General features: G+C 59.8%; 106 protein-coding genes, 1 tRNA gene, 1 other RNA gene and 3 pseudogenes (1 of these 111 cut by a window edge). 42 read left to right on the top strand and 69 right to left on the bottom strand.

Going from position 1 to position 115343, the window contains the following annotated elements:
• Both phnN and BN1800_RS01200 read left to right on the top strand, forming a co-directional pair.
• A protein-coding gene (gene phnN, locus BN1800_RS01195; protein WP_086993656.1) for a phosphonate metabolism protein/1,5-bisphosphokinase (PRPP-forming) PhnN crosses the window boundary here: on the top strand, window positions 1–515 show its 3' portion. Its footprint begins 85 nt before the window's first position; the window shows 515 of its 600 coding nt (coding positions 86–600); its start codon lies beyond the left edge, outside the window; its stop codon occupies window positions 513–515.
• Window positions 516–577: 62 nt separating this feature from the next.
• Window positions 578–775, top strand: a pseudogene (locus BN1800_RS01200) (GrpB family protein); the annotation flags it as partial.
• 39 nt (window positions 776–814) lie between these two features.
• Here BN1800_RS01200 and BN1800_RS01205 read toward each other — a convergent pair.
• Window positions 815–3082: a DNA translocase FtsK gene (locus BN1800_RS01205; protein ID WP_086993662.1), complete on the bottom strand. Its 2268-nt coding sequence runs from the start codon at window positions 3080–3082 to the stop codon at window positions 815–817.
• Window positions 3083–3239: 157 nt separating this feature from the next.
• A complete protein-coding gene (polA, locus tag BN1800_RS01210) occupies window positions 3240–6230 on the bottom strand; it encodes a DNA polymerase I (RefSeq protein WP_086993665.1) in 2991 nt (996 codons plus the stop codon).
• Window positions 6231–6328: 98 nt separating this feature from the next.
• Between polA and BN1800_RS01215 the strand changes: the two genes are divergently transcribed.
• The 10 genes from BN1800_RS01215 (at window position 6329) to BN1800_RS01260 (ending at window position 17184) form a co-directional block, all read left to right on the top strand.
• Window positions 6329–6706: a hypothetical protein gene (locus BN1800_RS01215; protein ID WP_086993668.1), complete on the top strand. Its 378-nt coding sequence runs from the start codon at window positions 6329–6331 to the stop codon at window positions 6704–6706.
• A 358-nt stretch (window positions 6707–7064) separates the two neighbouring features.
• Window positions 7065–7481, top strand: a complete 417-nt coding sequence (locus BN1800_RS01220) for a MarR family winged helix-turn-helix transcriptional regulator (protein WP_086993671.1) — start codon at window positions 7065–7067, stop codon at window positions 7479–7481.
• 244 nt (window positions 7482–7725) lie between these two features.
• Entirely contained in the window at window positions 7726–9114 is a 1389-nt protein-coding gene (locus tag BN1800_RS01225) for a M20/M25/M40 family metallo-hydrolase (RefSeq protein ID WP_086993673.1), read from the top strand.
• 54 nt (window positions 9115–9168) lie between these two features.
• Window positions 9169–9354 (top strand): hypothetical protein, encoded by a 186-nt coding sequence (locus BN1800_RS01230; RefSeq protein WP_027510478.1) that lies wholly within the window; start codon window positions 9169–9171, stop codon window positions 9352–9354.
• Window positions 9355–9492: 138 nt separating this feature from the next.
• Window positions 9493–10332, top strand: a complete 840-nt coding sequence (locus BN1800_RS01235) for an SH3 domain-containing protein (protein ID WP_086993676.1) — start codon at window positions 9493–9495, stop codon at window positions 10330–10332.
• Window positions 10333–10498: 166 nt separating this feature from the next.
• On the top strand, window positions 10499–10855 hold the full coding sequence (locus tag BN1800_RS43805) for a hypothetical protein (protein WP_156915283.1): 357 nt from the start codon (window positions 10499–10501) through the stop codon (window positions 10853–10855).
• An 85-nt stretch (window positions 10856–10940) separates the two neighbouring features.
• The gene (locus tag BN1800_RS01245) at window positions 10941–13226 is read left to right on the top strand and encodes a transglycosylase domain-containing protein (protein WP_086993896.1); all 2286 of its coding nucleotides are present in this window, start codon (window positions 10941–10943) and stop codon (window positions 13224–13226) included.
• A gap of 277 nt (window positions 13227–13503) precedes the next feature.
• Window positions 13504–15414, top strand: a complete 1911-nt coding sequence (gene dnaK, locus BN1800_RS01250) for a molecular chaperone DnaK (protein WP_027510474.1) — start codon at window positions 13504–13506, stop codon at window positions 15412–15414.
• Window positions 15415–15492: 78 nt separating this feature from the next.
• Window positions 15493–16632 (top strand): molecular chaperone DnaJ, encoded by a 1140-nt coding sequence (dnaJ, locus tag BN1800_RS01255; protein ID WP_086993679.1) that lies wholly within the window; start codon window positions 15493–15495, stop codon window positions 16630–16632.
• A 345-nt stretch (window positions 16633–16977) separates the two neighbouring features.
• Window positions 16978–17184 carry a hypothetical protein gene (locus tag BN1800_RS01260; RefSeq protein ID WP_027510472.1) on the top strand — a complete coding sequence of 69 codons (207 nt, stop codon included), beginning with the start codon at window positions 16978–16980 and terminating at the stop codon, window positions 17182–17184.
• 83 nt (window positions 17185–17267) lie between these two features.
• On the opposite strand, the gene BN1800_RS01265 is transcribed toward BN1800_RS01260, so the two are convergent.
• Together BN1800_RS01265 and BN1800_RS01270 are read right to left on the bottom strand one after the other, a co-directional pair.
• A complete protein-coding gene (locus tag BN1800_RS01265) occupies window positions 17268–17624 on the bottom strand; it encodes a helix-turn-helix domain-containing protein (protein WP_027510471.1) in 357 nt (118 codons plus the stop codon).
• A gap of 104 nt (window positions 17625–17728) precedes the next feature.
• Window positions 17729–18772 (bottom strand): SagB/ThcOx family dehydrogenase, encoded by a 1044-nt coding sequence (locus BN1800_RS01270; RefSeq protein WP_086993682.1) that lies wholly within the window; start codon window positions 18770–18772, stop codon window positions 17729–17731.
• Between the two features lie 402 nt (window positions 18773–19174).
• Between BN1800_RS01270 and BN1800_RS01275 the strand changes: the two genes are divergently transcribed.
• Entirely contained in the window at window positions 19175–19393 is a 219-nt protein-coding gene (locus tag BN1800_RS01275) for a hypothetical protein (RefSeq protein ID WP_027510469.1), read from the top strand.
• On the opposite strand, the gene BN1800_RS01280 is transcribed toward BN1800_RS01275, so the two are convergent.
• Window positions 19390–20193 (bottom strand): helix-turn-helix domain-containing protein, encoded by an 804-nt coding sequence (locus tag BN1800_RS01280; RefSeq protein ID WP_027510468.1) that lies wholly within the window; start codon window positions 20191–20193, stop codon window positions 19390–19392. The two genes, BN1800_RS01275 and BN1800_RS01280, sit on opposite strands and share 4 nt — an antisense overlap.
• Before the next feature lie 173 nt (window positions 20194–20366).
• Window positions 20367–20669, bottom strand: coding sequence for a DUF2798 domain-containing protein (locus BN1800_RS42165; RefSeq protein ID WP_244564414.1), 303 nt, complete (start codon window positions 20667–20669; stop codon window positions 20367–20369).
• Between the two features lie 102 nt (window positions 20670–20771).
• Here BN1800_RS42165 and BN1800_RS01290 point away from each other — a divergent pair, with 102 nt between their 5' ends.
• Window positions 20772–21560, top strand: a complete 789-nt coding sequence (locus BN1800_RS01290) for a YdcF family protein (protein ID WP_086993685.1) — start codon at window positions 20772–20774, stop codon at window positions 21558–21560.
• Between the two features lie 4 nt (window positions 21561–21564).
• On the opposite strand, the gene BN1800_RS01295 is transcribed toward BN1800_RS01290, so the two are convergent.
• The gene (locus tag BN1800_RS01295; RefSeq protein WP_086993687.1) at window positions 21565–22032 is read right to left on the bottom strand and encodes a hypothetical protein; all 468 of its coding nucleotides are present in this window, start codon (window positions 22030–22032) and stop codon (window positions 21565–21567) included.
• 118 nt (window positions 22033–22150) lie between these two features.
• On the opposite strand from BN1800_RS01295, the gene BN1800_RS01300 reads away from it, so the two are divergent.
• Complete coding sequence (locus BN1800_RS01300) at window positions 22151–22786, top strand: trimeric intracellular cation channel family protein (RefSeq protein ID WP_027510465.1); 636 nt, start codon at window positions 22151–22153, stop codon at window positions 22784–22786.
• 4 nt (window positions 22787–22790) lie between these two features.
• On the opposite strand, the gene irrA is transcribed toward BN1800_RS01300, so the two are convergent.
• Entirely contained in the window at window positions 22791–23207 is a 417-nt protein-coding gene (gene irrA, locus BN1800_RS01305; RefSeq protein ID WP_027510464.1) for an iron response transcriptional regulator IrrA, read from the bottom strand.
• 298 nt (window positions 23208–23505) lie between these two features.
• Between irrA and fabA the strand changes: the two genes are divergently transcribed.
• Genes fabA through fabI form a run of 3 tightly spaced genes read left to right on the top strand, consistent with a single transcriptional unit; the run spans window position 23506 to window position 26115 of the window.
• Window positions 23506–24021, top strand: coding sequence for a 3-hydroxyacyl-[acyl-carrier-protein] dehydratase FabA (gene fabA, locus BN1800_RS01310; protein ID WP_027510463.1), 516 nt, complete (start codon window positions 23506–23508; stop codon window positions 24019–24021).
• A 59-nt stretch (window positions 24022–24080) separates the two neighbouring features.
• Window positions 24081–25304 carry a beta-ketoacyl-ACP synthase I gene (gene fabB, locus BN1800_RS01315; protein WP_027510462.1) on the top strand — a complete coding sequence of 408 codons (1224 nt, stop codon included), beginning with the start codon at window positions 24081–24083 and terminating at the stop codon, window positions 25302–25304.
• A gap of 4 nt (window positions 25305–25308) precedes the next feature.
• The gene (gene fabI, locus BN1800_RS01320) at window positions 25309–26115 is read left to right on the top strand and encodes an enoyl-ACP reductase FabI (RefSeq protein WP_027510461.1); all 807 of its coding nucleotides are present in this window, start codon (window positions 25309–25311) and stop codon (window positions 26113–26115) included.
• A 121-nt stretch (window positions 26116–26236) separates the two neighbouring features.
• On the opposite strand, the gene BN1800_RS01325 is transcribed toward fabI, so the two are convergent.
• The 11 genes from BN1800_RS01325 to rimP all read right to left on the bottom strand — a co-directional run bounded on the left by BN1800_RS01325 (window position 26237) and on the right by rimP (window position 39429).
• Window positions 26237–27148: a nucleotidyltransferase and HEPN domain-containing protein gene (locus tag BN1800_RS01325; RefSeq protein WP_086993691.1), complete on the bottom strand. Its 912-nt coding sequence runs from the start codon at window positions 27146–27148 to the stop codon at window positions 26237–26239.
• Between the two features lie 175 nt (window positions 27149–27323).
• The gene (locus BN1800_RS01330) at window positions 27324–28340 is read right to left on the bottom strand and encodes a class I SAM-dependent methyltransferase (RefSeq protein ID WP_086993694.1); all 1017 of its coding nucleotides are present in this window, start codon (window positions 28338–28340) and stop codon (window positions 27324–27326) included.
• 75 nt (window positions 28341–28415) lie between these two features.
• Window positions 28416–30557, bottom strand: a complete 2142-nt coding sequence (gene pnp, locus BN1800_RS01335) for a polyribonucleotide nucleotidyltransferase (protein ID WP_086993697.1) — start codon at window positions 30555–30557, stop codon at window positions 28416–28418.
• A 325-nt stretch (window positions 30558–30882) separates the two neighbouring features.
• Entirely contained in the window at window positions 30883–31152 is a 270-nt protein-coding gene (gene rpsO / locus BN1800_RS01340) for a 30S ribosomal protein S15 (protein ID WP_027513569.1), read from the bottom strand.
• Window positions 31153–31308: 156 nt separating this feature from the next.
• A complete protein-coding gene (locus BN1800_RS01345) occupies window positions 31309–32160 on the bottom strand; it encodes an alpha/beta fold hydrolase (protein WP_086993700.1) in 852 nt (283 codons plus the stop codon).
• A 103-nt stretch (window positions 32161–32263) separates the two neighbouring features.
• Window positions 32264–33196, bottom strand: a complete 933-nt coding sequence (truB, locus tag BN1800_RS01350) for a tRNA pseudouridine(55) synthase TruB (RefSeq protein ID WP_086993703.1) — start codon at window positions 33194–33196, stop codon at window positions 32264–32266.
• A gap of 12 nt (window positions 33197–33208) precedes the next feature.
• Complete coding sequence (gene rbfA, locus BN1800_RS01355) at window positions 33209–33616, bottom strand: 30S ribosome-binding factor RbfA (RefSeq protein ID WP_086993706.1); 408 nt, start codon at window positions 33614–33616, stop codon at window positions 33209–33211.
• 76 nt (window positions 33617–33692) lie between these two features.
• The gene (gene infB / locus BN1800_RS01360) at window positions 33693–36368 is read right to left on the bottom strand and encodes a translation initiation factor IF-2 (RefSeq protein ID WP_086993709.1); all 2676 of its coding nucleotides are present in this window, start codon (window positions 36366–36368) and stop codon (window positions 33693–33695) included.
• A gap of 99 nt (window positions 36369–36467) precedes the next feature.
• Window positions 36468–37154 (bottom strand): RNA-binding protein, encoded by a 687-nt coding sequence (locus BN1800_RS01365; RefSeq protein ID WP_037144073.1) that lies wholly within the window; start codon window positions 37152–37154, stop codon window positions 36468–36470.
• Window positions 37154–38764: a transcription termination factor NusA gene (gene nusA, locus BN1800_RS01370; protein ID WP_086993712.1), complete on the bottom strand. Its 1611-nt coding sequence runs from the start codon at window positions 38762–38764 to the stop codon at window positions 37154–37156. The genes BN1800_RS01365 and nusA overlap by 1 nt, the downstream gene beginning before the upstream one ends.
• 59 nt (window positions 38765–38823) lie before the next feature.
• Window positions 38824–39429, bottom strand: a complete 606-nt coding sequence (rimP, locus tag BN1800_RS01375; protein ID WP_027513576.1) for a ribosome maturation factor RimP — start codon at window positions 39427–39429, stop codon at window positions 38824–38826.
• Window positions 39430–39664: 235 nt separating this feature from the next.
• Here rimP and BN1800_RS01380 point away from each other — a divergent pair, with 235 nt between their 5' ends.
• Window positions 39665–41296 carry an MFS transporter gene (locus tag BN1800_RS01380; RefSeq protein WP_086993715.1) on the top strand — a complete coding sequence of 544 codons (1632 nt, stop codon included), beginning with the start codon at window positions 39665–39667 and terminating at the stop codon, window positions 41294–41296.
• Between the two features lie 9 nt (window positions 41297–41305).
• Window positions 41306–41764: a GNAT family N-acetyltransferase gene (locus BN1800_RS01385; RefSeq protein WP_027513578.1), complete on the top strand. Its 459-nt coding sequence runs from the start codon at window positions 41306–41308 to the stop codon at window positions 41762–41764.
• Window positions 41765–41768: 4 nt separating this feature from the next.
• On the opposite strand, the gene BN1800_RS01390 is transcribed toward BN1800_RS01385, so the two are convergent.
• The 6 genes from BN1800_RS01390 to ffs all read right to left on the bottom strand — a co-directional run bounded on the left by BN1800_RS01390 (window position 41769) and on the right by ffs (window position 46756).
• Window positions 41769–43016 (bottom strand): lytic murein transglycosylase, encoded by a 1248-nt coding sequence (locus BN1800_RS01390; RefSeq protein WP_086993718.1) that lies wholly within the window; start codon window positions 43014–43016, stop codon window positions 41769–41771.
• An 11-nt stretch (window positions 43017–43027) separates the two neighbouring features.
• Window positions 43028–43633, bottom strand: coding sequence for a recombination mediator RecR (recR, locus tag BN1800_RS01395; RefSeq protein WP_027513580.1), 606 nt, complete (start codon window positions 43631–43633; stop codon window positions 43028–43030).
• Window positions 43634–43747: 114 nt separating this feature from the next.
• Window positions 43748–44359: a LysE family translocator gene (locus tag BN1800_RS01400; RefSeq protein WP_086993720.1), complete on the bottom strand. Its 612-nt coding sequence runs from the start codon at window positions 44357–44359 to the stop codon at window positions 43748–43750.
• A gap of 34 nt (window positions 44360–44393) precedes the next feature.
• A complete protein-coding gene (locus BN1800_RS01405; protein ID WP_027513582.1) occupies window positions 44394–44717 on the bottom strand; it encodes a YbaB/EbfC family nucleoid-associated protein in 324 nt (107 codons plus the stop codon).
• Window positions 44718–44739: 22 nt separating this feature from the next.
• A complete protein-coding gene (locus BN1800_RS01410) occupies window positions 44740–46611 on the bottom strand; it encodes a DNA polymerase III subunit gamma/tau (RefSeq protein WP_086993723.1) in 1872 nt (623 codons plus the stop codon).
• A gap of 48 nt (window positions 46612–46659) precedes the next feature.
• Window positions 46660–46756: signal recognition particle sRNA small type (ffs, locus tag BN1800_RS01415), an RNA gene on the bottom strand.
• A gap of 89 nt (window positions 46757–46845) precedes the next feature.
• Here ffs and BN1800_RS01420 point away from each other — a divergent pair.
• From BN1800_RS01420 to BN1800_RS01440, 5 genes are all read left to right on the top strand, one after another.
• Entirely contained in the window at window positions 46846–47256 is a 411-nt protein-coding gene (locus BN1800_RS01420) for an HIT domain-containing protein (RefSeq protein ID WP_179213732.1), read from the top strand.
• Window positions 47253–48215, top strand: a complete 963-nt coding sequence (gene nudC / locus BN1800_RS01425) for an NAD(+) diphosphatase (RefSeq protein ID WP_086993729.1) — start codon at window positions 47253–47255, stop codon at window positions 48213–48215. Before BN1800_RS01420 ends, nudC begins: the two co-directional genes overlap by 4 nt.
• Before the next feature lie 9 nt (window positions 48216–48224).
• The gene (locus tag BN1800_RS01430) at window positions 48225–48914 is read left to right on the top strand and encodes a helix-turn-helix transcriptional regulator (RefSeq protein WP_086993732.1); all 690 of its coding nucleotides are present in this window, start codon (window positions 48225–48227) and stop codon (window positions 48912–48914) included.
• A gap of 64 nt (window positions 48915–48978) precedes the next feature.
• Window positions 48979–49209, top strand: coding sequence for a hypothetical protein (locus BN1800_RS01435; protein ID WP_027513587.1), 231 nt, complete (start codon window positions 48979–48981; stop codon window positions 49207–49209).
• Between the two features lie 123 nt (window positions 49210–49332).
• On the top strand, window positions 49333–49701 hold the full coding sequence (locus BN1800_RS01440; RefSeq protein ID WP_027513588.1) for a VOC family protein: 369 nt from the start codon (window positions 49333–49335) through the stop codon (window positions 49699–49701).
• A gap of 36 nt (window positions 49702–49737) precedes the next feature.
• Here BN1800_RS01440 and BN1800_RS01445 read toward each other — a convergent pair whose 3' ends face one another.
• Together BN1800_RS01445 and BN1800_RS01450 are read right to left on the bottom strand one after the other, a co-directional pair.
• The gene (locus tag BN1800_RS01445) at window positions 49738–50598 is read right to left on the bottom strand and encodes a prephenate dehydratase (RefSeq protein ID WP_086993902.1); all 861 of its coding nucleotides are present in this window, start codon (window positions 50596–50598) and stop codon (window positions 49738–49740) included.
• Window positions 50599–50609: 11 nt separating this feature from the next.
• Window positions 50610–51365 (bottom strand): 3-deoxy-manno-octulosonate cytidylyltransferase, encoded by a 756-nt coding sequence (locus BN1800_RS01450; protein ID WP_027513590.1) that lies wholly within the window; start codon window positions 51363–51365, stop codon window positions 50610–50612.
• A gap of 154 nt (window positions 51366–51519) precedes the next feature.
• Between BN1800_RS01450 and BN1800_RS01455 the strand changes: the two genes are divergently transcribed.
• Complete coding sequence (locus BN1800_RS01455) at window positions 51520–52098, top strand: c-type cytochrome (RefSeq protein WP_086993735.1); 579 nt, start codon at window positions 51520–51522, stop codon at window positions 52096–52098.
• A gap of 59 nt (window positions 52099–52157) precedes the next feature.
• On the opposite strand, the gene BN1800_RS01460 is transcribed toward BN1800_RS01455, so the two are convergent.
• Window positions 52158–53105: an AEC family transporter gene (locus BN1800_RS01460; protein WP_027513592.1), complete on the bottom strand. Its 948-nt coding sequence runs from the start codon at window positions 53103–53105 to the stop codon at window positions 52158–52160.
• Between the two features lie 420 nt (window positions 53106–53525).
• Between BN1800_RS01460 and BN1800_RS01465 the strand changes: the two genes are divergently transcribed.
• Entirely contained in the window at window positions 53526–54518 is a 993-nt protein-coding gene (locus BN1800_RS01465) for an adenosine kinase (protein ID WP_027511934.1), read from the top strand.
• Here BN1800_RS01465 and BN1800_RS01470 read toward each other — a convergent pair.
• Window positions 54511–55050, bottom strand: coding sequence for an SH3 domain-containing protein (locus tag BN1800_RS01470; protein WP_027511935.1), 540 nt, complete (start codon window positions 55048–55050; stop codon window positions 54511–54513). The two genes, BN1800_RS01465 and BN1800_RS01470, sit on opposite strands and share 8 nt — an antisense overlap.
• A gap of 186 nt (window positions 55051–55236) precedes the next feature.
• Between BN1800_RS01470 and BN1800_RS01475 the strand changes: the two genes are divergently transcribed.
• Window positions 55237–56238 (top strand): 2-hydroxyacid dehydrogenase, encoded by a 1002-nt coding sequence (locus BN1800_RS01475; protein ID WP_027511936.1) that lies wholly within the window; start codon window positions 55237–55239, stop codon window positions 56236–56238.
• On the opposite strand, the gene BN1800_RS01480 is transcribed toward BN1800_RS01475, so the two are convergent.
• The 6 genes from BN1800_RS01480 to BN1800_RS01510 form a co-directional block, all read right to left on the bottom strand.
• On the bottom strand, window positions 56235–56708 hold the full coding sequence (locus BN1800_RS01480; RefSeq protein ID WP_027511937.1) for a GNAT family N-acetyltransferase: 474 nt from the start codon (window positions 56706–56708) through the stop codon (window positions 56235–56237). The two genes, BN1800_RS01475 and BN1800_RS01480, sit on opposite strands and share 4 nt — an antisense overlap.
• Window positions 56705–57529, bottom strand: coding sequence for a molybdopterin-synthase adenylyltransferase MoeB (locus BN1800_RS01485; RefSeq protein WP_086993738.1), 825 nt, complete (start codon window positions 57527–57529; stop codon window positions 56705–56707). Before BN1800_RS01485 ends, BN1800_RS01480 begins: the two co-directional genes overlap by 4 nt.
• Window positions 57526–58650, bottom strand: a complete 1125-nt coding sequence (gene recF / locus BN1800_RS01490; RefSeq protein WP_086993741.1) for a DNA replication/repair protein RecF — start codon at window positions 58648–58650, stop codon at window positions 57526–57528. The genes BN1800_RS01485 and recF overlap by 4 nt, the downstream gene beginning before the upstream one ends.
• Before the next feature lie 701 nt (window positions 58651–59351).
• Window positions 59352–60059, bottom strand: a complete 708-nt coding sequence (locus BN1800_RS01500) for a phosphatase PAP2 family protein (protein WP_244564415.1) — start codon at window positions 60057–60059, stop codon at window positions 59352–59354.
• Between the two features lie 725 nt (window positions 60060–60784).
• Window positions 60785–60860 (bottom strand) — tRNA-Ala (locus tag BN1800_RS01505).
• A 148-nt stretch (window positions 60861–61008) separates the two neighbouring features.
• Window positions 61009–61392, bottom strand: coding sequence for a TIGR02300 family protein (locus BN1800_RS01510; RefSeq protein ID WP_027511942.1), 384 nt, complete (start codon window positions 61390–61392; stop codon window positions 61009–61011).
• Window positions 61393–61685: 293 nt separating this feature from the next.
• On the opposite strand from BN1800_RS01510, the gene cmk reads away from it, so the two are divergent.
• Both cmk and rpsA read left to right on the top strand, forming a co-directional pair.
• Entirely contained in the window at window positions 61686–62330 is a 645-nt protein-coding gene (cmk, locus tag BN1800_RS01515; RefSeq protein ID WP_027511943.1) for a (d)CMP kinase, read from the top strand.
• Window positions 62331–62505: 175 nt separating this feature from the next.
• Window positions 62506–64206 carry a 30S ribosomal protein S1 gene (rpsA, locus tag BN1800_RS01520; protein WP_022713201.1) on the top strand — a complete coding sequence of 567 codons (1701 nt, stop codon included), beginning with the start codon at window positions 62506–62508 and terminating at the stop codon, window positions 64204–64206.
• Window positions 64207–64280: 74 nt separating this feature from the next.
• On the opposite strand, the gene BN1800_RS01525 is transcribed toward rpsA, so the two are convergent.
• The 3 genes from BN1800_RS01525 to BN1800_RS01535 form a co-directional block, all read right to left on the bottom strand.
• Window positions 64281–65780: a hypothetical protein gene (locus BN1800_RS01525; protein WP_086993747.1), complete on the bottom strand. Its 1500-nt coding sequence runs from the start codon at window positions 65778–65780 to the stop codon at window positions 64281–64283.
• A 235-nt stretch (window positions 65781–66015) separates the two neighbouring features.
• Complete coding sequence (locus BN1800_RS01530; protein WP_027511945.1) at window positions 66016–66642, bottom strand: ribonuclease D; 627 nt, start codon at window positions 66640–66642, stop codon at window positions 66016–66018.
• An 84-nt stretch (window positions 66643–66726) separates the two neighbouring features.
• A complete protein-coding gene (locus BN1800_RS01535) occupies window positions 66727–67536 on the bottom strand; it encodes a MerR family transcriptional regulator (protein WP_027511946.1) in 810 nt (269 codons plus the stop codon).
• 204 nt (window positions 67537–67740) lie between these two features.
• Here BN1800_RS01535 and BN1800_RS01540 point away from each other — a divergent pair, with 204 nt between their 5' ends.
• Window positions 67741–69021, top strand: a complete 1281-nt coding sequence (locus tag BN1800_RS01540; RefSeq protein WP_086993905.1) for a 4-aminobutyrate--2-oxoglutarate transaminase — start codon at window positions 67741–67743, stop codon at window positions 69019–69021.
• Between the two features lie 20 nt (window positions 69022–69041).
• Window positions 69042–70523: an NAD-dependent succinate-semialdehyde dehydrogenase gene (locus BN1800_RS01545; protein WP_086993750.1), complete on the top strand. Its 1482-nt coding sequence runs from the start codon at window positions 69042–69044 to the stop codon at window positions 70521–70523.
• A gap of 45 nt (window positions 70524–70568) precedes the next feature.
• Here the strand turns inward: BN1800_RS01545 and BN1800_RS01550 are convergent, their stop codons facing one another.
• Window positions 70569–70778 carry a SlyX family protein gene (locus BN1800_RS01550; RefSeq protein WP_086993753.1) on the bottom strand — a complete coding sequence of 70 codons (210 nt, stop codon included), beginning with the start codon at window positions 70776–70778 and terminating at the stop codon, window positions 70569–70571.
• A gap of 168 nt (window positions 70779–70946) precedes the next feature.
• Between BN1800_RS01550 and uxaC the strand changes: the two genes are divergently transcribed.
• Together uxaC and BN1800_RS01560 are read left to right on the top strand one after the other, a co-directional pair.
• A complete protein-coding gene (uxaC, locus tag BN1800_RS01555) occupies window positions 70947–72362 on the top strand; it encodes a glucuronate isomerase (protein ID WP_086993756.1) in 1416 nt (471 codons plus the stop codon).
• Entirely contained in the window at window positions 72359–73813 is a 1455-nt protein-coding gene (locus BN1800_RS01560) for a mannitol dehydrogenase family protein (protein ID WP_086993758.1), read from the top strand. The genes uxaC and BN1800_RS01560 overlap by 4 nt, the downstream gene beginning before the upstream one ends.
• 107 nt (window positions 73814–73920) lie before the next feature.
• Here BN1800_RS01560 and BN1800_RS01565 read toward each other — a convergent pair whose 3' ends face one another.
• The 7 genes from BN1800_RS01565 to BN1800_RS01595 form a co-directional block, all read right to left on the bottom strand.
• Entirely contained in the window at window positions 73921–76371 is a 2451-nt protein-coding gene (locus tag BN1800_RS01565) for a GcvT family protein (RefSeq protein WP_086993761.1), read from the bottom strand.
• 1 nt (window position 76372) lies between these two features.
• Window positions 76373–77248: a phosphotransferase gene (locus BN1800_RS01570; RefSeq protein WP_086993764.1), complete on the bottom strand. Its 876-nt coding sequence runs from the start codon at window positions 77246–77248 to the stop codon at window positions 76373–76375.
• Window positions 77249–77317: 69 nt separating this feature from the next.
• Window positions 77318–78394 (bottom strand): ABC transporter ATP-binding protein, encoded by a 1077-nt coding sequence (locus tag BN1800_RS01575; protein ID WP_027511954.1) that lies wholly within the window; start codon window positions 78392–78394, stop codon window positions 77318–77320.
• 21 nt (window positions 78395–78415) lie between these two features.
• Window positions 78416–79489 carry a Gfo/Idh/MocA family protein gene (locus BN1800_RS01580; RefSeq protein WP_086993767.1) on the bottom strand — a complete coding sequence of 358 codons (1074 nt, stop codon included), beginning with the start codon at window positions 79487–79489 and terminating at the stop codon, window positions 78416–78418.
• Between the two features lie 17 nt (window positions 79490–79506).
• Window positions 79507–80385, bottom strand: a complete 879-nt coding sequence (locus tag BN1800_RS01585; RefSeq protein WP_425298947.1) for a carbohydrate ABC transporter permease — start codon at window positions 80383–80385, stop codon at window positions 79507–79509.
• Between the two features lies 1 nt (window position 80386).
• Window positions 80387–81349, bottom strand: a complete 963-nt coding sequence (locus BN1800_RS01590) for a carbohydrate ABC transporter permease (protein WP_086993772.1) — start codon at window positions 81347–81349, stop codon at window positions 80387–80389.
• Window positions 81350–81354: 5 nt separating this feature from the next.
• A complete protein-coding gene (locus tag BN1800_RS01595; RefSeq protein WP_027511958.1) occupies window positions 81355–82641 on the bottom strand; it encodes an ABC transporter substrate-binding protein in 1287 nt (428 codons plus the stop codon).
• Window positions 82642–82849: 208 nt separating this feature from the next.
• Between BN1800_RS01595 and BN1800_RS01600 the strand changes: the two genes are divergently transcribed.
• The 5 genes from BN1800_RS01600 (at window position 82850) to BN1800_RS01620 (ending at window position 88212) form a co-directional block, all read left to right on the top strand.
• The gene (locus BN1800_RS01600) at window positions 82850–83527 is read left to right on the top strand and encodes a TetR/AcrR family transcriptional regulator (RefSeq protein ID WP_086993775.1); all 678 of its coding nucleotides are present in this window, start codon (window positions 82850–82852) and stop codon (window positions 83525–83527) included.
• 125 nt (window positions 83528–83652) lie between these two features.
• A complete protein-coding gene (locus BN1800_RS01605) occupies window positions 83653–84801 on the top strand; it encodes a Gfo/Idh/MocA family protein (RefSeq protein ID WP_027511960.1) in 1149 nt (382 codons plus the stop codon).
• 3 nt (window positions 84802–84804) lie between these two features.
• On the top strand, window positions 84805–86043 hold the full coding sequence (locus tag BN1800_RS01610) for a dihydrodipicolinate synthase family protein (protein WP_086993778.1): 1239 nt from the start codon (window positions 84805–84807) through the stop codon (window positions 86041–86043).
• Window positions 86044–86070: 27 nt separating this feature from the next.
• Complete coding sequence (locus BN1800_RS01615; protein WP_086993781.1) at window positions 86071–86901, top strand: sugar phosphate isomerase/epimerase family protein; 831 nt, start codon at window positions 86071–86073, stop codon at window positions 86899–86901.
• A gap of 36 nt (window positions 86902–86937) precedes the next feature.
• Window positions 86938–88212, top strand: coding sequence for a Gfo/Idh/MocA family protein (locus BN1800_RS01620; RefSeq protein WP_086993784.1), 1275 nt, complete (start codon window positions 86938–86940; stop codon window positions 88210–88212).
• Window positions 88213–88214: 2 nt separating this feature from the next.
• Here the strand turns inward: BN1800_RS01620 and BN1800_RS01625 are convergent, their stop codons facing one another.
• Genes BN1800_RS01625 through BN1800_RS01635 form a run of 3 tightly spaced genes read right to left on the bottom strand, consistent with a single transcriptional unit; the run spans window position 88215 to window position 92113 of the window.
• Window positions 88215–89225, bottom strand: a complete 1011-nt coding sequence (locus BN1800_RS01625; protein WP_086993787.1) for a hydroxyacid dehydrogenase — start codon at window positions 89223–89225, stop codon at window positions 88215–88217.
• Complete coding sequence (locus tag BN1800_RS01630) at window positions 89222–91075, bottom strand: DUF2264 domain-containing protein (protein WP_086993908.1); 1854 nt, start codon at window positions 91073–91075, stop codon at window positions 89222–89224. The genes BN1800_RS01625 and BN1800_RS01630 overlap by 4 nt, the downstream gene beginning before the upstream one ends.
• Window positions 91076–91084: 9 nt before the next feature.
• The gene (locus tag BN1800_RS01635) at window positions 91085–92113 is read right to left on the bottom strand and encodes a LacI family DNA-binding transcriptional regulator (protein WP_086993790.1); all 1029 of its coding nucleotides are present in this window, start codon (window positions 92111–92113) and stop codon (window positions 91085–91087) included.
• Window positions 92114–92252: 139 nt separating this feature from the next.
• On the opposite strand from BN1800_RS01635, the gene BN1800_RS01640 reads away from it, so the two are divergent.
• Window positions 92253–93542: an ABC transporter substrate-binding protein gene (locus BN1800_RS01640; RefSeq protein WP_086993792.1), complete on the top strand. Its 1290-nt coding sequence runs from the start codon at window positions 92253–92255 to the stop codon at window positions 93540–93542.
• A gap of 231 nt (window positions 93543–93773) precedes the next feature.
• Here BN1800_RS01640 and BN1800_RS42170 read toward each other — a convergent pair.
• The 12 genes and pseudogenes from BN1800_RS42170 to BN1800_RS01700 all read right to left on the bottom strand — a co-directional run.
• Window positions 93774–94007: pseudogene (locus BN1800_RS42170) on the bottom strand (type II toxin-antitoxin system RelE/ParE family toxin); the annotation flags it as partial.
• A complete protein-coding gene (locus tag BN1800_RS01650; RefSeq protein WP_086993911.1) occupies window positions 94004–94252 on the bottom strand; it encodes a CopG family ribbon-helix-helix protein in 249 nt (82 codons plus the stop codon). The pseudogene BN1800_RS42170 and the gene BN1800_RS01650, both read right to left, overlap by 4 nt.
• A 189-nt stretch (window positions 94253–94441) precedes the next feature.
• Window positions 94442–94630 (bottom strand): annotated as a pseudogene (locus BN1800_RS01655) (IS110 family transposase); the annotation flags it as partial.
• A gap of 115 nt (window positions 94631–94745) precedes the next feature.
• Window positions 94746–95162 (bottom strand): type II toxin-antitoxin system VapC family toxin, encoded by a 417-nt coding sequence (locus BN1800_RS01660; RefSeq protein WP_086993795.1) that lies wholly within the window; start codon window positions 95160–95162, stop codon window positions 94746–94748.
• Entirely contained in the window at window positions 95159–95431 is a 273-nt protein-coding gene (locus tag BN1800_RS01665) for a type II toxin-antitoxin system VapB family antitoxin (RefSeq protein WP_086993797.1), read from the bottom strand. The genes BN1800_RS01660 and BN1800_RS01665 overlap by 4 nt, the downstream gene beginning before the upstream one ends.
• 164 nt (window positions 95432–95595) lie before the next feature.
• Complete coding sequence (locus BN1800_RS01670) at window positions 95596–97092, bottom strand: amidase (protein ID WP_086993801.1); 1497 nt, start codon at window positions 97090–97092, stop codon at window positions 95596–95598.
• Window positions 97093–97103: 11 nt separating this feature from the next.
• Window positions 97104–97925: a sulfite exporter TauE/SafE family protein gene (locus BN1800_RS01675; protein ID WP_086993804.1), complete on the bottom strand. Its 822-nt coding sequence runs from the start codon at window positions 97923–97925 to the stop codon at window positions 97104–97106.
• A gap of 3 nt (window positions 97926–97928) precedes the next feature.
• Entirely contained in the window at window positions 97929–99311 is a 1383-nt protein-coding gene (locus tag BN1800_RS01680) for a M20 family metallopeptidase (protein WP_086993914.1), read from the bottom strand.
• Window positions 99312–99320: 9 nt separating this feature from the next.
• Window positions 99321–100976 carry a dipeptide ABC transporter ATP-binding protein gene (locus BN1800_RS01685; RefSeq protein WP_086993807.1) on the bottom strand — a complete coding sequence of 552 codons (1656 nt, stop codon included), beginning with the start codon at window positions 100974–100976 and terminating at the stop codon, window positions 99321–99323.
• Window positions 100976–101878, bottom strand: a complete 903-nt coding sequence (locus BN1800_RS01690; RefSeq protein WP_086993811.1) for an ABC transporter permease — start codon at window positions 101876–101878, stop codon at window positions 100976–100978. Before BN1800_RS01690 ends, BN1800_RS01685 begins: the two co-directional genes overlap by 1 nt.
• Before the next feature lies 1 nt (window position 101879).
• The gene (locus BN1800_RS01695; RefSeq protein WP_086993814.1) at window positions 101880–102797 is read right to left on the bottom strand and encodes an ABC transporter permease; all 918 of its coding nucleotides are present in this window, start codon (window positions 102795–102797) and stop codon (window positions 101880–101882) included.
• 163 nt (window positions 102798–102960) lie between these two features.
• The gene (locus tag BN1800_RS01700) at window positions 102961–104478 is read right to left on the bottom strand and encodes an ABC transporter substrate-binding protein (protein ID WP_086993817.1); all 1518 of its coding nucleotides are present in this window, start codon (window positions 104476–104478) and stop codon (window positions 102961–102963) included.
• Between the two features lie 177 nt (window positions 104479–104655).
• On the opposite strand from BN1800_RS01700, the gene BN1800_RS01705 reads away from it, so the two are divergent.
• Window positions 104656–105333 (top strand): GntR family transcriptional regulator, encoded by a 678-nt coding sequence (locus BN1800_RS01705; protein ID WP_179213733.1) that lies wholly within the window; start codon window positions 104656–104658, stop codon window positions 105331–105333.
• 53 nt (window positions 105334–105386) lie between these two features.
• On the opposite strand, the gene BN1800_RS01710 is transcribed toward BN1800_RS01705, so the two are convergent.
• Together BN1800_RS01710 and BN1800_RS01715 are read right to left on the bottom strand one after the other, a co-directional pair.
• Window positions 105387–107705: a transketolase-like TK C-terminal-containing protein gene (locus BN1800_RS01710; protein ID WP_086993920.1), complete on the bottom strand. Its 2319-nt coding sequence runs from the start codon at window positions 107703–107705 to the stop codon at window positions 105387–105389.
• Window positions 107706–107906: 201 nt separating this feature from the next.
• On the bottom strand, window positions 107907–108920 hold the full coding sequence (locus BN1800_RS01715; RefSeq protein ID WP_027511977.1) for a 1-aminocyclopropane-1-carboxylate deaminase: 1014 nt from the start codon (window positions 108918–108920) through the stop codon (window positions 107907–107909).
• Between the two features lie 158 nt (window positions 108921–109078).
• Here BN1800_RS01715 and BN1800_RS01720 point away from each other — a divergent pair, with 158 nt between their 5' ends.
• Complete coding sequence (locus BN1800_RS01720) at window positions 109079–109543, top strand: Lrp/AsnC family transcriptional regulator (RefSeq protein WP_086993819.1); 465 nt, start codon at window positions 109079–109081, stop codon at window positions 109541–109543.
• 124 nt (window positions 109544–109667) lie between these two features.
• Here the strand turns inward: BN1800_RS01720 and BN1800_RS01725 are convergent, their stop codons facing one another.
• From BN1800_RS01725 to BN1800_RS01750, 6 genes are all read right to left on the bottom strand, one after another.
• Complete coding sequence (locus BN1800_RS01725) at window positions 109668–110897, bottom strand: ABC transporter permease (protein WP_086993822.1); 1230 nt, start codon at window positions 110895–110897, stop codon at window positions 109668–109670.
• Window positions 110894–111607, bottom strand: coding sequence for an ABC transporter ATP-binding protein (locus BN1800_RS01730; protein WP_086993825.1), 714 nt, complete (start codon window positions 111605–111607; stop codon window positions 110894–110896). Before BN1800_RS01730 ends, BN1800_RS01725 begins: the two co-directional genes overlap by 4 nt.
• Window positions 111604–112935, bottom strand: coding sequence for an efflux RND transporter periplasmic adaptor subunit (locus BN1800_RS01735; RefSeq protein WP_086993828.1), 1332 nt, complete (start codon window positions 112933–112935; stop codon window positions 111604–111606). The genes BN1800_RS01730 and BN1800_RS01735 overlap by 4 nt, the downstream gene beginning before the upstream one ends.
• Before the next feature lie 86 nt (window positions 112936–113021).
• Window positions 113022–113306: a hypothetical protein gene (locus BN1800_RS01740; RefSeq protein ID WP_143533865.1), complete on the bottom strand. Its 285-nt coding sequence runs from the start codon at window positions 113304–113306 to the stop codon at window positions 113022–113024.
• Between the two features lie 530 nt (window positions 113307–113836).
• Window positions 113837–114499, bottom strand: a complete 663-nt coding sequence (locus BN1800_RS01745) for a response regulator transcription factor (RefSeq protein WP_179213734.1) — start codon at window positions 114497–114499, stop codon at window positions 113837–113839.
• 183 nt (window positions 114500–114682) lie between these two features.
• Window positions 114683–114901: a hypothetical protein gene (locus BN1800_RS01750; RefSeq protein WP_086993837.1), complete on the bottom strand. Its 219-nt coding sequence runs from the start codon at window positions 114899–114901 to the stop codon at window positions 114683–114685.
• Window positions 114902–115343 lie beyond the last annotated feature (442 nt).

Raw genomic sequence — 115343 nt, forward strand, 5'->3', positions numbered from 1 at the left:
AGGACACTCTGATGACTCTGGCGGCCAAGCATTTTGCCGGCCGTCCCGACGTGCACTTCGTTCGCCGCGTCATCACGCGGGACAGCGATGCCGGCGGCGAAGACCATCTCGCCGTTTCCGAGGGAGGCTTCGTCTCGATGGAGCAATCCGGCAACTTCGCGGTATGGTGGGAAGCACATGGGCTGAAGTATGGCATTCCGGCAGAGGTTTCCGTCGCACTGGCGAAGGGGCACCTAGTGATCGCCAACGGCTCCCGTTCGGCTCTCCACCGTTTTCAGGCCGTTTTTCCCCGTCTCAAGGTCATCAACGTGACAGCGCGCCCGGAAGTGCTGGCCGGACGTCTCGAGGCTCGCGGCCGCGAGACCCACGAGGACATCATGGCCCGCCTCGCTCGCGGCTCACTCACCGTGCGCGGCGACTACGACGTCACCGAGTTCGACAACAGCGGTTCGCTGGAAGAGGCCGAGCGCAAGATCGTCGACACGCTCAACGGCTTCCTCGCTGAAATCGCTTAGCCGGCTAGAGGAGCTCATGACCATCGTAATCGTTCCCTACTTACGGTGCTGCACAGCTCTACAGTCTCACTTCTGAAAATGCTGTGCTCAGGGATCGCATTGCCTTGCGCGACTATCTGCGGACGTATTCCCAAAGGGCCGAAGCCTATGCGGCTCTCAAGCTTCGGCTCATGGATGAAGCCAATGGCGACTGGAGCTACTGCACCGGCGGCAAGTCGGCGTTCGTGCGTGAGACCGAACGGCTTGCTGGATTGGGTTAGTTGCAGCCGGCGGGCGGATTATAGTACCTGCGCTGGCAACTATTCGCCGTCCCCTCGTCCCGACACGATCTCACGCTTGCCGACATGGTTGGCCGGTCCGACGAGGCCTTCCTTTTCCATGCGTTCGACCAGCGATGCGGCGCGGTTGTAGCCGATGCCGAGGCGGCGCTGGATGTAGGAAGTCGAGCATTTCTTGTCGCGAAGCACGACCTTGACGGCCTGATCGTAGAGCTCATTGCCGTCCTCGGATGCCGTGGCGCTCTTGTCGAAGACGGCGCTGTCTTCCGGCTCGGCATCTTCCTCTTCATCCGCGGTGACCGTCTCCAGATATTCCGGACGGCCCTGCGTCTTCAGATGTGCGACGACCTTTTCGACTTCGAGATCGGAGACGAACGGGCCGTGGACGCGGGAAATCCTGCCGCCGCCCTGCATGTGCAGCATATCGCCCTGGCCGAGGAGTTGCTCGGCACCCTGTTCGCCAAGGATCGTGCGGCTGTCGATCTTCGACGTCACCTGGAAGGAGATGCGGGTCGGGAAGTTCGCCTTGATCGTGCCGGTGATGACATCGACCGAGGGACGTTGCGTCGCCATGATCAGGTGAATGCCGGCGGCGCGCGCCATCTGGGCGAGACGCTGGATCGCGCCTTCAATCTCCTTGCCGGCGACCATCATAAGGTCGGCCATTTCGTCGACGATGACGACGATATAGGGCATCGGCGCCAAGTCCATTTCCTGCTGCTCTTCGATCGGTGCGCCTGTGCCCCTGTCGAAGCCGGTCTGGACCATGACGTGGATGGTTTCGCCCTTGTCGCGCGCCTGCGCCACGCGGCCGTTATAGCCGTCGATGTTGCGCACGCCGAGGCGCGACATCTTGCGGTAACGCTCCTCCATTTCGCGCACCGCCCATTTCAGGGCCATCACGGCCTTCTTCGGATCGGTGACGACGGGCGTCAGCAGGTGCGGGATGCCGTCATAGACCGACAGTTCCAGCATCTTCGGATCGACCATGATCAGGCGGCACTGCTCCGGCGTCATGCGATAGAGAAGCGACAGGATCATCGTGTTGATCGCGACGGACTTACCGGAGCCAGTGGTGCCGGCCACCAGTAGATGCGGCATCTTCGCAAGCTCGGCAATCACCGGCTCGCCGCCGATCGTTTTGCCAAGGCCGAGCGCCAGTTTGTAGCCGCTCTTCTCGAAATCCTGGCTTTCGATCATTTCGCGGAAATAGACGGTCTCGCGGATGGCATTCGGCAATTCGATGCCGATGACATTGCGGCCCGGCACGACGGCAACGCGGGCGGACAGCGCTGACATGGAGCGGGCGATGTCGTCAGCAAGGCCTATGACACGCGACGACTTCACACCGGGTGCGGGCTCGAATTCATAGAGCGTGACGACCGGACCGGGACGCACATGGATGATCTCGCCTTTGACGCCGAAGTCTTCCAGCACGCTTTCCAGCAGTCCGGCATTCTGCTCCAGTGATTCCTGCGACATGATCTCGCCCAGACGCTCCGGAGGCTCCTGTAGCAGTGCGCGTGGCGGAAATTCGTAGCCGGATGGATCGATATTCGCCGGGATAGTCTTCTGGGTCACGGCGCGCGGTGCGGGCGCCAGATGTGCAGTGGCCTGCACGCGAACCGGCATCGGCGCGATCGGCAGCGTTTTCGCGATCACCGACGCGGCCGGTTGGGTTGGTGGGGCCGCGTTCGATATAGGCTTTGCAGGTGCTGGAGCGGCCATTGCTGTGGCCGGCACATCAGTGCGCGTCTGCGGCCTCCCTCCCGGGCGCCACTCCATCACGCGGAAGCGCGAGATGATCGATTCCGGCGTGGCCACAATCTTCGGCAGTGAAGCAGTTGGAGCGATAATCGGGGCCGCAGCCGCTTCCTCGAAGGCCATGACTTCCCAGAAAGCGAAATCGGAAATGTCCGCAAGCTCGGACGACGCGCGGAATTCCGGTTGAACCGCAGCGACATGCTCCAGATGGTCGCTCTCGGGCACATCCCGAACATAGATATCGAATGGCACATCGATCATGATCGGAGCGCTCGGCTCGGCATCACCAGCCGACTCTTCGCTGACGGCTTCCTCACGAATCGGCTGGTCCGATTCGGTCGGCGGGCGGCGTTTGCTGATCAGGTTTTCCGGTGTGCGGGTAAAACGCACGTTCGGTGCAAGCGAGAAATTGCTCTGCCAACCCGGCGCTGCGGGAGCGACATTCATGTCACCGCCTGCATCCTGTACGTCTATTTCCGAGGAAAATTCCTCGGCATCCGTCAAATTCGTTCTGGGAAAACGCATGCGACACGCTACTCGCTCAATTTCTGACCCAACCGGATTAGAAAATGAAGGTTAACAAGTTCCTTCCAGTCGCACCTAAACGGCACACCTCCCGAAGCCTAAATTGAGCATTATCAATTGGTTATGCTACTGAGAAAAATCTTCGAGGTCGAAGCGCTCAGTGCGCTTCTTCCCAATTGGTGGCGGCGCGCGCATCGACCTTCAACGGCACGCGCATTTCGAGCGCCGGCATGGCGGCGTTTTCCATGACGGAAACGATGATCGGCATCGCCTTTTCGACGTCGGCATCCTCAACCTCGAAGACGAGCTCGTCGTGCACCTGGAGCAGCATGCGGACCCGATCCGCAAGACCGGCTTCGGCAAGCGCGGGCTCGATCTTGATCATTGCCCGGCGAATAATATCGGCGGCCGAGCCCTGGATCGGCGCGTTGATCGCAGCACGCTCGTTGAAGGCACGCACTGAAGGATTGGACGAGCGGATTTCCGGGTAGTTGATTCGCCGCCCGAAGATCGTCTCGACATAGCCCTTGTCGCGCGCCATCTGCTTGCGGCTGTCCATGTAGTCGCGGATGCCGGGGAAGCGCTCGAAATATTTCTTGATGTAGTCACCCGCTTCGGAGCGTTCGATCGAGAGCTGGTTGGCAAGGCCAAATGCGGAAATGCCATAGATGATGCCGAAGTTGATCGCCTTGGCGCGGCGGCGCACCTCGGCCGGCATGCCGTCGACCGGAACGCCAAACATTTCGGAGGCCGTCATCGCGTGAATATCTATACCTTCGGCAAAAGCCTGGGTCAGTTGCGGGATTTCCGCAACATGCGCGAGCACGCGCAGTTCGATCTGGCTGTAATCGGCCGAGATCAGCTTATGCCCGGGCACGGAGATGAAGGCGGTGCGGATTTTCCGGCCTTCCAACGTGCGCACCGGAATGTTCTGCAGATTCGGCTCGGACGACGAAAGGCGCCCCGTCGTCGTCGAGGCCAGCGAATAAGAGGTGTGGACGCGCCTCGTCTGTGGATGCACGTAGCCCGGCAGCGCATCGGTGTAGGTGGATTTCAGCTTGGTCAGCTGACGCCAATCGACGATCTTGCGCGGCAGCTCGTAACCCACGGTTGCAAGCTCTTCCAGCACGCTTGCCGACGTCGACCATTGCCCGGTCTTCGTCTTGTTGCCACCGGCAAGCCCCATCTTGCCGAAGAGGATGTCACCAAGCTGCTTCGGCGAGCCGATCGTGAACTTCTCGCCCGCCAGCGTGTAGATTTCGTCCTCCAGACGCGCAGCTCCTTGTGCCAGTTCGCCGGAAAGGCGGGACAGAATCTGGCGGTCGACGGTGATTCCTCGCTCCTCCATGCGCGCGAGCACCGGCAGCAGCGGCCGTTCCAGCCGCTCGTAGACGGCTGTTAGCTTTGCTGCGGCAAGCCGCGGCTTCAGCACCATCGAGAGCCGCAGCGTCACATCGGCGCCTTCGGCGGCATAGTGTGTGGCTCGGTCGATATCGACAAGGTCGAACGTGACATTCGCCCTGCCGCTTCCTGCGATATCCTTGTAAGCGATCGGCTTGTGGCCGAGAAATTTCTCGGAGAGCGAATCCATGCCATGCGCGCCAATGCCGGCGTCGAGGACGTAGGACATCAGCATCGTGTCATCGAAGCTCTTTGTCTCGACGCCGTAGCGCTTCATCAGCAGATAATCATATTTCAGGTCCTGCGCGACCTTGAGGACGGACTCGTCTTCGAGCAATGCCTTGAGCCGCGGCAACGCGTCCCGCATCGGTATCTGGTTGTCCGCAATCCCGCCGCCAAGGAGATCGCTGACGCCGTTCCTATGGCCGATTGGGACATAGGCGGCGCGGGTCTTGAGGCCCGTCGGGTTCTTGTCGTTGTCGGCAATCGCCATCGAGAATCCGACCAGCTCCGCCTGCATCGCATCAAGCGAAGTGGTTTCGGTATCGAAGGCGACGAGGCCTGTTGCCCGCGCATCGCCAATCCATTTGTCGAGCGTCGCGAGATCGCGGATCGTCACGTAGGTAGAATGATCAAACGGCAGCGCTGCAAAGGCTTCGGCGCGCGCCTTGGCAAGTTCGGCGGGGGTAAAGCCTTTGCCGGCGGGCTTGGCCGTCGCCGGAATCGGAACGGCAGCGCCCTCAACATCCGGAATGCCGCCTGCAACCGGCTCCGGTTCAACGGCATCGAGATCGGGGCCGTGCGCAGCAGTACCCCACTCGACCTTCACGTCGGCCGCCTCGATGGCGCTCGCATCGCAATTGCACGCCTCCGCCACACGGCGCGTCAGCGTCGTGAATTGCAGCGCCTTCAGGAAGCCGATCAACTTCGGACCGTTCTGCACTTCGAGAACGAGGTCGTCCAGACCAAGCACCAGCGGCACATCAGATCGCAGCCGCACCAATTCGCGCGAGAGCCTTGCCTTGTCGGCATTTTCGAGAATCGCCTGGCGGCGCTTTTCCTGCTTGATCTCATGCGCACGGTCCAGCAGCGTGTCGAGGTCGCCGTATTCTGCAAGAAGCTGTGCGGCGGTCTTCGGGCCGACGCCAGGAATACCCGGAACATTATCGACCGAATCGCCGGTCATTGCCTGCAGGTCGATCATCTTTTCGGGGGAGACGCCCCATTTCTCGATGACGTCCGGGATGCCGATCTGCTTGTCCTTCATGCTGTCGTACATGTGGATGTTCGGCGTTACGAGTTGCATCAGATCCTTGTCGGACGAGACGATCGTCACATCGGCGCCGGTCGCTTCCGCCTGGAGGGCATATGTGGCGATGATATCGTCCGCCTCGAAACCCTCGGTCTCTATGCAGGGCAGGTTGAAGGCGCGCGTTGCCTCCCGGATCAGCCCGAATTGCGGTATCAGTTCATCCGGCGGCGCAGAGCGGTTCGCCTTGTAGGCATCGTACAAGTCCTTGCGGAAGGTCTTTGCCGAATAGTCGAAGATTACCGCAAGGTGCGTGGGCGTCACGCCGACGGACGTGTCGCGCGCATCGGTCAACAGCTTCCAGAGCATGTTGCAGAAACCGGAGACGGCGCCGACCGGCAGGCCGTCGGATTTGCGCGTCAGCGGCGGCAGAGCGTGAAACGCCCGGAAGATGAAACCCGAACCGTCAATAAGGAAAAGATGATCGCCTTTTTTCATGGTTGCATGGATAGCGTGGCGGGATGGAAACGTCCATTGCACATGCTGTTTGTGGTACTATTTATTGCTGACCGTCGGCCTTCGAAATGGAATTGCCTATGGAAAAGCGCAGCATCGCGGTCGCCTATGCCGTACCGCTTATTCTCATGGCGATCGTTCTTGCCAGCTCCTATGCATTGGGTGACGGCCCTTCGGTTATCTTTCGCAAAGTGCTTTTCGCGCCTGTGTTCCTGCTGGCGATCAAGGGTTTGCGAACCTTCTTTCCGCAGCATCTGGATCGCACGCGAAGCTTCAGCACCCAAGCAGAATTTCAGCTGTTGAACGCCTTGCTCCTTTCGGCCTTTCTGATCTCGGTCGGCCCTTACGAATCGCTTCGCATCATTCCGCTGATCTGCGCCTTTGCCGGCATGGCCATCCTGATCGCCGGATGGAATCTTGCATTCTTCTGGCGTGATCGTGGAAGGGCTCAGGACTAGGACTTTGCGGCCCTCACCGAACTGTTACCAATTTGTAATTGTCGGTTCGGCCGGCCTCCCTTGAAAAACCACATTCCCGATCACAAATCATAGTCACCGGCGTTTGATCGCGCCGAGGGTCTGATTACCGGCTTGTCCCCCGCCGCATCAGACTTGGACAAAGGCCTTATCCCCCTCTCCGGGCCTTTGTCCCCATTTTCAAGCCGCCATGGCCAACCTCCAGGCCATGGCGGCTTTGTTTTTCCGCAGAGATGCACATTTATGAAGCTCAAGGGCAAATTTTGATCCATCGCATGCGACTTGTTGCATTGTTTCGCATCCGTTTTTGAGCCTAACTGCAATCATGGGATTTAACAGGATGGATTCGGGAGCATACCTTGCAAGCCAGCTGGCCAAGGGTTTTGCCCGCTCGCTGCAGCAGCGCGCGGCGGGGCTCGGTTTTTCTCCCGGGCAATTCCCGATCCTTCTCGAACTTTGGGCGGAAGACGGCCTGACGCAGAAGCAATTGCTCGAACGCGTCGATATCGAACAGGCGACAATGGCCAATACGCTTGCACGCATGGCGCGCGACGGTCTCATCGAGCGCCGCCCCCATCCTTCCGACAAGCGAGCACAGCTGATCTTCCTGACGCCCATCGCACGGGCGATCGAAGATGAGGCGGTCAGGACAGCGCGCGAGGCTGACCTTGCGCTTTTCCAAGGTTTCAAGACCTTCGAACGCGAGCTGATGCTGGAATATATCCGGCGCCTTCTCGAAAACGCGAAGAAAATCTGATCCCTATTCGGCAGCTGGAACATCCCGTGAGCGTTTTCGCAACGGTCCATCGGCACGTGCCAAAAGCACGCCTACGCGCGCCGTCAGCTTTGCGCTCGGCTCGATATCAGGCTTGCCGAGCATATCGCGGCCTTTGTGCCTTAGTAGGACGCCTTGTTAACGGCTTCCAAATTCCGATTTTTCTTCCTCGAAACGTCCCCACCTTTGGTCTATCGTCCGGCCAAATTTCAAAAGGGAGTCGGAAATGATAGACGTAACCCCGGTGCTTTCGCGCGCGGATCAGAATCTCGGCTCAAGCCTCGACAGACTATTCGAGTTGCTGCGCATCAAATCGATCTCGACCGACCCGGCTTACAAAGCGGATTGCCGCATGGCGGCTGAATGGCTGGTCGCCTATTTGAAGACGCTGGGCTTCGAAGCTTCCGTTCGCGATACTCCCGGCCACCCGATGGTCGTTGCGCACCATGCAGACGCCGGTGCGGATGCGCCGCATGTACTATTCTATGGTCATTACGACGTTCAGCCGGTCGATCCAGTTGAGCTCTGGGAAAACGATCCCTTCGAACCGGCCATCACGGACATGGGCAACGGCCGAAAGATCCTGACCGGCCGCGGCACCGCGGACGACAAGGGCCAGCTCATGACCTTCGTCGAAGCTTGCCGGGCCTATAAAGAGGTCAACGGCGCGCTTCCCTGCCGGATCACCATCCTCTTCGAGGGCGAAGAGGAATCCGGCTCGCCCTCGCTCAAGCCCTTCCTGGAGGCAAATGCGGCCGAACTGAAGGCCGACTACGCGCTTGTCTGCGATACCGGCATGTGGGATCGTGAGACCCCGGCAATTGCTGCTACCCTTCGGGGCCTTGTTGGCGAAGAAGTCGTCGTTACGGCAGCAGACCGCGATCTGCATTCCGGGCTTTTCGGCGGCGCGGCTGCAAATCCAATCCATGTCCTGACAGCGGCGCTTTCCGGCCTCCACGACGAAACCGGCCGCGTTGCGCTCGAGAACTTTTATGAAGGCGTCGAGGAAACGCCTGCAAACATCAGGGCCTCATGGGAAAAGCTCGGCCAGACCGCTGAAAGCTTCCTGGGCCAAGTCGGCCTTTCGGTGCCGTCGGGTGAAAAAGGCCGCTCCGTTCTGGAACTCACCTGGGCGCGCCCGACGGCTGAAGTCAACGGTATATGGGGCGGCTATACCGGCGAGGGTTTCAAGACCGTGATCGCCGCCAAGGCTTCGGCCAAGGTTTCCTTCCGCCTCGTCGGCAAGCAGGATCCGGCAAAGATCCGAGAAACGTTCCGCAGCTATATCCGTTCGAAAATTCCTGCCGACTGCTCGGTCGAGTTCCATCCTCATGGCGGTTCGCCGGCAATTCACCTTGCATACGATTCTCCGGTGATCACCAGGGCGAAGAGCGCCCTTTCCGACGAATGGCCGAAGCCCGCCGTCGTCATCGGTATGGGCGGCTCAATTCCGATCGTCGGCGATTTCCAGACAATGCTCGGCATGGAATCGCTGCTTGTCGGCTTCGGCCTTTCGGATGATCGGATCCATTCGCCCAACGAGAAATATGAGCTCGCCTCCTACCACAAGGGCATCCGCTCCTGGGTGCGCATCCTCGACGCGCTGGCAGCCTGAAAACAAAAGGCGTGCCTCGCAGTTTACGCGGGCACGCATTCAGACGAAGGCCGGATGAACCCGGCCTTTCGTCATCCGCTTCGCTTCAATGCCAGTACATCCGTGGTCAAGGAAAAAGCGGACATTGCAGCCAATTGGCTGCGATCTGTTGAGCCTCAAATCGGAAGCCGCTCCGGCAATTTCAAGGCCCAGAGCCCGGATTCTTCCGTTCAAGCTGCGTTCATGCAAGATGTGCTATAAACCATTGAAAGACAAGACGAATGATTGCCGTCTCACAAAGGCCGGCAAGCGTTCTGATTATGCCCCGGAACCGGCAAAAGCCGAAGTAAAAACAAATACCGGATGTGGCATGACGTCTGCTTCCCAGGGAGTTGAACCGTGAAACGCACCCTTTTGAAAATTGCCGCGACCGGCATGCTCTTGCTTGTTCCGCTGATCGCTCAGGCCGCAGAAGGCTTCGCGACGACGAACGTCAATATGCGAGCCGGCCCAAGTACCGCGTATCCGGCCGTCACCGTAGTTCCGGCCGGCGAATCCATCGAAATTTACGGCTGCCTTGCCGATGTTCCATGGTGCGATGTGGAGTTCTACGGCGGCCGCGGCTGGGTGCACGGCCGATACATCCAGGCTCTTTATCAACAGCGCCGCGTTTATGTCGGGCCTCAATATTATCGCCCGCTCGGTATTCCCGTCGTTGTCTTCAGCTTCGGCAGCTATTGGGATCGCTATTACCGCGACCGTGACTTCTATCGTGACCGCGATCGCTGGCGCCGCGGACCAGACTTCTATCGCGGCCCGGACCGCCGTCCGGAACCTTACCGGGCGCCCAGTCGCAGACCTGAATTCGAGCCAAGGCCAGCTCCGCAATTCGAGCCAAGGCCAGCTCCGCGCCCGGAATTCGACCGGCGACTGGAACGGAGGCCCGATTTTAGCCGTACGCCTGAAAGGCGCCGTGAGTTTGATGACCGTCCGGATCGCCAGCCGAATTTCGATCGTGCGCCCAGCCGCAGGCCTGATGTCGACAGGCAGCGGGAATTCAACCGTGATCTGCGCAATGAGGGCGATCGCGGCCGCCGGAGTTTCGAACGTCGGGGCAATGATGACAATCGCGTCATCCGCCGGGGCGATGATAGCCGTGGCCGCAACGGCGGTGATAATGACCGCCGCAGGCCACCGCGGGGTGCCTGCAAGCCAGGCGAACCGGGCTGCCGGAACTAACCAATGAAGGTCCAGGGCGGCGGAAATGCCGCCCTTTCCATTGCAGAGTTGAAAAAGCCCGACGCTCCAAGAAGGAGGCGCCGGGCCTGATTTCGATCGGCCGTGTTGAGGGGAGACGACCGATCCATCACGGGACTTGAGGGCTGTCCCGCTATGATAAAAACGAGTGGGACAGCTAAAGGTTCCCAATTTACCAAACAGAAGCTTTTCGTTCAGGGCCTGCCGTAAGTTCGTGCATCTCTGCAAACGGGCCGTGCAGCATTTTCAGGCGGCTTTCTTCCATCTTGCCCTGCCGACATTGCCGCGCAAATTCATGGACGCTCCAGATTTCGCGGAGCCTGGTCTCGTCTATTCTCTTAAGATCAATGCTCATAATAATTGCCTATCTATTGCGCTTATTGCTTTTTTCTTCGGCGCAAGGTGGCGCGATATATGTCAGTTCTGTGACAATCGCAACGAATGGCAGCCATGCGCAAGCGGCACGGCTGAAGCCGCTGCCGAGACCGCTCGCCGGCAGTCTTAACCACCCCTTAAATCGCCGTATTTACAGTCCACCCGGATGATTGCGCAAAGAGCGCTTGCGACACATGGGGTGCGGCCGGTCCACGATGGCAGGTAGGGGCAGATCACGTGATAGAATCGAACCGTCCTTCAGCGGCCGTAGCCGCTATGAAGACGACGACGATTTCTCGCTCGATGACGACGACCGTGTCGCGGGCGGACGCGGAACCAGACGTTCTTCCTCGGAACCTACACGAAGCCGCGCACCAGACAGGAAAAAACGCGGCAGACGCGAGCGGCCGGAACGCCAGGATGGCGGTTTCTTCCGTTTTATCCGCCGCGCGGTCTATTGGTGCGTCGTTCTTGGTATCTGGGCCGGCATCGGTGTGGCTGGGCTGGTTTTCTACTACGGCTCGCGCATGCCGAGTGCCAGCACGTGGGCGATCCCTGACCGGCCGCCGAACGTCAAGATCACATCCGTCGATGGCAGCGTTATCGCCAATCGCGGCGCCACGGGCGGCGAGGCACTGTCGCTCGATCAGATGTCGCCTTATATTCCCGAGGCGATCGTTGCCATTGAAGATAAGCGCTTCTATTCGCATTTCGGCGTCGACCCGATGGGGCTTGCCCGCGCCCTCATCAATAATTTGACCGGCCAGCCCATCCAAGGCGGCTCGACGCTGACGCAGCAGCTCGCAAAGAACCTCTTCCTCTCACCGGATCGCACGCTGGAGCGCAAGGTCCAGGAAGTGCTGCTATCCTTCTGGCTCGAGCAGAAATATACCAAGGACCAGATCCTTGCGATGTATCTGAACCGCGTCTTCTACGGCTCGAATGCCTATGGCGTCGAGGCCGCCGCCCGCCGCTATTTCAACAAGTCTGCGCGCGACGTGAATCTCGGCGAAGCGGCTTTGCTCGCCGGTCTCGTCAAGGCGCCGTCACGCCTCTCTCCGGCCCGCGATCCCGAAGCCGCAAACGCCCGTGCCCAGGTCGTGCTGCAGGCCATGCGCGATCAGGGCTATATCACCGACAACGAGGTGAAGACGGCGATGACGCAGACGCCGTCTAAGGCGAAGAGCTACTGGTCGGGTGCCGGTCAATATGTGGCCGACATGGTAATGGACGAGCTTGCCGGACTGGTCGGCGAGGTGAAAGAAGACCTCATCGTCGACACGACAATCGACAAGGGGCTGGAAAAGAGGGCCGAGCAGTCGCTGAACGACATTCTCGCAAAGGACGGCGCAAAACTCGACGCGTCTCAGGCCGCTCTCGTCTCGATCGACGGGACCGGGGCGATCCGGGCACTTGTCGGCGGCAGGGACTATGCCGAAAGCCAGTTCAATCGGGCCGTCAAGGCGAAACGCCAGCCTGGTTCCTCGTTCAAGCCTTTTGTCTATGCAGCCGCGCTCGAAAAGGGGCTGACGCCTTATTCCGTCTTCAACGACGCGCCGATCCGCATCGGCAACTGGACGCCTGAAAACTACGAAAAGAAATACAACGGCGAAGTGACGCTCGCGACCGCTCTTGCGAAGTCGTTGAATACCGTCGCAGCCCAACTCGTCATGTATGACGGACCGGAGCAGGTGATCAAACTCGCCCACCGTCTCGGCATAGAGACCGAGCTGCAACCGAATGCCTCGATCGCGCTCGGCACGTCGGAAGTATCGCTGATGGAACTCACTGCGTCCTACGCCTCCTTCATGAACGGCGGCTTTAAGGCAACCCCGCATGTGATCCGCCGGGTGACGACCGCCGAAGGCAAGGTTCTTTATGAGAACACCTACGACAACCCGCCTCGCGTTCTTTCCGAAACGGTCGCCGCCAACATGAATGCCATGATGATGGGCACGATCGAGACCGGCACGGGCAAAAGCGCCAAGATTCCTGGCTGGCAGGCCGCCGGCAAAACCGGCACAACGCAGAATTCCCGCGATGCGCTCTTCGTCGGGTTCACCAGCAATCTGACAACCGGCGTCTGGTTCGGCAATGACGACGGCACGCCGATGAAGAAGGTCACCGGCGGCGGCCTGCCGGCAAAGGCGTGGCAGGAATTCATGATTGCTGCGCATAAGGGCCTTTCTCCTGCTCCGCTATTCGGCAATGGTCAATTCATCTCGGACCCGAATGGATTCGGCAACCAGCCGATGGCGCAGGGTGAACCGCAGCCGATGCAGGAGCAGCCGACAACGATTAGCGGCATCATTTCCGGCGTTTTCGGAGGTCGGACCAGCACGGAAGCGCAAGCATCGTTTCCTCCGGCACCCGGTCGGCAGCAACAGGCCGTAGCCGCCCCGGAAGGACCGATTCCGCCGGGAGACGTCGGCGGCCCGGCAGCAACGTCTTCCCTCCAACCGCGCCGGACCACGTTGCTTGATCTGATCATGGGACAATAGCGAAAGCGCCTCATGCCAAGCGCAAGCCGGCTTTGTTAAGTCCGCGGAGGCGCGAAGGGTAGCGGACTTCTTTCACGCGCTGTAGAAAGTGAATGCAACACGTTCGTTTTGCTGGATCTCGGGTTCATTCTCGCCTTGCAGTCAAGAAAACCGCTCCTTATATACGCCGCATCACCGCAATCACGATTGCGTTAATTAAGAAGACCCACATCCCGTAAGGGGCTGTCAGGAAATGCCTTCGCGGGGTTCCGACAGCTTGCTTCAAGGAGTAAATGACATGGCAAAAGTAATTGGTATCGACCTCGGAACGACAAATTCCTGCGTCGCTGTCATGGACGGCAAAGACGCGAAGGTCATCGAGAACGCGGAAGGCGCGCGTACGACCCCTTCCATGGTGGCATTTACCGACGATGGCGAACGCCTTGTCGGCCAGCCGGCGAAACGCCAGGCCGTCACCAATCCAACGAACACGCTCTTCGCCGTCAAGCGCCTGATCGGCCGCCGCTACGAAGATCCGACCGTTGAGAAGGATAAGGGTCTTGTCCCCTTCAAGATCTCGAAAGGCGATAATGGCGACGCCTGGGTCGAAGCCAATGGCAAGGGCTATTCGCCCGCGCAGGTCTCCGCAATGATCCTTCAGAAGATGAAGGAAACGGCTGAATCCTACCTCGGTGAAAAAGTCGAGAAGGCCGTCATCACGGTTCCGGCATACTTCAACGACGCACAGCGTCAGGCAACCAAGGACGCCGGCAGGATCGCGGGTCTTGAGGTTCTGCGCATCATCAACGAGCCGACCGCAGCGGCGCTGGCTTACGGCCTCGACAAGAAGGAAGGCAAGACGATTGCCGTCTATGACCTTGGCGGCGGTACTTTCGATATTTCGATCCTCGAAATCGGCGACGGCGTCTTCGAGGTGAAGTCGACCAACGGCGACACCTTCCTCGGCGGTGAAGACTTCGACATGCGTCTCGTCGAATACCTCGCTGCCGAGTTCAAGAAGGACAATGGCATCGATCTCAAGAACGACAAGCTCGCTCTTCAGCGCCTGAAGGAAGCTGCCGAAAAGGCCAAGATCGAGCTCTCGTCCTCGCAGCAGACCGAAATCAACCTGCCGTTCATCACGGCTGATGCTTCCGGTCCGAAGCACCTGACGCTGAAGCTGACACGCGCCAAGCTCGAGAGTCTGGTCGACGACCTCGTTCAGCGCACGATCGCGCCGTGCAAGGCAGCCCTCAAGGACGCCGGCGTCACGCCCGCCGAGATTGATGAAGTCGTTCTCGTCGGTGGTATGAGCCGCATGCCGAAGGTTCAGGAAGTCGTCAAGCAGCTGTTCGGCAAGGAGCCGCACAAGGGCGTCAACCCGGACGAAGTCGTTGCTCTCGGCGCTGCCATCCAGGCCGGCGTTCTGCAGGGCGATGTCAAGGATGTTCTGCTCCTCGACGTAACTCCGTTGTCTCTGGGCATCGAAACCCTCGGTGGCGTCTTCACCCGTCTGATCGAGCGCAACACGACGATCCCGACCAAGAAGTCGCAGACCTTCTCGACTGCCGATGACAATCAGCAGGCTGTCACCATCCGCGTTTCGCAGGGCGAACGCGAAATGGCTGCCGACAACAAGCTGCTCGGCCAGTTCGACCTCGTCGGCTTGCCGCCGGCACCGCGTGGAATGCCGCAGATCGAAGTCACCTTCGATATCGACGCCAACGGCATCGTCAACGTTTCGGCCAAGGACAAGGGAACCGGCAAGGAACAGCAGATCCGCATCCAAGCCTCCGGCGGCCTTTCGGACGCCGACATCGAGAAGATGGTCAAGGATGCAGAATCGCATGCCGCAGAAGACAAGAAGCGCCGCGAGACCGTAGAAGCCAAGAACCAGGCCGAGAGCCTGGTCCACTCGACGGAAAAATCGCTGAAGGATTACGGTGACAAGGTCTCCGAGGCCGACCGCACCGCGATCTCCGATGCTATTGCGGCTCTGAAGTCTGCAGCCGAGGCGACCGATCCGGATGCAGAGGACATCAAGGCCAAGACGCAGACTCTCATGGAGGTATCCATGAAGCTCGGCCAGGCGATCTACGAGGCCCAGCAGTCGGAAGCCGGTGCGGCAGATGCTTCGGCAGGTGATGACAATGTCGTCGATGCCGACTACGAAGAAGTCAAGGACGACGACCGCAAGAAGTCCGCATAATCCGCAACGAGGCGGTTATGCTAAACACTGCAATCCGGCTGCCGAAGGGCAGCCGGAAATCCATTTCCGGGGTTTAAATTGGCAAAAGCGGACTTTTACGAAACTTTGGGCGTCGCCAAAACGGCGGATGAAAAAGAGCTGAAAAGCGCCTTCCGCAAACTGGCAATGAAATATCATCCGGACAAGAACCCGGACGATAAGAACGCCGAAATCAAATTCAAGGAAATCAACGAAGCCTATGAGACGCTGAAGGACCCGCAGAAGCGGGCTGCCTACGACCGTTACGGTCACGCAGCCTTCGAGCATGGCGGCATGGGTTCCGGCGGCTTCGGTGGCGGTGGTTTTGCCGGCGGCGGCGGTTTCTCGGATATCTTCGAAGATATCTTCGGCGAAATGATGGGCGGCGGGCGCCAGCGCCAACGCTCTGCCGGTGGCCGGGAACGCGGTGCCGATCTTCGCTACAATATGGAAATTTCGCTGGAAGAAGCCTTTTCCGGCAAGACGGCGCAGATTCGTGTTCCAACCTCGATCACCTGCGATATGTGCTCAGGTTCCGGCGCCAAGCCCGGCACACAGCCGAAAATCTGCGGCACCTGTCAGGGATCCGGCCGCGTTCGCGCGGCGCAGGGTTTTTTCTCGATCGAACGAACCTGCCCGACCTGCCACGGTCGCGGCCAGATCATTCCCGATCCATGCCCGAAGTGCCATGGACAGGGCCGCGTGACGGAAGAGCGTTCGCTCTCGGTCAATATACCGGCCGGCATCGAAGATGGCACGCGCATCCGCCTGCAGGGCGAAGGCGAGGCCGGCATGCGCGGCGGACCGGCGGGCGACCTCTACATCTTCCTGTCGGTGAAGCCGCATGAATTCTATCAGCGCGATGGAGCGGACCTTTATTGCGCCGTTCCGATCTCGATGACAACGGCAGCACTCGGCGGCACTTTCGACGTGGCGACGCTCGATGGCACGAAATCGCGCGTGACCGTTCCGGAAGGGACACAGGCCGGTAAGCAGTTCCGCCTCAAGGGCAAGGGCATGCCGGTGCTGCGCTCCAGCCAGACGGGCGACCTCTACATCCAGATCCAGATCGAGACGCCACAAAAGCTCTCAAAGCGCCAGCGCGAGCTGCTGCAGGAATTCGAACAGCTTTCGTCCAAGGAGAACAACCCGGAATCAACGGGCTTCTTTGCCCGCATGAAGGAATTCTTCGAAGGATAAGGGCCGACGCGCAAACATAATTCAGATTGAAGCCGGGCTTTCCTTCCCGGCTTTTTTCATGTCGTAGAGATCTACAGGCACGACCCCGGCGGGCCATCTTGAAGGCCACTCTTCGATCGTGCGATGGGCGGTAAGCCACCACTGGCACATGGCGGGTATGTTTCAAAACCGCACGAATTCGGAATCGCTCGCGGACCTGACCATTTCTGTTTCAATTTGAAACACAGCAAGCCGGCAATATGTCCTGCGTTAACGCAGGCTGCGGATGCCGCTTGCAACCTGCTGAAATGGCATCACTATTACCCTTGGAATTCTGGGGAACAAACCAAACTGAGGGTCACTTCCATGACGGCAGCAGCCTCCTTGCCCTTCCAGCCGGATGACGTCGACGTCCTTGCCGGCGCACTTTATACCTGGTGTGCCGAGCACAACATCAAGCTTCGCAGCCAGCAAGGACTGTCGATCGCCAGCATCGCGATCGACCTTTATCACGCCGGACATCATACGCAGGACGAATTGCTCGTCGCGCTGCACGAACGAGAACTTCACTAGAAAATCCGGACCAAAAGAAACTCGCCTTGCGGCGGACATGAGGTACCGGGATTGTCTTTTGTTATGGCGCCGCGATGGGAGCGTCAGGCGGCCTTTTCCGTGCTCATCAGCGTCAAAATCGTCTTGACCGCCTCCTTGCCCGCTGGCGAGCGAAGCCTGTCGTAATTGATGGCCAGTTCATAAGCCTCAGGGCTCAGTTCAACCTTTGACGGGAACTGCGCCATTTCGGTGCCCTCAAAGAGCGCTGAGATTTCAACGCCAAGAAAGACCGCGATCTGATGCAACTTGCTGGCGGAGACGCGGTTGGTGCCTTTTTCGTATTTCTGGATTTGCTGAAACGTTAGGCCGAGAGCTTCCCCCAGCTCCAGTTGCGAGACACGGCGGCGGGCACGAAGCTGTCTGACATTGCGACCGACGAGAATATCTACCGGATCTGGCACCTAAGCATTCCCTCACATATTAACAAATTGCTTATAGCAATATGCCGGTTATTGAAAATAACTCAACCCATCAGTTGCAAAATTCAACCGACTTTTTTTGGGGCTTACGTAGCGTCAGGGAAGCCGAGCGTCAGTGCGTAGATCGGCGCATGGGCGGGGTTGCGGAGGCCTATTAGTTCACCAATCATCGTATGGCTGAGCGCCGCCGTCGGGCAGGCTGTCATGCCGCGGGCGGTGGCCGAAAGCATGATGTTCTGGCCGATGTGCCCCGCCTCGATCATGACCACACGATAGGCATTGGCATCGCTGTATTTCCACATGGTGCGGTCCATGTGGGCGACGAGAACGATCATACAGGGCATGGTATCGGCCCATTCCTGTCCGCCCACGAGATCGGCAAGCAAAGGCGAAGCATCCGATATCTTCGCCAATGAATGCTCAAAGGCCGAATAGTGGTAGATGCCCGGCGCCAGCCCGTCGACTGCCTTGACGAAGACATAGGCCTCGTAGGGGTTGCGTGCGCCGCCGGAGGGCGTCATCGACAACGGCAGCGTCACCACGGCATTTCGCGCAGTGCCGGTAATTCCAAGGCCTGCGAAAAGCGCTTCGGAAAGTGCTGGCACTGACACGGCTTTCGCGAGACCTTTGCGTTGAGTGCGCCGCTTGGCCATCAGTTGCAGTAACGAATTGCCGGAAAGCACCTCTGGGAGCGCAGTGACGTCCACTCGCCCCGAATTGAGGCTGTAGAGCTCGATCTCACCGTCGCTGGCGAATGCGGCGCGCTGTAGATCCTCGGCCTCATTAAGCGACATGTATTCAGGATCCTGAACACAGAAATGCATCAGTGCTGCGGGCACGCCCCATTTCCAATGCCGGCGGAAGGCGTCCTCGCGCATTTCAAGGTTAGACCCTTCAACGACCAGTGCGGACATCTCGACAAGCGCCGCAAGCGTTTCATCGAGTTCGTCCTCGCTATAGCCCGGCGCTTGCTCGCCGATCGCTGCGCGGTCACTCCAGTCGGCAACAGCGCCCAAAAAATCCAAGAGATCCGGGCTGCACTCGAAGACAGCCTTGGTAAGGAAATTACAGGCTACGAACTCGTCACCGTCATTGTGAAAGACGAGCGTGCGGGAGGAGCGATATCGCATGGCAGGAAAATGCCCGCCGTGGCTTATTCGCACGGCAGGCACCTCATCATTTAGTCGATGCGGAACATCATGCCGCGGCTCACAAAAGTCGGCTTGGCCTTGATTGCAGTAACCTTAAGGTTCGGCTTGCTCTTCTTCTGCATGTCCGTTCTCCTCGGTTCGACGACGATCGATCCTGATCGCAGGCCGAACAATGAGGTGCCACCCGCAAACATTCAATTAATGCGCAAATATTAGTTTGATACATCCGAGTGATACATTGCTTCAGTTTAAGTCAAAAATCGACTTTTTCTGAATTAAAATCGTTATCATTGGGTTTATGCAGAAATATCTAGCTCAAAAATGCGAACTATGCCAATCATAATGCGCAATTGAACTCTACGTGACCGACGGAGAAGCACGATGGACCAGAAAAAGACTGTGCAAGCCAAACAAGCGCTGAATTTTGATGATGGCGTCGGTGACTACGCGATCGATATGCTGAACACGCTGATCGCGCAGAGTCGGAGCGCCCGGCAGCCCATGCTGACTTATCTTTTGTCGATGGCGCTGATTGAGGCGCACCGCGTCAATGTGGATCACGCTCCCGTAACCCATGAAGCCGGGCTTTCACTGAACTAGCCGAGGTCGCGTGTAACCGCGGAGATAAAATCGGCGCGTTGCTGCACAATCATATCCCGCACGATCCGCGGAACGGCCTCATCGGTCGTTCGATAGACCTTCGCGAGGCGCAGCGCCGTTCTGAGGTTGATCTTCGCGCTCAGCGGCACCATCACAACCGCACTGAAGGATGGTCCAGCCGGAGTAAAGATCATGGCATGACCACCAAGCAACTTCTCCGAGAAGGGCAACCACCATAGACGCATCAGCGTCGGCTCCTGTGTGCCGATCTGATTGGCGGCCACAAAGGAAAGACAATTTAGACGCTCGACGACGATGCCCTTGTGATCACCGGTGAAGCGCGACCAGTACTCGCCCCTCTTTACCGCGCGATTGGTGAGGCGCCGGAAAGTCGTGGCACTTCCCTGCTTGGCAATAACGATAACAGCGCAGAGCAGACTCCCCGGCGTACTCGGAATCGTCATGTAGGCATGATAAATGCCAGGCGCGATACCGGCGGACGGATCGGCAAAAAGGAGCGGCTCCAGCGCATCCCGCGCCGCAGATAGGATGCGCTGCGCTGACGGGCGGCCGTGGTCCAAATCGACCGAAACCGGCCGCTGGTACATCTCCTCCTCGGTGACGCCGAGATATTCGCAGATTTTTTTGACAGAGGCGCGGCCCGGCGCGCGCCGTGCCTGAAGATAGGATTCAATCTGCGAGCGGCCGATTTGCATGCCGCGCGCGGCAGCGCTGATGCTGCCCGCCTTGGCAAGACAGAGGCGCCGTAGATTTTCGGCGAAGTTCTCGAGTGCAGACATGTCCGCGATGGCTTCCAGGAGATGAGTCGGCCTCAAACTAGCGGCTCGAAAGACGGAACACAAACGGGCGGTGAGACAAATCCGGGGATGATCCCATTGAGGCATGAACCGCACAGCGATAGGCAGTATCGGCAGGCCGTGATGATCTGCCGGTATATTTTTTTCGTTATGATTCAACGATGAATGATGCGATGCACCGGAAAAGCGATAATCCAGGACAGTGCCCATGTGGATGGAGACATGGCAAGCGTAAGCGGGCCAATACCTTGCGTGCGGACAATACTGATGGCGGAGACGACGCCTCTCATCAGCATCGACAGGATAAATGGCACGACAATCGCGTTATAGCGTTTGGGGAGTTTTGCTATAGGGCATTGAATTTCTCCGAAAGATGCGGCCGAACCAATTGCGCAATGCCCGGGCGGCGGATTGCCCGTTGATTGACCTAAACGCTTACGGAGCTTCGCTTGAAACAACGGTGTTCCTATGCCCGAAAGCCCAGCCGTGCTGTGCGTCTGTCATTCCCGTCATGACCGAATCGGATAGGATGCCACTGAACCTAGCACAGGGGGCCATCGTTGTTTCTGTTTTCAAAGTTAGTCTGGGTCTTCGGCCAGCCGCTTTCGCTGGTGTTCTTCCTCATTCTCTTCGCATTCCTTGCTCTGGTTCTCCGCTTCAGGCGCCTTGGCGTGTTTTTCTCGGCATTCGCCACGCTGTTGCTCTTCGTCCTCCTCTTCACCACGACAGGCAATTACCTCCTCCAGGGCCTGGAGTTGCGTTTTCCAAAGCCGGACCGTGATCCAGATAACTTGCAATGCATGATCGTTCTCGGCGGCGCATTTGAAAATGAAGTGAACACGACCGGCCACGGAATCGAGTTCAATGCGGGCGCAGACCGTTTTATCGAAGCGCTGCGGCTGGCGCAGAAATACCCGCAATCGCGCATTCTGGTCTCCGGCGGAGATGGCTCGATTTCCGGAAAATATGAAGGCGACGCGGCCGCCTCGGCGCGCTTCTTTCCGCTCTTTGGGGTTCCGCATGAACAGCTCATCGAAGAGAGGACATCCCGCACGACCTTTGAAAACGCGATCAATACAAAGGAACTGCTTGCAAGCCAAGGACTGGCGAACTGCCTGATGATCACATCCGGCTATCACATGCCGCGTTCGGTCGGCATTTTCCGCAAGCAGGGCATCGATGTCGTGCCGTGGCCAACGGATTACAGGACGGACGGCCATGTAACGCTCGGCCTCGACTTCACGCAACCGAGCCAGAACGCCCAGAACATGGCGACTGCCGTGCGCGAATGGTTCGGCCTTATCGGCTATTACTTTGCGGGCCGAACGTCGGCGCTTTATCCCCGCTGAGCCGCTATTTCTTCGAAATTGTGACGAATTTCGTGCCACGCACGCGAGCCGTGACGACGCATGGGCCGCTATCGGTGCGATCGCAGAAGCGCGGATGCATCTTCATGGCCAGCACCATATTGCCGAAGCGCTTGATGAAGTCGTAGCCATAGATCTGCGCTGTCGCAATCATGAAATAGCCGCCCTCGGCCACCTGCAGATAGAAGTTATAGGTGCAGCCATCATCATTGCACTGCGGCCCCTTCTTTCCGTCGCAGGTCAATTCGCCCTCGTTGACCACAACATCGATAAGGCCGTCATTGTTGATGTCCTGACGTGTGATGTAAGCGTCCGAAAACTCGGCCTTCGTACATTGCTCAGTGAAATGCTTCTTCTCGTAGATTTCCGGATCCGAGACCAGCGATTGCTGCGCAGAGGCGGACGGAGCCACAAGGAGGGCTATGACGTTCAGGACGATGAGAAGCGCTTTCACGGCTTTCCTCTTTTGTCGGATAGACACTAACAGCCGCGCATTCTAGACGATCCGCCTTGCGCCGCCCTTGCCACCATGATTCAGTTCAGCATCGTCTGCCGGCTCTGGGGGGCCAATCATGTCTCTGCTCGCTTATCTCGATTATGCCGGCATCGCGCTCTTTGCCGCGACGGGCGCACTCGCCGCCTCGCGCAAACAACTCGATCTCATCGGCTTTCTCTTCTTCGCAATGGTGACGGGCACCGGCGGCGGTACTGTGCGCGACATCGTGCTTGGCCGCGTGCCGGTGTTCTGGGTGCTGAATCCGGCCTACATCGTCATCTGCTGTCTGGTGGGCATCGTGGTTTTCTTCACCGCCCATCTCGTGGAGTCACGTTATCGCCTGCTGATCTGGCTCGATGCGGTAGGGCTTGCCGCCTATTGCGTCATGGGTGCAGCCAAGGGACTTGCTGCGACGGGCTCGCCGACGATCGCGATCGTGACAGGGACACTGACCGCAACCTTCGGAGGCGTGCTGCGCGATCTGATGGCTAACGAGCCTTCCGTACTCCTGAGGCCCGAAATCTACATCACGGCAGCGCTCTTTGGTGCGGGCATCTTTACCGGCGCGACTGAACTCGGCCTGCCGCTCTATATGGCTTCCGCGTTCGGCGTCATCGGCGCCTTCGCCGTACGCGGCGGTGCATTATGGTTCGGATGGACGTTCCCGACCTACATGCACAAACCCGGCCGCCACCCTGACGATGTCATGTGAAAAATCAGCGCTTCGGGCGCAGGCGGATCACCACGTCGACATGAGCAATTTCCATACCCGCCGGCGGCTCCGGCAGATTGCCGATCGTCAGGTTGCTGACCGGAATATCCAGCACCTCGTTATCTCCTTCGACAAAGAAGTGATGGTGATCGGAAACGTTGGTGTCGAAATAGGTCTTAGCGCTCTCGACGGCGAGAACGCGGATCATGCCCGCCTCGGTAAACTGATGCAGCGTATTGTAGACCGTAGCCAGAGAAACCGGCACACCGGCGGTGACCGCTTCTTCGTGCAATTCCTCGACCGTCAGATGCCGGTCGCCCTTGGCGAAAAGCAGATCGCCTAGTGCAACACGCTGACGCGTCGGCCGCAGGCCTGCGCTACGCAGTCTGGCTTCAATTGCGATCGGGGCTGCAGCCGCCATCAGGGAAGAACTCCGGTTATTCTAGCGTCAATCAATCAGGTTTCCTAAGCCATATAACTTTTGCGCGGAAGCCTTTCAATAGTTTCAATGGGGACAATGGACCTCGAAACGCCGGAAAATCGGGCTTTTAACGCAATTGGGTCTGGCCGGGGCCTTGGCCTTCCTGTATGCGACCACCAAATAAGGCGACAAGTCAGTTCAGGACGGCGGGAGAACTAGTCATGCTTATGCTTCATTTTCCTCGGAACTTGGACTAAACACTCACTCCATAGGCACGTGCGGGGGAAACAGAGTTTTGATGACAACGAAACAATCCAGCTTCACTTATGAGGAAATTCTGACCTGCGGCCGCGGCGAAATGTTTGGCCCGGGTAACGCGCAGCTGCCGCTGCCGCCGATGCTGATGTTCAATCGCATTACGCAGATTTCCGAAGACGGTGGACCGCACGGCAAGGGTTTCATTCGCGCTGAATTCGACATCACACCGGACCTCTGGTTCTTCCCGTGTCACTTCATGGGTGATCCCGTGATGCCTGGCTGCCTGGGCCTTGATGCCATGTGGCAGCTGACCGGCTTCTTCCTCGGCTGGCTCGGCGAGCCTGGCAAGGGCCGCGCGATCTCGACCGGCGAAGTCAAGTTCACCGGCATGGTGACGCCGAAGACGAAGCTTGTCGAATATGGCATCGACTTCAAGCGCGTCATGCGCGGCCGCCTCGTGCTCGGCATCGCCGACGGCTGGATGAAGGCCGACGGTGAGGTCATCTACAAGGCTACCGATCTGCGCGTCGGCCTCTTCCAGGAAAAGGCCGCCTGACTGCACCGGGTGAAACGGCCCGGTATTCCAAGATAGAAAAAACGAAAAGGTCGAAACACATGAGACGGGTAGTTGTCACGGGTCTGGGCGTTGTTTCCTCGATCGGCAATGATGCCGCTGAGGTCACGGCCTCGCTGCGCGATGCCAAGTCCGGCATTTCCTTCTCCAACGATTTTGCCGAGCATGGCTTCAAGTGCCAGGTTTGGGGTCGTCCCAGCCTCGATCCGACCGATCTGGTCGATCGCCGCGCCATGCGCTTCCTGTCGCAGGGCGGCGCCTGGAACCATGTCGCGATGAAGCAGGCGATTGCCGATTCCGGTCTCGAAGAGTCCGTGATCAGCGGCAACGAACGCACCGGCATCATCATGGGCTCGGGCGGCCCGTCCACGCGCACGCTGGTCGAAGCCGCCGAGATCACCATCAAGAACAACAGCCCGAAGCGCATCGGCCCGTTCGCCGTGCCGAAGGCTATGTCTTCGACGGCATCGGCAACGCTTGCGACGTGGTTCAAGATCCATGGCGTCAACTACTCGATCTCGTCGGCCTGCTCGACCTCTGCACACTGCATCGGCAATGCCGCGGAAATGATCCAGTGGGGCAAGCAGGACGTGATGTTCGCTGGCGGCCACGAAGACCTCGACTGGACAATGTCCAACCTTTTCGACGCGATGGGCGCGATGTCCTCCAGGTTCAACGACACGCCGGAGAAGGCTTCGCGCGCCTACGACGTCAACCGTGACGGCTTCGTCATCGCCGGTGGTGCAGGCGTTCTCGTACTCGAAGAACTGGAGCATGCCAAGGCGCGCGGCGCGAAGATCTACGCTGAGATCGTCGGCTACGGCGCGACCTCCGACGGTTACGACATGGTCGCTCCCTCTGGCGAGGGCGCTGTGCGCTGCATGCGTCAGGCACTCGCGACGGTGAAGGGTGATATCGACTACATCAACACCCACGGCACCTCTACGCCAGTAGGCGACAGCAAGGAAATCGGCGCGATCCGGGAGGTCTTCGGCGACAAGATGCCTCATATCCAGTCGACCAAATCGCTGACGGGCCATTCTCTCGGTGCTGCCGGTGTCCAGGAGTCGATCTATTCGATCCTAATGATGCAGGAAGGCTTCATCGGCGAAAGCGCCCATATCAAGGAAGTCGATCCTGAATTCGATGGCGTGCCGATCGTCCGCAAGCGCATCGACAATGCCAAGATCGACATCGCCCTGTCCAACTCCTTCGGCTTCGGTGGCACCAACGCGACGCTCGTTTTCCAGCGCTATAACGGATAAGAACATGACGGCAATCATGCAGGGTAAGCGCGGGCTCATCATGGGCGTCGCCAACAACCATTCCATCGCCTGGGGCATATCAAGGGCGCTTGCAGCCCAAGGCGCCGAGCTTGCCTTCACTTATCAGGGAGAGGCGCTTGGTAAGCGCGTGAAACCGCTCGCTGCTGAAGCCGGCTCGGATTTCGTCGTACCCTGCGACGTCGAAGACATCGCCTCGGTCGACGGCGTTGTCGACGCACTCAAGGAGCGTTGGGGCAAACTGGATTTCATCGTTCATGCCATCGGTTTTTCCGACAAGAACGAGCTGAAGGGCCTTTACGCGGACACCACGCGCGAAAACTTCAGCCGCACGATGGTGATCTCCTGCTTCTCCTTCACGGAAATCGCCAGACGCTGCGCACCATTGATGAACGAAGGCGGCTCGATGCTGACGTTGACCTATAACGGTTCCACGCGCGTCATCCCGAACTACAACGTCATGGGGGTCGCAAAGGCGGCTCTGGAGGCCTCCGTGCGCTATCTCGCCGCCGACTACGGTCCGCGCGGCATCCGCGTCAATGCCATCTCCGCAGGCCCGATCCGCACGCTGGCCGGCGCCGGCATTTCGGACGCCCGTGCAATCCTCTCGTGGAACCAGCGGAATGCTCCCCTCCGCAAGACGGTCAGCATTGATCACGTCGGCAATTCCGCCCTCTATCTGCTCTCCGACCTGTCCGCAGGCGTGACCGGCGAAATCCATTTTGTGGACGCTGGCTACAACATAACCTCGATGCCGACGCTGGATACGCTGCGCAAGGCAGATGTAGAGTGAGCAAGGCAGATTAATCGCCAGCGACGCCTGTTGCTCCAAGGCGGCAGGGCCACCGGTTTTCTATCAGCGAAACGGCCACAGCGGGTATCTGCTCAGTTACTGGATAAAATTTGGAAAGCCGTCAATTGCCGCCGCTTGCCCGTTCCAATTCCGAAAGGCGCTCCTTACAAATCGCCGCGACAATCTGGTGCAAGTGCTCCGTCCGCTCAAGCAGCCAGGCTAGCGCCTCTTCGGTGATCTCGAAGTGCTTCGAGTATCGGGCCTTGACATAGGCTTCGTTGAGGATGTTGTACCAGGCAGTATAGCGGTGCTGGTCACGCGGCCAGGCGTCGATGAGCCGGCGGTCCTGATCTTCGGCCAGCCCGCGCAGGAATTTCAGATTGTGCGACGGCGGACTGTAGTTGGTTAACGTGAGGAGCAAGCAGGAATAGGCAGTTTCAACCGCCTGATGGAAATTGAAAGCCGCATGATTGGGCTTGTTATCCGAGATCGCATATCGAGCTAACTGGCAAAAATATTCAGCGCTCGCAAACTGCCTCTCGAAATGCTCCTTGGCCACTCTGTACGCATCGACGGCGGAGAGTTTTCTCGGTTCGGCCAGCGGCCGGTCGTCGAGCTCGTAGAGCACGATGCCCTCGCGCAGGATGTCGACGAAGAAATACTGGCCGTCGGCCAGAAAGTTGTTGACCTCCCGGGCGCCATGGACGATCAGCCCGACCGGCGTCTTCACATCCCTATCCCAAAGCAACCGGTCAGTGGTTTTCTCCCAGTATTGCGGCTCCGCCAGCTGCTTGGAATTGACGATCACCAGGATATCGTAGTCGGAGCGGTAGCCCTTCATCGTGTGTGGCTCGTCGACCCAGGTGCCACGCGCAAAAGAACCAAACAAAATGATCTTTAAGATCCGGCCGCGCTTCTTGAAGGCGGCAGACGTGCCGGCAAGCGCGTCGGCGAATTCCTCATGGATGATCGCAACGACGCGGGCAAGCTCGCGCTGCTTTTCTTCCGGCAGATGTTCCAGGGACGATCGCATGGGTCCATCGATAGGCCAAAGACGATTCGCCGTCTACTACTGGAAACTGTAGGAACCGCCGTAGGAAAATGCAGCGGGTTGATCCGGCTGGGCAACCAAATCGACGATCTGCGGCGTCGCCGAGCGACTACAATCAGATTGACGAAAATGAAAAAGTTACCGCTGGCCGCCTTTCTTATTTCTTCGCCCAGAGCACCTTGAAGCGCGCGTTGCGGCAGGTTTCGCCGCTTTCCTTGAAGTTTGCAGCGAGTACCGGCTCGTAAGGCAGGCCGCGATTGGCGACGAGCATCAGGCGGCCGCCACCGCGTAGCGCCGATGCCGCCGTCTTGATCATCGCCTGGCCGAGCGAAGGCTCCGCCGCGTGTCCTTCATGGAAGGGTGGGTTCATGATGATCAAATCGTACTTGTCCTTGACCGGTTCAGCCGCCAGATCGTGCCAGAAGAAGCGCGCTGGCGCGTTCGGGCAGTTCTCCGCCAGATTGGCCTTAGCCGCTTCGAGAGCGGCGTGGTTGGCTTCATATAGATCAAGTCGGCTGACGCCTGGCGAACGTTCGGCCTGTTCCACGGCGAGATAGCCCCAGCCGGCGCCGAAATCGGCCACGTCGCCGGTGAAGTCTGTCGGCAAGCGCGAGGCGAGCAGTTCGGATCCGTCGTCGATGCGGTCATGCGAGAACATGCCGGCGCGGGCCTGGAAGCGGCCGTCGACGCGTACGGGCGCCTTGGCGAATTTCGAAACAATTTCACTGACGTCCGTCGGGCATGCGAACCAGAAGGCAACGCCATGATATTTGGGCATATGCTCGATCTCGAGGCCGAAACCTTCCATACGCTTGCGCAGCGGCTGGATGCCGTCTTCCTTGCCGCCGGCGACGACGATCAGGCCGCCCGCCTTCACGCGGGAAAGTGCGGCTGCGATATTCGCTTCGTTCTCGCCTTTGTGCTTCGTGCAGAGCACGAGCGCCGCATCATAATCCTCGCCTTCGATCTCCGGCGACGCTTCGACGCGCTGCGACAGAAGCTGCCTGTAAAGCGGCCGGAAGCCCTGCACGGCGCTGAGGGATGCTCCAAAGCCCTCCGGCAGCACAAAGCCTGCTTCGGCCCCCAGGAACAACACGCGCTCACCCTCGCGCGGCGCCTCGATGGTACCGCTCACAAAGGGATGGAACAGGGTCTTCAGCGTTTCGCGACTCATAATCTCTTCTCGACTTCGAATACAAAAAGGGCGCGGGAAAACTCCCGCGCCCATGTACGGTTGGAAAGGCGCGGCTTACTCGGCCGCTTCTTCCTTCTTCTTTTCGCCAGCCGGGAGTTCCTGGCCGGTCGTCTGGTCGACGACCTTCATCGACAGGCGGACCTTGCCGCGCTCGTCGAAGCCGAGGAGCTTGACCCAGACCTTCTGGCCTTCCTTGACAACATCCTGCGTCTTCGCGACGCGCTCAGAAGCAAGCTGCGAGATGTGGACGAGTCCGTCACGGGCGCCGAAGAAGTTGACGAAGGCGCCGAAGTCGGCGGTCTTGACGACCGTGCCTTCATAGATCTGACCGATTTCCGGTTCTGCGACGATCGAGTGGATCCACTTGCGGGCCGCTTCGATTTCCTTGCCGGAAGACGATGCGATCTTGACGGTGCCGTCGTCTTCAATGTTGATCTTCGCGCCGGTCTTTTCGACGATCTCGCGAATGATCTTGCCGCCCGAGCCGATGACTTCACGAATCTTGTCGACCGGAATGTTCATGACTTCGATGCGAGGTGCAAATTCGCCGAGCTGGCCGCGGCTTTCGGAGATCGCCTTCGCCATTTCGCCGAGGATGTGCAGTCGGCCACCCTTCGCCTGATCCAAAGCGATCTGCATGATCTCTTCGGTGATGCCGTGGATCTTGATGTCCATCTGCAGCGAGGTGATGCCTGCCTCCGTGCCAGCAACCTTGAAGTCCATGTCGCCGAGGTGGTCCTCGTCGCCGAGGATGTCGGACAGAACGGCGAAACGCGCTTCTTCCTTGATCAGGCCCATGGCGATACCGGCGACCGGCTTTGCCAGCGGGACGCCTGCATCCATCAACGCCAACGACGTGCCGCAGACGGTTGCCATCGAGGAGGAGCCGTTGGACTCGGTGATTTCCGAGACAACGCGGAGCGTATAGGGGAACTGCTCAGCCGACGGCAGCATCGGGTGGATGGCGCGCCATGCGAGCTTGCCGTGACCGATTTCGCGGCGGCCCGGAGAACCCATGCGACCCGTTTCACCGACCGAGTAGGGCGGGAAGTTGTAGTGCAGCATGAAATTTTCCTTGTACATTCCCGTCAAGGAATCGACATACTGCTCGTCTTCGCCGGTGCCGAGCGTGGCAACGACGATCGCCTGCGTTTCACCGCGGGTGAAGAGGGCCGAACCGTGCGTGCGCGGCAGGAGACCGACTTCAGCGACGATCGGGCGAACGGTCTCGAGATCACGGCCGTCGATACGGCTCTTGGTGTCAAGAATGTTCCAGCGAACGATCTTTGCCTGCAGGTGCTTGAAGATCGCACCGACTTCTTCAGCTGTATATTTGGCTTCGCCTTCCTCAGGAAGGAAGCGTTCCTTCACCTTTGCCTTGACGGCATCAACGGCAGCGTAGCGGTCGGCCTTCTGAGTGATCTTGTAGGCTTCGCGAAGCTCCGCTTCGAAATGCTGAAGCATTTCGGCTTCGAGTTCGGAGTAGTCTTCCGGCTGGAAGTCGCGCGGTTCCTTGGCTGCCACTTCCGCGAGCTTGATGATCGCTTCGAGAACCGGCTGGAAGCCCTTGTGGCCGAACATGACGGCGCCAAGCATGACGTCTTCGGGAAGTTCCTTGGCTTCAGATTCCACCATCAGAACCGCGTCATGCGTACCGGCGACAATGAGATCGAGGCTCGATTCGTCCATCTCGTCGAGATGCGGGTTGAGGACGTATTCGCCGTTGATATAGCCGACGCGCGCGCCGCCGACCGGACCCATAAAGGGAACGCCGGAGAGCGTCAGGGCAGCCGAGGTCGCGATCATCGACAGGACGTCCGGATTGTTCTCCAGGTCATGCTGGACGACGGTGACGACGACCTGCGTGTCGTTCTTGTAGCCCTCTGGGAAGAGCGGGCGAATCGGGCGGTCAATCAGGCGGGAAACGAGGGTTTCGTTTTCGCTCGGGCGGCCTTCGCGCTTGAAATAGCCGCCAGGGATCTTGCCGGCTGCGTAGGTTTTTTCCTGGTAGTTGACGGTCAGCGGAAAGAAGTCCTGGCCCGGCTTCGGCGCCTTGGCGGAAACGACGGTGGCGAGAACTACGGTTTCGCCGTAGGTCGCGAGAACGGCGCCATCGGCCTGACGGGCGATCTTGCCGGTTTCGAGCTTCAGCGGGCGGCCTGCCCACTCGATTTCCACGGTGTGAGTGTCAAACATGTGTCTTGTCCTTCAATGCGGGATTACGCGCCTTCGCCAATGAGGCTCGGCGCGCGTCAACCGCAATCAGTGTGACGCATCATGGGCAAGACAACGGGAGGCTTTGCATCTCAGCTTCCGAGGAAGCTAGGCCAAAGTGTCTGAAACTTTGGCCGAAAGCGTCCGGCAATCCTGCCCCATGACAGGTCAACGGTTGGTTTGGCAGATCCGGCCCATCCGGGTCTGCCGGGCAATTCCGCCGCGCTTCAAAATGCACAGCGGGATCGGGAGAATATTTCCCGAAAGAATCCGGCGGACGTCCAAGAGGAGCGTCCGCCGGAAAGCCTTAGCGGCGGATACCCAGGCTGCCGATCAGCTTGGTGTAACGGCCTTCGTTCTTCTTCTTGAGATAGTCAAGAAGCGAGCGGCGGCTCGAAACCATCGTCAGGAGGCCACGGCGGGAATGGTTATCCTTCTTGTGACCCTTGAAGTGTTCCGTCAGGTTGTTGATACGTTCGGTCAGGATCGCAACCTGAACTTCCGGAGAACCGGTGTCGCCTTCGAACGTTGCGTATTCCTTGATGAGAGCCGTCTTGCGCTCAGCTGTAATCGACATCGGATGTTCCTTTCTATGAGAGGAGATTAGGTCGCCAAAAGCCGGGATGCCGTCCAGCTTCGGCCGCGAATGCACTCAGGTCCTGCCCGATGCTGGCGCTGCCTATAAACCAAATGAGCCGCGATGGAAAGGGCCCCGCGCCAGATGGCGGATTTATCACTTACCCGCCATCGCGTCACGTATCATCGCATTGTACCCTTCGGGGTCCTGCAGCATCGCAAAATGGCTGGCATCCTTCAGAATGACGAGCTTGGCGCCGGGAATCTGCTTCGCCATCCTCTCGGTGTGATCGAACTTGATCGCTTCGTCGTGATCGCCGATTGCCAGAGTGACGGGCACGGCGATCTTGCCGAGGTCGGCAGCAGTCCAGGCGGGCTCGCTCATCCACATCGCCGAAATTTGGTTGACGAACGCGTCATATTCGTTCGGCGTCGGCGAGAGCTTCTTGTAGGCCTCGCCCGCGACATTGATGTAGTCGTTGAAGATCCTGTTGGTCATCACGTCCGGCTTCACTCCGTCAGTCGTCACATTGGCTGCCTGCGCAATGACACGCGTCAGCTTCTCGGGGTGCTTCATCGCCATGTCGATGCCGATAATGCCTCCATCCGACCATCCGACAAGCGTGACCTTGTCGAGCTGCAGATAATCGAGGAGCGCAACATAATCGGACGTCATGAGATCGTAACCGAAAGGCTGCCCGCTGCGCGTCGAGCGCCCGTGTCCGCGGCTGTCAGCGACGATCACCCGATGATCTTTGGCAAAATCCTCGACCTGATGACCCCAGACATCCGCACTGCCGAGGCCGCCGTGGATAAAGAGGATCGGATCGCCTGCACCGTACTCGGCATAGTACATCTTGATGTCGTTCACTTGCGCCATGCCGCTTGTCTTTGCTGGCGGCATGGGAAGAAAGGCGGGCAGTTCCGCCCAGCGTTCGGCAGGCTCGGCATTTGCGGCCATGAGAACGGCCGAAACGAACATCGCGATTCCGATTACAACTGCGCGCATGAGCCGCTCCTCAACCTAGGCGGCCTCTATAGCCGCAAGGAGGAGAAGCATAGCTCAAGGCGAATGATTGACAATTGCCACCGAAAGGCTGCGTTGCCGAACCTCAAACGAAGACGCGCTTCGGGCGGAACTCTCCCTGGCCGATCTCGCCGATCGCGATAAGCTTGCCGCGCGCCGTCGCATAGGCTTCGCTTTCGACAACTGGTGCATCCCGGCCTCGCACGAGAATGGGATTGCCCATCCTCAAGCGATGCGCCTGATCATCATTGACCACGAGGTGCGGCAGCGAGGAGAGGGCTTCGCTGGTATCGATCAGCAGGGCATCGAGCGCGGCAAGGCGCTCATCCATGTCCTCGACCATTTCGAGCGCGACGAGGTTTGCGAGCGGCACCATGCTCTCTTCGGCGAAAGGCGCCACGAAGGTCCGGCGTAGCCCCGAGATATGGCCGTAGCAGCCGAGCTCGCGGCCAAAATCACGAGCGAGCGCACGCACATAGGTGCCCTTGCCGCATTCGACTTCGAAATGTGCCGTATTCTCATCCGGGCAGGCAAGCAGCGTCAGGCGAAAGATCTCGACCTCTCGGGAAGGGATCTCCACCGTCTCACCGTCGCGCGCCAGATCGTAAGCGCGCTCGCCGGCGATTTTGATCGCCGAGAATTGCGGCGGCACCTGGCTGATGACGCCGGTATGTTTCGGCAGAAGATCGCGGATCTGCTTCTCTGTCGGGCGCTTGTCGGAGCTTCGGGTCACTTCGCCTTCGAGGTCGTCGGTTGCCCGTTCCTCGCCCCAGGTCACGGTGAATTCATAGATCTTGCGGCCGTCCATGACGTAGGGAACGGTCTTCGTCGCATCGCCCAGCGCAATCGGCAGCATTCCAGACGCCAGCGGATCGAGCGTGCCGGCATGGCCGCATTTTTGCGCCTTGAAGAGCCACTTGATCTTGGAAACGGCTTCGGTCGAACCGAAATCGACAGGCTTGTCGAGGATCAGCCAGCCGGAAACCGGGCGGCCCTTGGGTTTGCGTGGTTTGGACATGCGCTTCTTCTGCTATTGTTCTTCAGTGTCGTCGTCGAGATCACGCTGGACCTCCGGCGAGCGCAGCAATTCGTCGATCTTCTTGTAGTTATCGAAGCTCGTATCGTCGCGGAAACGGACCTCCGGCATATATTTCATCTGCCGGAGTTGCGGGCCGAGACGGCCGCGGATGTATCTGGCGTTGCGGTTCAGCGCATCGATGATGGCGCCGTGATCGGAAACGCCGAGCGGCGTCACGTAGGCCGTTGCGATCTTCAGGTCCGGCGACATACGGACTTCAGAAATCGAAATGACGGTCTTTTCGATCACGTCATCGCGCACTTCGCCACGCTGGAGAACCTGCGTGATTGCGGCGCGAACCTGCTCACCGACGCGCAGCATGCGCTGCGAGGGTGCCGAGGATGTGGCTTTTGCTGTCATTGTTCTTTGCCCCGAAAAGGTTCGGGCGCCGGCCTCTCATGATCCGGCGCCCGTCCAAAGTTCTAGTTTTGCGCCGTCAGAGCGTGCGGGTGATGTGCTCGACGCGGAAGCATTCGATCGTGTCGCCTGCGCGGATGTCTTCGTAATTCTCGAAAGCCATACCGCATTCCTGGCCGGAATGCACTTCCGAGACTTCGTCCTTGAAGCGCTTGAGCGTCTTGAGCTTTCCTTCGTGGATGACGACGTTGTCGCGGATGAGGCGGACGCCGACGCCACGCTCGACCTTGCCTTCGGTAACGCGGCAACCTGCAACCTTGCCGACCTTCGTGATGTTGAACACCTCGAGGATCTCGGCATTGCCGAGGAATGTTTCGCGCCGCTCCGGAGAGAGCAGACCGGACATTGCCGCCTTAACGTCATCCACGAGGTCGTAGATGATGTTGTAGTAGCGGATTTCGATGCCCTGACGCTCGGCAAGCGTACGCGCTTGCGCATTCGCACGAACGTTGAAGCCAATGATTGCAGCACCGGATGCTTCCGCGAGGGAAATATCCGACTCGGTGATACCGCCAGCCGCAGAGTGTACGATGCGGGCGCGAACTTCATCCGTTCCGAGCTTGTCGAGCGCACCGGCAATCGCCTCGATCGAACCCTGCACGTCGCCCTTGACGACCAGCGGGAACTCCTTGACGCCGGCAGTCTGAAGCTGGCTCATCATCTGTTCCAGCGAGCCGCGCTGACCCGAATGGCGGGCTGCAGCCTTGTCTCGGGCGAGACGCTGGCGGTACTCGGAAATCTCGCGGGCGCGAGCTTCGTTTTCGACAACGGCGAACTTGTCGCCCGCCTGAGGCGTGCCGGAAAGACCCAGAACCTCGACCGGAGTGGCCGGGCCTGCTTCCTTGACATGCTCGCTCTTGTCATCAACCAGCGCACGTACGCGTCCCCAGACATCGCCAGCCACGATGATCTGGCCAGGCTTCAGCGTGCCCTTCTGGACGAGGACCGTTGCGACCGAACCACGGCCGCGGTCGAGCTGCGCTTCGATCACTGTACCCTCGGCCGTCCGGTTCGGATTGGCCTTGAGGTCGAGGATTTCGGCCTGCAGCAGGATCGCTTCGAGCAGCTTGTCGAGGTTGGTGTGGTTCTTCGCCGAAACTTCGACGTCGAGCACTTCACCGCCCATGGACTCCACGAAAACCTCGTGCTGCAGAAGCTGTGTGCGCACCTTCTGCGGATCGGCCGTCGGCTTGTCGACCTTGTTGATCGCCACGATGATCGGAACGCCTGCCGCCTTGGCATGGTTGATCGATTCGATGGTCTGCGGCATCACGCTGTCGTCAGCCGCAACCACGAGGATCGCGATGTCCGTCGCCTGCGCACCACGAGCACGCATCGCTGTAAAGGCTGCGTGGCCGGGGGTGTCGATGAAGGTAATCTTCTGACCGTTCTGCTCGACCTGGTAGGCGCCGATATGCTGGGTGATCCCGCCGGCTTCCCCGGCCACCACGTTCGCATGGCGAATGGCGTCGAGCAGCGAGGTCTTGCCATGGTCGACATGGCCCATGATGGTGACGACGGGCGGACGCGAAACCTGTTCGCCCTCGTCATCCGTCACATTGAAGATGCCGAGTTCGACGTCGGATTCGGAAACACGCTTGACGGTGTGGCCGAACTCGCCCGCGATGAGTTCTGCAAGGTCGGCGTCGATGACGTCGCCAGGCTTCATCATCTGGCCTTCCTTCATGAGGAACTTGATGACGTCGACGGCACGTTCCGACATGCGCTGCGACAGTTCCTGAATGGTGATGGTTTCCGGCAGGATGACTTCGCGCATGACCTTTTCGCGCGTTTCCTGCATCTGGCTGCGGCGGAATTTCTCCTGGCGGCGACGCATAGCGGAAAGCGAACGGCCGCGCGCATTGCCGTCGTCATCGACGTTTGCCGTTGTGATCGTCAGCTTGCCGCGGCGGCGCTCCTCTTCGGTCTTCGGACGCGTCGTCACCGGTTTTGCCGGTTCCGGGCGAACGACCCTGCCACGGGCAGGAGCCCCACGAGGAGATCCGCGCTCTTCCTCCTCACCTTCCGGACGACGGCCGCGGACAACCGGTGTCACCCCAGCTGGAGCCGGACGAGCAGGAGTAGGCACAGAGGTCTCGGGACGCACGGCCGAAGCCGGGCGCGGAGCCTCTGCCTGGACGTTGGCAGCTTCTGGCGCAGGAACCTCAGCCGGCGCAGGAGGGCGGGCGGCCTCTTCGGCTGCGCGGCGGGCTGCTTCAACCGCCTCCGCTTCGCGACGGACGGCTTCTTCAGCTGCACGGCGCTTTTCTTCTTCAGCGCGGCGGATCGCATCTTCTGCATCGCGGACCTGGGCAAGCGCCAGCGCGCGCCGGCGGGCATCCATTTCCTCGGGCGAAAGATGATTCAAGACAACCGGACGCGGGCGGTCCTGCTGGCGAGGAGCCTGCGAAGCTGACTGCTGCGGACGCGGCGGCTGGCCGCCCGGCTTTTGGATGCGAGGCGCAGGGGCCTGCGCCGGAGCGGATTCTGCCGCGCGGGGTGCCGCTGCCGGCGCCGGCGTTGCCGGGCGATCGTCTTCAGGGCGCATCGGGCGCCGCTTGCGAGTCTCGACAACGACCGCCTTGGTGCGACCGCGGCCCATATCCTGGCGCACAGTACCTTGGCTTATCCCCGATGGTTTCAAGGTAAGCGTCTTCTTTGCTCCAAGCGTCTTGTCGTCATTGCTATCAGTCATTCGTTCCCGTTCCTTCGGACAGGGAGCGATGACGTCATCAAACCCTGTCGTTCAAATGCTTTTCGATCAATGATGGGCCGGCCGGTGCCGGTCGCCGCATCATTGTTTTTGCTGGCCAGCGCCGCCTGGTGCTCGGGATTGACCGCCGCTGCGGTACTTTTCGAGCATCTTTGCGCGCTTCACTACACCCTCACCTGCCTGCCCTGCAAGCACCGCGGCATGGATAAAAGCATTCTGGCCCATCACGCCTTCCATTTCGCTCTCCGAGAAGAGACGGAAGGAAGGTATTTCCTCCTCGGTTTCCATTCCGAGGTGCCAGGCCTTGCGAGCCTGATCGATTTTTCTCACGCCATCGTCCGCGGCATCCGTCGAGTGGAACACCGCGAGTGCCGCTCCGCTTCTAACTGCGGCATCCACTTTCGAGGAGCCGCTGACGAACTGGCCCGCCTTGCGCGCCATGTTCATCATCTGCATCAGATGCTGTGCGAGCAGCCGGTCGACGGTTTCACCCAGATCGGCAGCTACCTTCACATCCGCCTTCAGTGCACGGGCGAAAGACTTCTTCGCCACCGCCTTGTCGACCAACGCGCGATCAAGCTTGACCCAGCAGCCGCGCCCCGGAAGCTGACGCTTCAGATCGGCGACAACTGTCCCGTCGGGAGCCGCGACAAAGCGGATCAACTCATCCACCGATCCGCTTTCACGCGTCACGATGCACATGCGGCCGTTCACGTCATAACCTGCAAGATCATCATCCTCAGGAGAAGCGTGCAGCTCCGCGATCATTATGCGTCCTGCTCGGCAGCGTCGGCGTCGGCTTCGACAACTTCAGCGTCCTTCGCAAGATCTTCCTCGGTGATCCAGCCGGCGGCGATGCGCGCCTGGACGACCATCTGTTCGGCCTCGACGCGCGAAACGTCGAACTTCGAGAAGAGGCCCTCGAACTTCTTGGTCTCGCCGTTCTTGCGCTCTGTCCAGCCGACGAGATCGTCCGCCGCGCAGCCCGCGAAATCTTCCAACGTCTTGATGCCGTCTTCGCCGAGTGCCACCATCATCTGCGCGGTCATGCCATCGATCTGACGAAGGTCGTCGGAAACGCCGAGCGCCTTGCGCTTCTCGTCCATCTCGGCTTCGAGCTTTTCGAGATACTCGCGGGCACGCTGCTGGATTTCCTGCGCCGTCTCTTCGTCGAACCCATCGATCGACGAAATTTCGTCGAGATCGACGTAAGCGAGTTCTTCAACCGCAGCAAAGCCTTCCGAGGCCAGAACCTGGCCGACCATTTCATCGACGTCGAGCGCATCCATGAAGAGGTTAGTGCGTTCGTTGAATTCCTTTTGACGGCGTTCGGATTCTTCGGCTTCCGTCATGATGTCGATATCCCAGCCGGTCAGCTGCGAGGCGAGGCGAACATTCTGGCCGCGGCGCCCGATCGCCAGAGACAGCTGCTCGTCAGGAACTACGACTTCGATGCGTTCTGCATCTTCATCGAGAACGACCTTAGCGACTTCAGCGGGCTGCAGCGCGTTGACGACAAAGGTCGCCGGATCCTGCGACCAGGGGATGATGTCAATCTTTTCGCCCTGAAGCTCGCCGACGACGGCCTGGACGCGTGAACCGCGCATACCGACGCAGGCACCGACTGGATCGATCGAGCTATCGTTCGAAATGACAGCGATCTTGGCGCGCGACCCCGGGTCACGGGCGACCGAGCGGACCTGGATGATGCCGTCGTAGATTTCCGGCACTTCCATGGTGAAGAGCTTGACCATGAACTGCGGATGGGTGCGCGACAGAAAAATCTGCGGACCGCGCTGTTCACGGCGGACGTCATAGACATATGCGCGAACGCGGTCGCCGTAACGGACGTTTTCACGCGGGATCATTTCGTCGCGGCGGATAATGCCTTCGCCACGGCCGAGATCAACGATGACGTTGCCGTATTCAACGCGCTTGACGGTGCCGTTGACGATTTCGCCGACGCGATCCTTGAATTCGTCGAACTGCCGGTCACGCTCGGCTTCGCGCACCTTCTGGACGATGACCTGCTTGGCCGACTGAGCGGCGATACGGCCGAAATCCATCGGCGGCAGCGGATCGGCGATGAAGTCGCCAAGCACTGCGTCGGGGTTGCGGTCGCGGGCCAGCTCCAGCGGGATCTGCGTGGAGTAGTCTTCTGCCTTCTCGACGACTTCGAGCAGTCGCTGCAAGCGGATTTCACCGGTCTTCGGATTGATATCGGCGCGGATGTTCGATTCCGTGCCGTAACGGGAGCGCGCCGCCTTCTGGATCGCATCCGCCATCGCGGCAAGCACGATTTCGCGGTCGATGACCTTTTCGCGCGCCACTGCATCTGCGATCTGCAGAAGTTCGAGCCGGTTCGCACTGACTGCCATTGTCTTATCTCTCCGTCTTGGCCTTCCGGGTTCCCGTCCCTGGAGCCGTAGTTGATCGGTTATTCTTCGTCTTCCGCTTCGTTCTGGTTCGCTGCCTGCGCTTTCGCGGCCTTATCGGCGCGTAGCGCATCGCGGATCAGATCGTCGGTCAGAATGAGCTTCGCATCGCTGAGCGCCGTGAAGGGAATGGTGACCTTCTGCTCTTCGCCATAGGCAACCTGGTCACGTTCGAGCGTGAAACCATCCGCGTTCGCTTCGATGATCTTTCCGCGAAAGCGCTTGCGGTTGCCGATTATGATCGACGTTTCGCACTTCACAAGGTGTCCTTGCCAACGGGTGAAATCGGATTTCCGCACCAAAGGGCGGTCGATACCGGGCGAAGACACCTCTAGATGATACTCCCGATCGATCGGATCTTCCACATCAAGAACCGGAGAAATAGCCATCGAGACCTCTTCGCAGTCTTCGACGCTCATCGTGCCATTGTTGCGCTCTGCCATGATCTGCAGCGTAGCGCCGTTCTGGTTGAGCATGCGCACGCGGATCAGGCGGAAGCCCATGCCGACGAGCACAGGTTCGATGATGTCGGCAAGGCGCTGGTCAAGCCCGGTTTCGGTAATCAGCCGCGGCTCAAGTTCATTGTCTGCGTTCGTCGGATCCGACAAGCGATGCGCTCCTCGCAATTTTCATGCATTTGGACGATCGCGCTAATAAAAAAGAGCGGGTCCTTGCGGCCCACTCTTCATCGCACGATCAAGAATTTGAGTGGCATATAGGCCCGTTTTTACGAAATTGCAAGCTCTCGGCTCAAATGCGCCGCGGCGGCGCAATCGCGCCTAGCCACCGTCGAGGTTCATCATATATTGGAGCCGAGGGAGAATTTAGCAAGCGGGAGGAATCGTGCCATCCAATTCATCAACGCTGGCGCCGCTGAAGCATGAAACCTACCGCACAATCTGGTTCGCAAGCCTCGCCTCGAATTTCGGCGGCTTGGTCCAGGCGGTGGGCGCCGCGTGGATGATGACGACCCTCACGGCTTCCGAGGACATGGTGGCGCTGGTCCAGACCTCGACAGCACTTCCCATCATGCTGTTTTCGCTCATTTCAGGCGCGCTTGCCGACAATTTCGACCGGCGGCGGGTGATGCTGACGGCGCAATTTCTCATGCTGGCCGTCTCGATTATTCTAACCGCCTGCGCCTTGCTCGGCTGGATCACGCCCTGGCTGCTCCTGTTCTTCACCTTCCTGATTGGCTGCGGTACGGCGCTCAACAACCCATCCTGGCAGGCTTCCGTCGGCGATATGGTGCCGCGCGCCGATCTGCCGAATGCGGTAACGCTGAACAGCATGGGCTTCAACATGACCCGCAGCGTCGGCCCCGCCATCGGCGGCGTGATTGTCGCGACGGCGGGCGCCGCCGCTGCTTTCATGGTGAATACGGCCAGTTATTTCGCGCTCATCTATGCGCTCACGCGCTGGAAGCCGTCGCTGCCTGTTTCCACCCTTCCGAGGGAAAGCCTCGGGAGTGCGATCTCCGCCGGTCTTCGGTATGTCTCGATGTCGCCGAACCTCGAAAAGGTGCTGATCCGCGGTTTGATCTTCGGTGTCGGCGCAAGCTCGGTGCTCGCGCTTCTGCCGATCGTCGCGATCGATCTCGTCGCCGGCGGGCCGCTGACCTACGGCTTCATGCTCGGCTCCTTCGGCATTGGCGCAATCGGTGGCGGGGCGCTCAATGCGCGCTTGCGCGAGATGTTCAGCAGCGAGGCCATCATCCGCTACGCCTTTACTGGCTTTGCCATCAGCATGGTGATTGCTGCGTCGAGCCAGTTTGCCGTGCTCACCTCCGTCGGGCTGCTCGTTTCCGGCGCGTGCTGGGTGCTAGCGCTTTCACTGTTCAACACGATTGTGCAGCTTTCGACGCCACGCTGGGTCGTCGGCCGGGCGCTTTCACTTTATCAGACGGTCACCTTCGGCGGGATTGCCGCCGGCAGCTGGCTCTGGGGTGTCGCTGCCGACCGCTTCGGCGTGTCGAGCGCGCTCTATGGCTCAGCCGCGGTGATGATGATCGGCATCGTTATCGGCTTTCGCTTCTCGATGCCGGCCTTTGCCTCGCTCAATCTCGATCCGCTCAACCGCTTCACCGAGCCTGCCCTCGGCCTCGATATCACGCCCCGGAGCGGGCCGATCGTCATCCAGGTCGATTATCAGATTGGCGATAACGATCTGCCGGAATTCCTGAAGCTAATGGGGGAACGGCGGCGCATCCGCATCCGCGACGGCGCACGCAACTGGGCGCTAATGCGCGACCTCGAAAGTCCCGGCACCTGGACCGAGACGTATCACACGCCGACCTGGGTCGAGTACATCCGCCACAATCAGCGCCGCACGCAGGCCGATGCTGAAAACTATGATCGATTGCGCGCCCTCCACCGCGGCACGGCTGCGCCGCATGTTCACCGCATGATCGAGCGGCAGACCATCCCGCCATCCGACGATGTCTTTCACAAGGCGCCGATCGATCTTCACCATTGAGTCACTGCGATGACGCATTCGTTCCGAAAAGCCCGCGAAACCGATCTTATCGATATCATCCGGCTGCTTGCAGACGACGATATCGGCCAAGGAAGAGAATTCGTTACCGATCCCATCGATCAGCGCTATCAGACCGCCTTTGCCGCGATCGATGCGGATGAAAACCAACTGCTGGTGGTTGCCGTGGATCAAAAGGACCACGTCATCGGCTGCCTGCAGCTTTCGTTCATTCCCGGCCTGTCGCGCACCGGCACATGGCGCGGGCAGATCGAGAGCGTAAGGATTGCAAGGGAAGCGCGCGGCAGCGGTCTGGGCACCGCATTCATCGAATGGGCAGTCGAAACATGCCGCGCGCGGGGCTGCAAGATCGTGCAGCTCACCTCCGACAAATCCCGGACGGATTCCATTCGCTTTTATGAAAAGCTCGGCTTCACCGCGAGCCATGAGGGGCTGAAACGCAGTCTCTGAAAGCTTATTTCAACTTTCCCTTCATCGAAGCATCGGGGAAGCAGGTTGGTTTCATTCCATTCTTTTCCTGCCACTGCCCAATCGAGCGGCGGGTTTTATAGCCCGGCAAGCCGTCCGACCCGCCGACATCGTAGCCCTGGCGCTCGAGCGCCTTCTGCATTGCCGCTACATCGGAGCGCAGCATTTTGCCGACATCGCCCCAGGCACCCTGAAAAGCGCCCGAGCCATAGGCGATCCGGTCGGCGAGGTTGCCGATATAGAGCGCATAGAGATCGGAGTTGTTGTATTCCTTGATGATGTAGAAGTTCGGCGTGACGAGGAATTCCGGCCCATCACGCCCGGCCGGCACCAGCATCATGCCTTCAGCCTTCATCTCGCCAGATGGAAAGCCCTTGCCCGAGATGCGATCGATGCCGAGCGAAGCCCAATGCGAGAGCGGCTTTGCAAGGTCCGGTCCTTCCTGCGCGCAGGAGACTGTTGCCGGGATCGTCACCTCGAAGCCCCAATCGCGGTTGCGCTGCCAACCCTTCTTGACAAGATAGCTGGCTATGGATGCCAGCGTGTCCGGCACCGACGTCCAGATATTGCGGTGCCCGTCACCGTCGAAATCGACCGCATATTTCAGATAGCTGGTCGGCATGAATTGCGGTTGGCCGAGCGCGCCGGCCCAAGAGCTCTTGAAATCGGCAGGCGCCACATCACCGCCATCGAGAATGTGAAGTGCGGCAATCAGCTCGACACGGAACATTTCTTTGCGGGTCGACATGAAGGCCTTGGTCGCCAGCACCTCGATTGCCGAATTGGGGATCTTTGCCGCCCCGAATCCCGTCTCGCGGCCCCAGATCGCCAGCACAATCGAACCCGGCACGCCATAAGTCTTTTCGATGCGCTTCAGCGTCGAGGCATATTGCGAGGCAAAGCCACGTCCGGTTGCCGCCAGCTTCTTCAGCCGGTCCTCATTGAAATACGGACCCGGCGAAGAAAACTCCGCCTGCGTCTGCTTGCGTTCCTTCGGCGGTGGGAATCCGGGAGGTGCAAGATCGGGGAGACTCCAGTTGAGTACCACGCCCGAAAAAGCCGCCTGGAATGTCTTTGCTGATATGCCGTTTTTCTCCGCTTCCAGACGCAATTCACTCAAAACCCATTTCCGAAACTGCGCTTCGACATCGGCTTTCGAGGCAGCCGCGGCCGGCAAATGCGACAGCGCCACTAGCGCTACGCTCACGACGGCAAGGCGGCCGAAAATACTCATACTCATCTCCCCTAAATCACTGTCCGCGCGCGAAGCGCTGCAGCCAATGTCCCCTCGTCGAGGTAGTCGAGTTCGCCGCCGACCGGCACGCCATGCGCCAGCCGCGTGATCTTCACGTCCAATCCCGCCAGCTGGTCCGTTATATAGTGCGCTGTGGTTTGACCCTCGACGGTCGCGTTGACGGCGATGATGAGTTCGCGAATACCACCCTCCCCGACGCGATCGATCAGTCCGCGAATGTTCAGGTCATCCGGCCCGACGCCATCGAGCGGCGAAAGCGTGCCGCCGAGAACATGATATGCAGCGTTCATCACCCCGGCGCGTTCCAATGCCCAGAGATCGGAAACATCCTCGACGACGATGATGACGGACTGGTCGCGGCGCTCATCGGTGCAGACCGTGCAGGGATCGACTGTATCGACATTGCCGCAGCGCGAGCAGATTTTCACCTTGTCGTAGGCTTCGCCCATCGCGCTCGACAGCGGTCCGAGCAGCTGGTCCTTCTTCTTGATCAGGTGTAGCGCCGCGCGCCGGGCCGAGCGAGGCCCGAGACCCGGCACCTTCGCCAGAAGCTGGATGAGTTTTTCAATTTCGGGGCCGGTGACTCGCTTTGCCATTTGCCGTTCTTAGCTCATATGTTGCCAAAACGGAATCGCGGAAAGAATCGGCCTTATGCTGAAAATACGCGACGTCTGCACCGGCAACCCCGAATGGCTGCCTGACAATTAAGCTCAGCGCATCGCGATTGCGACAGCGGCACCGGCCATGGTTCCGGCGCTGGCACGGTTCGCGATCCGAACCGCACGGCGGCTTTTCAGGAAGCCGCGGGCTTTTGCGGCAAGCAGTGTCCAGCTAACGTCGATCAGGATCAGCACGACGAACATGGTCGCGACGAGTTCTGCCCAACCAATAATCGTCACCGAATGGATATCGATGATCGATGGCAGCAGGGCGAGGTAGAGCATCATGATCTTCGGATTGCCGAGCGTCACCGTCATGCCCCCAAAGAAGAGTTTTGCGGCCGATTGCGCTTCAGGCAGCTTTTCTTCGCTCGTATCAGACGAGGCGAACCACATCTTCCAGGCGAGATAAAGTAGGTAGCAGACACCGAGCCATTTGATGGCGACGAAGGCCCAATGGAAGGTTTCGGCAACGGCAGCAAGGCCCGCCACCGCGCAAGTCAGCCAGATCGCCTCGCCGATCCACATGGCGGCGAGAAAGGGCAGAACATCGCGGGCACCCTTCGACAGCACGCGCGCGACAAGCGCCGCGACGCTCGGCCCCGGCGAGCCGGCGACCATGAAAAGAGCGCCTGCAAAAACAATGAGACTGGTCAGCGTCATCGCCGGTCTCCTCCGTGAAAATGGCTGCTAAAGCTCAGAACGGCATCTTGAAGCCGGGCGGGATCGGCAGGCCGGCGGTGAGCGCCTTGGTCTTTTCGGCCGCGGCGGCCTCCGCCTTGTCCTTGGCGTCCTTATGAGCCGCAACGATCAGGTCTTCGAGGATCTCGACGTCGTCTTCTTTGAAGAGCGACGGGTCGATTTTTAAGCTCTTCAGTTCACCCTTGCCGCTGATGACAACGGTCACGAGACCGCCGCCCGCCTTGCCTTCGGCCTGAAGCTCGGCGATTTCCGCCTGCATCTGCTCCATCTTGGCCTGCATTTCCTTGACTTTGCCCATCATGCCCATGATGTCGCGCATCGCCTGCTCCCTTCTTCAACTCTTAGAATTCTATGTCGTCGCCGGGCAGAATGTCGCCCTCTTCGGATTCGGCGGCCGCGGGCGGCTTCGCCTCGCACTCCTCTTCCGGTTCGGATGCTCTCACTCTAACATCGATGATCTTTGCGCCCGGGAACTGAGCGAGGATCGCTGCCACATCCGGATCCTGCCGGGCGTCGCTCACCTGCTGCTCCTTGGCCTTGGCTTCCGCCTCGACCATCGTCGGATCGCCGGCCTCGCGGCTGAGGCTGACGATCCAGTGGATGCCGGTCCACTCCTTCAGTTTGACAGCCAGTTCGTTGAGCAGCGTCGTCGGTGCGCCCTCGATGAGGTTCACGTCGAGGCGGCCTCTCTCGATCTTCACCGGCCGAACGAAATTGCGGACCAGCGCCTTCAGCTTCGGATCGCGCTTCTCGGTCGCGAGATTGACAATATCGGCGATCGAATTGACGGGAACACGCGGCGTCGGCGCTTCTGCCGGCTTTGTCTCGATGCGGCCTACCTGCATCGGCTGCGGATCGGAATTGGGTACAGCACGCAACATCGTGGCCGCGCCCCCCGAAGGCTGCGGCCTCGGCGTACTCTCCGTCGCGCGTGTGGCTATTGCCGATTGATATGGTACATGGGCGCCATTGCCGCCGTTACCCGACGGCGTAGGCGAGGGACGTGAGCCGCCATTCTCGGAGAGCTCGGCGAGCCGCCGTGCTGCATCTTCGGGTGCCGGCAGATGTGCTGCATGCGCAAGCCGGATCAGCACCATTTCCGCGGCACCGGCGGTGCGCGAAGAGCTTTCGGTTTCGGGAATGCCTTTCAACAGCATCTGCCAGATGCGCGACAGCGTCGTCACCGCAATTCCCTGAGCGAACTCGGAAGCCCTGGTGCGCTCGACTTCGCTAAGCGATGGATCATTAGCGGCGTCCGGCACATATTTCAGCCGGGTGACGAGATGAGTGAAATCGGCAAGGTCGGTCAATACGACGACAGGATTTGCGCCGGCCTCATACTGCGCCTGGAATTCGGCAAGCGCTGCGGCGACATCGCCTCTGGCGACATGCTGGAAGAGATCAACGATACGGGCGCGGTCGGCAAGGCCGAGCATGCCGCGCACCGCTTCCGCCTGGACTGCGCCGCTGCCATGGGCGATTGCCTGGTCGAGCAGCGAAAGACCATCGCGTGCCGAGCCTTCGGCAGCGCGCGCGATCATCGCCAGCGCATCCGGCTCCGCATCGATGCCTTCCTTCGCTGCGATGACCGAGAACAGGCCGACGAGATCCGATGCACTGATACGGCGCAGATCGAAGCGCTGGCAGCGCGACAGAACGGTAATCGGAACCTTGCGGATTTCGGTGGTCGCGAAAATGAACTTCACATGCTCCGGCGGCTCTTCCAGGGTCTTCAGCAGGCCGTTGAAAGCCTGCGTCGAAAGCATGTGCACTTCATCGATGATATAGACCTTGTAGCGCGCAGACACCGGGCGGTAACGCACCTGCTCGATGATTTCGCGGATATCGTCGATGCCGGTATGAGAAGCAGCGTCCATCTCGATCACATCGACATGACGGCCTTCCATGATCGCCTGACAATGCTCGCCCGGCACGCGCAGGTCGATCGTCGGCTTGTCGATGTCCGGCGTCTTGTAATTCAGCGCGCGCGCCAGAATACGGGCCGTCGTCGTCTTGCCGACCCCACGAACGCCGGTCAGCATGTAAGCCTGCGCAATACGGCCGGTCTCGAAGGCGTTGGTTAGCGTGCGGACCATCGGCTCCTGGCCGACCATGAGGTCCGTGAAATCCTTGGGGCGGTATTTGCGTGCCAGCACCCGGTATCCGGTGCCCGTCGAGGCGGCATCTTGTGACTGTCGCTCGGTGTCGCTCATCGCCCTGCTTATCGCCCGGAACGCCGGGCATTTTTGGAAGAGAGAAGGGTGGGAGGCTGGCACGATGACCCGTGCCGGGCTCGTTAGGGCTGCTTCCTTCCGGACCTGACCCGGTTGGCGAGTGGCTCGTCCACCACCAACCTCCCGAATGCACATATCGGCAATATCGCCATCAAAAGCAAGCCAAGCTCAAAAAAAACTGCTAATCATAGGAAAAACATGGAGGAATGCCTGTTGGACGATTTCATTCTCGACCGCCGGCTGGAGAGTGACAGCGACCGGGTCATGCAGACCGGTCTGTGCGATCTTCGACTGTCGAAAGACGCTCGCTGGCCGTGGTTGATCCTCGTGCCGCGCAGGGCCAACATCACGGAGCTCTTCGAACTCACGCCGCTCGATCAGGTGCTCCTCACCTTCGAAACGGAAATGACCGCCGCTGCGCTGAAGAAAATCACCGGTGCCACAAAAATCAATATCGGGGCCCTTGGCAATATCGTGCGTCAGCTTCATGTTCATGTCATTGCCCGCGTCGAAGGCGATGCCAACTGGCCAGGCCCTGTCTGGAGCTTCGGTAAGGCCGAACCCTACGAAGCTGGCAAGAGAGATGAATTCATAGCGAAGTTGCGGGAAGCCCTTTCATCATGAACCGTTCGCTTTTCGATTCGGATGTTCCACATCCGGAACCCAGCAATCTCACGGCCTTCGCCGCAAACGACCTCAACCGCGATTCCGAACATCGCGACGAGCAGTCCGTCGAAGGGGCGCTGGCGAAGGACGGCACGCATATCTTCGCCTTCGCCAAGGACAGGCTCGTCCTGAAGCATGATGGCCAAGTGCTCGATCCGCTATTTGCCCGTTACGAACTGCAGGAGCTGCAGCCGCATTGGGACGAGACGATCTTGCTCGGCTACCGCAAGACAGGCGAACCGCGACTCGCCGTTCCTGTCGGGATTCCTGCCGAGGATCTCGAAAGCCACTACAAGCCTGCCGACGGCCGAACCCTCTACCGCGACCAACTCGTTGACGAAGTACTGTTGGGTGAATTCGCCCAGGCCGCAAGCCTCATCCGCTGGAACGGCGACAACCGCTTCTGCGGCCGCTGCGGCGGCATGATGGAGATGCGCATTGGCGGCTATAAGCGGGTGTGCACGGCCTGCGAACACATGATCTTCCCGCGCACCGACCCTGTGGTCATCATGCTGACGATCGACGAGCAGCGCGACCTTTGCCTGCTCGGCCGCAGCCATCATTTTACACCGGGCATGTATTCCTGCCTCGCCGGTTTCGTCGAACCCGGCGAAACGATCGAAAATGCCGTGCGCCGCGAGACGCTGGAGGAATCCGGCATCAGGACTGGCCGGATTCGCTACCACGCTTCCCAACCGTGGCCGATGCCGCATACGCTGATGATCGGCTGCTATGCCGAAGCTAAATCGACCGAGGTCCATCGCGACGAATCGGAACTGGACGATTGCCGCTGGTTCACCCGCGAGGAAACACTTGAAATGCTCGAACGCCCCGGCGCCAACGGCCAGGCTTCGCCGCCCAAAGGCGCTATCGCGCACCGCCTGATGCGCGATTGGGTGGAATGGAAAAAGCAATAGGCTGATGCGATGGCGCGCTCGGAACGCCTTCTGACCCTGCTTCAGACGTTGCGGCGCTACCGCCGTCCGGTGAGCGGTGCCGTCTTGGCGACGGAAACAGGCGTCAGCATCCGCACACTCTATCGCGATATCGCCAGCCTCCAGGGGCAGGGCGCCCTGATTGAAGGCGAACCCGGCATCGGCTACGTTTTGAAGCCCGGCTTCATGCTGCCGCCGATGATGTTTTCCCAGGACGAAATCGAGGCACTAGTCCTCGGTTCGCGCTGGGTCGCCCGCGCCGCCGATCCGCGTCTTGCTGCCGCCGGCGCCGACGCGCTGGCGAAGATTGCGGACGTCCTGCCGCGCGAGATGCGCGACGAGATCGACACCTCGACGCTTCTGGTCAATTTCCGTCCTCGCTTTGAGGACAAGGCCGATCTCGGCATCATCCGCAAAGCGATCCGGGCCGAACGTATTCTTAAACTGACCTACACGGACGAAAGCGGCGCGGTCACCGTCCGCCGCGTCTGGCCTTTCGCGATCAGCTTCTTCGAGCAAGTCCGCGTCATGGTCGCCTGGTGCGAGTTGCGGCAGGATTACCGCCACTTCCGCACGGACCGCATTGTCGAAATAGCGCCCCAGGAGCTGCGCTATCCGCGACGGCGTGCCGTTCTTCTCAAGGAATGGCGCGAGCAGCAGGACGTCCCAGCAGAGACCTGAGGATACTGCCATAAACTGACAGTGGTCAGCGTTACTATCGGACCAATCCCAAACCGGAGGACCGATGATGACGACCCTGAATCCCACCCGATCGACGCACGGAAATCGAGTTGCCGAGGACACACCCAGACAAGCGAGATATCCGCAATCTCTAATGCTGCGAATGATGCTGAACGCATCGCGCAGGATGGTGCGGAGCCGCTATCCTCAGCTCGATCTCGATGCGATGTCCGATTACATGAAGCGCGATATCGGGTTCATGGACTGGAACCACCCGCACCACGAGAGCAACTGAATTCACCACGCCGCCTCACCGACGTAGCGCCGCCGCATCAACGGCGGGTTCAGCGCTTGCCGTGGCCAATCGCCGGCAAGCGCTGAATCTGTGCAAACAATTCCAAATACGAGGGACAACGATATGACCAGCCCGAATCTCATCATTCTTTACGTCAAGGATCCCGCGGAAAGTGCAACCTTTTACAAGGATCTACTAGGCCGCGAACCCGGTGTCGCCGCACCTAATTTCGTCGCGTTTCCGCTCGACGGCGGCTTCACCCTCGGCCTTTGGCGGCGCAGCACGGTCGCGCCGCAACCTTCCGCGATCGGCAATCGCGGCGAGGTTGCCTTCATGGTGGCCGGCGAGAATGCTGTTGCCAAACAATACGAGGATTGGCGAAGACGCGGCCTGCCGATTGCTCAGGAGCTGACCGATCTCGATTTCGGCCCGACCTTTGTCGCGCTCGATCCGGACGGCCACCGGTTGCGCGTTTGCGAACCGGACAAGTAAAAGACAGGAAGAAGGGCGCCCGCAGGCGCCCTTCTGTCACTTGTGCAGTTGGCCCCGCATAGGATGGCCCGTGTAGACGCCGAGAATGCGGACATTCTCCGAAAAGAACCGCAACTCTTCCAAAGCCCGGCGCACATGGGCATCGTTCGGATGGCCTTCGATATCGGCATAAAACTGCGTCGCCACGAATTTGCCGCCGAGCTGATAGCTTTCGAGCTTCGTCATGTTGATATTGTTCGTCGCGAAACCGCCGAGCGCCTTATAGAGTGCCGCCGGAATGTTTCGGACGTTGAAGACGAAGGTCGTGACGATCTTTTCTTCGTCGGAGCCGCGGTTTGCCCATTCTTCGTCGCGGGAGAGCACGACGAAGCGGGTAACATTGCTCTCCGTGTCCTCGACATTTTCGGCAACGATGTCGAGGTGATAGAGCTCGGCTGCAAGGCGCGGCGCAAGCGCCGCCATGGTCCGGTCGCCGGCTTCCTTGACGAGCTTCGCGGCACCAGCCGTATCTCCTGCGATCACCGGCTTCCAGCCATTCGCGCGCACGATCTTCCGGCATTGGCCAAGCGCATGGATGTGGCTATGCACGGTGCGTATCTCGTCCTTCAAAACGCCGGGCAGCACCATCAGCTGAAAGCGGATCGGCATGAAGTATTCGGCGATGATGTGCAGCCGCGACTCCGGTAGGAGATGATGAATATCGGCGACCCGGCCCGCGATCGTGTTTTCGATCGGGATCATCGCAATATCGGCGTCGCCATTGTCGACCGCCATGAAGGCGTCTTCAAAGGTCTGGCAAGGCAACGGCTCCATTGTCGGGAACATGTCACGGCAGGCCATGTCGGAATTCGCGCCGAATTCGCCTTGAAAAGAGATTCGGTTGGTCTTGATGTTCATGACGATGTCCTTCATGCCTTCCTTGCCGAAAGAATGCGGCGGGCTTTCTCGAGATCGGCTGGCGTATCGACCCCAAGCGGAACGGTTTTAACGATTTCCACGTCGATGCGCATGCCTGCTTCCAGCGCGCGAAGCTGCTCCAGCGATTCGCGTTTTTCGAGGACCGACGGGCCAAGCGAGACATAGCGTTCGAGCGCTGCCCGGCGATAGGTATAGAGCCCGATATGGTGATAGAGGGGACCGTTACCGTATGGCGCCGTTGCTCGGGTAAAATAGAGCGATCGTAGCCGCGTCTCGGAGATCGGCGATCCCACGACCTTGACAATGTGCGGCGCAGTCTTGTCCGCTTCATCGTCTATAACCACCGCGAGCGTTGCGATGTCAGTTGTCTCGTTTTCCAATGGACGCAGCGACGCACGCACTGTCTCGCGATCGACGGTTGGCAGATCGCCCTGAACATTGACGATGAATTTCGCGTGGCCTTCAGGATCCACCTTCGTCAGAGCCTCATAGATACGATCGGACCCTACCTGATGGTCCTTGCTGGTCATGACGACTTCAAAACCGGCTTTCGCGACAACGTCAAATACCTGCTGATCATCGACCGCGACGACGACGCGTCCGATCTCCGCTTCCTTCGCCCGCAAAGCCACCTGGACAATCATCGGCAGTCCGCAAATATCGGCCAGCGGCTTGCCGGGAAGGCGGGTGGACGCCATGCGGGCGGGGATCAGAACCAGCACGTCATCTAAATTTGAACCTGTCATCGTTCGGACCTTCTATTCCAGGCAGGAAAGTGTCAAAAAGTCTCACGTACAAGACCATTTAGACAGTTGCAACGAATTGCCAAAAGACATAGGTTCCGCGCGATTTCAAGATGGTGCCTTTTAGGGTCTGCCGACTGCACGGGGAGCATTGCAGATGAATTCTTATGTCAATATGGGCGTTGGGGCGCTGCTCGGAACGATTTTCGTCCTGATGTCAGTGTCGATCGCGTCCGAAGGGATCTTCCACTCCGAAGCGCCGGAGAAGGAAGGTTTCGCCATTGTCGCAGAAGAGGCGCCTGCTGCTGGCGGTGGCGGTGAGGCTGCACCCGCAACTGTAACTCCGATCGCCAAGCTTCTTGCCAGCGCGGATGCCAAGGCTGGCGAAACGGTATTCAAGAAGTGTCAGTCCTGTCATGACGCGACGAAGGGAGGGCCGAACAAAGTCGGCCCGAACCTCTATGGTCTCGTCGATCGCCCGATCGCTTCGCATGAAGGCTTTGCCTTTTCTTCCGCCATGAAGGATTTCTCCAAGGGCGGCAGCGAAAAGTGGACCTTCGATCACCTGAACCACTTCCTGCTGGCACCGAAGAAGCAGGTTCCGGGCACGGCCATGGGCTTTGCCGGTCTGCCAAAGGAACAGGACCGCGCGAACGTGATCCTCTACCTGCAAACGCTTGCAGACGCACCGGTTGCGTTGCCGGATCCGAACGCGCCGGATACCGTTACGCAGTAGTCCTGCAAGCCTTCCGACGGAATCGAGAGCCCGGCCGACGCCGGGCTTTTTTGTTGCAGTCAAGCGCCGAGCAGGTAGGCCCAGAGCGAAACCGAAATGGCGCCGAGGGCCGTCGTAACCGTAATTGTGGAGGCTGCAAGGCTGTGGCCAACGCCGAAACGATTGGCGATCAGCCAGGCATTGACACCAGTTGGAACAGCGGCGATCAACACCAGTGCAGCGGTCCAGCTGCCGGTCAATCCAACCAGATGACTTGCAGCCCAGACGCAGCATGGAAGCAACAGCAATTTGAAGGCAGATGTGACGCTGGCAATGCCGACATTGCCGGAGACACCGTATCGTTCAAGCGCCATGCCCAGCGATACCAAGGCGACAGGTCCAGCGACGCCGGCCAGCTGGTCGACAATGGATTCCACCGGAGCCGGCATTGGGAGGCCTGCAAGGTGCACCGCGGCACCTGCGGCGAGACCGATAACGAGCGGATTGCGGACAAGATTGAGACCGATCTGGCGAAAGAGGTTGAGTATGTTGCGTTCGCCCTTGCCCGCAATCTTGCGCTCTGCCCGCTCCATCATGATCGTGCCGATGATCATCATGACGGGCAGGTGCACGGCGATCAGGATGGAAAGCGGCACCAGGCCCTCATTGCCGACGGTGCGTTGAACAAGCGGCAGGCCGACAAAAATAGTATTGGCAAATGCCGAAGAAACGCCGGCGAGCACGCCGATGCGATCATCACGGCCAAAAAAACGTGTCGCAGCGATGTGGCCCGCGGTCCAGGTCACCGCAACGCCGGAGAAATACGCGATCCAGAGGCGAAACGGCGAAGCGCCATGAAAATCCGCTTCGGCAATCGTGCGGAAAAGGAGCAGCGGAACGGCAATCTTGAAAACGAACTCGCTCAATGCGTCGCCGACATCCGCCTTCATCAGTCCGGTTTTGACGATCAACCAGCCGATCAGGATCATGATGAAGATGGGAAGGACGTCGAAGATGATGGCTGTCATGCGGAGGGATGCCTTGCGCGGGGATACCCTGCTCTAGCAGCAAAACTTCTTCGTTGACAAATGGATTGGCAAAGAGATGTGCGGATGCTGGCGGCACAAACAAAAAAAGCGGGCACGGCCCGCTTTTTCGCATCCGGACTTGCCGGACACCCGGTTCCGGTGCTGCCAGTTCATCCGTGGTCAGCGCCTGCTCCGGTACAGTCGAAGGGCTTCATTCCCTTCTCATCCGGCTGCAACCCAACGGTTGCTCATGCCGGCCTGCTTCTGAAGATATTTAGAAACCCAAAGTGACAGTGGCATGACGGATCGGCGCCATTTTTGCGAAGAAATAGGCCGCCGACCTGCGTTTTTTCTTCCAAAGCCCGGAAATTCCGGTAAGACCGGACCCCGGCTATCATCTAATCCGGAACCTTCCCTTTCATGACCAAATTCGATGTTCTGACTGTCGGCAACGCCATCGTCGATATCATCGCGCGCTGCGACGACCAGTTCCTCATTGACAACAACATCACCAAGGCGGCGATGAACCTTATCGATGCCGAACGCGCCGAACTTCTCTATTCGCGTATGGGACCGGCACTCGAAGCTTCGGGCGGCAGCGCCGGCAATACGGCCGCGGGCGTTGCAAGCCTCGGCGGCAGGGCCGCCTATTTCGGCAACGTCGCGGAAGATCAGCTCGGCGAGATTTTCGCCCACGACATCCGGGCGCAGGGCGTGCACTACCAGACGAAACCAAAGGGCACGTTCCCGCCGACCGCCCGCTCAATGATCTTCGTCACCGACGATGGCGAGCGCTCGATGAATACCTATCTCGGCGCCTGCGTCGAGCTCGGCCCGGAAGACGTCGAACCCGATGTCGTGGCGCAAGCCAAGGTGACCTACTTCGAAGGCTACCTCTGGGATCCGCCGCGCGCCAAGGAGGCGATTCGCGAATGCGCCCGTATCGCGCATGAGAACGGCCGCGAAGTCTCCATGACGCTTTCGGACAGCTTCTGCGTCGATCGCTACCGTGCCGAGTTCCTCGAACTTATGCGATCCGGCACCGTCGACATCGTGTTCGCCAACCGGCAGGAAGTGCTCGCACTCTATGAAACGGACGATTTCGAGGAAGCGCTCAACAAGATCACCAAGGATTGCAAGATCGCGGCCGTGACGATGAGCGAAAACGGCGCCGTTATGCTGAAGGGTAACGAGCGCTGGTATGTCGATGCAATCCGCATCAAGGAAGTGGTCGATACGACCGGCGCCGGCGATCTCTTCGCGTCAGGTTTCCTTTATGGCTATACACAGGGGCGGACGCTGGAAGATTGCGGCAAGCTTGGCTGCCTTGCAGCTGGGATCGTCATCCAGCAGATCGGACCGCGGCCGATGAAATCGCTTTCCGAAGCCGCCCGCGACGCGCAGCTTATTTGAAGGCTTCGCCCGGGTAAGCGCCCCAGATTTCCGACTGCGCCACCCAACCTTCGGCGCCGTCGGCTTCGGCATGACACCAATCGCCATTGCATTCGGCGATATGGATCATCACACCCGGCTCCAGCTTGGCGACGACCGTCGCCGACGACTGCGGCTCACGGCGCATGTTGACATAGACGAACTTGCCCTTGCCCTTCATCCACGGTGCAGCAACCGCCGCGCGCTGACCCGACAGCAGCGATTGGTTGACCCAGCCTTCCGTGCCATCCGCATCGCGGATACGGCGCCAGTTGTCGTATTCCTGGATAATCTCGACCGGCAGGCCTGCCTTCAGATACATCCACGACGCGGCGTAATCCGTGCCGGGGCCGATGCGCAGATTGACACGCTTCGATTTCAACGTGACGAACCGCGGAAGCGGTAAGCCGCTCGGGCCCTTTGCCACTTGCGCATACGCAGGTTCGACGGCTTCCGCCGCAAACATCAGACCAACCGCAAAGACGAGGCAGACCTTCAGATATTTTCCACGCATATAGGCTTCCGTTCGCTCAAGTTCGCCAGCAGATCCAGCCTGCTTTGCCGCCGGTTTGACATTCACCTAACGCTACCCGCGAGTTTTGTTTGTCTTCGCGTGCGGGTCTGGTAGAAATTGCCCGAGACGGGAAAATTATCCCCCGTCTTGGTTAAGGACCTCTGAACAAGGCATGGCCGAGCCGCGATGACATCGAAGAAAAAACCGAAGGTTTACATCACCCGGAAACTGCCGGATGCGGTGGAAACCCGCATGCGGGAGCTTTTCGACGCCGAGCTCAATATCGACGATTCGCCGCGCTCCGTTGCCGAGCTTATCGAGGCTGTAAAAACAGCCGATGTTCTTGTGCCGACGGTAACGGACCGCATCGATGCGGCTCTTATCGAGCAGGCTGGGCCGCAGATGAAGCTCATCGCGAGCTTTTCGAATGGCACCGACCACATCGACGTCGAGGCGGCAGCCCGCAAGGGCATTACTGTCACCAACACGCCGAATGTTCTGACCGAGGACACAGCCGACATGACCATGGCGCTCATCCTCGCGGTACCGCGGCGTCTCGGTGAAGGTGCACGGGTGCTTACCGACAAACCCGGGGAATGGGCGGGATGGTCACCGACCTGGATGCTCGGCCGGCGCATTCACGGCAAGCGCATCGGCATTGTCGGTATGGGCCGGATAGGCACGGCTGTCGCGCGCCGCGCCAAGGCATTCGGCCTGTCGATCCACTATCACAACCGCAAGCGGGTCAGCCCGGCGACCGAGGACGAACTGGAGGCGACTTATTGGGAAAGCCTCGACCAGATGCTGGCGCGGGTCGATATCGTCTCCATCAATTGCCCTTCGACGCCGGCGACCTTCCATCTGATTTCCGCGCGGCGCCTCGCGTTGCTGCAGCCAACCGCCTATATCGTCAACACGGCGCGCGGCGACGTCGTGGATGAAGCCGCCTTGATCAAATGCTTGAGGGAAGGAAAGATCGCCGGCGCCGGCCTCGACGTTTTCGAAAACGAACCTGCCGTTAACCTGAAGCTCGTCAGGCTTGCGAACGAGGGCAAGGTGGTGCTGCTCCCGCATATGAGTTCGGCGACGATCGAAGGCCGCATCGACATGGGCGACAAGGTGATCATCAACATCCGCGCCTTCATCGATGGCCACCGCCCGCCGAACCGCGTGTTGCCCGGCCGTTAAGTGGCGAGAACCTTGCGCATTTCGATATAGGTAACGCGATCGAAGCCCGGATGGGATTTTTCGGCCGTCTTCTCAAAACCCCAGGCGGCAAAGACGGTATGGTTGTCGGTCAATTCGATACGTGTATCGAGCCGCAGCGTGGGCAAACTGCGCGCTTTCGCAATAGCTTCTGCGAGCTGCAGCAGCTTCCTGCCGACGCTCTTACCTTGCGCCTTCGGCGCGACCGCGAGTTTGCCGAGGTAAAGACACTCCGGTTCAGGCCTCAGAAACATGCAGCCAAGCAAATCCTCATCTTCAAGCGCAACGTAGCCGATTTCGTTTGTCGCCTTTTCGGCAAGCGATTGCAGTGTCAGGCTCAGGGCCGAAGACGGCGGGTTGATACGGCCATTCATATAGGCGAAGGACGAGAGGATCAGTTGCAGCAATTCGTTCCAGCGACTGAAACTCTCATCGATCCGGACGATCCTCATGAAGCGCCCGGCTCTTGCGTGCGGCGGCGCTTGTAACGGACGGTTTCGAAGCGGGCGGCAAGCGCATCATAGAGCAGCAATCGGCCAACCAGCGGCTCGCCAGCGCGGGTGACGAGCTTGATCGCCTCCATTGCCATCAGCGTTCCGATGACGCCGGTGAGAGCGCCGATGATGCCGGTTTCGGCGCAGGCGGGAATGAGACCCTCCGGTGGGATTTCGGGAAAGAGGTCGCGATAGGTCGGGTTGAGCGCGCCATCTTCAGCCCGCTCGTAAGGTTTCAACACAGTCAAAGAACCGTCGAAACGGCCGACAGCGCCGCTGACGAGCGGAATTTCCGCCTGCTCGGCTGCGTCGGCTGCAGCGTAGCGCGTTTCGAAATTGTCAGATGCATCGATGAGGAGATCGAAGCCTGAGAGATGGCGGCGGGCGGACTCCGGCGAAAAGCGCTCTTCGAAGCGGATGATGTTCACATGCGGGTTCAGCCGCGCAATTGCAAAGGCGGCACTCTGCGTCTTCAATTCGCCGATGGTGCCCGAATCATGGATGACCTGGCGCTGGAGGTTGGAAAGCGAAACGCGATCATCATCGGCAATGCCGAGCGTGCCGACCCCGGCGGCTGCCAGATATTGCAAAACTGGTGCGCCAAGACCGCCTGCACCGATCACCAGCACACGGGCGGCCTTCAGTCTTTGCTGGCCCGTCCCGCCGATTTCCGGCAGCAGGATATGGCGTTGGTATCGGGTGATTTCTTCCGGGCTCAGAGGTTCCATGGGCGCGATGCTATCATGGCCCGAAGGCGCGAGGAAAGCAGCATCGGTCATTCGAAAACCCGGCTATCGGCAACGGTGAAAAATTGTGCGCGGTCGCCAAGGACAGAAAACATCGAGCGATCGGTGCCGGTCATGAAGGCTTGGCCGCCAAGCGCATCGATGAGATCGAAGAGCGCGGCGCGACGCCCCTCGTCGAGATGGGCAGCGATTTCGTCGAGAAGCAGGACCGGCGCATGCCCGGTGAGATTGGCGACAAGCTTGGCATGCGCGAGGATCAGGCCGACCAGCAGCGCCTTCTGTTCGCCGGTCGAGCAGCGCTCCGCTTCCATCTGTTTCTCGCGATGTCGGACGAGCAGGTCGGCCCGGTGCGGACCGTCAAGTGTGCGGCCAGCGCCGGCGTCGCGATAACGGCCTTCGGCAAGCATTGCAGCATATTCGTCTTCGAGATCGACGGAAGGCCGCCCGAGCTGGCCATCCATGAAGCCGGAAAGCTCAAGCGCGGCGGAGGGAAAAGGCGAGGTTTCGCGCGTTTCCTCGATAAGGCGGGCAATCAGGCCGAGCATTTCCTGACGTGCAAGCGCCATGGCGATACCGAGGCTCGCCATCTGCTCTTCGATGCCAGAGAGCCAGGAGGGGTCGAACCGACCTTCGTCCAGGAGCTTGTTGCGGCTGCGCATGGCGCGCTCGAAATCGCTGGCACGGCGCCCATGGGCCGGGTCGAGCGACAGCACGAGCCGGTCGAGAAAGCGGCGCCGGTCTGAAGATCCGCCGGTAAAAAGGCCATCCATGGCAGGCGTCAACCAGAGCACACGCAGGTGATCCGTCAGCTCGTCGACCGTCTTGGCTGGCGTGCCGTTGATGCGTAGCTTGCGGCCGGTATTCTCGTCACTGATGTCTGCCCCGGTGCCGATTTCGACCTGGCCTTCCATGCCGTTAAGCTCGGCGAAGACCGAAAACCCTGACGAGGCCCCGACGCGGGTGACATCGGAATAAGTGGCGCGACGAAGACCGCGCCCCGGCGAGAGGAAGGAAACCGCCTCCATGAGATTGGTCTTGCCGGCACCATTGTTCCCCGTCAGCACGACATGCCGCTCGTCGAGCACGAGCGAAGCTGCAGTATAATTGCGAAAATCGGTCAGCTTCAGGCGGGAAAGAGAGACCTTGTGGGGCATCGAATATCCGGATTAAGGGCGTCGGGGCAGAGCTATGCCGAAGTGGGGTGAATGGCAAGGGTTGGAGGTGAGGGCCGCGTGCTTGACCGTTGCGAAGATCATCCGCCGAAGGCCACCGCCTGGACAACCGGCCGATCATCTTGTGTCTCGGCACAGAACCTTAAAGGGCGCAATTTGAGAGCTGTTCAGTTGATGCTCAGGCTCGAACTCGGAAACTGAGCCCGAATGAGAACGTTGTTCGTTAGGCGTATCAAAATGACTCGCACCATGAGAACTCTGGTCATGCTGACGGCCGCCAGCATCGCCCTCGCCACGTGGGCCGGCAGAGCGCAGCCGGTCCTTGGAAGGATGAAAGCGGACACGAACGTTGGATTAGCTACTATGAATATCGCGAAGATTACCGGCCGCAGCGTTATTATCGTCACCGCAGCGCTTACAAGGAAGACTTCCGGCGCGGACGATGCAGATAGAGCGGAAGTGGGAAGACAAGGAAGAGATCAAACGCAAGCGCGACCTGCGTCCAGTCTACAGAAGTGTTAAATCGATTCGGTAGAAATTGGTGGAGCTAAGCGGGCTACAACCGTCCCCCTCTTTTTGGTGTTTTGTTTCAACTTGTTGTTAAAATTCACGTATCCTGATGCGGTTGGGGGCGTTTCACGCTCGTAAGTCCGAGGCAGAGCTCCTAGTAAGGTTCCCATGATCTACGGCGAGTGGGGCTTCTGATGAATGAGTCGTCCGGTCAGCCACCAGATCGCCAGCGCTACTGCGGTCGCCACATAGCTATCTACGGCGTAGTGCCAGCCGGTGTAGACCGAACCATAGAAGATCATGGCTGCGAAAGCCCAGCCGACAACGCCAAGCCACCTGTTCAAAGAGGACAGGAACAGCGCGTTGAGCACTACGAGGCCGACATGCACGCTGGGCATGGCCGAGATACCGCTACCGAGCCCTGTTTGGCCCGCCTCGTAGAGGTCGAGCAGGTAGTTAGCGTATTCGCTATGGTCGAGGCCGTCCATCGCGACCTTCAGGCCGTGGAACCGGTGCCCTTCGACAAAATGGTCGTAGTAGATCGGGCCCACCGACGACAGCGCTACGGCGAGGACGGTGCCTATGGTGATGATCGTCAAGGCATGGGCCCATAGATAGCGAATGCGGCCCACCCTGTTAGACCAGAGAGAGACGAAAAGCACGGTCCCGAACCACTGTACGAACCACAAGACCTCGTAGCACTTTAAGACGATGAGAGACCACATCTGGTTGTCGAAGCGGTGAACCAATTCCCAGCTCGGAGCCCCATGAAGCCATTCGTCCAGATCGGCCAGCCAGATGTCGGCGTAGTAGGGCACAATGAATGGGATGGTACTCTTGAAGGTTGAGAAGGCGGTCAGTCCCGTGAAGAAGAACGCCATGACCGTCGCGAGAGTGCGCCAGCGTTCCTTGAGGACACTAACTGCATAGCGTGTGGGGGCGTCCCGACCAAACAGCAGAGCCATTGTCCCCAGCCCACCAATAAGTAGGATGGGTGTGCTGGCGATGAATTTACTGGCATAGACCTCCGCAAGGCTCGCGAAGGATGATGGCCGAAGAAGCAGGGCCGCTATGGCATAGAGAGCTATAAAGAAAGCCAGCCGGGTGGACCATTTATCCGATTGGCTGTCCTGGCTGAGCGCAATTTGTAAGTTCATCGTGCAATCCGACAGCTTATGGGGTTTCCGCAACCGGTGGCAATGCACGGTTGTAATCCTGCCAACCTTAAAATGCGGTTTACATTGTTGCTGGATGCTGATCTGGGCAAGGTGAAGCCAGTTCACTTAGGCATGAAGCTGGGACGCGACTTGGTCTTGGTTGCCGAGCGGCTTCTACAAGCTGGTTCACCTCGGTCATCTACCAAGCGTCAGATTCCACCACCAGAGGTGTCGCGCCGCAGCCTGTATCCCGACGCCGACCTCGCCGAGCGGCGGGCGCTACCAGACCGACTGGAGAGGCTGAAAGACGGCTCGAGTGCTGAGCGAGGGGTCCACGGGCCAGTGGGAGGCAGTGGGGTACGAACCCCCGGTACTTTCTTGGGTACGCACTTTTCCCGTGGCGCTCGTAACGGATTGAATTTCTTTGGTAATTAGAGATCGAGAGAGAGTGGTGGAGCTAAGCGGGATCGAACCGCTGACCTCTTGCATGCCATGCAAGCGCTCTCCCAGCTGAGCTATAGCCCCATCAGGGTGGTCCGGCATATTTCCGGTCCTGGGATACTTCGGAGGCGTTTGCCGTTCGAAGTGGCGGCTTCATACTTGCGGTTTTCGCAGATGGCAAGCCTAAAAAGCAGGCCCGGAGTTTTTTTGTCGTCCGGGCCGCGCATTACGATCAGACTTCGTCTTCGTCACCGGTGACGCCGATGATGTCGCTCATGTCGTCATCTTCGTCATCTTCGTCGGCTTCGAGGAAGGTGTCGTCGTCATCGCCTTCGATTTCGACGTCGTCATCGCCGATATCCGGGATATCGTCGCCGGATGCGCCTTCATCAGCGTCCTCGAGCGATACGAGTTCGACTTCCGTGCTCTCGGTATCGACTTCCTGCACCTCGTCTTCTTCTGCGAGCTCGGCCGCCGCAGCCGAGGTTTCCTGGAAGAAGGACAACGGATAGGACTTGCCTGTATAAGGAGAAACGATCGGATCCCGGTTCAGGTCATAGAATTTCTTGCCGGTTTCCGGATCGGTACGCTTGGTTCCAAGTTCCGCTTTCGCCACTATAAGCCTCGTGAGAATGGCCGAATGCTAAATTCGGCAAATGCCGTTCAAACCGGCGTTCCATCGGAATTTATAAGCCGGTCCCCATAATCGTTGCTGCCAATGATGTCAAAGCCAAATTTCACACAGCAATCAGCATCGTGAAATGAACGTCAGATGACCGGCAAATAACATTGTGTTAGGTAGCGCCAGAAACCACAAGCCAGCGAGAAGCAGATGTATCAACCGTCCCATTTCAGGGAAGATGATCTGGCGACCCAGCGCCAGCTGATCGGCGGCCTGAAAGGAAACCATTGAGCAGGACATTTACGATCGCCATCGACGGACCGGCAGCGGCGGGCAAAGGCACGCTTTCGCGGCAGATTGCGGATGAATACGGCTTCCACCATCTGGATACCGGACTGACGTATCGGGCGACAGCGAAGGCGCTGCTCGATGCGGGACTGGCGCTTGATGACGAACAGGTCGCAGAAAAGATGGCGCGCGAGGTTGAACTTGGCGGGCTGGATCGCGATATACTTTCGAAACACGAGATCGGCGAAGCCGCCTCGAAGATTGCCGTGATGCCTACAGTACGCCGGGCGCTGGTGGAGGCGCAGCGGCGTTTTTCGGAGAAGGCTCCGGGAACAGTGCTCGACGGACGGGATATCGGCACCGTCGTGTGCCCGGCTGCGACGGTGAAGCTCTATGTGACGGCTTCCCCGGAGGTGCGCGCCAAGCGCCGCTACGAGGAGATCATCGGCAAGGGCGAAACGGCGGATTTCGATGCGATCTTCGAGGACGTGAAGCGGCGCGACGAACGCGATATGGGACGGGCTGACAGCCCCTTGAAACCAGCGGAAGACGCGCACTTGCTTGATACGTCGGAAATGAGTATAGAGGCCGCGTTTCAAGCTGCGAAATCGATCATCGACGCGGCATTGAGCCGAAATAACTGAATTCGAGCGATTTGCCGTGCTTTTGCCGGGAAGCGCTTTACTAAAAGCCTGAAATTCCGTCCAAGCGCCGGATTGCTTCCTTGCAGGGAAGCGGACTGGGTTCAGGCCCGTTCAACACGAACCAACCGGCGCATACGTGGGCCTTGTCAGTATCAAAGGTCACGCAGGAGATTTTATGTCAGTAGCTACTCCCTCTCGCGAGGATTTCGCGGCCCTTCTCGAAGAGTCCTTTGCCAAGAACGATCTGGCTGAAGGCTATGTCACCAAGGGCATCGTCACCGGCATCGAAAAGGATGTCGCCGTTGTCGACGTCGGCCTGAAGGTCGAAGGCCGCATCGCGCTCAAGGAATTCGGCGCGAAAGCCAAGGACGGTTCGCTGAAGGTCGGCGACGAAGTCGAAGTTTATGTCGAGCGCATCGAAAACGCGCTTGGCGAAGCGGTTCTGTCGCGCGAGAAGGCTCGCCGCGAAGAAAGCTGGATCAAGCTTGAAGCCAAGTTCGAAGCCGGCGAGCGCGTCGAAGGCGTGATCTTCAACCAGGTCAAGGGCGGCTTCACGGTCGACCTCGACGGTGCGATCGCCTTCCTGCCGCGTTCTCAGGTCGATATCCGCCCGATCCGCGACGTTTCCCCGCTGATGCACAATCCGCAGCCCTTCGAAATCCTCAAGATGGACAAGCGTCGCGGCAACATCGTGGTTTCGCGCCGTACGGTTCTGGAAGAATCCCGTGCCGAGCAGCGTTCTGAAATCGTTCAGAACCTTGAAGAAGGTCAGGTTGTCGACGGCGTCGTCAAGAACATCACCGATTACGGTGCATTCGTTGACCTCGGCGGCATCGACGGCCTGCTTCACGTCACCGACATGGCATGGCGCCGTGTGAACCATCCGTCGGAAATCCTGAACATTGGCCAGCAGGTCAAGGTTCAGATCATCCGCATCAACCAGGAAACCCACCGCATCTCACTCGGCATGAAGCAGCTCGAGAGCGATCCGTGGGATGGCATCCAGGCCAAGTATCCGGAAGGCAAGAAGATTTCCGGCACCGTCACGAACATCACCGACTACGGTGCGTTCGTTGAGCTGGAGCCGGGTATCGAAGGCCTGATCCACATTTCGGAAATGTCCTGGACCAAGAAGAACGTACACCCCGGCAAGATCTTGTCCACGAGCCAGGAAGTCGAAGTCGTCGTTCTCGAGGTCGATCCGTCCAAGCGCCGTATTTCGCTCGGCCTCAAGCAGACGCTGGAAAATCCGTGGGCAGCATTCGCCCGTAACCATCCGGCTGGCACTGAAGTCGAAGGCGAAGTCAAGAACAAGACCGAATTTGGTCTGTTCATCGGCCTCGACGGCGACGTTGACGGCATGGTGCACCTCTCCGACCTCGACTGGAACCGTCCAGGCGAACAGGTCATCGAAGAGTTCAACAAGGGTGACGTCGTCAAGGCTGTCGTTCTCGATGTTGACGTCGAAAAGGAGCGCATCTCGCTCGGCATTAAGCAGCTCGGCAAGGATGCAGTTGGCGAAGCCGCGGCTTCCGGCGACCTGCGCAAGAATGCAGTCGTTTCCTGCGAAGTTATCGCTGTCAACGACGGTGGCATCGAAGTGAAGCTCGTCGACCACGAAGACATCACCTCGTTCATCCGCCGCGCAGACCTCTCGCGCGACCGCGACGAGCAGCGTCCGGAACGCTTCTCGGTTGGCCAGGTTGTTGACGCCCGCGTCACCAACTTCTCCAAGAAGGACCGCAAGATCATGCTGTCCATCAAGGCTCTGGAAATCGCAGAAGAGAAGGAAGCTGTCGCTCAGTTCGGTTCATCCGATAGCGGTGCTTCGCTCGGCGACATCCTTGGCGCGGCTCTGAAGAACCGCGGCGAGTAATCGCTACAAGCCTTTCGAAATGAAGGAACCCGCCGGAGCGATCCGGCGGGTTTTTTGTTTGTTTGAAGTGCCTACTATTCCCAGCCGGCCATGCGCTGGTAGAGCGCGTAAACCGGATCGGCGACGGTGTCGCCGGATTCTCTTGCATCGACCTGGGGCAAATCCTCCGGCGCGACGCCTTCCGCTCGTTGTTCGCGTTCGTCCTCCGCGTCCTGATGCTCGCTGCCGGTGTTGGCTTGCTGCTCGCCCTCGGAGCCACTGCCTTCGTAGTCGCGGCGATGCATTTCGCCGTCACGGCGTTCGTTGCCATCTTTGGCGAACTGGTAAGGATGCTGGGCGTACGGCATCCCGTCAATTGGCTTCAGCAAACCTGACTTCTGCGCGGCCTCGACAATATCGGCAGGAAGAACCTGCGGCTGCGCCACGATTTCTTTCTGTTGACGAATGATCTGCGGGGCATCGGCAACCGGCAACGGCGCAGTCACCTCTGTCTGATGCAGCGTCGCGGGGATCGCGGCCTCGGGAATATCCGCCTGCACCAGTTCTTCCCTTGCTGCCGCTTCTGCGGCCACCGCCTCGATTGTCTCTGGCGCGGCTGCCAGATCTTCCAGGGGTGCCGACGTTTGCTGCTCGCCGATAATGGCGACGATGAGTTCCGACGCTTCTTCAGTCATCGAGGCAAGAACACCGGTCCAGACCCTCGGAATGACCGGTTCCGTATGATCGGAGTGCACCGCCGCCATGCGAGCTTCAATGTCTATTGGCTCGTCGATCAGCTTCGGCGTATCCGCCGAAGCCGGATCTTCGGCCTGCAGATCAACCGCGTCGCGGAATTCAAGAGGGTTGTGCTCTGCGCGCGCAGGCTCGTCAAACGCCGCCTCGACGATTTTGACCGGCTGCTCTGCCAATTCGGCAATGAGCACAGCTGGCGCAAGCGGCAGCACTATCTTGGTTGGCGGGGACGCCTGAGCTTCCCGTGCGGGCGATTGCTGCGCCTTTGCGATTGGCAGCAGTTTTTCTTCCTGGATTGGAATGTTTGGCCGTGGGTCCGGGCGCAGAGGCGAAGCGTCGTTCTGGCGATAGGAGCGAACGACGGCGCGAGCCGCCAGGTCACGATCCTTATAACGGTTCGTCTCCAGATAGACGATCACGCGGGCTGCTTCCGGACCGGCCGGATTCTTCAGCGCCTCGGCAATCAACCGCAGCGGCAGGGTATGGCCCTCGTCCGCAAGTTGAGTTTCGATCTCGTTGATCCGGGCAGCCGGAAGCTTCTGGATGGCTTCTGCGAGGCGCGCTGCAAAAACGAGGTTGCTTTCCTGTTCCCGGCGCGGCAGCGGCAGCGCGCGGGAGGCGGCATTGATGGCATCGAGCAGCGCATCAAACATGCGCTCGCGAGCGGCTGCGAGAAGGATATTGAGCTTGCCGGCAATCGCTGAATTGAGGTCTGTGGCTTCGACGGCCTGGACAGGGGTCGGCGCAACGACCGAGCGGCCGAGCCCGCTGGCAACGATCACCGCGGTCTGGCCGTGGGAGGAAAGGCTTGTGTTCGACGATGCACGAACGGGAGTCAACATGGTATGCTCCTTCTTTCACAAAGTGACGATGGAAGCAGATCACAAGAGAACCGCGCTCATCCGGCCCCTCGCATTCTCCCGCAGATCCTCCGGTCCGCATGGCGCATCATCGCGCCGTCGAATGCATAAAAATTAGCGATAATCTTACTTAAGACTCGTTAATAAAACGCTAACGGCCGGGGCGGGGACAAAATCCCGGTCCAGCCGCCGCGGTCATGTTCTGGCTTTGAAGACTTCAGCTATGGGCAAAGATATCGGCCTCTTCCCAGCCGAGCAGATCGAGCTTCGCGCGGGTTGGCAGGAATTCGAAGCAGGCATTCGCATGGTCGATGCGGCCGTCGCGGACCAACCGCTCGGTCAGCTTGTCGCGCAACGCATGCAGGTAGAGCACATCGGAGGCGGCATATTCGAGCTGCGCCGGCGACAGGGTCGCCGCTGCCCAATCCGACGATTGCTGCGCCTTGGAGATGTCGACGTCGAGCATTTCCTTGAGATTGTCCTTCAGGCCGTGGCGATCCGTGTAGGTGCGGCATAGGCGCGATGCGATCTTGGTGCAGAAAACCGGCACCGTGGTGACGCCGAAGGTATGGAACAACACGGCGATATCGAAGCGGCCGTAGTGAAAAATCTTCTGGCGAGCCGGATCCTTGAGCATGGCGACGAGGTTCGGCGCTTCCTTCTGTCCGGCAGCAACGCGGATGACATCGGCGGTGCCGTCACCTGGCGAAAGCTGCACGACGCAGAGCCGGTCTCGGCGCGGCACGAGGCCGAGCGTTTCGGTATCGATGGCGATCGCGCCGGTGTACCGGTCGGCATCCGCCGAGGAAATATCGCCTTCGTGGTAACGGATGGTGGCGGCCATGGCTGTCTCTATCGTTTCAATGTCTCACGTCGCGCTATAGCGCAAAGGGATGCGGGGCGATACCCGCTTCGGCCCGGCGGATGATCAGAATGTCGGCGGCGTGTTGATCCACAGAAGCACGGTCTCGCCATCATGGCGATTGCGCCAGGAGTGATAACGACGGCTTTCGAAATAGAGCGAGTCGCCGGGTCCGAGATCGAAGAACTGGTCGGAATCGAGAACGAGTTCAAGGCGGCCGGAAAGCACATGCATGAATTCCTCGCCTTCATGCCGGTAGGCGCCTTCGCTGGCAGCCCCCGGTGCCAGCACGAAACGATGGCAATCCATCATCCGTCGGCCTTCCGCCAACAGTTGCACCGTGACACCGGGCGTCGTCTGCGGCCAGGTGCGCCATTCGCCGGAGCGGACGATTGCGGGAACGTCTTCGCTCTCCTCGCCGGAAAGGCGGGAGACAGTGGTGCCGTAATATTCCGCAAGGTCGTGCAGCGTCTTGAAGCTGACGCCTTGTGAGGTACGCTCCAGTGTCGAGAGCGTGGAAGAGGTAATGCCCATGTCACCGGCAACTTGATCAAGCGTCTTGCCTGCGGCATGGCGAAGGCTTCGCAGCTTGCGGCCGATATCGGAAGTGCCGATACTCTCGACGTTTTCGGCAAGTGGCTCTTCATTCTCGAGCGCCTCGCGGATTGCCGCCGGATTGAGCCCGCGCCCGACCCGATACCACGAAATCCGTTTCAGGCGAGCGACATCTTCGGCGCTATATTGCCTGTGGCCCGTCTCCGAGCGACCGGGGACAAGCAGGCCCTGGCTTTCCCAAAGGCGCGCCGTGGAGGCGGAAATGCCTGCCAACCTTGCCGCTTCGGCCACCTTGTAGCGCACCGGACCGTTATTGTTCATCAACCAATAAATCCCTGATTCCGTTTTGTTTTGGGCGCTCTGCGCCGTCAGGACCTTTTGGCGCGAGCATCCATCAAAAAGCGTGATGTTTGAAGCAAAAAATGCCGCTTGATTTCTTGCAGGAAAAATGTAGGACTTTTCTACATATCTTGCAGAAGTTATGCAAGATAATTCCTTGGCCCTTTCCAGCGCAGGAGCGCAATGATGAACGCGATCACCCTCACGGACCGGAAGAATGCCGCGATTTCGCGCGGCGTCGGCATGACCACGCAGATTTACGCCGACCGAGCGGAGAATGCCGAAATCTGGGACAAGGAGGGACGCCGCTACATCGATTTCGCCGCCGGTATCGCGGTCCTCAACACCGGCCACCGCCATCCGCGGGTGATCGCCGCGGTAAAGGATCAACTCGATCACTTCACTCACACCTGCCACCAGGTCGTGCCCTATGAAAGCTACGTGCATCTGGCCGAGCGTCTGAACGCATTGACCCCCGGCAACTTTACCAAGAAGACAATCTTCGTGACCACAGGTGCCGAGGCCGTCGAAAATGCCGTGAAGATTGCGCGTGCTGCGACCGGCCGCTCCGCCCTCATCGCCTTTGGCGGCGGCTTCCACGGCCGCACCTTCATGGGCATGGCGCTGACCGGCAAGGTGGTGCCTTACAAGGTCGGTTTCGGCGCGATGCCGGGCGACGTCTTCCACGTGCCCTTCCCGGTTGAACTGCATGGCGTGACCGGCGAGCAGTCGCTTGCCGCCCTGAAAAGGCTTTTCGCGGCCGATGTCGATCCGCAGCGTGTGGCGGCTATCATCATCGAGCCGGTTCAGGGCGAAGGCGGCTTCTATCCAGTACCGGTGGCCTTCATGAAGGCGCTGCGCGAGCTTTGCGACCAGCACGGCATTCTGCTGATTGCCGACGAAGTGCAGACCGGCTTTGCGCGTACCGGTAAGATGTTTGCGATGGACCATCATGAAGTTGCTCCCGACCTGATGACCATGGCGAAGAGCCTTGCCGGCGGCTTTCCGCTGGCTGCCGTCACCGGCCGCGCCGAAATCATGGATGCGCCAGGCCCTGGCGGCCTTGGCGGCACCTATGGCGGCAATCCAATCGGCATCGCGGCTGCGCATGCCGTGCTCGATGTCATCAAGGACGAGGATCTCTGCAACCGCGCCAACCAGCTCGGCAGCCGCCTGAAGCAACGGCTGGAATCGCTGCGCGACAAGGTGCCGCAAATCGCCGATATTCGCGGCCCTGGCTTTATGAACGCCATCGAGTTCAACGACAAGGCGACGAAGCTGCCGAGCGCGGAGATTGCGAATAAGGTTCGCCTGATCGCGCTGGAAAAAGGTCTCATTCTTTTGACCTGCGGCGTGCACGGAAACGTCATCCGTTTCCTTGCCCCGATTACCATCCAGGACAATATTTTCATCGAAGCGCTCGATATCCTCGAAGCCTCCATCCTTGAAGCAAGTGCGGGCAAGTAACCACCCTCGGAGTAAATGACATGGCATTCACGACTGCACTGACCAAGCATGTGCCCTTTTCCTCGCCGTTCCTCCGCGACTGCGGGTACATCAACGGCGAATGGACGAAGGGCGAAGCAACGAGAATTTTCGATGTCCTGAACCCGGCAACGGGCGAAGTGCTCGCCTCGCTGCCGGACATGGGTGCTGCCGACACCCGCAAAGCGATCGACGCTGCCTATGCTGCGCAGCCTGCATGGGCAGCACGCCCCGCGAAAGAGCGCAGCGCCATCCTGCGCAAATGGTTCGACCTGATGGTTGCCAACGCCGATGAGTTGGCGGCGATCCTGACGGCGGAAATGGGCAAGCCGTTTCCTGAAGCGCGCGGCGAAATCCTTTATGCCGCCGCCTATGTCGAATGGTATGCCGAGGAAGCCAAGCGTATCTATGGCGAAACGATCCCCGCGCCCTCCAATGACAAGCGGATGATCGTCATCAAACAGCCGGTCGGTGTCGTGGGCACCATCACGCCCTGGAATTTCCCGGCGGCGATGATCACCCGCAAGATCGCTCCGGCGCTTGCTGTCGGCTGCACGGTCGTTTCGAAGCCGGCCGAGCAAACCCCGCTTTCGGCGATCGCGCTTGCGGTTCTCGCAGAGCAGGCCGGTGTTCCAACCGGCGTCTTCAACGTCATTGTCGGTGAGGACGGTCCGGCGATCGGCAGGGAGCTTTGCAGCAACGACAAGGTGCGAAAGATCAGCTTCACCGGATCGACGGAAGTCGGCCGCATTCTGATGCGCCAGTGCGCCGATCAGATCAAGAAAGTGAGCCTCGAGCTTGGCGGCAACGCGCCGTTCATCGTCTTCGACGATGCTGATCTCGATGCCGCCGTCGAAGGCGCGATCGCCTCGAAATACCGCAATGCCGGTCAGACCTGCGTTTGCGCCAACCGGCTCTACGTCCAGTCAGGCGTCTATGACGCATTTGCGGCCAAGCTGGCCGCAAAGGTCGAAGCCATGTCCGTCGGGGACGGCTTCGAGGCAGGCGTCACGATCGGCCCGCTGATCGATGCGCAGGGCCTTGCGAAGGTCGAAGATCACGTCAGCGACGCGCTTTCCAAGGGCGCCAAGGTGCTGACCGGTGGCAAGCGTATCGAAGGAGCCGGCACCTTCTTCACGCCGACGGTTCTGACCGGCGTCGCCCGCGGCATGAAGGTGGCGCGTGAGGAGACCTTTGGTCCCGTAGCCCCACTCTTCCGCTTCGATACCGTCGAAGAGGTGATTCAACAGGCGAATGACACCGAGTTCGGCCTTGCGGCCTATTTCTTCGCCGGCGATCTGAAGAAAGTCTGGAAGGTTGCCGAAGCACTGGAATACGGCATGGTCGGCATCAATACCGGCCTGATGTCCACCGAGACGGCACCCTTCGGCGGCGTCAAGCAATCCGGGCACGGCCGCGAAGGTTCGCGTCACGGTGTGGATGACTACCTCGAAATGAAATATCTCTGCATCGGCAATCTCTGAACCGAACGCAAAAGGGCGCCACGCACGGCGCCCTTTTTCTGCCGGTCAATAGTGCGGCGGGCGCGTAATCGGCGGGGCTTCGAGGGATTGCTCCTCGAGCGACAGAAAGCGCTCCGTCAGCCGGTCGAGCTTGGTGCGCATCTGCTCGACCACCTTCCATTGCTCCCCGAGTTGGTCGGAAAGCTCATCGATCGTCTTTGCCTGATGGGCGACCATTTCCTCAAGTTTGGTGATTTGACGCGCTTCGTCAGACATTGGTTTTCTCCCGGCAATTGCTCCCTTTCCAAAGCGGAAATAGGTCTTTGCGTCAATGCTTTCGAGGTTCGCGAAGAACGATTCCGAAAGTGAACCGTTTAGTTACTAATAGGGCTTGCCGTCCTTGCTCAGGTGGGGTAGGCCCTGTGCTATCAGGGAGGAAATCTGATGGATGTAGGAAACGGCCTTCTTCATCCGGACCGGCTCTTTCCGGCCGATCCGGCAACGCGGACCATCGCACGCGACCTTTACGAGACGGTTCGCAATCTGCCGATCGTCAGCCCGCACGGACACACCGAACCCTCATGGTTTGCCGAGGACAAGCCTTTCGAGGATGCGGCTTCGCTGCTTGTCATTCCCGATCACTATCTTTTTCGAATGCTACACAGCGTCGGCGTCAAGCTCGACGACCTCGGCGTGCCGAGGCTCGACGGCAAGCCGGTGGCATCGGGCCGGGCGATCTGGCGGGCCTTTGCGGCGCAGTATCACCTTTTCCGCGGCACGCCATCGAGCCTCTGGGTCGATCATGCGATGTCGTCCGTTCTTGGCTGCGACGAACCGCTGACGCCGGATAATGCCGATAAGCTTTATGACCACATCAACGCACAATTGGCGCTTCCCGAGTTCCGCCCGCGCGCGCTGCACAAGCGCTTCGGGATCGAAACGATTGCGACGACGGAAGGCGCGCTCGATCCGTTGACGCATCACCAGAAGATGGCGGCGGAGGGCTGGATCGGCCGCGTGCGCACCACGTATCGGCCGGACAGTGTCACCGATCCAGATGCCGTCGGCTTCCGCGCTAATCTCCTGCAATTCGGCGAGATCACCGGCGCCGATGTTACCCGGTGGGATGGGATGGTCGATGCGCACCGCAAGCGCCGCGCCTATTTCCGCCAGTACGGCGCGACAGCCACGGACCATGGCGTGCCGACGGCCTTTACCGCCGATCTCCCGCTTGCCGACAAGCAGGCGCTGCTCGACACAGCGCTGAAAGGCCCTCTTTCTGCCGCAGATGCCGAGCTCTTCCGCGGCCTGATGATGACCGAGATGGCCGGACTCTCGGCCGAAGACGGCATGGTGATGCAAATTCATGCCGGCTCGCGCCGAAACACCGATAGCGGGCTTTTCCAGACGCGCGGCCCGAACATGGGCGCTGACATTCCGACACGCACGGACTGGGTCGGCGGCTTGAACGCCCTGCTTTCGAAACACGGCCACGCGCCGGGTCTCAGGGTTCTGCTCTTCACGCTCGACGAGACGACCTATGCCCGGGAACTGGCGCCGATGGCCGGACACTGGGAGTGCCTGATGATCGGCCCGCCCTGGTGGTTCTATGACAGCCCGAACGGCATCCGCCGCTATCTCGACCAGGTCGTTGAAACGGCAGGCTTTGCCAATCTCGCCGGCTTCAACGACGATACGCGGGCACTGCTTTCAATCCCCGCCCGCCACGACGTCTGGCGCCGCGAGGTCTGCCGCTTCCTGGCGCAACTCGCAGCGGAGCACCGGATTTCAAAGAAGGATGCCGAAATCGTGGCCCGCGAGCTTTCTTATGACAATGCGAAAAAGGCGTACAAGCTGTGACGGAGCGACTGCAAAACCTGACCGGCCTTGCGCCGACGGCAAGGCTTCCGGCCTATGACCGGAGCAAGCTGAAAAGCGGCATCCTGCATCTCGGCCCCGGCGCCTTCTTCCGCGCGCATTTTGCGCCCTTTACTGATAAGGCACTTGCAGCCACCGGCGGCGAATGGGGCATTGAAGTCGCAAGCCTGCGCACCGCAGATGTTGCGGATCACCTGAATGAGCAGAACGGCCTCTATACGATGCTGATCCGTGATACCTCGGGAACGACAGCGCAGGTGATCGGCTCCATCCTGAAGGCGCACGTCGCAACGCGTGATCCGGCAGGGCTGCTTGAGCGGTTGGAAGACCCGGCAATCCGCATCGTCAGCTTGACAGTGACGGAGAAGGCCTATGGTCTGGATACCCTTACCGGGGGTCTCGATCTCAACCATCCCGACATCGCCGCCGATCTTATACATCCGCATACGCCGCGCGGCGTTGTCGGCTATCTTGTCGAAGGGCTGTCCCGGCGGCGGAAAAAGGAGATCGCACCCTTCACGGCGCTCAGCTGCGACAACCTGCCAAGCAACGGCGCAGTCCTCAAGCGTCTGGTTCTCGAATTCGCGAGCCGTGTCGATCCTTCGCTGCACGACTGGATCGAACAGAAAGTGCCCTTCCCCTCCACGATGGTGGATCGCATCACCCCGGCCAGTACAGACGTTACCTATGCCGATGCCGAGCGCCTGACTGGGCGCCAGGATCTCGCGGCAATCGAAACCGAACCCTTCACGCAATGGGTAATCGAGGACCATTTCGCCAATGGCCGCCCGACCTGGGAGAAGGCTGGTGTGTTGATGGTCGAAGAGGTTTCGGCTTACGAGAAGATGAAGCTTCGGATGCTGAACGGGGCGCATTCCCTGCTCGCTTATCTCGGATATATAGGCGGCTATGAATACGTCCGCGATGTTATGGAAGATGCCGGATTGGCAGCGCTTGCGCGACGGCACATGAGCGCGGCAGCTGCGACCCTCGATCCCGTTCCAGGGATCAATCTCGAGCGCTATGCGGACGAACTCATAGCACGCTTTGCAAATAAGGCGATCGCGCACCGCACCTATCAGATCGCCATGGACGGGACGCAGAAACTGCCGCAGCGTCTGCTGGAGCCGGCAACGGAAGCCCTTGCTCAAGGCGGCAAAGCGGAGACTTATGCAATCGCAGTCGCTGCCTGGATGCGCTACGCGCTGGGCATCGACCGGAACGGCAAAGGCTACGAGTTGCGTGATCCGCGCGCTGGTGAAATCGCGGCTCTGCTTGCAGATGTGCCACGAAACGGCGGCGCCGTGTCAGGGACACTTTTCCACTTGCCAGGGCTCTTTCCGGCAGCATTGACGAAGAATGTCGCGTGGACCGAAGATGTGGCCAACAAGCTGGAAATTTTGATCCAGGACAATAGGCTGCCGTTGATTTGAGTGGTTGGCTCATCCGCAATACCTGATCCTCACCTGTGCTTGTCACAGGATGAGGAGCTTGTGGTAGACGTCCCGTCGACATTTGAGGGACTGCTGAGTGGCGAGAACTAAACCTTGATGCGCTTCATCTCCGGGTCATAGAGCGGTTTCAGCGACACCGTGCAGGGGACGCGCTCCCTTGCAACGTCCAGTTCATAAGTTCCCGACAGCACGAAATCCTCAGTCACGCCGTCGGGATTGCGGATGTAGCCGTAGCCGATCGGCTTGCCGATCGTGTAGCCGAAGCCGCCGCTGGAGAGCCAGCCGACGCGCTTTCCATTCCGATAAATGGTTTCGCGGCCGAGGAGGACGGTCTCCGGATCGTCCGGCACGACGCAGGCGAGCACCTTCTTTACGTCACCAGAGAGCTGGCGCTCAATCGCTTCACGGCCGCGGAAGGCCATATTCCTTTTCATCTTGACGGCCCAGGCGAGTCCCGCCTCGACTGGCGTGTGATCGGGGCCAATATCCAAGCCCCAGGCACGATAACCTTTTTCCAATCGGCAGCTTTCGATGGCACGGTAGCCGGCATTGATAAGGCCGAAATCACGGCCTGCCGCCATCAAGGAATCATAGACTGTCGTTGCATATTCGATGGGGACATGGAGTTCATAGCCCAATTCGCCGACATAGGTGATCCGCAGCGCCCTGACGGGGCAGCCGGCGATGCCGATGGTCTTCACCCGGCTGAACGGAAAGGCGGCATTGGACACATCACTGGCAGTGACTTTCTCGAGGACAGCGCGGGAATTCGGCCCCATCAAGGAAAGAACCGAATAGGCTGATGTCACATCGACAAGCTCGGCCTGCATATCCGCCGGGATGCTGCGGGAAATCCAATCGAAATCGTGGGTAGCAAAGCCGGTGCCGGTAACGATGTAGAATTCGTTCTCGGCAATGCGAGCGACGGTGACGTCGCATTCGATGCCGCCCCTGTCGTTCAGCATCTGCGTGTAGGTGAGCGATCCGGCCGGCTTGGCGACGTCGTTCGAAGCGATCCACGAAAGGGCGGCCTCCGCATTCCTCCCCTTGAGAACAAACTTTGCAAAAGATGTTTGATCGAAGATGACAGCCGCTTCGCGAACGGCCCTGTGTTCGCGGCCGACGGCATCGAACCAGTTCTGACGGCCATAGGTGTAGACGTCCTTCGGCTCCTCGTTGGCAAAGAGATCGGCAAACCAGTTCGGACGTTCCCAGCCGAGCTTTTCACCGAAGCAGGCGCCTTGCGCCTTGAGGCGATCGTAAAGCGGCGATTTGCGGCAGGGGCGGCCGCTCAAATGCTCCTCGAAAGGCCAGGCCATCGTATAATGCTTGCCATAGGCTTCGAGCGTCCGGGTGCGCACCCAGTCGGTATCGAAGTGGGGGCGGCCGAAGCGGCGGATGTCGACCGGCCAGAGATCGTAAGGCGGCTCACCTTTGGCCACCCACTCGGCAAGCGCCATGCCGGCACCGCCCCCGGAGGCGATGCCAAAGGCATTGAAACCGGCACCGACGAAGAAATTCTTCAGTTCCGGCGCTTCGCCGAGAATGAAATTGCCATCGGGCGTGAAACTCTCAGGCCCGTTCAAGAGTTGTTTGACCCCGGCCTTCTGCAGGCCCGGAACCCGCTCCAACGCCTGTTCCATGATCTGCTCGAAATGATCAAAGTTGCTGTTGAGCAGCGTGTAGTGGAAACCTTCCGGAATACCGTCCACGGCCCAAGGGATCGGGTTCGGCTCATAGCCGCCCATGACGATGCCGCCGACCTCCTCCTTGTAATAGGTCAGACGATCAGGATCACGCAGCGTCGGCAAATTCGACGGGACGCCGAAGGATTCGGTGATGATGTATTGGTGCTCGACGGATACGAGCGGCACGTTGACGCCAAAACGGGCAGCGAAAGCCCGGGTCCATTGGCCAGCGCAGACGACGACGCGCTCGCATTCGATGCGACCCTTTTCGGTGATGACGGCGCGGAGCTTTCCCTTGTCGATGTCGAGGTCGAGGACTTCCGTATCTTCGAAGATCGAGACGCCGGACATGCGTGCGCCTTTCGCCAGCGCTTGCGTGATATCGGACGGGTTGGCCTGGCCGTCGGTCGGTAGATAGGCCGCGCCGACAAGGTCGTCGATCGTCATCAATGGCCAGAGTTCGAAGGCTTCCTGGGGAGTGAGCAACCGCATGTCGAGGCCGAAGGACTGCGCCGTCGTTGCCTGCCGCTTCACCTCCGTCCAGCGCTCCTCATTGCAGGCAAGCCGTAAGCCGCCGTTCATTTTCCAGCCGGTGCCGAGACCTGTTTCAGCTTCCAGTTTCTTGTAGAGATCGACGGAATAGCCAAGCAGCTGGGTGATGTTGGCACTGGTGCGGAGCTGGCCGACAAGGCCTGCGGCATGGAAGGTGGTTCCCGAAGTGAGCTTCTTGCGCTCAAGCAGCACCGTATCCGTCCAGCCAAGCTTGCCCAGATGATAGGCAGTCGAGCAGCCGATGATGCCACCGCCGATGACCACGGCCTTTGCTGTCTTCGGTAATTCCTTCGTCATATTACTGATCCCGTTCAAATGCCTTATAGGCGCGCTTGAAGCGCGCGAGGTTTTCGGCCGTATAGGCGGCGTAGTCGAAATCGATGCTGGAGTGGATTTCCGAGACCATGCTCCACAGCGTCTCGCGCAGCAGCGATACACACTTCATGGCGTTATAGCGCCGCCAAAGATCCCCCGTCAGCGGCCGGTCGAAATAGGTCTCCAGCATTTGCCGCTCGGCATCTTTCGAGAGTTCGTTGTTCGACGCGAGACCGCCGAGATCAAAGAGCGGCGTGTTGAAGCCCGCGTAGTCCCAATCGATCAGCCAAAGACGCTTGCCGTCATCGAGGAAGTTCGCAGCAAGAAGGTCATTATGGCCGAAGGCGATATCGAAAGGCCCGGCGGCCTGCTCGAGCATTTCGGCCTTTTCGAGCAGCGCTGGCAGCATCTGCGTATAGCCGCTTTCGGCGGCAGTCAGAGTGGCGGCATAGTCGCGGATGACATGGAAAACCCAGAAAATCATCGCCTGGCCGCGGAAATGGCGGGCGACGTGCCGATGGCAGGCGCGGACCAGCGGCACGACGCGTGCGAGCACCCGCACATCCTGGATGTCTGCCGCCGTCAAAGCCCGCGCTTCGATGAAATTGAGGACGAGCACGCCGGGTTCATGATGGATGACTGCGGGTGAAAGTCCCGCGGCGTGGGCTGCCAAGCTCGCCGCAAGCTCGTTGCGGCGGCTAATGTGGTGGATCGGGATATCGTCACCGAGGCGCACGACGCGGCGGCAAGCGCGATCCGTTACGAGATAGTTCCGGTTGGTAATGCCGCCGGCAATCGGTGCAATTTCGATCGGGCCCTGCCAGATGCCAAGTGCATGAATCCTATCTTCAGGCGTCACGCTTTCCCCCTCGCAACCCGCCCTCGAAGGATGGGCCAGAGCAGGCTTAGCTGTCAAGCAGCACAGGCTTTATATCGTGGCGCCCGAAGCCGCGAAGACGTGACAGCGAGCGGGGTCGAAGGAGGCCGTCACATTCGCGCCGCGCTCGACCTTCTGCTGGCCATCCAGAGCCACCGTCATTTGCTGACTGTCCGGTGTCTTCGTATAGAGCATGGTGGCTCCGCCGAGGTGTTCGACCAGGTCGATATTGACGGTCGCCAGTGCAATACCACCATCGGCCACCGACAAGTGTTCCGGACGGATGCCGAAGGTAACCTCCTGACCGGCCGAACCTTTCAGGCGGCGGGGCAGGCGGATCGAACCGCCGCAGACGTTGATCGTCGTGTCACTGTCATTGACCTGCTCGATCTTCGCCTTCAGGAAATTCATCTTTGGGCTGCCGATGAATCCTGCGACAAAGCGATTTGCCGGATTGTTGTAGAGGTCGAGCGGAGCTCCGACCTGCTCGATGCGGCCCGAATTCAGCACAACGATCTTGTCCGCCATGGTCATGGCTTCGACCTGGTCGTGCGTGACGTAGATCATCGTGTTGCCGAGATTGCGGTGCAGGCGGGAAATTTCGACGCGCATCTGGACGCGAAGTTCCGCATCAAGGTTCGACAGCGGCTCGTCGAAAAGGAAGATGCGCGGTTCACGCACGATAGCGCGGCCGATCGCGACGCGCTGGCGCTGACCGCCAGACAAAGCCTTCGGCTTGCGCTCCAAGAGCTTTTCGATCTGCAGGATTTCAGCGGCACGGCGCACCTTCGGCTCGATCTCAGCCTTCTTGTAGCCGGCCGTCTCCAAACCGAAGGCGAGATTTTTGTAGACCGACATATGCGGATAGAGCGCATAGGACTGGAAGACCATGGCGATGCCGCGCTTGGCAGGCGCCACTTCGTTCATGCGCTCGTTGTCGAGCAGCAGGCCGCCGCCGGAAATCTCCTCCAGGCCCGCAATCATACGCAGCAGCGTGGACTTGCCGCAGCCGGACGGGCCGACGAAGACCACGAACTCGCCGGGATCGATCGTGAGGTCGATGCCATGGATGACATCCAGCGACCCGTAGCGCTTTTCGACCTTCTGAAGAACGACACCTGTTGCCATCTTCTAAACCCTCCTGGTCCGTTATCTCGTTTTTGCACGCCAGTCGGCGTACTTCGGGCTGTCCGGTCCGATGGGCAGCGCAATGTCTGCGCCGCTATCGGACGATTGATAAATTGCAGTTACTAGTTCCAGCGCACGCCGCGCATCGGCGCTCGTGACCGGCAACGGACCCTTGCCGCTGAGGTGTTGATGAAAGTGGGCCATCTGCGTGTTGAACCGCGGCGCAACCGGCGGCAAGTCGCCAATGGCAGCGTCGATTCTTGCCTGCACTTCGTCATTCGCGGCGATGATCTGCCACGGCCCCTTGCCTGGCGCGTAGGGATCGTGGTTGCTTTCGAAAGTAACGTTTTCGAAATGCAGCCGCAGCCGGCTGATCTGCTGTTGCGAACCCAGCGTGCAGGAAAGTGAAACGAAAGCGCCATTCTGCATCAAAAGGCTGACGGAGGCGCAATCTTCCACCTCGATGTCATTGACACGCGTGGCAACCCTGCCAAAGACGCGGGCGGCGGGACCTGCGAGATGGAAGAGCATGTCATGCAGGTGCAGCGCATGGGTTACGAGCACGCCGCCGAGTTCAGTCGCCCATTTGCCGCGCCAGGGGACCGTGTAATATTCCGGCTTGCGCAGCCAGAAGGTTTCGACGGCGCCCATGTAGAACTTGCCGGCTATGCCGGCATCGATGATGTGTTTCGCCTTCTGAATGCCATCGCCGTAGCGATACTGAAAGATCGGCATCAGAGTGCCCTTGGCGCCCTTTTCCGCCTCCATGATCTCGTCGACAGCGGCAAGCGAGCCGGTCAGCGGCTTTTCGCAGACGACATGCTTTCCCGCGGCAAGGGCTGCCACCACCTGTTCACGATGGATGCCAGGAGGTGTGCAGATATCGATGATGTCGATACTCTCATCGGCCAGGAGCTCCGCAAAGGAGGCCGTCCGGCGCTCAATTCCAAACTCGTCGCCGACGGCGTTCAGGCGCTCCTCGTTGAGATCGCAGACGGCTGCGACCCTAAACTTATCCGGATGCGGCAGATAGCCCTCGACTATATGAGAACGCCCGATACCGCAGCCGACAATGGCGACCGTCTTGATGCTCATCTCACTTCCCATCCGCATCAGCGTTTCATGCCGGTCGTGGCGATGCCTTCGATCAGCAGACGCTGGAAGAAGAGGAAGAAGAAAAAGACGGGCACCAGCGTGAGCGTCGACATGGCGAATAGGCCGCCCCAATCCGATGCACTGGTCGAATCGACGAATGTGCGCAGACCGAGCTGGATCGTGTAGGTGTTCATGTCATTCAGGTAGATCAGCGGGCCGAAGAAATCATCCCAGGTCCAGATGAAGGAGAAGATTGCGGCCGTCGCCAGCACCGGTAGGGAAAGCGGCAGCATGATCTTCCAATAGATGCGCCACGCGCTGCAGCCGTCCATCATCGCGGCCTCATCCAGTTCGCGCGGGATGCCGCGGAAGAACTGCACCATAAGGAAGATGAAAAAGGCGTCGCTTGCCAGGAACTTCGGCACGACTAGCGGCAGGATGGTGTTGACCCAGCCGAGGTTCAGGAAGAGCACATATTGCGGGATCAACGTCACATGATACGGGATCATCAGCGTGCCGAGCATGATCGCGAACCAGAAATTCCGGCCGGCAAAGCGAAGGCGCGCAAAAGCGAAGGCAGCGAGAGAACAGGCAATGACGTTGCCGATCACCGTCAGCACCGAGATCACCAGCGAGTTCCAGAAAAACCGGCCGAAGCTGACATCGAGACCGACCCAGCCACGAAGATAGGACGAGAAATCAATGGACGATGGAAAAATCGACGTCGACGTGAAGATTTCGTTTTCCGGGCGCACCGAAGCCGAAAGCATCCAAAGCAACGGATAAAGCATCAGCAGCGAGCCGCCGATCAGCAGGGCGTGAACCAGGATCGAACCCGGCAGGCTGCGCTTGTTGACGTCCGAGGGCGGCTGCGGGGCGGTGACAATGGCGGTCATCTCAGTCATCGTAGTGCACCCAGTAACGCGAAGACAGGAATGAGAAGGCGGTGAAGATCGCGATGATGATCACTAGGACCCAGGCAAGCGCCGAGGCATAGCCCATGCGGAAGTTGCCGAAGGCTTCCTGATAGAGATAGAGCGTGTAGAAGAGTGTCGAATTGATCGGGCCACCGGTGCCGCCGGAAATGATGAAGGCGGGGGTGAAAGCCTTGAAGGCGTCGATCGTCTGCACGACGGCGTTGAAAAAGATGACCGGCGTCAGAAGCGGCAGCGTGATCTTGTAGAACTGCCGGAACTTCGAGGCGCCGTCGAGGCTGGCGGCCTCGTACATATCCTGCGGGATCTGGCGCAAACCGGCGAGGAAGATGATCATCGGTGAGCCGAATTGCCACACGCTGAGCGCAACCAGCGTATAGATCGAATAGCTCGGATGCGAAATCCAGCTCGGCCCCTGTATGCCAAATTGCGCAAGTGCCGCATTGACCAAGCCGTCACCGGCGAAAAGCTGGCGCCAGAGGACGGCAATCGCCACGCTCGCGCCAAGCAACGAGGGCAGGTAGAAGATGGCGCGGTAGATCGGTAGGCCTCGCACGCCGCGGTTCAAGGCCAGCGCGACCATCAGCGCAAAAGCAAGCTTGAAGGGCACCGACAGCGCGACATAGGTCAAGGTGACCGACATCGCAGAGGCGAATTTCGGATCGGCGGTGGCGATGCGCACGTAATTTGCCGCGCCTACCCAGCCCGGCGACCTCAGCATGTCGAAGTCGGTGAAGGATAGGTAGAGCGAGATCAGGGCAGGTCCGAGCGTCAGCCCGAAGAAGCCCAGAAGCCAGGGCAGTAGGAAAAGGTAACCGGGAGCATTGGCATTCCACAGCCGCTTGAACCGGCTGTCGGCCACCACACCCTGATACCGTTCTACCGTCGCTGCCTCTGCAGGCATCGTGCGCATCGCATTATTCATTTGGATCAGCCCCGCGCGAGAATACGCGTAAGTTCGTCCACGAGCTGCTTGCCTCCATCTGCCGCTGTCAGCTGACCAAAGCCGACCTGCTCAGAGATGTTTCGAAGCGTGAGCTCGCCCTCACCTGCACCCGCAGGCGGCGGTGGCGGCAGCTTGCCGGCGAGATCGCCAAGACCAGAGACGTATTCCAGCGGCACTTTCCCAACAGCGTCGAGCTTGGCTGCTACGACCTCACGCATCGCCGCCGATTCCGGAATACCGCGCTCAACACCCAGCGCCAGCGCCGCCTCAGGGTTTGTGACGAAGAAATTCACGTAATCGACTGCCTGATCGACCACCTTCGACTGGGATGAAACGGAGAAGAACATAGAAGGTTTGCGGTAATGCCCGCCCTTCGAATCTTTTGTCACTCGCATGTGGTTTGCCAGAGTGAGCTTGTCCTTGTTCATCTGCTGATATGCCACGAATTGGTTCGAGTGTGCGAAACCAGCGGCTGACTTGCCAAGGGTCAGCGTATTGGTCTCGATGTCGTTCTTGTCCAAAGCCTGAATGTCAGGCGGAACACATGCGCCGTTTTCACGGAACTTGTTCCACATATCGAACCACTCGGTCGCTTCTTCGACGCCAAAGCCAACTTTCGCATCGGCCGTGTAAAGCGCCTTTCCGCGTTGGCGAAGGTAGTTTTCGAAAAGCGGCTCACCACCACTGCCATCGGCCATTCCGAACAGGCCTTTACGCTTGCCGGCCTTGGTCAGCTCGGCGGCCATCTTGCCGAACTCCTCCCAGGTCGTTGCCTTCGTCGGAAGATCGATGCCCGCTTCCTCGAAGGCGATCGTGTTCAGCATGGTTGCTGCTGAATTCGCACCCAGGCTCACGCCATAAAGATGCCCGTCGACGCTGCCGCCCTCGATCTGTGCCTTGTCGAAGTCAGCGAGATTAAGCTTCGAAGGCATATAGGAATCGAGAGGCGCAAGTGCGCCGCGGTGTGCATACTCGACGATGTAGCGGTAATCCATCTGGATAACATCGGGGGCATTCTTGCCAGCGACCTGCGTCGCCAGGCGAGGCCAATAATCGCCCCAGCCGAGAAACTCGCCGGTAATCGAAATGCCCGGATTCTTCGCCTTGTAGAGTTCCGATACTTTATTGGTGCGGTCAGCGCGCGGCTGGGATCCCCACCAGAGCAGCCGCAGGCGTGCATCCTGCGCAAAGGCACTGGAACCCAGTGCCGAAAGCGAAAGAAGCGTTGCCCCGCCCGCCATGAAATTACGTCTGCTTACCCGTAGTGTCATCTGTTTTTCCTCCTCCCTTGGGGAGCGCCTCCATACGCTCCTTGCTGGTTTCTCTTGCAACAAATAACTAATTGGTTACAAGTTATGGACAAGCATCGGGCCTGTCAAGCGGTGATAATTTCGCGAGGTTCTCCTCCCGGATTTTCGCTTTTACAATCTCGCACCGAAGCCTTATGAGCGCAACAGAGCGTCTGGGGAGATGAATCGGATGGATACTCGCGGCAAAAGCACGGAGAAGAAAAGAATCGCACGCGCTTCCGGCGAACGCGTATTGCAGCGCGACCCCGAAAGAACCAAGGCCGCGATCCTGGAAGCCGCTACCCGCGAGTTTGCAGAAAACGGCATGGGCGGGGCACGCGTCGATGCAATTGCCGAGCGAGCGGGCACCAACAAGCGCATGCTCTATCACTATTTCGGCGACAAGGAGCAGCTCTACCTGCGGGTGCTGGAGGAGGCCTATGTCGGCATCCGTACAGCGGAGCGTGCCCTGCATATCGGCGACCGCAGCCCGGAGGAAGGAATCGGCGAACTCGCTCTCTTCACCTGGCACTATTTCCTCAAGCATCCGGAGTTTCTCAGCCTTCTCGGCACGGAAAACCTGCACCGCGCCCGCTGGCTCCGCCAGTCCGTCCGGCTCAAGGAACTGCATTCGCATCTGATCGGCGAGCTTGCGCAGGTTCTCGAGCGCGGCAAGAAAGCGGGCGTCTTCATCGAGAACGCCGACCCCCTTCACGTCTACCTGACGATCGCGTCGCTCGGCTATTTCTACCTTTCAAACCAGTACACACTTTCGACGATCTTCGGCCGCGAGCTGCTCGAGCCCTCAAGCCTCAACAGTTGGGAACAGCATATCGTCCACGTGACACTCGCCTCCATCAAGCGCTGAAAATCAGATTGACTATTGACAGCCCCGCTTCCGATCTGCCATCAAGTAACCGTTTAGTTACTGGTTTTGGGAGGACCGGGCGACGCCCGCTCCGGCCGTTCGATAATTTGGCAGGGAGGAATGAGATGGCTCGTCTGGGGATCATTTTGCACGGCGTCACAGGCCGCATGGGATACAATCAGCACTTGGTGCGATCGATCCTCGCCATTCGCGATCAGGGCGGCTTGCTCCTGAAATCCGGCGAACGGCTGGAGATCGATCCGATCATCGTCGGACGCAACCGCGACAAGATGGAAGAGCTGGCGAAAAAGCACAGCATCAAGCGCTGGTCGACCGATCTCGATGCCGCACTCGCCAATCCGGACGACCAGATCTTTTTCGATGCCGGAACGACGCTGATGCGCGCTGAGTTGCTTTCCAAGGCACTCGATGCCGGCAAGCACGTTTACTGCGAAAAGCCGATCTCCGACGACCTGCAGATAGCCGTCGATCTAGCAAGAAAAGCACGAGCCTCCGGCCTCAAGCACGGCGTCGTGCAGGATAAGCTCTTCCTGCCGGGGCTTCGCAAATTGGCCTTGCTGCGCGAGTCCGGTTTCTTCGGCAAGATTCTCTCGGTGCGCGGCGAGTTCGGCTACTGGGTTTTCGAGGGCGATTGGGGCGTTCCGGCGCAGCGACCGTCCTGGAACTACCGCAAGGGCGACGGCGGCGGCATCATCCTCGACATGCTGTGCCACTGGCGCTATGTGCTCGACAACCTCTTCGGCGAAGTCAAAGCTGTCTCCTGCCTCGGCGCCACGCACATCGGCAGCCGCATCGACGAGCAGGGCAAGACTTATGACTGCGATACGGATGATGCGGCCTATGCAACCTTCGAGCTCGACGGCGGTGTGATCGCGCAGATCAACTCGTCCTGGGCCGTGCGCGTGCGTCGCGACGACCTCGTCACATTTCAGGTCGATGGCACACATGGTTCCGCTGTCGCCGGCCTTACGAAATGCTGGACTCAGCATCGCGTCAATACGCCGAAGCCAGTGTGGAATCCGGACCAGCCCCAGACGATCGACTTCTACAAGACCTGGGACGAGGTGCCGGATACGCAGGTATTCGACAACGGCTTCAAGGTGCAGTGGGAGATGTTCCTGCGCCATGTCGCCGAAGACGCGCCATGGCCCTACGGCCTAGAAGCCGGCGCCAAAGGCGTCCAACTTGCGGAACTGGGCCTGAAATCCTGGGCCGAACGGCGCTGGCTCGACGTTCCGGCATTGGAGTTCTGATATATGCAAACGATCAATCTCCCCCTCGACGGAAGGATCGCCCCCTATACGCTGGCTGGGACGCCGATCGAGATCAAGAAGCGCGACGCAAAGGACTTTCCGCGCGTAGTCTTTGCCGCTGCCCATGTCGTTGCCGATCCGTTGGCTGACAACGACCCATGGCTGACGCCTGCCATCGATTGGGAACGGACGCTCGCTTTCCGCCACCGCCTTTGGGACCTCGGCCTCGGCGTTGCAGAAGCGATGGACACGGCACAGCGCGGCATGGGACTTGGCTGGCCCGAGGCCCGCGAGCTCATCCGCCGCGCACTTGCGGAGGCGCGCACTCGCAAGGATGCGTTGATCGCCTGCGGCGCCGGTACCGATCATCTGGCTCCTGGTCCCGACGTGACGATCGACACGATCATCAAGGCCTACGAAGAACAGATCGAAGCCGTCGAGGCAGAGGGCGGGCGCATCATCCTGATGGCAAGCCGCGCACTTGCGGCCGCTGCGAAAGGGCCTGATGATTACATTCGCGTCTATGACCGTATCCTGCGACAAGTAAGAGAGCCGGTCGTCATCCATTGGCTGGGGGAGATGTTCGACCCGGCACTCGAAGGCTATTGGGGCAATCCGGATCACATTAAGGCCATGNTCCATTGGCTGGGGGAGATGTTCGACCCGGCACTCGAAGGCTATTGGGGCAATCCGGATCACATTAAGGCCATGTCCACCTGCCTGCAGGTGATCGAAGCCAATGCCGCAAAGGTCGACGGCATCAAGGTGTCGCTGCTGTCGAAAGAAAAGGAAGTGGCGATGCGCCGGCAACTGCCGAAAGGCGTGCGCATGTATACCGGCGACGACTTCAACTATGCCGAATTGATAGCCGGCGACGAACAGGGGCATTCCGATGCACTACTCGGCATCTTCGATGCCATTGCTCCGGCGGCCTCCGCCGCGATGGAAGCCCTCGGCCGCAAGGACAATCGCGAGTTCTTCGACTTGCTCGATCCAACCGTTCCGCTTTCACGCCACATCTTCAAGGCGCCGACGCGCTTCTACAAGACCGGCGTCGTCTTCCTGGCTTATCTCAATGGCCTGCAGGACCATTTCACGATGATCGGCGGGCAGCAGAGCACGCGTTCGCTGACGCATCTCGCCGAGCTTTTCCGGCTGGCGGACAAGGCGCGGGTTCTTGCCGATCCCGATATGGCGGTCAGCCGCATGAAGCAGGTGCTCGCCGTTCATGGCGTTCACTGACGCCGATCGGGAGTGGGAGGAGTTTATATGCAGGTCGAAGGACTTTCGATCAATCTTGCGACGATCCGCGAACAGTGCGGGTTTGCCGAAGCCGTCGACATCTGCCTGAAGCACGGCATCACCAGGATCGCGCCCTGGCGCGAGCAGGTCGCGAAAGTGGGACTCAGCGAGGCCGTTCGTATCGTCAAGTCGAATGGATTGAAGCTGACCGGCCTTTGCCGCGGCGGCTTCTTTCCGGCAGCCGACGAGGTGGGATGGCAGAGGAACCTGGACGACAACAGGCGCGCAATCGATGAGGCGGCAGCACTCGGCGCCGATTGCCTTGTCCTTGTCGTGGGCGGCCTGCCGGGAAGCTCGAAGGACATTGGCGCAGCGCGCCAGATGGTGTCCAACGGCATCGCGGCGATATTGCCGCATGCAGAAGCCGCCGGCATGCCACTGGCAATTGAACCGCTGCATCCAATGTATGCCGCGGACCGGGCTTGCGTAAACACGCTCGCTCACGCGCTCGATATATGTGAGCAACTGGGGGAGAACGTCGGCGTTGCAATCGACGTCTACCACGTCTGGTGGGATCCGGATCTCGCCAACCAGATCGCACGCGCCGGCCGGATGAAGCGCATCTTCGCGCATCATATCTGCGACTGGCTGGTACCCACCAAGGACATGCTAACCGACCGCGGCATGATGGGCGACGGCGTGATCGATCTCAAAGGTATCAGGCAAATGGTTGAGAAGGCAGGCTTCTTCGGCGCGCAGGAAGTTGAAATCTTTTCGGCAGAAAATTGGTGGAAACGGCCAGCGGACGAGGTCATCGCAACCTGCGTCGAACGGTATCATAGCTGCTGCCGAGCATAATTCGATATATTTCAGGGCGCATGAGGAGGATCATCGATGGAGAAACGCCGTTTTGCACTGATCGGGACGGGAAATCGCGGAACCACCATGTGGGGCAAGGACCTGCTCGCCGGTTGGCGCGAGCATGTCGATCTCGTCGCAATCGTCGAAAAGAATTCCCTGCGTGGTGAGCGCGCCCGCACGATGATCGGCAGCAACGCGCCGATCTACGAGGATATCGATGCGATGCTGGCCGAGGTCAAACCGGACCTCGTCATCGTCTGCACACCAGATCACACGCATGATGCGATCGTCGTGCGGGCGCTGGAGGCCGGGATCGACGTCATCACCGAAAAACCGATGACGACCGCAGTCGACAAGATTCGCCGCATCATCGACGCCGAGAAGCGGACAGGCAGGCGCGTCGACGTGTCCTTCAACTACCGTTATGCGCCGACGGCCGCCAAGATTAAGGAACTGCTCAATTCCGGCGAGATCGGCCGCGTCACTTCGGCCGATTTCCACTGGTACCTGAACACGAAACACGGCGCAGACTACTTCCGCCGCTGGCACGCCTATACCGAGAATTCCGGTAGCCTCTTCGTCCATAAGGCAACACACCATTTCGATCTGCTGAACTGGTACCTCGACAGCGATCCGGAAGCTGTGACATCCTTCGCCGACTTACAGAATTACGGCCGCAAAGGCCCCTTCCGCGGCCCGCGCTGCAAGCTCTGTCCGCACACGGGTGAATGCGACTACTATCTCGATCTGGAGGCCGATCCCTTCCTGGATACGCTCTACGAGGAACCGTCGAAGATTGACGGATATTTTCGCGACGGGTGCGTCTTCCGTGAGGATATCGACATTCCAGACACCATGGTCGTCAGCATCCGCTATCGAAACAACGTGCATGTCTCCTATTCGCTGAACACCTTCCAGCCGATTGAAGGCCACCATCTGGCATTCAACGGCACCAAAGGCCGGATCGAAATCCGCCAGCACGAAGCCCAACCTTGGGAGGTAAAGAAAGAGGACGAGATCCTGCTGATCCGGAATTTCCCCAATGGCAAGGAGGCACTTGAGCGCATCGTCGTGCCGCATTTTTCCGGGGGCCACTACGGTGGCGACGACCGGATGCGCAACATGATCTTCAAGCCGGACATGCAGGACAAACTGCATCAGCGCGCCGGAACGCGCGCCGGCGCCATGTCCGTTCTTTGCGGTATTGCAGCGCTGCAGAGTTCCCGCACCGGCAAGGTCGTCAATCTTGCCGATCTGATGCCTGAGCTTACCAATGACGGCTCACCGAATTCCCGCAGAGTCGAATAGGCTCAGGCGATCTTTTCGAGGTCCGCGAGCGTGACGCCGTAAAGCAGCGGCTCGCCCTTCAGGAAACGCTCGATCTCGTCCACCGCCATTTCGCCGAGGCGCATGCGCTCCAATCCGACGGCGCCTGCAATATGGGGCGTCAAGAACACATTCGGCAGATCGTAAAAGGCCGACGACGGCTCGGGGATTTCCGGGTCGGTGACATCGATGATCGCATCGATGCGGCCGGTTGCAAGTGCCGCCAGCAGGGCGGCTTCATCGATGATGGCACCTCGCGCCGTGTTGATGAGCGTTGCGCCATCCTTCATCAGAGCGAGCCGGTCCGCATCGATCATATGCCGCGTGGAAGGCAGGGACGGGGCATGAATCGAAACGATGTCCGAGACCTTCATGAGCGTATCCAGATCGAGCTTCTCGGCTCCAAGCCCTCGCGCTTCGGCCATGCTGATCGTCGGGTCAAACAGCACGAGCTTATAGGCGAACGGCTTCAGCAGGTCGATGACGCGGCGGCCGATCCGCGATGCACCGATGATGCCGACAGTACGGTGGTAGTTGCCGATCGCCAGGCGCTGCATCGGATGGGTGCGGTGACGACTGCGGTCCGCTGCGTAAAGGTCGCGGAAGCGGAAAACTCGTTTGCCGGCAAATAGAATGGCTGCAAGCGTAAACTCCGCAACCGGAATGGCATTGGCTTCCGCCGCGTGGCTGACGGCGATCCCGGCCTTGAAAATCTCTTCGCCGATTATGCCTTTGACCGTGCCTGCCGCATGAGCGATGATCTTCAGGCCACTTGCCGCAGCGAGCACCTCGCTGCCCACCTCGGGCACCCCCCAGCCTGTGATGAGGATTTCCGTCTCCGGAAGCACGCGCCGGGCGCGCTCGTCAGAAAAATTCTGCAGTGGCTCGCGGTCAAGCAGGCGACCGATGCCTTCCAGACGTTGAAGCAACTCATCCGAGACGACATGTTCGGTGCGCTCCGGATGCATGGCAAGCGCGATGCCGAGACGGCTCATGGCATCTGCCCTGGTGCTGCAATGGCGCTGACGGTGACACCGTTTTTCCTTACCTGTTCCTCCAAGGCGTCGATATCCGGCACGCTCGGCGGTTTCGTCCAGATCCCGGAAACGGCTTCCGGATCATCGATTGCAAGCACTGCCGTAACCAGCACCGTTTCGCCTGCCGGGATTTCGCCACGCAACTGCGGCACCAATGTCTTTGCAACAATCAGGTTGGTATTCGGCAGAGCCTTCTGCGCAAGGCCGGTGCGCTTCACGGATGAGCCGAGATCGGCGATGCCGGAAAAATCAGCTTCGCCGATAACATGCGCGGCACCTGCTTCCGCCGAAAGCATATCGAGGTCGAAATCCCGCTTGGCCATCGCGAAGCCGCCTTCGGCCGTCTGCAATACACGTGGCGTATTGATCCTGTGAACGCGGATATGCCAGGGCGCGGCAGGCACGAGCCATGTCTGGACGGAGACATCTTTGAACGGCGACCACTTCGAGTAAAGCACATTGCCGGCAATCTCGGCTTCCGTATTCGTCTCGCGAACACGGTAGTGCAACCCGTCGTCACTAAAGGCCAGCGCCGAATCAAAGGCACCGCCGGCAAAATTGCGCTCGTCGGCTTCAACGCTGAAACCATATCGCGCTGAATAGGCGAATTTTGCGTATTTTTCCGTCCCAAATCGCATCTGGAGATTTTCCTGGCCAGAGGAAAGCGCCACAACATCGCCGCCTGTCCGCATCACGACCATGCCCGGGTGGCGCTGCGGAGAGACCGCGACCGCTTCCGGCATCTTCTCCTTTGCCGTCCAGAACGGATGATCCCCAGGAATTGCGAGCGGCAGAAAGGCCTTGAAAGCCCAATAGGGCGAGCCTGCGGAATTATAGCTTTCCGACATCAGCAGATTGGGATAGCCGAAACCGATCGACAGGACGCCGTCGCGGTTCGTTATCGGCCTGCCCCCCCACCAGCGCAGATGCTGAAGGCAGAGATGCTTGACCTCGCCCCAAGGCAGGGCTTCGAGATCGGCGAAAGCAAGCGCCGACCAGAAACCGGCACAGGCGAAGCGGTATGTCAGGCTGCGGCCAAACGGTACTGTCGCCCCGTCGGCCGCAAACCAGTTCTTGAAATCCTTTGCAAAGAGCACTGCCCGTTCGCGATAGCGCTTGGCATAGTCATCATCGACAAGTTTCGAATAGATCAGGCCGTAAAAGTGCATCGCGAAGGGAATGTAGTGATCGACACGGCGGACATTGCCGTCGCGATACCAGCCGTCGCCAATATAGAAGCCTTCCAGCTCTTCCAGGTATTGCTTGGTGAGGCTGCGGTCGAAGTCCGCGCCCAAGCGGTTAAGCGCGATATCGACGAAGATGCGGAAGAACTTCCAGTTGTTGTCGGCATAATCGAACTGGCGCGCATGCTTGAAATAGCCGATGACGTTGTTTCGGGCACGCGCATCGAGCGGCTCCCAGATCTTTTCCGGGACAAGCGCCAGCGCGAAACCGAGCGCGGCAAGCTCCACCATGCGCTGGTCGCGGCCGTTGACCGTGCCCCAATATTCCGGATGCTCCGGATCGGTGCCGTTGGCGAGGCCCTCAGCGAAGCGATCCCAGTGCTCGAAGCGGCCGTTTCCCGCACCCAAAGGAGCAAGACCCCACAGAGGCCGGGCGAAGCCTTCCAAGTCGGCGGCGGCGCGATCGAAATGCGCGCCGGCGCCATCTAGCCGCACGCGGGCATTGCCCTTCGAAAAATAGGGCAGCAGCGGATCGAAGAGATCGAGAAGCGCGCGGCTCATATCCTGACGCGTTTCAAGCGGATTGCCTGCAAGCGGATTGGCGCTGGCCGGATCATAAGTCATCGGAATCACTCAAGAGGTTACGACTTCGGGCACGGTACCCCCGGCAACGGGGATGACCGCATGGCATACATGACGGGCGGGGGCCGCCCGGTCGCGGAACCGGGACATCATCAAGCCGATCGCCTCCCGGCCAAGTGCTGCACGATCGACGCGCATGGTGGAAAGCGGCGGATTGGTCATCAGTGCGCAAGGCAGATCGTCAAAACCGACGATTGCGAAGTCTTTCGGCACGCGAAGGCCCGCTTCCGTCACAGCCTCCAGCACGCCGACCGCGATAAAATCGTTCATGCAGAAGGCAGCCGTGAAACCGGCGTTCTCCGCGAGGACCGCCGCCGTCAGTTCATGCGCCTCGCGGCTGGCACTGCCGTGAAAGTTCATCGGCACAAGCCTGCTTTCTGCGCCTTGGATTGACGCCACCGCCGCCTCGAAACCGCGGATACGCTCGCGGATCGTATGACGGTGGGAGCCGGTCAGATGCAGGATGCGTCGGTGACCGGCGTTCAGCAGCCGTTCGGCAGCCTGGAAGGCGCCGAAAAAATTGGAAGGTGAAACACCGTCGAGGCGAAGCTGAGGGTCCGTGCCATTGACGAGGACGACCGGAACCCTTTCGTCCTCGATCCAGCCGCGCAAGCCTTCGTTCGGATCGATGCCGACGAGAAAGAGACCCTCGGCACGCGCCAACTTCAAATGGTCTCGAATGACTTCGGGCGTCGCGCGGTCTTCCCGGATCAGCCGAACCTCGAAGGGCATTCCGTTCTCCGCCGCCGCTGCTCGCAGCCCCTCGACGATGGACTCGTAGAAAACGCTCAGTCCGCCCGTGACGCCGTCGCTCGCAATCAGCGCAAGTCCGCCGGGAACCGCTTCTTGAGGTGATCTCACCTGGTATCCATGCTCGGCCGCCACCTTCAGAATATGCTCGCGCACGCTCCCGCTAATGCCGGGCTCGTTGGCAAGCACGCGTGAGACCGTCGAAACGGAGACGCCCGCCAAGGCTGCAATATCGGCCTGACGCGGCCGCCTGGGTTTGATTTCATTCATGACTCAAAACTATGCAAATTACGCAAATTTGCAAGTGAAAGATAAAATGTTGCAAACAGAAATTTTTTGCGTACTCTGCTCGTGACATGCCGGAGAACCGTTGGAGGACGGCGCTGGCAGCCGACAAAGGAGGATAATCATGCAGATCAATCGACGTTCATTTTTGAAGGGCTCGGCCGGTGTGGCTACGGGGCTCGCATTCGGCGCAGGCAGCGCCATTCCGGCTTTCGCCGAAGACACGCAGCTGCGTGCCATGTGGTGGGGCTCGAACGACCGCGCCAAGCGTACGCTGGAAGTCGCAAAACTCTATCAGGCCAAAACGCCGGGCGTCACGATCGTCGGCGAGTCGCTCAGCGGCGACGGTTATTGGACGAAACTCGCGACGCAGATGGCCGGCCGCGCGATCGCCGATGTGTTCCAGCTCGAGCCCAGCACGATCTCCGATTACTCCAAGCGCGGCGCCTGCATGCCCCTCGACGAGTTCGTTCCCTCGGCTCTCAAGGTCGACGCCTTCGGCAAGGACATGCTGAAGCTGACGACTGTCGACAGCAAGCTCTATGGCATCGGCCTCGGCCTGAACTCCTTCGCACTCTTTTTCGACCAGACGGCCTTCGAAAAGGCAGGGTTTGCCTTGCCGACGCCGGACCTCACCTGGGACGAATATGCCAAACTGGCCGTCGAGCTCACAAAGGCCGCCGGCAAGGACAATTACTGGGGTGGCCCCTACGGCGCGCGCTATGCCTATGTCTTCGATGCCTGGCTGCGCCAGCGCGGCAAGAGCCTCTACGCCAATGGCAGCCTGGGTTTCGACGTCGAAGACGCCAAGGAGTGGTACAGCTTCTGGGAGGAACTGCGCAAGAAGGGCGGCACGGTCGCGGCCGATGTCCAGACGCTCGACCAGAACACCATCGACACCAACTGCTTGGCGCTCGGCAAATCGGCGATCGGCATGGCCTACTCGAACCAGCTCGTCGGCTATCAGCTGATCTCGAAGAGCAAACTGGCGATCACCATGTTGCCGCGTGAAAGCAAGAGCGGTCCCTCCGGCCACTATTACCGCCCCGCGCTCATCTGGAGCATCGGGGCGACAACGAAGAACGCTGAAGCGGCCGCCAAGTTCATCGACTTCTTCGTCAACGATACCGAAGCCGGCAAGATCCTCGGCGTGGAACGCGGCGTGCCGATGTCGGCGACCGTCCGCGAAGCAATCCTGCCGAACCTCAACCCGACGGAGCAGGAAACCGTCAAATACGTTGAGCTGCTCAAGGATCAGGTCGGGGACTACCCGGCACCCGCCCCGCTCGGTGCGACGGAATTCGACCAGCGCGTCCTTCGCCCGATCGCCGACGAACTCGCCTTCGAACGCACGACGCCCGCAGACGCCGCGGCCCGCCTGGTGGAACAAGGCAAAGCAACGATCAGAAGTTGAATCGAACTTCTTTTCCTAGAAGGCCCGGTTTCGTGAACTGACCCGCAAAGTTGGACGGATTAAAAGGCTGGGCAGATTTAAGGGCTGGGTTCTGTATTGCACAGGACTCAGCCCTTTGAGTTTCTATGCCGTCCGTGAGGCTTTGGATCAAAGCCGCTCATGCTGCGGCCCTGGCAAGCTTTCCAAGCTGAGAGAGGAGATCACCGAACGCTGGAAGTGACCCCGCGCCAGATGTGCATGCATGACTGTTAGAATCTCGATGTCCAGGCTGACGCGGTACGGGATGATATAGGGAATATCCGCCAGTACGATTTCACGGGTGCCCTTGACGCGACCCGGCCGCCCGCTAGCAGGCAGGTCCCCACGCGAGCCTCAGGATCGGGATTGTCTTTCTCGATATACGCGCCGATTTTCATCAAGCCGCCGCGACGCCCGAAGCGTCCAGCGAATACGCTTTCCGCTCATGATTGACGGACGGACTTGATGTATTTTCCGACAACTTTCGCCACATCCGCATCGCTGGCGAATTCGCCACGATCAGCTTCGGCCAACCCGGCTTCGATCTCGGCAAGCTGCCATTCCTGTTGCTCAACGAAAGCCTCGATGGCTTCGGCAGCCATGTAGGAGCGGGAACGATCCAGCTTTGCGGCAAGCTGGTCCAGCTTGCTTGCGGTTTCATCCTTCACACGCACGGTAAACGCTGCGGTCATGGCATCTAACTTTCGTTGGTTCACTTTGATTATTTGTGAACCAACGTGTTCGTCAAGATTCTGCTCGTGTCGGAACTTTCGTCCAGGTGAATAAATCCCGGCCACACCGCCACCGAACGCGAGCATTTGCGGATAGTAGCGCCAGAGCTGTTCGCGCAACCGATTGACAAGCCGGTTGCGTTCCTGCTGCAGGTCTTCGCTTATGCGCGACCGCTCCCGCAACTCGATCACTAGCGGATCATCCAGCGACAAGCTGCGAAAAGCCGGCCGATCGGTGCGCGGGGCACTGGCCAAGACCTGCGCATCGCGCCGATCATCCTTGGCGCCAGCAACGCTGAAGCGATCGCGGAACCGACGATCTGCCACCGTTCCCGCCACGCATGTTCACGGCAAAGCCGGAACTGGCCGCGATAGACGCTTCGCGCTGATTGTCGGAGGAATAGCGGGCGTAAAGAGCGGCGCGGCTCATGGGTTCAATCCTCTCTTTGTCGGCTCACGACTGCGAAAATGCGGATTGAACATCGGTGAACGCGAAGTCGTCGCCGACATACAGAAGCGGGGCCGAATGCCGTTTGGCGAGGGCATAGGCAAAGCAATCGCCGAAGTTCAGCCCGCTCCGTGTTCCGAACCCCTTGCCGTAGTCCAGACGCGCCCTCATGGCGGCACGCGCCAGATTTTCATCTGTAGGAGAAATAGCAATACGGAAGTCGGCCAGAAACGCATCCAGATCGGCAATCGCTTCGTGCCGGTCCCCGTCCTTGATCCTGCCCGCCATGACGGTGCCGGCCTCGACATAGTTCACCGCCGATATGAGGCGCGAAGCGTCTGTCTGGAGAGCGGCCATGCAGTCAGGCGCTTCCGCCTGCTCGAACATGATCGCAATGATGGCGGACGCATCGACGACCATCATCGGGAGAAACCAAGCTCTTCGGGCGTGTCGCCGACCGCTTCATCCCATTCCTGTTTCGTGACCGGGCGGCGATCATAGCGGCTGGCGCGTGCGCGGACGAAAGCCTTCATGCGCGAAACGTAGTCGCTCTGCGCCTCCTGTTCGGCGCGCAGCCGTTCCAGCCGCTCGCGCATGGCTTGGGTGATGGCGTCAGTCATGGTCTCGCCGGTCAGGCGGGACAATTCCCGCGCCAGCCGGTCTGCTTCCTCGGTCTTAATGCTCAAGGCCATGCCAGCCTCCTTCTAGATACACAATCTAGATAGCTTTTCCATGCCGATCCTTCAATGGAGGAGATCGAAAATCCGTTGCTACAGATCGTCATCGTCGCCCTTCCGCTCACGGCTCACCCGCCAAAGAGGGAAATCCCCACGCCGATTCCGTGTTCAAGGGTACTTTAGAAGCCCATGAACCCCTCGCAGTCGGCCAGTTTTGGAGCCGTCTTCAGCGTCTGCACGTCGACAATGGGAACCCCAAAAATCAGGTCGTCCGCAAAGATCTCCTCAATCGCGGCCGCCACCTGCAGAACGCCAGCGTCATCATGCCGCCTGCCGACGATCTGCAGACCGAAGGGCATGCCGAGCGCGTCTCGGCCGACGGGGATGGTGATCGACGGATGGCCGGCCAGCGTTGAGGCATAGGCCATGGCCAACCAGTGATAGTAGTTTTTCGTCGGCTGACCGTCGATCTCGGTCGGATAAAGCTCGTGCCAGTCGCGCGGGCTGATGGTCACGGCCGGGCAAAGCACATAATCATGGTGTTCGAAAAACCGCTGCCAATCGCGATAGAACCGGCCCTGTTTCACCAGTGCATCGGCAATATCGAGCGGCCCATAGCTTAGGCCCTCCTCAATATTGGCGCGGACATTCGGGCCGATCTTGTCCGGGTGGGTCTGCAACAGCGTGTGGTGCATACCGAGAAACATCACGCCGCGAAGAACGGAGAAGATGCGATCGGCATCTGTACAATCGGGGTGGGTCTCATCGACCCTGCCGAGATGGTCAGACAGCCGCGCCACCACCCGGCCAAAAGTCTCGCGGATCATCATGGAGGTCGGCGCAAAGCCGAAATCCTCGGTCACGACAATCCGAAGGGCAGCCAGGTCCGGACGCCGGCCCTGGCTGAAGCGGTCGGCCTGCCACGGAGTCTGCCCATCGACGACCACCGTATAGGGGTCGAGCCGATCGGGCCGCACCATGACCGACAGCATCAGCGCCACATCCGCGACGCTACGCCCCATCGGCCCGCTGGTCGACAGGTGCATCAGCGCCATGGCGCGTGTATCGCCGGGAACAACGCCGGGAGATGGGCGGAAGCCGACAACACCGCAGAAGGCGGCAGGATTGCGCAGGCTGCCGCCAGTGTCCGAACCCGTGGCCAGCGGTGCCATTCGGGCCGCAAGAAGGGCTGCCGAACCGCCCGACGAACCGGCTGCACTTTTCGTGGTGTCGTGAGGATTGGCCGTGACGCCGTAAACGGCGTTGCGGGTATTGCCGCCGGCGCTCCAGTCCGGATTGTTGGTCTTGCCAAGAGGAATGCCGCCGGCCCGGCGCATGGCGGCAACGATGGCATCATCCTTCTCCGCGATATTGTCACGAAAGATTTCCGAGCCGAAGGTGGTTGGCAGGCCCTGGACGTCGATCATGTCCTTGACGCCAAAAGGCAGGCCGTGCAACGGACCGAGCGCCTTATGACGCATCACGCTTTGCTCGGCCTGCCGCGCCTCGTCCCGGATACGGTCGAAATCCTGCGCCACCACCGCGTTGATCGCGGGATTGATCTGCATGACGCGCTCGATACAGGCCTCTGCCAGTTCAACCGGAGACAGGCGGCGCTGCCCAATCAGCCGGCGAGCTTCCATCGCATCGAGATCGGCGGGATGGGTCTTGCTCATGGCGATACCTTTTACATCGAGAGAGCGACAAGGCCCTTGATCAGCATATTGAGGGCCAACAGTGAGATGAACACGGCGAAAATCCGCTTGAGCATAGCAGCCGGCAGGTAATGCGCCAGCCGGACGCCGAGGGAGACCGTGGTCATCGATATGGCGACGATGACAACCAGAGCCGGCAGGTTGACGAAACCGATCGTGTAGGGCGGAAGACCGGAAAGGCCCCAGCCGGCGATCAGAAATCCGGCAAACGATGGCACGGAGATCAACAGCCCGAATCCCGAGGACGTGGCCACCGCCTTCTGCACCGGCATGCCATAGAGCGTCATGGCCGGCACGCCGAAGGAGCCACCGCCGATGCCCATCATCGCCGAGAAAAAGCCGATGACCAACCCGTAGGCACTGGCCAGCACCCGGCCCGGCATCCTGTCCGACAGTTTCCAGTGCGGCCGGCTGATCAGCATGTAGAGCCCTAGCACCATTCCAATCACCCCGAAGATCACCGACAGATTGGCCGAGCGCAGCGAAGCGGCACCCACCACCCCGGCCAGCGCGCCGAGAGAAATCGCGGGTCCCCAGCGCTTGAGCACGGACCAGTCGACTGCATCACGCCGATGGTGCATCAGAACCGAACGCGCTGAATTGAAGATAATTGTGCCGCCAGACGTCGCGACACAGACCTGCATCAAGCGGTCACTCTCATAGCCGAGGAACTCGAAGACGTAATAGAGCGCTGGCACCAGGACGACACCGCCGCCGACCCCGAGCAAGCCGGCAATCAGGCCGGACAAGGCGCCTGTCGCGGCCAGAAAGACGAAGAGCAGAACGAAATCCATCGATCAGGCAATCTCTTTCAGGCTTGCGGCATTCTCGGCGATATCGAGGAACAGCGCTGTCATCACCTGCATGCCTTCGCGTGCAATCGGCACGAGCGCATGCTCGTTGGGGCCGTGCTGGCCACATTCGGCATGGGAGTGCGGAATCCAGATCGTCGGCAGCCCGAGGATGTCGGTAAACGCATCGTTGGGCAGGGAGCCGGCCAGATTGGGCAGTACATGCGGCTGCTTTCCCGCCGACTGCGCCAGCGAGTCTTGGACGAAACGCACCCAGGGATGATCAGGCGAAAAGCGGGTGGCCCGGAAGGCCTCACCGCGCGCGGGACGAACCTCGACCATGGGAAAGCCATGGGCATCGAGATGACGGCGCAGCGCCGGGATAATGTCCTCCATGTCAGTGCCGACGACGAAGCGCAGCTGGCAGGTGGCCTGCGCCGAGCCCGAGATGGCATTCTGCGGCGCGTCGATATTGCCGGAGGACATGGCGAGCACGGCAAAGGAATTCCAGCCGAAAACGCGTTCGCTCGGCGTCAGATCGCTCTCGCCCCATTCGCTGTCGTGGTGGCGCGGCGGCAAATCGCGGAGGGTGGCACGGATATCGGGCGTCAGGCTCGTCGGGCGCCATTCGGGGATCCGGATCTGACCCCGCGCATCCGTGATCGTCGCGATCGCCTGGGCCAGGATGATGGCGGGATCGGCCAGCAATCCACCGAAGTTGCCGGAATGGTGGTCGCCGTCACGCAGATTGACCATCAGATTGATCGACATGCCGCCGCGCGACCCCATGAACATGGTCGGCGTGTCGACCGCCAAACGCGGGCCGTCCGACGCGATCAGCACATCGGCTGCCAGCCGCTCCCGGTTGGCGGTAAAGAATTCGCGCAGCCCGAAGGAGCCGGTCTCCTCGGCCATTTCGAGAATGATCCTGGCATTGAAACCGAGCCGGCCATTTTCGCGGATCAGCAATTCCAGCGCCCTGATGTTGATCAGATGCTGGATCTTGTTGTCGGCGGTGCCGCGGCCATAGAGCCTGTCGCCCTCTTGGATCAGCGTGAAGGGCTCAAGTCCCTCCCGCCAGCGATGGGCCTCCCCGTTGCAGACATCGCCATGGCCATAGACCAGAACCGTCGGCAAGCTCTCGTCCTCAATGCGGCTGGCGATCAGCAGGGGAGCGCCGCCCTCGCGGGGATTGTCGAAAATCTCGACGGCAAAGCCCATGGCCGACAACGGGGGCTGCATATCCTCCTGCAGATAGGCGTAGAGATCCTCGAGCCGCCCTTCCGACTGGCTGACGGAGCGGCGCGCAACCAGCGCGGCCAGATCCGCGACCAGCCCTCCGCCGTCGACATAGTGGGCGGCGGCTTTGATCAGGTGTGTTCTGTCCATGGGATGCATTTACCTCGCTGCGTCGGCAGGGCCAAGCGCTGCCATATCTGGCGCTTCCCAGCCGCGGCCGGGCATGGCGGCAAGCAGTTGGCGCGTATAGGAATGTTGCGGTTTGCCGAAGACGTCGTCGACCACGCCATATTCCACCACCTCGCCTTTCGACATGACGAGAATATGGTCGGAAATTTCGGCCGCCACCCGCAGATCGTGGGTGATGAAAATGACGGTCAGACCGACGGCCTTGCGGATGTCGTCGAGCAGCTTCAGCACGTCCTTCTGCACGGAAACGTCGAGCGCCGACACCGCTTCATCGGCGATCAGGATTTTCGGCTCGACCATCAGGGCGCGGGCAATCGAAATGCGCTGGCGCTGGCCACCGGAAAACTGCGCCGGATACCGATCGAGCGCATCCTCCTCGAGTCGGACGATCTTCAAAAGCGCTCGTGCCTTCTCCATGGCCTGTTTGCGCGGCACGCCGAAATTGACCGGCCCCTCGACCAGCAGGTCGCCAATCTTGCGGCGCGGATTGAGCGACCCATAGGGGTCCTGAAAGACGATCTGGATATGTTTTCTGAAATTGCGCCGGCCGGCGGCCGTGGTCGTTTCCAACCTCAAATTGCCGATCCAGACGGACCCCTCGTCTGGCTCGACAAGCCCCATCAGGCAACGCACCAGCGTCGTCTTGCCGGAGCCGGATTCTCCGACGATGCCAAGCGTCTGGCCTTCCAGAACGGTAAAGTCCGTCGGCTTGACGGCATGCACCTTGCGGGCCGGCTTGAACAGCGTGCGGGCGGTCGAATAGGTCTTTTCAATGCCTGCGACCCTGAGCGCGATCGGCGCAGACGTATCAGGTTTGCCCTTGATGCCATGGCGTTTCGGCACCGCATCGATCAGCATGCGTGTATAGGGATGGCTCGGGCTGTTGAGCACCTGTTCGGCGGTGCCCTGCTCAACGACCACGCCCTTCTGCATCACCAATACACGATCGGCCAGTTCGGCCACCACGTCGAAATCATGGGTGACGAACAGGATGCCTGCCTTGCGGCTTTCCTTCAGCGCCTTGAACATGTCGAGGATCTGCGCCTGCGTCGTCACATCGAGCGCCGTCGTCGGTTCGTCGGCGATCAGCAGGCGCGGCTCCATGGCGAGCGCAATGGCGATGACGATGCGCTGGCGCTGGCCGCCCGACAGTTGATGCGGATAGGCATGATAGAGGCGTTCGGGGTCGGGAAGACGCACTTCCTTAAGAAGAGCCAATGTGCGAGCCCGGCGCTCGGCACTGGATATGTGCGTATGCGCCTCGAAGACTTCCTCGATCTGGTCGCCGACCGTATAACACGGATTGAGCGCACTCATGGGCTCCTGGAAGATCATACCCATGCGGCTGCCGCGCAGGCGGGCATGCTCGGCCTCGGAGAGCTTCAGCACATCGCGACCTTCAAAGAGAATTTCGCCTGACGACGGCTTCAGGATTTTTGGCAAGAGACCCATGGCGGCAAAGGATGTGATCGATTTTCCGGAACCGGATTCCCCGACGATGCAGAGGATTTCCTTCTCGTGGATATCGAGCGACAGGTCGCTGACGGCATGCGGGCGATCGCCGCCCTTCGGCAGGTCGATGGTCAGGTTGCGGATCGATAGGACGGGCGTGGCAGGGTGGGTCATCAGTTTCTGCCCTCCGGCGCGGTCACGTCGCGAATGCCGTCGCCCAGCATGTTGATTGAAAAGACCAGGATGAACAGGGCGATACCGGGAATGGTGATCAGCCAGCTCTCGAACAGCAGCATTTCCTTGCCTTCGGAGATCATCAGCCCCCAGGATGGGGTTGGCGGCTGAACGCCGAGCCCGAGGAAGGACAACGCCGCTTCCAGGATAATGGCATGGGCCATTTCGAGCGTGACGATGACGATCAGCGCATTCATCACATTCGGCAGCACATCCTTGAACAGGATGCGTGGCAGGCTGGCGCCCAGCACTTCAGCCGCCGCGATGTAGTCCATCTGCCGCACCTGCATGGTGGCGCTACGCAGCACCACCGCAAAACGGTCCCAGAGCAGCAGTCCGAGCACCGAAACGACGACGGTCAACGATCCGCCGAACAGCGCCACCACGGCCAGCGCCACCAGCGTTGCCGGCAAAGCCAGCCGCACCGAGACGATGAACATCACCGCCGCGTCGACCTTGCCGCCGAAATAGCCGCCAAGAACACCGAGTGTAGTGCCTATCACGGCGGAGATGAGAGCCGCGGTAAAGCCGATCAGTAGCGAGACGCGAGCGCCGTAGATCAGCCGCGACAGGTAGTCCCGGCCCAGCGCATCGGTGCCGAGCAGGTGCTTCCAATCTCCGCCCAGAAAGACCGGCGGAGCCAGCCGCGCCAGAAGATCTTGCTTGTAAGGATCGTATGGGGCGATCAGCGGCGCGAAAAGCGCGACGAGGCCAACGAACAGCAAGATCAGGAAGCCGACCATGAAACCGCGATGTTTCAGGGCCTTGCGGGCGAGCACACGAGATGGCGCCGGCAAGGCCGCGGGAGCACCAAGGCTGATTGTTTGGGACGTATCGCTCATGTCAGGCAGTCCTCAGGCGGGGGTCGAGCCATGCGTTCAAGACATCGGCCAGGAAGGTGAAGACGATATAGAACATCGCGAAGATCAGGATGAGCGCTTGCATGGTCGGCAGATCGTTGCGGGAGATCGATTCCCAAGCCAGGAAGCCCGCTCCATGCAGCGCAAAAATGGTTTCCACGACGACCGACCCGCCGAACATGAAGCCGAGTTGCACGGCGGCCAGGCTAACGACCGGGATGATGGCATTGCGCAGCGCATGCTTGAACAGAACCCGCCGAGGCTTGATGCCCTTGGCTCTTGCTGTACGGATGTAGTCGGCGGACAGCACTTCCAGCATGCCGGCCCGTGTCAACCGCATGATAGCCGGCGTCGCGTAGTACCCGAGCACGATCATCGGCAGGATATAGCCGGTCCATTGCCGCGTTCCGGAGGCCGGCACCCATCCGAGATTGACCGAGAAGACAACGATCAGGATGAGGCCGAACCAGAAGCTCGGGATCGCCTGTCCGACAACAGCAATGCCGAGCGCCAGCCGGTCGATCAGCGTATTGGGAAAGGCGGCGGCAAGAACGCCCACGGGAATGGCCAGCAGCAGGGCGAAGCTCATGCCAAGGAAACCAATGGTCATGGTGACCGGTAGCCGTTCGGCGATCATGCCTGAGACGGGGGTCTTGAAATAATAGCTCATGCCGAAATCACCGGAGAGTGCGCGCATCAGCCAGTCGACATATTGAACGAGCAACGGCCGGTCGAAACCGTATTGGCTGCGGATCGCCGCGATCACCTCTCCGGAAGCCCCCTCTCCGGCAATGGCGATGGCGGGATCGCCGGCCATGAACAGAAGAATGAAACTGATGAAAGAGACAGTCAGCGCAACCAGCGCCGCCATGCCAATCTTGGTCAGGACAAATTTCAACATCTGAAACCCTCAAAGCAGGCGGTGTCGTGCCGTGGCGACACCCGGCCAATGCATTCTCCCAAGGTGTGCAGCGGTTTTGCGATCACGACATGCCTCGAAAACAAGAAGCTCAAACCCAGGTCGGGCCGCTAGCAAGCGACGTTCCGGCCCGGGGGTGCGGATGTCACTTCCAGCCGATCTCGTAGAAGCGGACCAGTTCGTCCGGCGTCGGCATGAAGGAAATGTCGCCGCTCATGACGTAGTTGGTGGAATAATTCCACAGCGGCACCCAATAGGCCTTGTCGGCGATCACTGAGAGCGCCTGCGTGTAGAGCCTCTTGCGCTCGGCCGAATCGATGGAGGAATCGGCCTTCTCCAGCAGATCGGACAGGTTCTTGTCGCGCGCGTCATCTTCGCCGCCCATGGTGAAGAATTCGCTGGTGATCGCCGAGACATCGGCAATCGAGTTGGAGCCCCAGGTCAAGAAGGAGATCGGGACGCCTTCCTTGATGCGCTTTTCGCGCAGCGCCGCGTATTGCATATAGTTAAGGTTGGCCTTGATGCCGATTTCGGCCAACATGCCAATCATCGCTTCGGCCAGAGGCCGGTCACGATAGGCATAGAATTCAATCTCAAAACCGTCGGGATAGCTGGCTTCCGCCAGCAGCGCCTTGGCCTTTGCCGGATCGTAGGCATAGGTCGCGACGGCCTTGTCGCAGCCGAACTGGCTGGGCGAGCAGGCGCTGTTGATCACTTCCGTCGTGCCCTTCATCAGCGCCTCGACGATACCGTCGCGGTTGATCGCGTGGTAAATCGCCTGCCGCACCTTGACATCCGTCAATGGGTTCTTGTCGCGTGAGCGGCCAGCCGCATCGAGCGACAGATAGCCGACGCGCATGGTCGGGGCATTGATCACCTGGAAGCTGTCCTGGCCGGCCATCTTGTCGGCCTGGTCGGAAGGCACCTGCCAGACGAGATCGATCGTGCCATTGAAAAGTTCCGCCATCTGCGTGTTGATGTCCGGAATGGTGCGTATATCGATGGTGCCTACCTTGGCTTTCGGCTTGGCGGCTGCAAAATAATCCTCGTTGCGCTTCAGCACGAAATGTTTGCCGGGTTCGACAGCCTCGAATTTGTAAGGACCTGTGCCGATCGGTTTGGTGGCAACGCCGGCCGGGCCGACGGCTTTGTAATATTCATCGGGATGAATGATGACCGGGCCGGCCAGATATTCGAGCGCGGCCGGGAACGGCCCATTTGTGATGATGCGTACCTTGAACTGATCGACCTTTTCGACCTGCTTGATCCAGCCCGTCGCCACCTTGTTCTTCGTGCCATTCTTCGGATCGACGGTGAAATTCAGCGTATAGACGACGTCATCGGCATCAAAGGCCTCGCCATTGTGGAACTTGACGCCTTCGCGCAGCGTCAGGTCCAGCGTCGTGGAATCCACCCAGTTCCAACCGGTTGCCAGATTGCCGACATATTCGCCGGTTGCCGGATCGCGGTAGAGAAGGCCGTCCCAGACGGCATTTCCGAGCAGGATGCCCTCGCGCGCCGTGTTGAAATAGGGATCGACATGTTCGAGTTCCTTCGCAAAAGCGATGGAGACCGTGTCGTCCGCCTTGCCGGCCCAGGCGGCGCTTGCAAACAGGAATGCGGGCAGGAGAGCGGCCACAGCCGCAGTCTTTGTCAGTTTCATTCTCGTTCCCTTTTTCGATTCGCCTATTTTTTAGGCTTTTGCAGTGAATGGCGTTATTGTACTCGTTTTCAGATGTTTGTATACAACATTATCCAATTGCGTACTTATTCTAAAGGTTGCATACGTCTCGCTTGCCAAATCCCGCACCTCGCACCACAATGCGCGTGGAGGACCGATATGAATTTGCCCACATCAAAACCGCCGACAGCCGATGTGCTGTATGAGCGCATCGAGACGCTGATCGCCGAAGGTCATTTCAAAGATGGCGAGCGGCTCGACGAAATGCGCCTCGCGCGCGACTTCGGTGTATCGCGCACGCCGCTGCGCGAAGCTCTGCGCCTTCTGTCCGCAACCGGACTGGTAGAACTCATTCCCAATCGTGGCGCCTTCGTGCGCCAGCCGGATTTCACCCGTCTTGTGGAAATGTTCGAAGTGATGGCCGAGGTCGAAGCCTGGTGTGCCCGGCTTGCCGCCGGCCGCATCACCAAGGCCCAACTGCTGCTTCTGCGTCAGGCCGCCTCTGCCTGCGAAGCAGCCCTTCAGGCGCAAGATTATAAGCGCTACTATGTCGAAAACGCCACGTTTCACACGATGATCTACGAAGCGTCCGGCAATGGCTTCCTGGCTGAAGAAGCCCGTAGCCTGCACAAGCGCCTCAAGCCCTTCCGACAGGCCCAGCTTTCCTTCGGCGACCGCCTGTCGCAGTCGATGATCGAACATCGCGAAGTCCTGCTGGCGCTCGAAGCGGGCGATGCGGCGCGCGCCGATTCCGTGATGCGTGACCATATCCGTGTCCAGGGCAGTATCTACGAAGAATACCGCCAATCCATGAACGGTGCGCGAGATAGCGCCTGATGCCAGGCCTCGTGAGACCTGACGCCAAAGTCGGGGATCTACGCCATTGAACATCATGGGAACAGCAGAAGCTCGGACACTGCAGCACCCCGGGTCAGGCCGGATATCGTCCTGACGATCCCCGCCTTGTCGATGCCGTAGTGGCGATAGAGATCCTGCACCGTGCCGGTCTGGCCGAAATGCTCGACCCCGAGCGGTAAAGTCCGATGGCCGTGAACGGCACCGAGCCAGGCAAGCCCTGCGGGATGTCCATCGGTGACAGTGACAAGGGTGCAATGGGAAGGAAGGCCGGCGAGCAACGTCTCGACATGACCGGACGCTCGATTGACGCCCCGGCGTCGCGCCCTTTGGGCCGCAGTCCAGCCGGCGTTGAGACGATCGGCAGAGGTCACGGCCAGCACACCGATTTCCCGCCGGCTTTCGCCGAGCAGCCCGGCCGCCGCGATCACTTCCGGTGCGATGCAGCCTTGGTAGACCAGGACGACATCGGCATTCGGCCCGGGCGGCTTCAGCCAATAACCGCCATCGATGACGCCTTGACGGAAGCGCGGATCGCTGCGCGGCGCCGGCTGCTCGAGCGGCCGCGTCGTCAGCCGCAGATAGACGGAGCCGCCCGTCTCGTCGCGCAGCCAAGTGCGCTCGTCCGGCTGTCCGTCACCATCGCGCTGCATGTAATCGAAAGACCAGTCCATGATGATTGCGAGTTCATCGAGGAAGGCCGGCTCGAAACTCGCCAGCCCGTCCTGGCTGATGCCGATCAGCGGCGTGGCGATCGACTGATGCGCGCCGCCCTCTGACGCCAACGTGATGCCGGACGGCGTGCCGATGATCATGAAACGGGCATCCTGGTAGCAGGCATAGTTCAAGGCATCGAGACCGCGGGAGATGAAGGGATCATAAACCGCGCCAACCGGCAGCAGGCGCTCGCCGAACAGGGAATGGGAGAGACCGCAGGCGGCCAGAAGCAGGAAGAGGTTCATCTCGGCAATGCCGAGTTCGATATGCTGGCCCTCCGGCGAGAAATGCCATTTCTGCGCGGACGGCACCCGCTCGTCGCGAAACGTATCGGCCCGCGCATCGCGCGCAAACAGGCCACGCCGGTTGACCCAGGGGCCGAGATTGGTGGAGACGGTGACATCTGGGGCGGTGGTCACGATGCGGGCGGCGAGTGCGGTGTGGGTTTTGGCCAATGCATCGAGGATCTTGCCGAAGCCGGCCTGGGTAGACAGAACGCGATCCTGCAGCTGAACCGGACCCTCTGTCGCGATCCGTTCCGCCTTGAAACGTCGCGGCCCCGCCTCGAAGAACGGCACATCGGCAAGGAAAGCCTTTACGCTATGGCTATCGACAATGGTCGAAAACGGGTCCCATTCCGTTCCGGGCGCAACCTGCATTGCCGCCTGGAAATCTGCCATCTGGCTCGTTGTCATCAGCCCGGCATGATTGTCCTTGTGGCCGGCGAGCGGTGTGCCCCAGCCTTTGATCGTATAAGCCAGGAAGACCGTCGGCCGGTCGTGATCGACACTGTCGAACACCTCGGTCAGCGTTTCCAGGCAATGGCCGCCCAGATCGTTCATCAGTTCGGCCAGTTCGGCATCGGACCGGCGCTCGATCAGCGCCGCCACATCGCGCCGGTCGCCGATCTCGTCGAGCAGCCGACGTCGCCAGGCGGCACCGCCCTGGAAGGTCAACGCCGCGTAGAGCTGGTTCGGGCAGGCGTCGATCCAGTCCTTCAGGCGCGATCCACCCGGCTCGCCAAAAGCGGCCTTCTGCAGCGCACCGTATTTGGCGATGACGACATCCCAGCCGAAGGCCTTGAAAATGGCCTCGATGCGCTGCCATAGACCTTCGCGCACCACGCCATCGAGGCTCTGGCGATTGTAGTCGATGACCCACCAGGTATTGCGCAGATCGTGCTTCCAGCCTTCCTGCAGGCACTCGTAGACATTGCCTTCGTCCAGTTCGGCATCGCCGACCAGGGCGATCATTCGCCCGAGCGGACGCTTCTGCGCCCAGGGTCTGGCGGCAATGTAATCCTGCACCATCGAGGCAAAGGCCGTGACGGCCACGCCGAGACCGACCGAACCGGTGGAGAAATCGACATCGTCAATATCCTTGGTGCGGCTCGGATAGGATTGCGCGCCGCCGAAGCCACGGAAATTCTCGAGCTTGTCACGGTTCTGGTTGCCCATCAGATACTGGATGGCATGAAATACCGGCGAGGCATGCGGCTTGACCGCGACGCGATCTTCCGGCCGCAGCACGTGACAATAGAGCGCCGTCAGGAGGGAGGCCATCGAGGCCGACGAGGCCTGATGTCCGCCGACCTTGACTTCGCCCTTTTCACGCAGGTGATTGGCACTGTGGATCATCCAGCAGGCAAGCCATAGGACCTGCTTCTCGATGGATTTCAGAATTGCGATATCGGTGCTTGTCACGGTCGTCTCCCAGTCACGCGTTCATGCCTGATGAGGATCCGCCGGCGGCTTCTCGCTTTGCTCTGTTCGGATCCCGTTCCCATGTCTGCTACACCCGGCCGGATGATCTTTCCGCCGGGTGGCTTTGGCAGGACGTCAGCCGTTGCGGAACGTGTAGGCATAGCCGTTGATGGCCGGTGCGCCGCCGAGATGGGCGTAAAGCACCTTGGAGCCTTCCGGGAAGTAACCCTTCTTGACCAGGTCGATCATGCCCTGCATCGACTTGCCCTCATAAACCGGGTCGGTGATCATGCCTTCGAGACGGGCGCAGAGCCGGATGGCGTCCTTGGTCTCGTCGGAGGGCACGCCATAGACCGGGTAGGCATAATCCTCGATCAGGATGATATCGTCCAATGTCAGGTCCCGGCCAAGGTCGACCAGTTCGGCGGTGCGCTGGGCAATCTCCAGCACCTGGGCCTTGGTCTGAGTCGGCGTGAAGGAAGCGTCGATGCCGATGACATTGCGCTCGCGGCCATCCTTGGCAAAGCCAACCGTCATGCCGGCATGCGTGGAACCCGTCACCGTGCAGACGACGATATAGTCGAACTTGAAGCCGAGTTCGGCTTCCTGGGCCCGGACTTCCTCGGCAAAGCCGACATAGCCGAGACCACCATATTTGTGCACGGAAGCGCCGGCCGGGATCGGATAAGGCTTGCCGCCCTTGGCCTTCACGTCCTCGATGGCCTCCTCCCAGCTCTGGCGGATGCCGATATCGAAGCCCTCGTCCACCATCTGCACATCCGCACCCATGATGCGGCTCAGCAGAATATTGCCGACGCGGTCATAGACGGCATCTTCGTGCGGTACCCAGCTTTCCTGCACAAGCCGGCACTTGAAGCCGATCTTGGCCGCGACCGCGGCGATCATGCGCGTATGGTTTGACTGCACGCCGCCGATCGAGACCAGCGTGTCGGCATTGGAAGCAATCGCATCGGGGATGATGTATTCGAGCTTGCGAAGTTTGTTGCCACCGAAGGCCAGACCTGAATTGCAATCCTCGCGCTTGGCATAAAGCTCGACCTTGCCGCCGAGATGTTCGGATAGCCGTTCCAGCTTTTCGATATGGGTTTGTCCGAATGTGAGCGGATAGCGCTCGAACTTCTCCAGCATGGGATCCCCTTCTGCTTGTTATGACACGGGGAAACGCTACCATCACACGCATGAAAGGTGCTCTCAAAGTTGCGTTCGATATTTCCGGTTTCGCACTAGAACATCGAATAGATGGGCGATAGCTTTCATTCTTATATTAATTTTCGGATGATTCTTTCATGGCCCCGGAATTGGACCGCATCGACCTGAAAATGCTCCGCCTGCTGCAAAACAACGGCCGGCTCAGCAATGCCGAATTGGCGCAGATGGTCGATGTCAGCGCCGCAACCTGCCATCGCCGCACGCAGCGGCTTTTCGAAGAGGGCTATATCCAGTCGGTCAGAGCAATGGTCGAGCCGCAGAAGGTCGACCGCGGTGCGCTGGTTATGGTCGGCGTTGTGCTAGATCGCTCGACGCCGGAAAGCTTCGGCGCCTTTGAAAAGGCGGTCGCCAAGCTGAACTTCGTGCTGGATTGCAATCTGGTTGCGGGCGATTTCGATTACTTCCTGAAGATCCGCGTGCGCGACATGGCGGATTTTAACCGCATCCATGGCACGCAATTGATCGCCCTGCCCGGCGTGCGCCAGACCCGCACCTTCTTCGTGATGAAGGAAGTGGTGGACAATGCTCCGCTGAACTTTTGACAAATGCTTTCCCGCCCTGGACCAGGCCGGGAGAATGTCGGGCTCAGATGCTGGATCGAACTAAGGTCAAGTGGCCACCGGTTGAATACGTTGGGCGGCGAATGAACATGAACTTGAATAGGGCCTATTCGTAACGCAAGGCCTCAATCGGTGGTAGTCGAGACGCCTTGAGCGCCGGATAAAATCCGAACGAGATACCAACCAGAGCCGCAAAGCCGCTTGCCAGCAAGATGGGCTCGATCCTCAACGCCGTACGCACATTGAATACACTGTCGGCGACGGTCGCGCCCGTGATCCCTAACAAGATGCCGATCATCGCGCCGAGCATCGAGAGCGTCACGGCTTCGACGAGAAATTGTGACAGGATATCCTTCGGTGCGGCTCCGATGGCGGCGCGAATGCCGATCTCGCGCGTACGCTCGACCACCGACACGAGCATGATGTTCATGATGCCGATACCTCCGGTCAGCAGCGAGATCGAGGCAACAGAAGCGAGTAGGATCGTTAGTGCCGACGAGGACGCCTCCTGCAGCTTTCGGAACTCAGTCATGTCGGTGACGCGGAAACTGTCGTCCTGCCCGACGGCCAAACGGTGGCGATAGCGCAGAGCTTGACGGATATCGCCTTTTGCTGGCTCCAAAGCGATGTCGGGCTCGACCTTGATGGCAATGGCGCTCACGGACTGTGACCGACCACCTCGGCGGCCGAGCAAATAATTGCGCGCAGTCTTGAGGGGTACGAGGACGATGTCATCGAGGTCCGAGCCGTCAACCGTCTCGCCTTTTGATTCAAGTACGCCGATGACTCGGAAACTCAGATGATTGACGCGAATGTCGAGACCTACCGGATCAGCATCGGAAAATAGCTCAGTCGTAACCGTATTGCCGAGGATGGCGACTTTAGCGCCGGCGTCCACTTCATCGAAACCGAATGACCGGCCGCTAGCGATGTCCCAATCCTTAACGTTGAAAAAATCGCCTGTAACCCCAAGGACCCAACTCGACCAATTCGCGCCGCCGTGCACCATCTGCGCCCGCACTCGGACAATAGGCGCGGCTTTGATGTGCGTGAACTCGCGGGCGATCGCAACCGCGTCCTCGTCTGTGAGCGACAGTCTCCTGCCGGCGCCGGTACTGACACCGCTGACGAAAGTGGAAGCGGGGTTGATAGTGAACGTGTTCGGGCCAAGCTTTTCAATGTCCTCCTTAATTCTCTGCTGCGTGCCGGCCCCGATCGCAATCATGACAATCACCGACGCGACGCCAAAGACGACGCCCAACGTCGTCAGGACGCTACGGAGGGCATTGGCACGGATTGCGCGCCAGGCCTCCCGGACATTGAGGACGTTTCTCATTGGGCCGCCCCGACTTGCCCAACCGCTGATGACGCATCAGAGATAACCCGCCCATCCGTTAGCGTGACAATGCGGCGCATGGCGGAGGCGACCGCCGGGTCATGCGTGACGAGCAGCAGGGTCACACCCGAGGCGTTGATCTCCTGGAGCATCGTCATGATCGTTTGGCTCACCGCCGTGTCTAGCGCGCCCGTCGGCTCGTCGGCCATGATAATTTTCGGCTTATTGGCCAGCGCACGGGCAATCGCAACCCGCTGCTGCTGGCCACCCGACAACTGCGAGGGAAGGTGATGGGCGCGGTCATCCAGGCCGACGAGTTCGAGCAGCTGCATGACGCGTTCGCGCCGGGCCGCGCGGCTCCAGCCGCCGGCATAGATCAAGGGTAGTTCAATGTTCTCGAACGACGTCGCGCGCGCCAGCAGGTTGAAGTTCTGGAAGACGAAGCCGAACAGGTGCCTGCGCAGGGCCGCCATCTGCGACATGGACAGACCGCTGACGTCGGTTCCGTCAAGCATGTAGGAGCCCGAGGACGGCGGGTCGAGGCAGCCCAACACATTCAGCAGGGTCGACTTGCCGGAGCCGGACGGGCCCATAATTGCTAGCGCTTCGCCCTGCTCCACGCAGAGGGAGATGTCGACTAGCGCGTCTATATCGATGTCTCCGATGGGATATCGTCGCGATAGCCGCGAGGTTGCAATGAGCGACGTCATTGGAACACCCCAATGAGGCGCTTGGCGGATGACTCCTTGCGCACGACCGGACGAACGCCGACCGCAACCTGGTCTCCCGGCGCAAGTGCCTCGCCGATGATCTCGATCATGTCGCCGTCTGTCACGCCCAGCTTCACGTTGACGGGTTGTAGCTCGCCGTCCTTTTCGAGCCACAGCACAGCAGCGTCCGGTACAGGTGGCGCTGACTGCCGGAAGCGCATGGCGGCAGCAGGCGTCTTGAGTACGTCGTTACGCTCGGTGACGATGATGCGAGCGGTTGCCGTCATGCCCGGCAGCAGCACGAGGTCGGGATTCGGAGCCTTTACGACAACAGTGTAGGTAACAACATTCTCCGATGTGGTGGGTGAAAGACGTACCTGCTCTACGCGGCCCGCGAAGCTCCGCCCAGGATAGGCATCGACGGTGAACTCGACGCGAAGTCCGGGGCTGATGCGGCCGATCGCCGACTCATCGATTGACATGTTGACCTGCATGTCGCGCAGATCCTGCGCGATGGTGAACAGCGTCGGCGCCTGCAGGCTCGCAGCGACAATCTGGCCGACTTCGATGCTTCTGTCGACCACGACCCCATCGACGGGCGAGCGGATGCGGGTGCGTTCCAGATTGGTTTGGGCTTGTTTCAGCGCCGCTTCGGCGCGCTGTACCATCGAGCGTGCTTCAAGCAATTGCGCGCCCCCCAATTGCTTCACCGCTTCCGCCTTGTTGCGGTCGGCCAGGGAGCCGGCACCGTGGTTGAGGAGGCTGTCGCTGCGCTCGAATACCGCTGCCGCTTCCTTCGCAGCGACGTTCGCCTTCAGAAGCGCGGCGTTGGCCATGCCAACCTCGGCACCAGCCTGCACGACGGCGGTCTCGAAAGAGATCGCATCAAAGGTGGCGATGACATCGCCGCGGCGGACGGGTGCGTTGAAATCCGCGAAGATCTGGTCGATCTGTCCGGAAATCTGCGTACTGACGGTCACCGTGGCAACAGGCGCGAGTTGGCCGGTGGCGGTGACAGCGGAAATAAGATCCCCGCGCTCGATGGCGGCGAAACGGTAGACGCTTTCTTGCCTCGGCGAAGGATCACTCGCCCAGGTAGCGGATACGGCGATGGCCGTGACTTGCGACGTGGCTTGCGAAAGGATCGCCGAAAGGATCGCCGACAACTGGCCGGCGATCCACTCCGGAGAGACTTCCGCCGCAAGTCTTGCGTGAACCCCCGACTGCTGCTCGCCTGTCCGCCTGCTGCTGGCTGCGTTGAGCGCCAGCGCGGCAGCGAATAATGACCCAATCGAGACGAAAGCGCCCAGTAAGACCCATCTGCGCATACTCGTTCGTCCCTATGAGATGCCCTCCCGAAATTCGGGAGGGGCGATTTATACGGTTCGCTCGTCGGGGTTCTTACGTTGTGTCCCTACGCTGGTTCGCAGAGGCTATTATCGACCTGCACCTGGTCGCTTACAGTCGTCTCATCAAACGTTCCGCGGGTGTTTCCAGTCTGAGTATGCGTCCACTGGAAAGTATTGACAGTCACCGTTTGTTGGAAGCATGCTTTCACATTGCCGCTTTTGCCTGCAGTCTCTGCCTGGAATATCGTATTTGTCGTCGTATTAATTAGTGCCGGTTCCCAAGCAGCAAAGGCCGTTCCAGTGGCTGCTGCGAACATCGAAGCGGCGAGTAACATTGTTGTCTTCGTCATCTGCTTAACTCCCCATTTATGGCGGATGCGCCATCTATGGCGGATGCGCCCGGCTATGGCGGATGCGCCCGGCTCTATTCCGAGCAGCCGCCGATCTCACCCCCACTCGTGACCGCCGGCATCCTCGCCCCACAATCCCGCAGCGTCATCTTTCTCGGACAAGGAAAGGCGAGCAGCACAGACGCTCGGAGCCACGGCACAAGCAATGGTTCTTTTGCGCGAGTACCTTTCTCCAGTAGCCGCAAGGGAAGACCTCTTATATTCGGACGGACAGGCGCGCGCGTCTATATGCACTTGGATAGTGTTTGAGGTTTCTTTCGATAGTAATCGATGGATACGCCGAGGGGCAGCACGCACGGGAAACCCCACCGTTGCAGACGTGCTTACGGATGCCGGCGGCGCAGAAGCGATAAGGTTTGCGGAAAATCTCTCCGTCATCATAAGCGGAAGCCGCGAAGCGGCTGTCCGGAAATGACAGCGAGCTTAGCCAAGTTCTGCAGTTGTGCCTGGTCGACGAGCCAGCCGCGGAATCAAGACCAATCGGTTAATCGGTTTCGCGGCGGGGGGGCTTCATCAATCTGCGCGCATACTCCAGCCATCGATAGCGCAAGCTGCGTTCTGCCGCCGAGGTGAAGCTTCTCGTAGATATGATGCAAGTGCATCTTCACGGTGCCTTCGCACAGCTGGAGTTCGCGGGCGATTTCCTTGTTGTGCAAACCTCGCGATACGAGGTGGGCGACGACAGCTTCCTGCGACGTCAGGCAGTTCACATTCTGTGAGCGCCGTTCCGCCATCGCGAGATGGTGCAAGAGGTCGGGGTCGATCCACTTGCGGCCGTGGTGCACGCTGTCGACGCAGTCGACGACGCTCGTGGCGCAGGCCGCGTTCGACAGAATCCCCTCCACGTCGAGGCTCAGCAGATCCGCGGCCGTAATCGCCTCCCGCTCATCAAGCAGGAAGATGATCGCCACAGAGCGGTGGCGGGTCCGAAGTCGCGACACCGTTGTCGCAGCCTCCTGTCCCGCGACGTTTTCCGCCAGCGCGACAATGTCCGGGCGATAGGCTTCTACGGAAAACAGGAGATCATCTTCGTGCGAGCAGCACGCGACAACGTGATGGCCGCCCGCTTGCAAAAGGGCCCCGAGCCCGGCACTTACGATCTCGTGATGGTTGGCGATTACCAGCGTGGCCATCTGATTTCCCTCAGGAATGGAACAGGAGGGCGTGCTGCCCGATTCCGACATTCGCTTCAGATAAGCACACCTTTGTGCCGATGAACGTAGCGTCTACGGCCTCGCACTCCTGCTGAGACGACGACACTGCAAGAACAGCGGTCGAAGCGAACGCAAAGAGCGACAACGACGCGATGGTCAAGATCATTGGCATGCGTGCCATGGCGCCCTCCCCCCTTTGGTGACGCTGGTCGGGAAGGTGAGGCTCAACCCAAGACTCGTATCGAGATAGGTCCGAACGAAGCCTGCAGGGGAGGAGTACGCCACATCCGTGTCGGTAAAGCCGTGGTCGCTGTTGGCGGTTGGTAGCCCAGTGGTCTGGTCGTTGACGGTCTCCTCGTTGAGAATAAAGGTAATCGCCATTGCCGTCCTCCCTATTTGCGTGGTCTATCCCGTCGGGGCACGCGTCCTCGACACCACGTACCGGGGTAACTGTTAAACAAGGCTTGCGGGATATGCGGCACGGGGGCCGAAATATAAGACCGTACCTCCTGGCGCTCTTCTGGATGTGCAACATTTTTCCACAAGCGCGCCAACCGACCCTGAGTGGACCTCGCGGCGCCTCCCCTCTAGCCCCCTGATTCATAATCGGCAACTAAATTAGCGTTACCATATCGTCGCGGTAATATATATTAGCTGTTACTTATTTTAGCGGTCTTACTATATTGCCGCAATCCAATTTTCTTCAACTGAAAGACTTTCTGGTGTTGCCATCCGTAATAAACTGAATTTCCAGAAAATTCTGAAGCATGTCGTTCTCCCTTGTCAGCCAGACTGGGACTGTATTGGCGCTGGAAAGAGGCCA

Source organism: Rhizobium sullae (assembly GCF_900169785.1).
In the GTDB taxonomy this organism is placed as follows: Bacteria; Pseudomonadota; Alphaproteobacteria; order Rhizobiales; family Rhizobiaceae; genus Rhizobium; species Rhizobium sullae.

Excerpts from the sequence above, each read along its gene's own strand:
- BN1800_RS01205 (WP_086993662.1), bottom strand. The coding sequence starts at position 3,082 with ATGCGTTTTCCCAGAACGAATTTGACGGATGCCGAGGAATTTTCCTCG.
- polA (WP_086993665.1), bottom strand. The coding sequence starts at position 6,230 with ATGAAAAAAGGCGATCATCTTTTCCTTATTGACGGTTCGGGTTTCATC.
- BN1800_RS01215 (WP_086993668.1), top strand. The coding sequence starts at position 6,329 with ATGGAAAAGCGCAGCATCGCGGTCGCCTATGCCGTACCGCTTATTCTC.
- BN1800_RS01220 (WP_086993671.1), top strand. The coding sequence starts at position 7,065 with ATGGATTCGGGAGCATACCTTGCAAGCCAGCTGGCCAAGGGTTTTGCC.
- BN1800_RS01225 (WP_086993673.1), top strand. The coding sequence starts at position 7,726 with ATGATAGACGTAACCCCGGTGCTTTCGCGCGCGGATCAGAATCTCGGC.
- BN1800_RS01230 (WP_027510478.1), top strand. The coding sequence starts at position 9,169 with ATGAACCCGGCCTTTCGTCATCCGCTTCGCTTCAATGCCAGTACATCC.
- BN1800_RS01245 (WP_086993896.1), top strand. The coding sequence starts at position 10,941 with ATGGCAGGTAGGGGCAGATCACGTGATAGAATCGAACCGTCCTTCAGC.
- dnaK (WP_027510474.1), top strand. The coding sequence starts at position 13,504 with ATGGCAAAAGTAATTGGTATCGACCTCGGAACGACAAATTCCTGCGTC.
- BN1800_RS01260 (WP_027510472.1), top strand. The coding sequence starts at position 16,978 with ATGACGGCAGCAGCCTCCTTGCCCTTCCAGCCGGATGACGTCGACGTC.
- BN1800_RS01270 (WP_086993682.1), bottom strand. The coding sequence starts at position 18,772 with ATGCGATATCGCTCCTCCCGCACGCTCGTCTTTCACAATGACGGTGAC.
- BN1800_RS01275 (WP_027510469.1), top strand. The coding sequence starts at position 19,175 with ATGGACCAGAAAAAGACTGTGCAAGCCAAACAAGCGCTGAATTTTGAT.
- BN1800_RS01280 (WP_027510468.1), bottom strand. The coding sequence starts at position 20,193 with ATGTCTGCACTCGAGAACTTCGCCGAAAATCTACGGCGCCTCTGTCTT.
- BN1800_RS01300 (WP_027510465.1), top strand. The coding sequence starts at position 22,151 with ATGTCTCTGCTCGCTTATCTCGATTATGCCGGCATCGCGCTCTTTGCC.
- irrA (WP_027510464.1), bottom strand. The coding sequence starts at position 23,207 with ATGGCGGCTGCAGCCCCGATCGCAATTGAAGCCAGACTGCGTAGCGCA.
- fabA (WP_027510463.1), top strand. The coding sequence starts at position 23,506 with ATGACAACGAAACAATCCAGCTTCACTTATGAGGAAATTCTGACCTGC.
- fabB (WP_027510462.1), top strand. The coding sequence starts at position 24,081 with ATGAGACGGGTAGTTGTCACGGGTCTGGGCGTTGTTTCCTCGATCGGC.
- fabI (WP_027510461.1), top strand. The coding sequence starts at position 25,309 with ATGACGGCAATCATGCAGGGTAAGCGCGGGCTCATCATGGGCGTCGCC.
- BN1800_RS01325 (WP_086993691.1), bottom strand. The coding sequence starts at position 27,148 with ATGCGATCGTCCCTGGAACATCTGCCGGAAGAAAAGCAGCGCGAGCTT.
- BN1800_RS01330 (WP_086993694.1), bottom strand. The coding sequence starts at position 28,340 with ATGAGTCGCGAAACGCTGAAGACCCTGTTCCATCCCTTTGTGAGCGGT.
- pnp (WP_086993697.1), bottom strand. The coding sequence starts at position 30,557 with ATGTTTGACACTCACACCGTGGAAATCGAGTGGGCAGGCCGCCCGCTG.
- rpsO (WP_027513569.1), bottom strand. The coding sequence starts at position 31,152 with ATGTCGATTACAGCTGAGCGCAAGACGGCTCTCATCAAGGAATACGCA.
- BN1800_RS01345 (WP_086993700.1), bottom strand. The coding sequence starts at position 32,160 with ATGCGCGCAGTTGTAATCGGAATCGCGATGTTCGTTTCGGCCGTTCTC.
- truB (WP_086993703.1), bottom strand. The coding sequence starts at position 33,196 with ATGTCCAAACCACGCAAACCCAAGGGCCGCCCGGTTTCCGGCTGGCTG.
- rbfA (WP_086993706.1), bottom strand. The coding sequence starts at position 33,616 with ATGACAGCAAAAGCCACATCCTCGGCACCCTCGCAGCGCATGCTGCGC.
- infB (WP_086993709.1), bottom strand. The coding sequence starts at position 36,368 with ATGACTGATAGCAATGACGACAAGACGCTTGGAGCAAAGAAGACGCTT.
- BN1800_RS01365 (WP_037144073.1), bottom strand. The coding sequence starts at position 37,154 with ATGATCGCGGAGCTGCACGCTTCTCCTGAGGATGATGATCTTGCAGGT.
- nusA (WP_086993712.1), bottom strand. The coding sequence starts at position 38,764 with ATGGCAGTCAGTGCGAACCGGCTCGAACTTCTGCAGATCGCAGATGCA.
- BN1800_RS01385 (WP_027513578.1), top strand. The coding sequence starts at position 41,306 with ATGACGCATTCGTTCCGAAAAGCCCGCGAAACCGATCTTATCGATATC.
- BN1800_RS01390 (WP_086993718.1), bottom strand. The coding sequence starts at position 43,016 with ATGAGTATTTTCGGCCGCCTTGCCGTCGTGAGCGTAGCGCTAGTGGCG.
- recR (WP_027513580.1), bottom strand. The coding sequence starts at position 43,633 with ATGGCAAAGCGAGTCACCGGCCCCGAAATTGAAAAACTCATCCAGCTT.
- BN1800_RS01400 (WP_086993720.1), bottom strand. The coding sequence starts at position 44,359 with ATGACGCTGACCAGTCTCATTGTTTTTGCAGGCGCTCTTTTCATGGTC.
- BN1800_RS01405 (WP_027513582.1), bottom strand. The coding sequence starts at position 44,717 with ATGCGCGACATCATGGGCATGATGGGCAAAGTCAAGGAAATGCAGGCC.
- BN1800_RS01410 (WP_086993723.1), bottom strand. The coding sequence starts at position 46,611 with ATGAGCGACACCGAGCGACAGTCACAAGATGCCGCCTCGACGGGCACC.
- nudC (WP_086993729.1), top strand. The coding sequence starts at position 47,253 with ATGAACCGTTCGCTTTTCGATTCGGATGTTCCACATCCGGAACCCAGC.
- BN1800_RS01430 (WP_086993732.1), top strand. The coding sequence starts at position 48,225 with ATGGCGCGCTCGGAACGCCTTCTGACCCTGCTTCAGACGTTGCGGCGC.
- BN1800_RS01435 (WP_027513587.1), top strand. The coding sequence starts at position 48,979 with ATGATGACGACCCTGAATCCCACCCGATCGACGCACGGAAATCGAGTT.
- BN1800_RS01440 (WP_027513588.1), top strand. The coding sequence starts at position 49,333 with ATGACCAGCCCGAATCTCATCATTCTTTACGTCAAGGATCCCGCGGAA.
- BN1800_RS01445 (WP_086993902.1), bottom strand. The coding sequence starts at position 50,598 with ATGAACATCAAGACCAACCGAATCTCTTTTCAAGGCGAATTCGGCGCG.
- BN1800_RS01450 (WP_027513590.1), bottom strand. The coding sequence starts at position 51,365 with ATGACAGGTTCAAATTTAGATGACGTGCTGGTTCTGATCCCCGCCCGC.
- BN1800_RS01455 (WP_086993735.1), top strand. The coding sequence starts at position 51,520 with ATGAATTCTTATGTCAATATGGGCGTTGGGGCGCTGCTCGGAACGATT.
- BN1800_RS01460 (WP_027513592.1), bottom strand. The coding sequence starts at position 53,105 with ATGACAGCCATCATCTTCGACGTCCTTCCCATCTTCATCATGATCCTG.
- BN1800_RS01465 (WP_027511934.1), top strand. The coding sequence starts at position 53,526 with ATGACCAAATTCGATGTTCTGACTGTCGGCAACGCCATCGTCGATATC.
- BN1800_RS01470 (WP_027511935.1), bottom strand. The coding sequence starts at position 55,050 with ATGCGTGGAAAATATCTGAAGGTCTGCCTCGTCTTTGCGGTTGGTCTG.
- BN1800_RS01475 (WP_027511936.1), top strand. The coding sequence starts at position 55,237 with ATGACATCGAAGAAAAAACCGAAGGTTTACATCACCCGGAAACTGCCG.
- BN1800_RS01480 (WP_027511937.1), bottom strand. The coding sequence starts at position 56,708 with ATGAGGATCGTCCGGATCGATGAGAGTTTCAGTCGCTGGAACGAATTG.
- BN1800_RS01485 (WP_086993738.1), bottom strand. The coding sequence starts at position 57,529 with ATGACCGATGCTGCTTTCCTCGCGCCTTCGGGCCATGATAGCATCGCG.
- recF (WP_086993741.1), bottom strand. The coding sequence starts at position 58,650 with ATGCCCCACAAGGTCTCTCTTTCCCGCCTGAAGCTGACCGATTTTCGC.
- BN1800_RS01500 (WP_244564415.1), bottom strand. The coding sequence starts at position 60,059 with ATGGCGTTCTTCTTCACGGGACTGACCGCCTTCTCAACCTTCAAGAGT.
- rpsA (WP_022713201.1), top strand. The coding sequence starts at position 62,506 with ATGTCAGTAGCTACTCCCTCTCGCGAGGATTTCGCGGCCCTTCTCGAA.
- BN1800_RS01525 (WP_086993747.1), bottom strand. The coding sequence starts at position 65,780 with ATGTTGACTCCCGTTCGTGCATCGTCGAACACAAGCCTTTCCTCCCAC.
- BN1800_RS01530 (WP_027511945.1), bottom strand. The coding sequence starts at position 66,642 with ATGGCCGCCACCATCCGTTACCACGAAGGCGATATTTCCTCGGCGGAT.
- BN1800_RS01535 (WP_027511946.1), bottom strand. The coding sequence starts at position 67,536 with ATGAACAATAACGGTCCGGTGCGCTACAAGGTGGCCGAAGCGGCAAGG.
- BN1800_RS01540 (WP_086993905.1), top strand. The coding sequence starts at position 67,741 with ATGAACGCGATCACCCTCACGGACCGGAAGAATGCCGCGATTTCGCGC.
- BN1800_RS01545 (WP_086993750.1), top strand. The coding sequence starts at position 69,042 with ATGGCATTCACGACTGCACTGACCAAGCATGTGCCCTTTTCCTCGCCG.
- BN1800_RS01550 (WP_086993753.1), bottom strand. The coding sequence starts at position 70,778 with ATGTCTGACGAAGCGCGTCAAATCACCAAACTTGAGGAAATGGTCGCC.
- uxaC (WP_086993756.1), top strand. The coding sequence starts at position 70,947 with ATGGATGTAGGAAACGGCCTTCTTCATCCGGACCGGCTCTTTCCGGCC.
- BN1800_RS01565 (WP_086993761.1), bottom strand. The coding sequence starts at position 76,371 with ATGACGAAGGAATTACCGAAGACAGCAAAGGCCGTGGTCATCGGCGGT.
- BN1800_RS01575 (WP_027511954.1), bottom strand. The coding sequence starts at position 78,394 with ATGGCAACAGGTGTCGTTCTTCAGAAGGTCGAAAAGCGCTACGGGTCG.
- BN1800_RS01580 (WP_086993767.1), bottom strand. The coding sequence starts at position 79,489 with ATGAGCATCAAGACGGTCGCCATTGTCGGCTGCGGTATCGGGCGTTCT.
- BN1800_RS01585 (WP_425298947.1), bottom strand. The coding sequence starts at position 80,385 with ATGACCGCCATTGTCACCGCCCCGCAGCCGCCCTCGGACGTCAACAAG.
- BN1800_RS01590 (WP_086993772.1), bottom strand. The coding sequence starts at position 81,349 with ATGAATAATGCGATGCGCACGATGCCTGCAGAGGCAGCGACGGTAGAA.
- BN1800_RS01595 (WP_027511958.1), bottom strand. The coding sequence starts at position 82,641 with ATGACACTACGGGTAAGCAGACGTAATTTCATGGCGGGCGGGGCAACG.
- BN1800_RS01600 (WP_086993775.1), top strand. The coding sequence starts at position 82,850 with ATGGATACTCGCGGCAAAAGCACGGAGAAGAAAAGAATCGCACGCGCT.
- BN1800_RS01605 (WP_027511960.1), top strand. The coding sequence starts at position 83,653 with ATGGCTCGTCTGGGGATCATTTTGCACGGCGTCACAGGCCGCATGGGA.
- BN1800_RS01615 (WP_086993781.1), top strand. The coding sequence starts at position 86,071 with ATGCAGGTCGAAGGACTTTCGATCAATCTTGCGACGATCCGCGAACAG.
- BN1800_RS01620 (WP_086993784.1), top strand. The coding sequence starts at position 86,938 with ATGGAGAAACGCCGTTTTGCACTGATCGGGACGGGAAATCGCGGAACC.
- BN1800_RS01625 (WP_086993787.1), bottom strand. The coding sequence starts at position 89,225 with ATGAGCCGTCTCGGCATCGCGCTTGCCATGCATCCGGAGCGCACCGAA.
- BN1800_RS01630 (WP_086993908.1), bottom strand. The coding sequence starts at position 91,075 with ATGACTTATGATCCGGCCAGCGCCAATCCGCTTGCAGGCAATCCGCTT.
- BN1800_RS01635 (WP_086993790.1), bottom strand. The coding sequence starts at position 92,113 with ATGAATGAAATCAAACCCAGGCGGCCGCGTCAGGCCGATATTGCAGCC.
- BN1800_RS01640 (WP_086993792.1), top strand. The coding sequence starts at position 92,253 with ATGCAGATCAATCGACGTTCATTTTTGAAGGGCTCGGCCGGTGTGGCT.
- BN1800_RS01650 (WP_086993911.1), bottom strand. The coding sequence starts at position 94,252 with ATGACCGCAGCGTTTACCGTGCGTGTGAAGGATGAAACCGCAAGCAAG.
- BN1800_RS01660 (WP_086993795.1), bottom strand. The coding sequence starts at position 95,162 with ATGATGGTCGTCGATGCGTCCGCCATCATTGCGATCATGTTCGAGCAG.
- BN1800_RS01665 (WP_086993797.1), bottom strand. The coding sequence starts at position 95,431 with ATGGCCTTGAGCATTAAGACCGAGGAAGCAGACCGGCTGGCGCGGGAA.
- BN1800_RS01670 (WP_086993801.1), bottom strand. The coding sequence starts at position 97,092 with ATGAGCAAGACCCATCCCGCCGATCTCGATGCGATGGAAGCTCGCCGG.
- BN1800_RS01675 (WP_086993804.1), bottom strand. The coding sequence starts at position 97,925 with ATGGATTTCGTTCTGCTCTTCGTCTTTCTGGCCGCGACAGGCGCCTTG.
- BN1800_RS01680 (WP_086993914.1), bottom strand. The coding sequence starts at position 99,311 with ATGGACAGAACACACCTGATCAAAGCCGCCGCCCACTATGTCGACGGC.
- BN1800_RS01685 (WP_086993807.1), bottom strand. The coding sequence starts at position 100,976 with ATGACCCACCCTGCCACGCCCGTCCTATCGATCCGCAACCTGACCATC.
- BN1800_RS01690 (WP_086993811.1), bottom strand. The coding sequence starts at position 101,878 with ATGAGCGATACGTCCCAAACAATCAGCCTTGGTGCTCCCGCGGCCTTG.
- BN1800_RS01695 (WP_086993814.1), bottom strand. The coding sequence starts at position 102,797 with ATGTTGAAATTTGTCCTGACCAAGATTGGCATGGCGGCGCTGGTTGCG.
- BN1800_RS01700 (WP_086993817.1), bottom strand. The coding sequence starts at position 104,478 with ATGAAACTGACAAAGACTGCGGCTGTGGCCGCTCTCCTGCCCGCATTC.
- BN1800_RS01705 (WP_179213733.1), top strand. The coding sequence starts at position 104,656 with ATGAATTTGCCCACATCAAAACCGCCGACAGCCGATGTGCTGTATGAG.
- BN1800_RS01710 (WP_086993920.1), bottom strand. The coding sequence starts at position 107,705 with ATGATCCACAGTGCCAATCACCTGCGTGAAAAGGGCGAAGTCAAGGTC.
- BN1800_RS01715 (WP_027511977.1), bottom strand. The coding sequence starts at position 108,920 with ATGCTGGAGAAGTTCGAGCGCTATCCGCTCACATTCGGACAAACCCAT.
- BN1800_RS01720 (WP_086993819.1), top strand. The coding sequence starts at position 109,079 with ATGGCCCCGGAATTGGACCGCATCGACCTGAAAATGCTCCGCCTGCTG.
- BN1800_RS01725 (WP_086993822.1), bottom strand. The coding sequence starts at position 110,897 with ATGAGAAACGTCCTCAATGTCCGGGAGGCCTGGCGCGCAATCCGTGCC.
- BN1800_RS01730 (WP_086993825.1), bottom strand. The coding sequence starts at position 111,607 with ATGACGTCGCTCATTGCAACCTCGCGGCTATCGCGACGATATCCCATC.
- BN1800_RS01735 (WP_086993828.1), bottom strand. The coding sequence starts at position 112,935 with ATGCGCAGATGGGTCTTACTGGGCGCTTTCGTCTCGATTGGGTCATTA.
- BN1800_RS01740 (WP_143533865.1), bottom strand. The coding sequence starts at position 113,306 with ATGACGAAGACAACAATGTTACTCGCCGCTTCGATGTTCGCAGCAGCC.
- BN1800_RS01745 (WP_179213734.1), bottom strand. The coding sequence starts at position 114,499 with ATGGCCACGCTGGTAATCGCCAACCATCACGAGATCGTAAGTGCCGGG.
- BN1800_RS01750 (WP_086993837.1), bottom strand. The coding sequence starts at position 114,901 with ATGGCGATTACCTTTATTCTCAACGAGGAGACCGTCAACGACCAGACC.